Annotated in this window: 84 protein-coding genes, 1 other RNA gene and 1 pseudogene; 34 read left to right on the top strand and 52 right to left on the bottom strand. The window is 65.7% G+C overall.

Annotated features, from left to right (window positions below):
* On the top strand, positions 1–396 hold a 396-nt coding region (locus J8847_RS14320; protein WP_229512835.1), incomplete at its 5' end, for a Dabb family protein.
* 81 nt (positions 397–477) lie between these two features.
* Here J8847_RS14320 and secA read toward each other — a convergent pair.
* Complete coding sequence (gene secA, locus J8847_RS14315; protein ID WP_211525385.1) at positions 478–3,261, bottom strand: preprotein translocase subunit SecA; 2,784 nt, start codon at positions 3,259–3,261, stop codon at positions 478–480.
* Between the two features lie 332 nt (positions 3,262–3,593).
* On the opposite strand from secA, the gene J8847_RS14310 reads away from it, so the two are divergent.
* On the top strand, positions 3,594–3,989 hold the full coding sequence (locus J8847_RS14310; RefSeq protein WP_307727518.1) for a DciA family protein: 396 nt from the start codon (positions 3,594–3,596) through the stop codon (positions 3,987–3,989).
* Between the two features lie 143 nt (positions 3,990–4,132).
* On the opposite strand, the gene lpxC is transcribed toward J8847_RS14310, so the two are convergent.
* The 19 genes from lpxC to mraZ form a co-directional block, all read right to left on the bottom strand.
* Positions 4,133–5,068: a UDP-3-O-acyl-N-acetylglucosamine deacetylase gene (gene lpxC, locus J8847_RS14305; protein ID WP_211525383.1), complete on the bottom strand. Its 936-nt coding sequence runs from the start codon at positions 5,066–5,068 to the stop codon at positions 4,133–4,135.
* Between the two features lie 50 nt (positions 5,069–5,118).
* Positions 5,119–5,961: a DMT family transporter gene (locus J8847_RS14300; RefSeq protein ID WP_211525392.1), complete on the bottom strand. Its 843-nt coding sequence runs from the start codon at positions 5,959–5,961 to the stop codon at positions 5,119–5,121.
* A 35-nt stretch (positions 5,962–5,996) separates the two neighbouring features.
* A complete protein-coding gene (locus tag J8847_RS14295; RefSeq protein WP_211525382.1) occupies positions 5,997–6,446 on the bottom strand; it encodes a GNAT family N-acetyltransferase in 450 nt (149 codons plus the stop codon).
* A gap of 46 nt (positions 6,447–6,492) precedes the next feature.
* Positions 6,493–6,996 (bottom strand): peroxiredoxin, encoded by a 504-nt coding sequence (locus tag J8847_RS14290; protein ID WP_211525381.1) that lies wholly within the window; start codon positions 6,994–6,996, stop codon positions 6,493–6,495.
* A 238-nt stretch (positions 6,997–7,234) separates the two neighbouring features.
* Positions 7,235–8,428: a cell division protein FtsZ gene (gene ftsZ, locus J8847_RS14285; RefSeq protein ID WP_211525380.1), complete on the bottom strand. Its 1,194-nt coding sequence runs from the start codon at positions 8,426–8,428 to the stop codon at positions 7,235–7,237.
* Between the two features lie 142 nt (positions 8,429–8,570).
* Entirely contained in the window at positions 8,571–9,803 is a 1,233-nt protein-coding gene (ftsA, locus tag J8847_RS14280) for a cell division protein FtsA (RefSeq protein ID WP_211525379.1), read from the bottom strand.
* A gap of 14 nt (positions 9,804–9,817) precedes the next feature.
* Positions 9,818–10,642: a cell division protein FtsQ/DivIB gene (locus tag J8847_RS14275; protein WP_211525378.1), complete on the bottom strand. Its 825-nt coding sequence runs from the start codon at positions 10,640–10,642 to the stop codon at positions 9,818–9,820.
* Positions 10,643–10,648: 6 nt separating this feature from the next.
* Complete coding sequence (locus J8847_RS14270) at positions 10,649–11,617, bottom strand: D-alanine--D-alanine ligase (RefSeq protein ID WP_211525377.1); 969 nt, start codon at positions 11,615–11,617, stop codon at positions 10,649–10,651.
* A gap of 6 nt (positions 11,618–11,623) precedes the next feature.
* The gene (gene murC, locus J8847_RS14265) at positions 11,624–13,012 is read right to left on the bottom strand and encodes a UDP-N-acetylmuramate--L-alanine ligase (RefSeq protein WP_211525376.1); all 1,389 of its coding nucleotides are present in this window, start codon (positions 13,010–13,012) and stop codon (positions 11,624–11,626) included.
* A 7-nt stretch (positions 13,013–13,019) separates the two neighbouring features.
* On the bottom strand, positions 13,020–14,093 hold the full coding sequence (gene murG, locus J8847_RS14260; RefSeq protein ID WP_229512833.1) for an undecaprenyldiphospho-muramoylpentapeptide beta-N-acetylglucosaminyltransferase: 1,074 nt from the start codon (positions 14,091–14,093) through the stop codon (positions 13,020–13,022).
* A complete protein-coding gene (ftsW, locus tag J8847_RS14255; RefSeq protein ID WP_211525375.1) occupies positions 14,090–15,307 on the bottom strand; it encodes a putative lipid II flippase FtsW in 1,218 nt (405 codons plus the stop codon). Before ftsW ends, murG begins: the two co-directional genes overlap by 4 nt.
* On the bottom strand, positions 15,307–16,806 hold the full coding sequence (murD, locus tag J8847_RS14250; protein ID WP_211525374.1) for a UDP-N-acetylmuramoyl-L-alanine--D-glutamate ligase: 1,500 nt from the start codon (positions 16,804–16,806) through the stop codon (positions 15,307–15,309). Before murD ends, ftsW begins: the two co-directional genes overlap by 1 nt.
* Positions 16,806–17,975 (bottom strand): phospho-N-acetylmuramoyl-pentapeptide-transferase, encoded by a 1,170-nt coding sequence (gene mraY, locus J8847_RS14245; protein WP_211525373.1) that lies wholly within the window; start codon positions 17,973–17,975, stop codon positions 16,806–16,808. Before mraY ends, murD begins: the two co-directional genes overlap by 1 nt.
* A 1-nt stretch (position 17,976) precedes the next feature.
* Positions 17,977–19,359 carry a UDP-N-acetylmuramoyl-tripeptide--D-alanyl-D-alanine ligase gene (murF, locus tag J8847_RS14240; RefSeq protein ID WP_211525372.1) on the bottom strand — a complete coding sequence of 461 codons (1,383 nt, stop codon included), beginning with the start codon at positions 19,357–19,359 and terminating at the stop codon, positions 17,977–17,979.
* Entirely contained in the window at positions 19,359–20,894 is a 1,536-nt protein-coding gene (locus J8847_RS14235) for a UDP-N-acetylmuramoyl-L-alanyl-D-glutamate--2,6-diaminopimelate ligase (protein ID WP_211525371.1), read from the bottom strand. Before J8847_RS14235 ends, murF begins: the two co-directional genes overlap by 1 nt.
* Positions 20,894–22,669, bottom strand: coding sequence for a penicillin-binding protein 2 (locus tag J8847_RS14230; protein WP_211525370.1), 1,776 nt, complete (start codon positions 22,667–22,669; stop codon positions 20,894–20,896). Before J8847_RS14230 ends, J8847_RS14235 begins: the two co-directional genes overlap by 1 nt.
* On the bottom strand, positions 22,666–22,938 hold the full coding sequence (gene ftsL / locus J8847_RS14225; protein WP_211525369.1) for a cell division protein FtsL: 273 nt from the start codon (positions 22,936–22,938) through the stop codon (positions 22,666–22,668). Before ftsL ends, J8847_RS14230 begins: the two co-directional genes overlap by 4 nt.
* Entirely contained in the window at positions 22,935–23,897 is a 963-nt protein-coding gene (gene rsmH, locus J8847_RS14220; protein ID WP_211525368.1) for a 16S rRNA (cytosine(1402)-N(4))-methyltransferase RsmH, read from the bottom strand. The genes ftsL and rsmH overlap by 4 nt, the downstream gene beginning before the upstream one ends.
* Before the next feature lie 7 nt (positions 23,898–23,904).
* Positions 23,905–24,333, bottom strand: coding sequence for a division/cell wall cluster transcriptional repressor MraZ (gene mraZ, locus J8847_RS14215; RefSeq protein ID WP_211518660.1), 429 nt, complete (start codon positions 24,331–24,333; stop codon positions 23,905–23,907).
* A gap of 495 nt (positions 24,334–24,828) precedes the next feature.
* Here mraZ and J8847_RS14210 point away from each other — a divergent pair, with 495 nt between their 5' ends.
* Positions 24,829–25,779, top strand: coding sequence for an AAA family ATPase (locus tag J8847_RS14210; RefSeq protein ID WP_211525367.1), 951 nt, complete (start codon positions 24,829–24,831; stop codon positions 25,777–25,779).
* Here J8847_RS14210 and J8847_RS14205 read toward each other — a convergent pair whose 3' ends face one another.
* Both J8847_RS14205 and J8847_RS24355 read right to left on the bottom strand, forming a co-directional pair.
* Entirely contained in the window at positions 25,780–26,337 is a 558-nt protein-coding gene (locus J8847_RS14205; protein ID WP_211525366.1) for a hypothetical protein, read from the bottom strand.
* Positions 26,334–26,462, bottom strand: coding sequence for a hypothetical protein (locus tag J8847_RS24355; RefSeq protein ID WP_267876280.1), 129 nt, complete (start codon positions 26,460–26,462; stop codon positions 26,334–26,336). The genes J8847_RS14205 and J8847_RS24355 overlap by 4 nt, the downstream gene beginning before the upstream one ends.
* A gap of 344 nt (positions 26,463–26,806) precedes the next feature.
* Here J8847_RS24355 and J8847_RS14200 point away from each other — a divergent pair, with 344 nt between their 5' ends.
* Positions 26,807–27,568 carry a PEP-CTERM sorting domain-containing protein gene (locus tag J8847_RS14200; RefSeq protein ID WP_211525365.1) on the top strand — a complete coding sequence of 254 codons (762 nt, stop codon included), beginning with the start codon at positions 26,807–26,809 and terminating at the stop codon, positions 27,566–27,568.
* An 88-nt stretch (positions 27,569–27,656) separates the two neighbouring features.
* Here the strand turns inward: J8847_RS14200 and J8847_RS14195 are convergent, their stop codons facing one another.
* The 4 genes from J8847_RS14195 to rnpB all read right to left on the bottom strand — a co-directional run bounded on the left by J8847_RS14195 (position 27,657) and on the right by rnpB (position 30,829).
* Positions 27,657–28,304 (bottom strand): GNAT family N-acetyltransferase, encoded by a 648-nt coding sequence (locus J8847_RS14195; protein WP_211525364.1) that lies wholly within the window; start codon positions 28,302–28,304, stop codon positions 27,657–27,659.
* A 1-nt stretch (position 28,305) separates the two neighbouring features.
* Positions 28,306–29,793: a glycerol kinase GlpK gene (gene glpK / locus J8847_RS14190; protein WP_211525363.1), complete on the bottom strand. Its 1,488-nt coding sequence runs from the start codon at positions 29,791–29,793 to the stop codon at positions 28,306–28,308.
* A 19-nt stretch (positions 29,794–29,812) separates the two neighbouring features.
* The gene (locus tag J8847_RS14185; protein ID WP_229512831.1) at positions 29,813–30,376 is read right to left on the bottom strand and encodes a YdcF family protein; all 564 of its coding nucleotides are present in this window, start codon (positions 30,374–30,376) and stop codon (positions 29,813–29,815) included.
* Between the two features lie 114 nt (positions 30,377–30,490).
* Positions 30,491–30,829: RNase P RNA component class A (gene rnpB, locus J8847_RS14180), an RNA gene on the bottom strand.
* A 188-nt stretch (positions 30,830–31,017) separates the two neighbouring features.
* On the opposite strand from rnpB, the gene J8847_RS14175 reads away from it, so the two are divergent.
* Positions 31,018–32,721, top strand: a complete 1,704-nt coding sequence (locus J8847_RS14175; RefSeq protein ID WP_211525361.1) for a thiamine pyrophosphate-binding protein — start codon at positions 31,018–31,020, stop codon at positions 32,719–32,721.
* A 43-nt stretch (positions 32,722–32,764) separates the two neighbouring features.
* Here the strand turns inward: J8847_RS14175 and J8847_RS14170 are convergent, their stop codons facing one another.
* Complete coding sequence (locus J8847_RS14170) at positions 32,765–32,959, bottom strand: hypothetical protein (RefSeq protein ID WP_211525360.1); 195 nt, start codon at positions 32,957–32,959, stop codon at positions 32,765–32,767.
* Between the two features lie 265 nt (positions 32,960–33,224).
* On the opposite strand from J8847_RS14170, the gene ftsY reads away from it, so the two are divergent.
* Genes ftsY through ftsX form a run of 3 tightly spaced genes read left to right on the top strand, consistent with a single transcriptional unit; the run spans position 33,225 to position 35,898 of the window.
* Positions 33,225–34,316, top strand: coding sequence for a signal recognition particle-docking protein FtsY (ftsY, locus tag J8847_RS14165; RefSeq protein WP_211525359.1), 1,092 nt, complete (start codon positions 33,225–33,227; stop codon positions 34,314–34,316).
* Between the two features lie 5 nt (positions 34,317–34,321).
* Complete coding sequence (locus J8847_RS14160; RefSeq protein WP_211525358.1) at positions 34,322–34,981, top strand: cell division ATP-binding protein FtsE; 660 nt, start codon at positions 34,322–34,324, stop codon at positions 34,979–34,981.
* Positions 34,978–35,898, top strand: a complete 921-nt coding sequence (gene ftsX, locus J8847_RS14155) for a permease-like cell division protein FtsX (protein WP_211525357.1) — start codon at positions 34,978–34,980, stop codon at positions 35,896–35,898. The genes J8847_RS14160 and ftsX overlap by 4 nt, the downstream gene beginning before the upstream one ends.
* 9 nt (positions 35,899–35,907) lie before the next feature.
* On the opposite strand, the gene J8847_RS14150 is transcribed toward ftsX, so the two are convergent.
* Positions 35,908–36,381: a hypothetical protein gene (locus tag J8847_RS14150; RefSeq protein WP_211525356.1), complete on the bottom strand. Its 474-nt coding sequence runs from the start codon at positions 36,379–36,381 to the stop codon at positions 35,908–35,910.
* 9 nt (positions 36,382–36,390) lie between these two features.
* A complete protein-coding gene (locus J8847_RS14145) occupies positions 36,391–36,936 on the bottom strand; it encodes a lysozyme (RefSeq protein ID WP_229512829.1) in 546 nt (181 codons plus the stop codon).
* Between the two features lie 749 nt (positions 36,937–37,685).
* On the opposite strand from J8847_RS14145, the gene rpoH reads away from it, so the two are divergent.
* From rpoH to yghU, 8 genes are all read left to right on the top strand, one after another.
* Complete coding sequence (gene rpoH, locus J8847_RS14140; RefSeq protein WP_211525355.1) at positions 37,686–38,576, top strand: RNA polymerase sigma factor RpoH; 891 nt, start codon at positions 37,686–37,688, stop codon at positions 38,574–38,576.
* 77 nt (positions 38,577–38,653) lie between these two features.
* Positions 38,654–39,052 (top strand): alternative ribosome rescue aminoacyl-tRNA hydrolase ArfB, encoded by a 399-nt coding sequence (gene arfB / locus J8847_RS14135; RefSeq protein WP_211525354.1) that lies wholly within the window; start codon positions 38,654–38,656, stop codon positions 39,050–39,052.
* A gap of 255 nt (positions 39,053–39,307) precedes the next feature.
* Complete coding sequence (locus J8847_RS14130) at positions 39,308–39,886, top strand: sigma-70 family RNA polymerase sigma factor (RefSeq protein WP_211525353.1); 579 nt, start codon at positions 39,308–39,310, stop codon at positions 39,884–39,886.
* A complete protein-coding gene (locus tag J8847_RS14125) occupies positions 39,883–40,515 on the top strand; it encodes a zf-HC2 domain-containing protein (protein ID WP_211525352.1) in 633 nt (210 codons plus the stop codon). The genes J8847_RS14130 and J8847_RS14125 overlap by 4 nt, the downstream gene beginning before the upstream one ends.
* A gap of 14 nt (positions 40,516–40,529) precedes the next feature.
* Positions 40,530–41,786 carry a S8 family serine peptidase gene (locus J8847_RS14120; protein WP_229512827.1) on the top strand — a complete coding sequence of 419 codons (1,257 nt, stop codon included), beginning with the start codon at positions 40,530–40,532 and terminating at the stop codon, positions 41,784–41,786.
* On the top strand, positions 41,696–42,418 hold the full coding sequence (locus tag J8847_RS14115; RefSeq protein ID WP_211525350.1) for a TorF family putative porin: 723 nt from the start codon (positions 41,696–41,698) through the stop codon (positions 42,416–42,418). The genes J8847_RS14120 and J8847_RS14115 overlap by 91 nt, the downstream gene beginning before the upstream one ends.
* A 62-nt stretch (positions 42,419–42,480) precedes the next feature.
* Complete coding sequence (locus J8847_RS14110) at positions 42,481–43,614, top strand: TIGR03118 family protein (protein ID WP_211525349.1); 1,134 nt, start codon at positions 42,481–42,483, stop codon at positions 43,612–43,614.
* A 124-nt stretch (positions 43,615–43,738) separates the two neighbouring features.
* Positions 43,739–44,578: a glutathione-dependent disulfide-bond oxidoreductase gene (yghU, locus tag J8847_RS14105; protein ID WP_211525348.1), complete on the top strand. Its 840-nt coding sequence runs from the start codon at positions 43,739–43,741 to the stop codon at positions 44,576–44,578.
* A 1-nt stretch (position 44,579) separates the two neighbouring features.
* Here yghU and J8847_RS14100 read toward each other — a convergent pair whose 3' ends face one another.
* The 4 genes from J8847_RS14100 to pstS all read right to left on the bottom strand — a co-directional run bounded on the left by J8847_RS14100 (position 44,580) and on the right by pstS (position 49,841).
* Positions 44,580–47,264 carry an EAL domain-containing protein gene (locus J8847_RS14100; RefSeq protein ID WP_211525347.1) on the bottom strand — a complete coding sequence of 895 codons (2,685 nt, stop codon included), beginning with the start codon at positions 47,262–47,264 and terminating at the stop codon, positions 44,580–44,582.
* Between the two features lie 70 nt (positions 47,265–47,334).
* Positions 47,335–47,991 carry a YceI family protein gene (locus tag J8847_RS14095; RefSeq protein WP_211525346.1) on the bottom strand — a complete coding sequence of 219 codons (657 nt, stop codon included), beginning with the start codon at positions 47,989–47,991 and terminating at the stop codon, positions 47,335–47,337.
* A 93-nt stretch (positions 47,992–48,084) separates the two neighbouring features.
* Positions 48,085–48,732 (bottom strand): response regulator transcription factor, encoded by a 648-nt coding sequence (locus J8847_RS14090; RefSeq protein WP_211525345.1) that lies wholly within the window; start codon positions 48,730–48,732, stop codon positions 48,085–48,087.
* Between the two features lie 80 nt (positions 48,733–48,812).
* Positions 48,813–49,841 carry a phosphate ABC transporter substrate-binding protein PstS gene (gene pstS / locus J8847_RS14085; RefSeq protein ID WP_211525344.1) on the bottom strand — a complete coding sequence of 343 codons (1,029 nt, stop codon included), beginning with the start codon at positions 49,839–49,841 and terminating at the stop codon, positions 48,813–48,815.
* A 168-nt stretch (positions 49,842–50,009) separates the two neighbouring features.
* Here pstS and J8847_RS14080 point away from each other — a divergent pair, with 168 nt between their 5' ends.
* From J8847_RS14080 to J8847_RS14045, 8 genes are all read left to right on the top strand, one after another.
* Positions 50,010–50,414 (top strand): hypothetical protein, encoded by a 405-nt coding sequence (locus J8847_RS14080; protein WP_211525343.1) that lies wholly within the window; start codon positions 50,010–50,012, stop codon positions 50,412–50,414.
* A 26-nt stretch (positions 50,415–50,440) separates the two neighbouring features.
* On the top strand, positions 50,441–52,183 hold the full coding sequence (ggt, locus tag J8847_RS14075; protein WP_211525342.1) for a gamma-glutamyltransferase: 1,743 nt from the start codon (positions 50,441–50,443) through the stop codon (positions 52,181–52,183).
* A 118-nt stretch (positions 52,184–52,301) separates the two neighbouring features.
* Complete coding sequence (locus J8847_RS14070; protein ID WP_211525341.1) at positions 52,302–52,664, top strand: PilZ domain-containing protein; 363 nt, start codon at positions 52,302–52,304, stop codon at positions 52,662–52,664.
* Positions 52,665–52,755: 91 nt separating this feature from the next.
* Entirely contained in the window at positions 52,756–53,640 is an 885-nt protein-coding gene (locus J8847_RS14065) for a bile acid:sodium symporter family protein (protein ID WP_211525340.1), read from the top strand.
* 19 nt (positions 53,641–53,659) lie between these two features.
* The gene (locus J8847_RS14060; protein WP_211525339.1) at positions 53,660–55,528 is read left to right on the top strand and encodes a PAS domain-containing sensor histidine kinase; all 1,869 of its coding nucleotides are present in this window, start codon (positions 53,660–53,662) and stop codon (positions 55,526–55,528) included.
* A gap of 147 nt (positions 55,529–55,675) precedes the next feature.
* A complete protein-coding gene (gene ilvD, locus J8847_RS14055) occupies positions 55,676–57,538 on the top strand; it encodes a dihydroxy-acid dehydratase (protein WP_211525338.1) in 1,863 nt (620 codons plus the stop codon).
* A gap of 192 nt (positions 57,539–57,730) precedes the next feature.
* Positions 57,731–58,390 carry a DUF6088 family protein gene (locus tag J8847_RS14050; protein WP_211525337.1) on the top strand — a complete coding sequence of 220 codons (660 nt, stop codon included), beginning with the start codon at positions 57,731–57,733 and terminating at the stop codon, positions 58,388–58,390.
* Complete coding sequence (locus J8847_RS14045) at positions 58,345–58,875, top strand: nucleotidyl transferase AbiEii/AbiGii toxin family protein (protein WP_211525389.1); 531 nt, start codon at positions 58,345–58,347, stop codon at positions 58,873–58,875. Before J8847_RS14050 ends, J8847_RS14045 begins: the two co-directional genes overlap by 46 nt.
* A 155-nt stretch (positions 58,876–59,030) precedes the next feature.
* Here the strand turns inward: J8847_RS14045 and J8847_RS14040 are convergent, their stop codons facing one another.
* The 4 genes from J8847_RS14040 to J8847_RS14025 all read right to left on the bottom strand — a co-directional run bounded on the left by J8847_RS14040 (position 59,031) and on the right by J8847_RS14025 (position 62,148).
* Positions 59,031–59,615, bottom strand: coding sequence for a TerD family protein (locus tag J8847_RS14040; protein ID WP_211525336.1), 585 nt, complete (start codon positions 59,613–59,615; stop codon positions 59,031–59,033).
* Between the two features lie 17 nt (positions 59,616–59,632).
* Positions 59,633–60,331: a TIGR00266 family protein gene (locus J8847_RS14035; protein WP_211525335.1), complete on the bottom strand. Its 699-nt coding sequence runs from the start codon at positions 60,329–60,331 to the stop codon at positions 59,633–59,635.
* 54 nt (positions 60,332–60,385) lie between these two features.
* The gene (locus J8847_RS14030) at positions 60,386–60,961 is read right to left on the bottom strand and encodes a TerD family protein (RefSeq protein WP_211525334.1); all 576 of its coding nucleotides are present in this window, start codon (positions 60,959–60,961) and stop codon (positions 60,386–60,388) included.
* Between the two features lie 119 nt (positions 60,962–61,080).
* On the bottom strand, positions 61,081–62,148 hold the full coding sequence (locus J8847_RS14025; RefSeq protein ID WP_211525333.1) for a DUF475 domain-containing protein: 1,068 nt from the start codon (positions 62,146–62,148) through the stop codon (positions 61,081–61,083).
* A 108-nt stretch (positions 62,149–62,256) separates the two neighbouring features.
* On the opposite strand from J8847_RS14025, the gene nhaR reads away from it, so the two are divergent.
* From nhaR to J8847_RS14000, 5 genes are all read left to right on the top strand, one after another.
* On the top strand, positions 62,257–63,165 hold the full coding sequence (gene nhaR, locus J8847_RS14020; protein WP_211525332.1) for a transcriptional activator NhaR: 909 nt from the start codon (positions 62,257–62,259) through the stop codon (positions 63,163–63,165).
* Between the two features lie 54 nt (positions 63,166–63,219).
* Complete coding sequence (locus tag J8847_RS14015; protein WP_211525331.1) at positions 63,220–64,590, top strand: hemolysin family protein; 1,371 nt, start codon at positions 63,220–63,222, stop codon at positions 64,588–64,590.
* Between the two features lie 21 nt (positions 64,591–64,611).
* Positions 64,612–65,415, top strand: a complete 804-nt coding sequence (locus J8847_RS14010; protein WP_211525330.1) for an alpha/beta fold hydrolase — start codon at positions 64,612–64,614, stop codon at positions 65,413–65,415.
* 113 nt (positions 65,416–65,528) lie between these two features.
* Complete coding sequence (locus J8847_RS14005; protein WP_211525329.1) at positions 65,529–66,335, top strand: alpha/beta fold hydrolase; 807 nt, start codon at positions 65,529–65,531, stop codon at positions 66,333–66,335.
* A gap of 1 nt (position 66,336) precedes the next feature.
* Entirely contained in the window at positions 66,337–67,920 is a 1,584-nt protein-coding gene (locus J8847_RS14000) for an ATP-binding protein (RefSeq protein WP_211525328.1), read from the top strand.
* 12 nt (positions 67,921–67,932) lie between these two features.
* Here J8847_RS14000 and J8847_RS13995 read toward each other — a convergent pair whose 3' ends face one another.
* The 6 genes from J8847_RS13995 to J8847_RS13970 all read right to left on the bottom strand — a co-directional run bounded on the left by J8847_RS13995 (position 67,933) and on the right by J8847_RS13970 (position 73,206).
* Positions 67,933–68,988 (bottom strand): AI-2E family transporter, encoded by a 1,056-nt coding sequence (locus tag J8847_RS13995; protein WP_211525327.1) that lies wholly within the window; start codon positions 68,986–68,988, stop codon positions 67,933–67,935.
* A 29-nt stretch (positions 68,989–69,017) separates the two neighbouring features.
* A complete protein-coding gene (locus tag J8847_RS13990; RefSeq protein WP_211525326.1) occupies positions 69,018–69,632 on the bottom strand; it encodes an SCO family protein in 615 nt (204 codons plus the stop codon).
* Positions 69,633–69,703: 71 nt separating this feature from the next.
* Complete coding sequence (cyoE, locus tag J8847_RS13985) at positions 69,704–70,597, bottom strand: heme o synthase (protein WP_211525325.1); 894 nt, start codon at positions 70,595–70,597, stop codon at positions 69,704–69,706.
* Between the two features lie 65 nt (positions 70,598–70,662).
* A complete protein-coding gene (locus J8847_RS13980; RefSeq protein WP_211525324.1) occupies positions 70,663–71,826 on the bottom strand; it encodes a heme A synthase in 1,164 nt (387 codons plus the stop codon).
* Positions 71,827–71,831: 5 nt separating this feature from the next.
* Positions 71,832–72,473 carry a cytochrome C oxidase subunit I gene (locus J8847_RS13975; RefSeq protein ID WP_211525323.1) on the bottom strand — a complete coding sequence of 214 codons (642 nt, stop codon included), beginning with the start codon at positions 72,471–72,473 and terminating at the stop codon, positions 71,832–71,834.
* Positions 72,466–73,206: an SURF1 family protein gene (locus J8847_RS13970; RefSeq protein ID WP_211525322.1), complete on the bottom strand. Its 741-nt coding sequence runs from the start codon at positions 73,204–73,206 to the stop codon at positions 72,466–72,468. The genes J8847_RS13975 and J8847_RS13970 overlap by 8 nt, the downstream gene beginning before the upstream one ends.
* Before the next feature lie 33 nt (positions 73,207–73,239).
* Between J8847_RS13970 and J8847_RS13965 the strand changes: the two genes are divergently transcribed.
* Complete coding sequence (locus J8847_RS13965; protein WP_211525321.1) at positions 73,240–73,440, top strand: twin transmembrane helix small protein; 201 nt, start codon at positions 73,240–73,242, stop codon at positions 73,438–73,440.
* Between the two features lie 148 nt (positions 73,441–73,588).
* Here J8847_RS13965 and J8847_RS13960 read toward each other — a convergent pair whose 3' ends face one another.
* The 6 genes from J8847_RS13960 to J8847_RS13935 all read right to left on the bottom strand — a co-directional run bounded on the left by J8847_RS13960 (position 73,589) and on the right by J8847_RS13935 (position 79,586).
* Positions 73,589–74,470 carry a cytochrome c oxidase subunit 3 gene (locus tag J8847_RS13960; protein ID WP_211525320.1) on the bottom strand — a complete coding sequence of 294 codons (882 nt, stop codon included), beginning with the start codon at positions 74,468–74,470 and terminating at the stop codon, positions 73,589–73,591.
* Between the two features lie 127 nt (positions 74,471–74,597).
* Positions 74,598–74,762 (bottom strand): DUF2970 domain-containing protein, encoded by a 165-nt coding sequence (locus J8847_RS13955; protein ID WP_211525388.1) that lies wholly within the window; start codon positions 74,760–74,762, stop codon positions 74,598–74,600.
* A gap of 54 nt (positions 74,763–74,816) precedes the next feature.
* Positions 74,817–75,386 (bottom strand): cytochrome c oxidase assembly protein, encoded by a 570-nt coding sequence (locus tag J8847_RS13950; RefSeq protein WP_211525319.1) that lies wholly within the window; start codon positions 75,384–75,386, stop codon positions 74,817–74,819.
* Positions 75,387–75,513: 127 nt separating this feature from the next.
* Entirely contained in the window at positions 75,514–77,109 is a 1,596-nt protein-coding gene (gene ctaD / locus J8847_RS13945; protein ID WP_211525318.1) for a cytochrome c oxidase subunit I, read from the bottom strand.
* 25 nt (positions 77,110–77,134) lie between these two features.
* Positions 77,135–78,319 (bottom strand): cytochrome c oxidase subunit II, encoded by a 1,185-nt coding sequence (gene coxB / locus J8847_RS13940; protein WP_211525317.1) that lies wholly within the window; start codon positions 78,317–78,319, stop codon positions 77,135–77,137.
* Positions 78,320–78,665: 346 nt separating this feature from the next.
* Positions 78,666–79,586, bottom strand: a complete 921-nt coding sequence (locus J8847_RS13935) for a methyltransferase domain-containing protein (protein ID WP_229429820.1) — start codon at positions 79,584–79,586, stop codon at positions 78,666–78,668.
* Between the two features lie 70 nt (positions 79,587–79,656).
* Between J8847_RS13935 and J8847_RS13930 the strand changes: the two genes are divergently transcribed.
* From J8847_RS13930 to J8847_RS13920, 3 genes are all read left to right on the top strand, one after another.
* The gene (locus J8847_RS13930) at positions 79,657–80,379 is read left to right on the top strand and encodes a ComF family protein (protein ID WP_211525386.1); all 723 of its coding nucleotides are present in this window, start codon (positions 79,657–79,659) and stop codon (positions 80,377–80,379) included.
* Positions 80,380–80,401: 22 nt separating this feature from the next.
* On the top strand, positions 80,402–80,872 hold the full coding sequence (trmL, locus tag J8847_RS13925) for a tRNA (uridine(34)/cytosine(34)/5-carboxymethylaminomethyluridine(34)-2'-O)-methyltransferase TrmL (RefSeq protein ID WP_211525316.1): 471 nt from the start codon (positions 80,402–80,404) through the stop codon (positions 80,870–80,872).
* A 151-nt stretch (positions 80,873–81,023) separates the two neighbouring features.
* Positions 81,024–81,584, top strand: coding sequence for a PEP-CTERM sorting domain-containing protein (locus tag J8847_RS13920; protein WP_211525315.1), 561 nt, complete (start codon positions 81,024–81,026; stop codon positions 81,582–81,584).
* A 5-nt stretch (positions 81,585–81,589) separates the two neighbouring features.
* Here J8847_RS13920 and rfaE2 read toward each other — a convergent pair whose 3' ends face one another.
* Both rfaE2 and J8847_RS13910 read right to left on the bottom strand, forming a co-directional pair.
* On the bottom strand, positions 81,590–82,063 hold the full coding sequence (rfaE2, locus tag J8847_RS13915) for a D-glycero-beta-D-manno-heptose 1-phosphate adenylyltransferase (RefSeq protein WP_211525314.1): 474 nt from the start codon (positions 82,061–82,063) through the stop codon (positions 81,590–81,592).
* Between the two features lie 13 nt (positions 82,064–82,076).
* A complete protein-coding gene (locus tag J8847_RS13910; RefSeq protein WP_211525313.1) occupies positions 82,077–83,270 on the bottom strand; it encodes a PilT/PilU family type 4a pilus ATPase in 1,194 nt (397 codons plus the stop codon).
* A 133-nt stretch (positions 83,271–83,403) separates the two neighbouring features.
* Here J8847_RS13910 and J8847_RS13905 point away from each other — a divergent pair, with 133 nt between their 5' ends.
* Positions 83,404–84,345, top strand: coding sequence for a hydrogen peroxide-inducible genes activator (locus tag J8847_RS13905; RefSeq protein ID WP_211525312.1), 942 nt, complete (start codon positions 83,404–83,406; stop codon positions 84,343–84,345).
* Here J8847_RS13905 and J8847_RS13900 read toward each other — a convergent pair.
* Positions 84,278–84,499, bottom strand: a pseudogene (locus J8847_RS13900) (energy transducer TonB); the annotation flags it as partial. The gene J8847_RS13905 and the pseudogene J8847_RS13900 overlap by 68 nt on opposite strands.

Genomic DNA, 84,499 nt, shown 5'->3' with positions numbered 1-84,499 from the left:
TTTTTTTATTGGGCGCGCCGAAGCGCGGGGCGGCGCTACCATCACGCAAACCTCCACCCACTTTGCGAGCCTGCCATGACTGCCAATCTTTCCGCCCCACTACGCCATGTCGTCCTGTTTTCGTTCAAGGACGGCGCATCCGCCGATCAGATCGACGCCATCGTGTCGGATTTCGAAAGCCTCGAGGAGGCCATTCCCGGCGTCGCTGACCTGGAATGGGGGACCAACGTCAGTCCGGAGGGGCTGAACGACGGGTTTTCGCATTGCTTCGCGCTGTCGTTCGCGTCGGTGGAGGATCGGGATGCTTATCTGGTGCATCCGGAGCATCAGCGCTTTGTGTCGACCTTGGGGGGATGCCTGGAGAAGTCGCTGGTGGTGGATTATTGGGCGCGGTGAGGCGCTGGTGGTGTGCTGGCAGACCCACAAAACAAAAACGGCCGGATCACTCCGGCCGTTTTCACATGACACGATCAGCTATTACGCCAGCTTGCCGTGGCACTGCTTGAACTTCTTCCCGCTGCCGCAAGGGCAAGGATCGTTGCGGCCGACCTTCACGCCCATGTAGGTGCTGTGGTCTTCCGCGGCCACCGGCGCCGCGCCGGCCGACACCGGGTTCGGGTTGAGCAGTTCCGCCGGATCGGCCGACGGATTGAAGTCGGCGTGCTGGTAGTTGATGTTTTCCAGGTGCGCCGCCTGGGCCGCCATCGCGGCTTCGGCCGCTTCGACTTCCTCGCGGGTCTGGATACGCACGGTCATCACGGTGCGGATCACTTCGTTCTTGATCATGTCCAGCATGTTGCCGAACAGCTCGAAGGCTTCGCGCTTGTATTCCTGCTTCGGGTTCTTCTGCGCGTAGCCGCGCAGGTGGATGCCCTGGCGCAGGTGGTCCAGCGCCGCGAGGTGCTCGCGCCAGTGGGTGTCCACGCTCTGCAGCATGACGTTGCGCTCGAAGCCGCCGAAGGCTTCCTTGCCCACGATGCCCACTTTCGACTCGTAGGAGGCGTCGGCCGCGGCCAGCACGCGCTCCAGGATGTCATCGTCGTTCAGGTTCGGATCGTCCTGCAGCATCTGGGACAGCGGCACGTCCAGGCTCCACTCGCCCGACAGGGTCGACTCGAGCGCCTTGATGTCCCACTGCTCTTCCACCGACTCGGCCGGCACGTAGGTGCGCACCACGTCGGTGAACACGCCGGTACGCAGCGAGGCGATCATTTCCGACATGTCGGCCGATTCCAGCAGTTCGTTACGCTGGGTGTAGATCACCTTGCGCTGGTCGTTGGCGACGTCGTCGTATTCGAGCAGCTGCTTGCGGATGTCGAAGTTGCGGGCCTCGACCTTGCGCTGGGCCGATTCGATCGAACGGGTCACGATGCCGGCTTCGATCGGTTCGCCTTCCGGCATCTTCAGGCGGTCCATGATCGCGCGCACGCGGTCGCCGGCGAAGATGCGCAGCAGCGGGTCGTCCAGGCACAGGTAGAAGCGCGAGGAACCCGGGTCGCCCTGGCGGCCCGAACGGCCACGCAGCTGGTTGTCGACCCGGCGCGACTCGTGGCGCTCGGTACCGATGATGTGCAGGCCGCCGGCGCCGACCACGTGGTCGTGCAGCGACTGCCATTCGTCGCGCAGCTGCTTGGCCTGGGAGGCCTTCTCTTCCGGCGACAGCTTGTCGTCGGATTCGATGAACTGGATCTGCTTCTCGACATTGCCGCCCAGGACGATGTCGGTACCGCGGCCCGCCATGTTGGTGGCGATGGTGATCATCTTCGGACGGCCGGCCTGGGCGATGATTTCCGCTTCGCGGGCGTGCTGCTTCGCGTTCAGCACGTTGTGCGGCAGCTTGGCGCCGTTCAGGATGCCGGACAGCAGTTCCGAATTCTCGATCGAGGTGGTGCCCACCAGCACCGGCTGGCCGCGCTCGTAGCAGTCGCGGATGTCGTTCAACATCGCGTTGTACTTTTCCTGCGAGGTCTTGTAGACCTGGTCCTGGCGGTCCTTGCGCTGCGACGGACGGTTCGGCGGCACCACCACGGTCTCGAGGCCGTAGATCTCCTGGAATTCGTAGGCTTCGGTGTCGGCCGTACCGGTCATGCCGGCCAGCTTGGCGTACATGCGGAAGTAGTTCTGGAAGGTGATCGAGGCCAGGGTCTGGTTCTCGTTCTGGATGCGCACGCCTTCCTTGGCTTCGACGGCCTGGTGCAGGCCGTCCGACCAGCGGCGGCCCGTCATCAGGCGGCCGGTGAATTCGTCGACGATCACCACTTCGTTGTTCTGCACCACGTAGTGCTGGTCCTTGTGGTACAGGACATGGGCGCGCAGCGCCGCATACAGGTGGTGGATCAGGGTGATGTTGGCGGCGTCGTACAGCGAGGCGCCTTCCGGCAGCAGGCCCATCTTGGTCAGGATGCCTTCGGCCTTCTCGTGGCCCGCCTCGGTCAGCAGCACGGTGTGCGCCTTCTCGTCCTTGGTGTAGTCGCCCGGGACTTCGATCTTGCCCTTGCCGTCCGGAGTCTCTTCGCCGATCTGCAGGGTCAGCTGCGGCGGGACTTCGTTGATGCGGTAGTACAGGTCGGTATGGTTCTCGGCCTGGCCGGAGATGATCAGCGGGGTACGCGCTTCGTCGATCAGGATCGAGTCCACTTCGTCGACCAGGGCGTAGTTCAGGCTGCGCTGCACGCGTTCGCGCGCGTCGTAGACCATGTTGTCGCGCAGGTAGTCGAAGCCGAACTCGTTGTTGGTGCCGTAGGTGATGTCCGAGGCGTAGGCCTTCTGCTTGGTGTCGTGGTCGAGCTGGGACAGGTTCACGCCGGTGGTGAGGCCCAGCCAGCCGTACAGGCGGCCCATCTGCTCGGCGTCGCGCTGCGCCAGGTAGTCGTTGACGGTGATGACGTGGACGCCCTTGCCGGCCAGCGCGTTCAGGTAGACGGCCAGGGTCGCGGTCAGGGTCTTGCCCTCGCCGGTGCCCATTTCCGAGATCTTGCCTTCGTGCTGGACCATGCCGCCGATCAGCTGCACGTCGAAGTGGCGCATCTTGAGCACGCGCTTGGCGGCTTCGCGGCAGACGGCAAAGGCTTCCGGCAGGATGTCGTCCAGGGTCTCGCCCTTGGTGAGGCGGTCCTTGAATTCAGGTGTCTTCGCCTGGAGTTCGGCATCCGACAGCTTTTCCATCTGCGGCTCGAGCGCGTTGATCTGACGCACGGTCTTTTGGTATTGCTTGAGCAGACGCTGGTTACGGCTGCCGAAAATCTGGGTCAGGAATGACATGCTGTGTTCTAAATAAATACGCCGCAAAAAAGAGCCAGGGATGATATCAGATAGATAATCATCGAAGACCGCCTATGGCAAAAAGCTACTGATTTTATCATGCGATCCGGCCACACTTGGGGATGTTGGGCAGGATAACAAGAGTCATGCACCCAAGAATGTTATCAAATAGCACTCGTTGTTAGGCTGGCATTGCAAACCTTGCCCGCTGTGGTATGTTGCGGGGCATGCAGTCCGCCCCTCCTTCCAAGCAGCGTCCGTTCCATATTTTCGGTACCAGGAACCGCCAAACCTCGTTTGTCGCGACAGATTTTCTTCGCGGCAACGATCGCATGGCGAGCCTGCTGCCAGCCGCGAACCGGATGGCGCGCCTGCAGGCCGACTGCCATGCGGCCCTGCCGGCCATGTTCACTGGCTGCGACGTGATTTCCTTCCAGGAGACGGTGCTGGTGCTGGCCGTGCCCAGCTCGGCGCTGGCGGCCAGGCTCAAGCAGATGCTGCCCAAGCTGCAGGCGACCCTGCAGCAGCGCGGCTGGGGCGTGGAGTCGATCAGGCTGAAGGTGCAGATGACGCGCGCGGTGGACGAGAAGCCGCAGATGCGCAACCTGGAGCTGCCGCCGACGGCGGTGCAGGCGTTTGAAGAGCTGGCGGAGACCTTGCCGGAGACGGCGCAGAACAAGGAGCTGGTGGCGGCGCTGAGAGCGCTGGCGGCCAAGCGCAGGGGTTAATAGGTGTGCTGAGTAAACTTGGGTTCCGGCCTTCGCCGGAACGACGTGCTAAAAGTACGGGCCAAGTGTTAGCGCCATTTGCTATTCAGCTTTGAAACCGTCGTTCCGGCGAAGGCCGGAACCCAAGTTTCGATGCGCAGCCCTTAGCTCTGCGCCCACTCCCTCGACATCATCCGTACGTAAGAAGCCGGCGCCGTTCCCAGCGAGTCGAAGGTCACGATCTCATACGCATCCGGCTGCGCCAGCAAAGCCCGCAGCAAATCGTTGTTGAGCGCATGCCCCGACTTGTGCGCCGTGTAGCTGGCCAGCAGCGGGTGCCCCACCAGGTACAGGTCGCCGATCGCATCCAGGATCTTGTGCCGCACGAACTCGTCCTCGTAGCGCAGCCCGTCCGCATTCAGGATGCGGTACTCGTCCATCACGATCGCGTTTTCCAGCGAGCCGCCGCGCGCCAGGCCCATGCCGCGCAGGCTTTCCACGTCCTGCATGAAGCCGAAGGTACGCGCGCGCGCGACGTCGCGCACATAGGTGATGTCGCCGAAGTCCACCACGGCGCGCTGCATGGTGCCGTCCACCGCCGGGTGGTTGAATTCGATGAAGAAGTCCAGCCTGTAGCCATCGTAGGGCGACAGGCGCGCCCATTTCTCGCCGGCGCCCGTGCCCTGGCGCACTTCGACGTCCTTCAGCACGCGGATGAACTTGCGCGGCGCGTCCTGCTCTTCCACGCCCGACTGCTGCAGCAGGTACACAAAAGAAGAGGCCGAGCCGTCCATGATCGGGATTTCCTCGGCCGTGACGTCGATATACAGGTTGTCGATGCCCAGGCCGGCGCAGGCCGACATGATGTGCTCGACGGTGGAAACGCGGGCGTCGTCCTTGATCAGGACCGAGGCCATGCGGGTGTCGCCCACGACCTCGGCGCTGCTGGGGATCTCGACGATGGGGTCGAAATCCACGCGGCGGAACACGATGCCGGTATCGGCCGCGGCAGGACGGAGGGTCAGCTCCACCTTGCGGCCCGAATGCAGGCCGACGCCGGTGGTGCGGACGAGTTCTTTGATGGTTCGTTGTTTCAGCATCCGCCGATTATAGCCCGGCTCTCCCGGCCTTGCCGGCGAGGCCCCCTTCCTCAGGGATGCTCGGATTCGACGTGCTGTTTTTCGTGGCGAATCAGATACAAACCGCTGCCGATGATGATCGCGGCGCCCAGCAAGGTGTAGCCGTCGGGCAGCGTTTTCCACAGCAGCCAGTCCAGGCCGACGCCCCAGGCCAGGGCCGAATATTCGAAGGGCGCGACGCTCGAGGCCTCGCCCTTGGTGAAGGCCTCGGTGATCGCCAGCTGGCCGATGAAGCCCGTCACCGCCAGGCCGCACAGCAGCGGGATGTCGGCCGTGCGCATGCCGACCCAGTCCGGCGCGGCCATGGCGCTGGCGCCGATGGCCATCATCAGCATCAGCCAGAACACCATGTGCTCGCTGCGGTCGGTACGCGACAGGATGCGCACCGTGATCGCGGAAACGGCGTAGCACAGGGCGGAACCCAGCACCGCCACCCCGCCGATGGTCAGGAAGCCGGCGCCGTCGGGGCGCAGCACGACCAGCACGCCGCACAGGCCGACGCCGATCGCCACCCAGCGCGCCAGGTCGACCCGCTCCTTGAGGAATAGCACCGACAGCGCCGTGATCAGGGCGGGCGCGATGAAGAAGATCGAATAGGCCTCGGCCAGCGACAGCTTCTTGAGGCCGTAGGCGAAGAAGGCCAGCATCAGGATGCCGAGCAGCGCGCGCAGCACATGCATGCCCCAGCGGATCCGCAGGATACCCGTGTAGGCGCCGCGCCAGCCGAGATAGGCCGCCACCAGCGGCAGGGAACTGAGCGAACGCAGCGCCGCCACCTGGATCGCCGGATAGCGCGCGGACAGCAGCTTCATGGCCGTGTCCATCATGGCGAACATGAACACGGCGAGCAGCATCGCGTAGATGCTGTACAGGTTTTTACCCGAATGCTTCAAAGGCGCTTTTCCATGAACAGGCTCAAGGGGTCCGGCTGGTAGCCGCCGAAAGGCTCGCGGCGCACGAAGCCGGCGCGCTCGTAGAGGCGGATTGCCGGCGCCTGGTGGATGCCGGTTTCCAGCATCAGGCCCTGCAGGCCGGACATGCGCGCAAACATGGTGAGGTGCTCCAGCAGCTGGGTGGCGGCGCCGCGCCCGCGGCAAGCCTCGTCCACGTACATGCGCTTGATCTCGCCGTAGCCGCCGCGGTTCACCAGGGCGGCGCAGCCGACCGCCTTGCCGCCGACGTCGCGCGCGACCAGGAACAGTGCATCCTCGCGCAGCAGCGAGTCCACGTCCAGCAGGTGGTTGGATTCGGCCGGGTAGAGCTCCGCGTGGTAGGCGTCGAGCTTCTCCAGCATGGCCCGTACTTCGGGCTGGTCGGGGGTTTCGGTATTGATGATCATGACTAAAAACGGCGCCGCGGCGCCGTTTGCAGGGGTTGGCTTTCGATTAGCCCAGCTGTTCGAGCATCTTTTCGGCGCTCGAGGCGTCGAAGCCGGCGGCTTCCACGTTCAGCTGCTTGACGACGCCGTCTTCGACCAGCATCGAGTAGCGCTTCGAGCGGGTGCCCATGCCGTGCTTGGAGAAGTCGGCGTCCAGGCCCAGGGCCTTGGAGTAGGCGGCGTTACCGTCGGCCATCATGCGCACGATGCCGGTGGCCTTCTGGTCGCGGCCCCAGGCGCCCATCACGAAGGCGTCGTTGACCGAGATGCACCAGATTTCGTCCACGCCCTTGGCCTTCAGGGCTTCGGCGTGCTTGACGTAGCCCGGCACGTGCTGGGCCGAGCAGGTCGGGGTGTAGGCGCCCGGCAGGCCGAAGATCACGATCTTCTTGCCCTTGACCAGGTCGGCGACCTGGAAGGTGTTCGGGCCGAGCGAGCAGCCTGCGGTCTCGGTCTCGATGAATTCCGACAGGGTGCCTTCCGGCAGGCGATCGCCGATTTGAATGGTCATGTGTGCTCCTTGAGGTGTTTTGAGAATCTGGCAATTATCGCCGATCCGGGACGTCCTTGCAGCGAACGAGCCAAGTCGATGTATAACTGGCCCACCACCCTCAAAACCGTCATCCCCGCCAGTGGCGGGGATGACGGCTCAAGGGGTGCGGTACTAGCTGGAGATGGCGGTCTGCCCGCGCACAAATAAAAAGGGCCAGCTCACGCTGGCCCTCTTCAGGATTTCAACCGACTAGTAATCAGTCAGCCTGCTTGCGCAGGAACGCCGGGATGTCGTAGGTCTCGACACCGTTACGCTGCATCGCCTGCACCTGCTCCGATGCCTGCTCGCGGCGCCACACGGCCGGCTGCTTCAGGCCGCCGACGGCGGTGTCGGCTGCGCCCATGGCCATGCCGCCGCTCACCGAGGCTGCGCCTGCCATGGTCGGGGCATTGTAGGTGCCGGTCTTGAGCATCGGCTGCGGCTGCACCAGCTGGATCTTCTTGTTCTTGCCCAGGCCGGTCGCGACCACGGTGACGCGCAGCTCGTCGCCCATCGCGTCGTCGTAGGCGATACCTTGCGCGATCGACGCGTCCGGAGCGGCGAAGGCACGGACGGCTGCCATGACTTCCTTGATCTCCTTACCCTTCAGGCCACGGCTTGCGGTCACGTTGACCAGCACGCCCTTGGCGCCCGACAGGTCGATGCCGTCCAGCAGCGGCGAAGCCACGGCTTGTTCGGCGGCGATGCGCGCACGGTCCACGCCCGAGGCGGTTGCGGTGCCCATCATGGCCTTGCCCTGCTCGCTCATGATGGTCTTGACGTCGTTGAAGTCGACGTTGATGTGGCCCGGCACGTTGATGATCTCGGCAATGCCGGCCACCGCGTTGTTCAGCACGTCGTCGGCGTGCTTCATCCAGTCCAGCATCGACTCGTCTTCATAGATGTCTTCCAGCTTCTCGTTGAGGATCACGATCAGCGAGTCCACGTGCTTGGTCAGCTCTTCCAGGCCGGATTCGGCGACGTCCATGCACTTCTGGCCTTCGTAGGAGAACGGCTTGGAGACCACGGCCACGGTCAGGGCGCCCATCGACTTCGCGACTTCGGCGACGATCGGGGCGGCGCCGGTGCCGGTGCCGCCGCCCATGCCGGCGGCGATGAAGACCATGTGCGCGCCGCGCAGCGCGTCTTCGATGCGCGAACGCGACTGCTCGGCGAGCTGGCGGCCGACTTCCGGACGCATGCCGGCGCCCAGGCCGGACGGGCCGATCTGGATCACGTTGTGCGCGCTCGAGGCGGCCAGCGCCTGCGCATCCGTGTTGGCGGCGATGAACTCAACACCGGACACACCCTTATTGATCATGTGCTGAACCGCGTTGCCGCCGGCGCCACCGACGCCGACAACCTTGATCACGGTTCCCAGTGCTGCGTTATCGACCATATCGAACTCCATGATGAACTCCTAATATTCAAAATGCTGTCCCGGTACGAGGCGAGGCTCGAAATATGCGCCTCATCCGGTAACTGCGATTGTATTTAAAAATCTGTATTTAGTGACGAATTTTTACGACGAATTTTTTACTTCTATCCCTGCTTCAGAAATTCCCAGCTATCCATTCCTTCATACGCTGCCACACTGCCTTCACGGAACCATCCTGGCGCGTCACGATGTGGCCACGCAGGTACTGCTTCTTCGCTTCCAGCAGCAGGCCGAGCACGGTGGCGTAGCGGGGGCTGCGCACCACGTCGGCCAGCTGGCCGCGGTAGTCCGGCGTGCCGAGGCGCGCCGGTTTGAGGAAAATGTCTTCAGCCATCTCGATCATGCCCGGCATGATCGCGCTGCCGCCGGTGAGGACGATGCCCGACGAGAGCACCCCTTCGTAACCGGATTCACGCACCACCTGGTGCACCATCGCGAACAGTTCTTCCACGCGCGGCTCGATGACGGCCGCCAGCGCTTGTCGCGACAGCGCACGCGGGCCACGGTCTCCCAGGCCCGGTACTTCCAGGGTCTCGCCCGGGTCGGCCAGTACCTGCTTGGCCACGCCGTAGCGGATCTTGATATCTTCTGCTTCGCCAGTCGGAGTGCGCAGCGCCATCGCGATGTCGCTGGTGATCTGGTCGCCGGCGATCGGGATCACCGCCGTGTGGCGGATCGCGCCGTCCGAGAACACGGCGATGTCGGTGGTGCCGCCGCCGATGTCGATCAGGACCACGCCCAGTTCTTTTTCGTCGTTGGTCAGCACGGCGTCGGCCGAGGCCATCGGCTGCAGGATCAGGTCCGAGACCTCGAGGCCGCAGCGGCGCACGCACTTGACGATGTTCTGGACCGCCGACACCGCGCCGGTGACGATGTGCACCCGCACTTCCAGGCGGATGCCGCTCATGCCGATCGGCTCGCGCACGTCTTCCTGGTTGTCGACGATGAATTCCTGCGGCACCGTGTGCAGCAGCTGCTGGTCGGTCGGGATGTTGACCGCCTTGGCCGTCTCGATCACGCGCGCCACGTCGGTCGCGGTGACTTCCTTGTCCTTGATCGCCACCATGCCGCTCGAGTTGAACGAGCGGATATGGCTGCCGGCGATGCCAGCATAGACGTTGCGGATCTTGCAGTCGGCCATCAGCTCCGCCTCTTCCAGGGCGCGCTGGATCGACTCGACGGTGGCCTCGATGTTGACGACCACGCCTTTCTTCAATCCTTTCGACTCGTGCTGACCGAGGCCGATCACCTCGTGGCGTCCGTCGGACATCACTTCGGCCACCACCGCCACCACCTTGGAGGTGCCGATGTCGAGGCCGACGATCAGGTTTTTCGCGTCTTTAGTCATTGCTGTTTGCCTGCTTAGATGTGCTTGCTAGTTTTGGTTGTCGTAGTCGTTTTCTTTTTCGCCGCCTTGACCGGCTTGGTGGCGTCGCTCGGCACGCTCAGTGCGGCCGAGGACAGCGCCAGTCCGTTCGGGTAGCGCATGTCGATCGTGTCGATGCGCCCTTCCTGCAGCCGGGCGACCAGCTGCGGGTACACGCCGACCAGGCGCCGCACGCGGTGCTTCAGCGTGTTGCGGTCCTGCTCGCGTCCCAGTGCCACGCTCATGCCGTTGTCCAGCTTCACGGTCCAGGCGTACCGGTTGGACAGGGACAGCGCTTGCGGCATCAGCTCTACCTTCGCGAACAGCGCGCGCAGTTCGGTGAAGCGGGCCAGTACTTCCTTCTCGCTGCCCAGGGGGCCCTCGAAGGCCGGCAGTTCATGGTCGTCGCCGGCTTCGCCCAGGTTGGCGGTGAAGACGTCGCCCTTGACCGACAGCAGGCGGCCGTCCTCGCCCCAGGTGCCGAGCGCTTCGTGCTCTTCCACCTCGACGATCAGCTGGTTCGGCCATTCGCGGCGCACCGTGGCGCGGCGCACCCAGGGCACGGTCTCGAAGGTGGTCCTCACCTGCTCCAGGTCGGCGGTAAAGAAGTTCCCGCGAATCTTGCCGATCACCCCGTTGCGCACCGTGAGTTCGTTCACGTGGCGCAGGTCGATCCCGTACATGCTTTCCACCGTCACCGCGCGCAGCGAGAACATGGGCAGCTGCGACAGCCACCACACGATCGAGGCGAGGCAGGCGAGCACCGTCAGCGCGGTCAACGCGCTGGCGCTTGCATTCAGGGACCGGACGTCATGCCACATCTGCGCTTATCCCTTCGCCTGGCCCATCTTGAGGCGTGCCGAGCGCAGGATTTCCACGCACAGGTCCTCGTAGCTGATGCCCACCGCGCGCGCCGCCATCGGCACCAGCGAGTGGCCGGTCATGCCCGGCGAGGTGTTCACTTCCAGCAGGAAGGGACGCATGTCGCTCTCGCGCACCAGCACATCCACCCTGCCCCAACCCTCGCAGCCGAGCGCGCGGTAGGCGTTCACGGCGTGGCGCTGGATCTCTTCGGTCAGCGCCGCCGGCAGGTCCGCCGGGCAGTGGTACTGGGTGTCGTCGGTGAAGTACTTGTTCTGGTAGTCGTAATTGCCTTCCGGAGCCACGATCTCGACGATCGGCAGCGCGCGCGCCTGCGCGCCGGTGCCCAGCACCGCCACCGTGAACTCGCGGCCGGTGACGAATTCCTCGGCCAGCACCACTTCGTCGAAGCCGGCGGCCAGCTCCACCGCGGCCTTGAATTCCTCGGCCTTGTTCACCTTGGTGATGCCGATGGTCGAGCCTTCCAGCGGCGGCTTGACGATCAGCGGCAGGCCGATGTCCGCCACCACCTTGTCCAGGTCGGTGCTGCCGTCGATGCTCGCGTATTTCGGGGTCGGCACGCCGTGCATGATCCAGATCTTCTTGGTGGTGATCTTGTCCATGCCGACGCTCGAGGCCATCACGCCGCTGCCGGTATAGGGAATGCCGAGCTGCTCCAGCGCGCCCTGCAGGCTGCCGTCCTCGCCGTAGCGGCCGTGCAGCGCGATGAACACGCGGTCGAAGTTCTGTGCGGCCAGCTCGGCGAGGCTCTGGGTGCCCGGGTCGAACGGGTGGGCATCGACGCCGCGGCTGATCAAAGCGTTCAGCACGCCGGTGCCGGACATGATCGACACGTCGCGCTCGGCGGAGCGTCCGCCGAACAGCACGCCGACCTTGCCCAGGGATGCCGGATCAAAAGTGGTGGTGGTGTTCACGATCTATCAAGCCTTTGCATTGGTCAGTTGGTGGGGGACGCCGCTGATCGAGCCCGCGCCCATGGTGATGACGACGTCGCCGTCGCGCGCCACGTTCAGGATGGCTGCGGGCATGTCGGCGATCGCCTCCACGAAAATCGGTTCCAGCTTGCCGCCCGTGCGCAGCGCGCGCGACAGCGCGCGGCCGTCGGCGGCCACGATCGGCGCTTCGCCGGCCGGGTAGACGTCGGCCAGCAGCAGCACGTCCGGGGTCGACAGGACCTTGACGAAGTCCTCGAACAGGTCGCGGGTGCGGCTGTAGCGGTGCGGCTGGAAGGCCAGTACCAGGCGGCGGCCCGGGTAGGCGGCGCGCGCGGCGGCCAGGGTCACCTCGGTCTCGACCGGGTGGTGGCCGAAGTCGTCGACCAGGGTGAAGCTGCCACCGGCCGGCAGGGCGACTTCGCCGTAGCGGGTGAAGCGGCGGCCCACGCCGCGGAATTCCAGCAGGCCTTGCGCGGTGGCGGCGTCGTCGATGCCGATCTCGCGCGCGATGGCGATCGCCGAGCAGGCGTTCAGCACATTGTGCATGCCCGGCTGGTTCAGCACGAACTTGGTGTCCGGGTAGCCGGCCTGGCGCACGGTGAAGTGCATCTGCACGCCTTCGGCGTAGGCGTCGAGCGCGCGCACTTCGGCCTCTTCCGAGAAGCCGTAGGTCGTCACCGGCTTGGTCACCTGCGGCAGGATGTCGCGCACGTGGCGGTCGTCGATGCACAGCATGGCGCGGCCGTAGAACGGCAGGCGGTGGGTGAAGTGCACGAAGGCGGCCTTGAGCTTCTCGAAGTCGTGCTCGTAGGTGTCCATGTGGTCGGCGTCGATGTTGGTGATCACCTCGATCATCGGCGTCAGGTTCAGGAAGGAAGCGTCCGACTCGTCGGCCTCGGCCACGATGTACTCGCCCGAGCCCAGCTTGGCGTTGGCGCCGGCCGCGGTCAGGCGGCCGCCGATGACGAAGGTCGGGTCCAGGCCGCCCTGGGCCAGCACCGAGGCCACCAGGCTGGTGGTGGTGGTCTTGCCGTGGGTGCCGGCGATGGCGATGCCGCGCTTCAGGCGCATCAGTTCGCCCAGCATGATGGCGCGCGGGACCACCGGCACCTTGGCCGCGCGCGCGGCCACCACTTCCGGATTCGCTTCGTTGACGGCGGTCGAGGTCACGACCACGTCGGCGCCCGCCACGTGCTCGGCCTTGTGGCCGAGGTAGACCTTGGCGCCGAGGTCGGCCAGGCGCTGGCTCGCGGCATTGCTGTTCAGGTCCGAGCCCGACACCTTGTAGCCGAGGTTGACCAGCACTTCGGCGATGCCGCTCATGCCGCTGCCGCCGATGCCGACGAAGTGAATGTTTTTGATCTTATGCTGCATGCGCCTTTTACCTTGCCAGTTGTTCCAGTTCACGGGCGATCGCGTCGTTCGCGTCGCGCTTGCCCACGCGCTGCGCCGCCTCGGCCATGGCCAGGCAACGCTCGCGCGTGGTCGTTTGCAGCAGGTTTGCCACCCGCTGCGGATTCAGTTCGCCTTGCGGCAGGTGCACCGCCGCCTGCTGCGCATCCATCCAGACCGCGTTGTCGCGCTGGTGGCTGGTGGTGCTGGCGACAAACGGCACCAGCACGCTGGCCACGCCGGCCGCCGTCAGCTCCGACACCGTGATCGCACCGGCGCGGCAGATCACCAGGTCGGCTTCGGCATATGCCGCGGCCATGTCGTCAATGAAGTCGACCACGTTCGCGTTGACACCCGCCTGCGCATACGCCGCGCGCAGGGCCTCGATATTCTTCTTGCCCGACTGGTGGGTCACGATCGGACGCACGGCCGGGTCGATCAGGCCGAGTGCGGCCGGCACGCTGTCGTTCAGCACCTTGGCGCCCAGGCTGCCGCCCACCACCAGCACGCGCAGCGGGCCGTTGCGGCCGGCGAAGCGCTGCGCGGGCGCAGGCAAGTCCAGGATCGCCTGGCGCACCGGGTTGCCGGTGACCACGGCGCGGTCGGCCGCCTTGCCGAAATCGGCCGGGAAGCCGAACAGCACGCGGTCGGCCATCGGCGCCAGGGTCTTGTTCGACAGCAGCAGCGCGGCGTCGGCGTTGACCAGGGCCAGCGGCACACCGCGCATGCGCGCCATCAGGCCGCCCGGCACGGTGACGTAGCCACCCATGCCCAGCACCACGTCGGGCTTGCGCTGCGCCAGGATGCGGCGGCAGGAAAGAAAAGCGTTCAGCATCTTGAAGGCGCCCTTGACCGTGTGGCCCAGGCCCTTGCCGCGCAGGCCGGCGAAATCGATGCTGTCCATCGGGATGCCGGCTTTCGGCACCAGGTCGGTTTCCATGCCGTGGGCGGTGCCCAGCCAGCTCACTTCCCAGCCGCGTGCGCGCATGGTCTGCGCGATCGCGATGCCAGGGAAGATATGGCCGCCGGTGCCGGCCGCCATGATCATGAGACGCTTAGTCATACCCGGCCTCCCCGCATGCGCACGCGGTTCTCGTAATCGATCCGCAGCAGGATCGCCAGGCCGACGCAGTTGAACATCACGCCCGAACCGCCAAAGCTCATCAGGGGCAAGGTCAGGCCCTTGGTCGGCAGCAGGCCCAGGTTCACGCCCATGTTGATGAAGGTCTGCACGCCGATCCAGATGCCGATGCCCTTCGCGGCCAGGCCGGCGAAGACCTGGTCCAGGGCGATGGCCTGGCGGCCGATGTCGAAGGCGCGCTTGACCAGCCAGTAGAACATCGCGACCACGGCCAGCACGCCGGCCAGGCCGAGCTCTTCGCCGATCACGGCCATGATGAAGTCGGTGTGCGCTTCCGGCAGGTAGTGCAGCTTTTCCACGCTCGAGCCCAGGCCGACGCCGAAGAACTCGCCGCGGCCGAAGGCGATCAGGGAGTGGGTCAGCTGGTAAGCCTTGTCGAGCGCATTGTCTTCCTGCCACGGATCGAGGTAGGCGAACATGCGGGCGCGGCGGAAGGGCGAGAGCGCGATGATCGAGGTGAAGATCACCACCAGCAGCGCGCCGATGCCGCCGAACCAGATGATGTTGATCCCGCCCAGGAACAAGATGCCCATGGCGATGCAGACGATGACGCCGAAGGCGCCGAGGTCCGGTTCCATCAGCAGCAGGCCGCCGACCAGGCCGATCGCGACCATCATCGGCAGGAAGCCCTTGGTCAGCTTGTGCATGTATTCCTGCTTGCGCACCGTGAAGTCGGCGGCGTAGAGCACGGCCGCGATCTTCATCAGCTCCGACGGCTGCAGGTTCATGACCTTGAGCGGCAGCCAGCGGCGCGCGCCGTTGACCGACACGCCGATGCCCGGGATCAGCACCAGCATCAGCAGCACCAGGGTGCCGATAAAGAGCATCGGCGCCCACTTCTGCCACACGGCGACCGGCACGCGGAACACCACGGCGGCGGCGGCCATCGAGACCGCGATGTACATCATCTGGCGATACAGGAAATACTCGTTCTTGTCCCCCAGGTAAGCGAACTTGGGCGAGTCGGGCAGCGCGATCGAGGCCGAATAGACCATCACCAGGCCGAACAGCATGAGCAGGACGGTCACCCACACCAGGGGCTGGTCGTAGTCCATCATCTTCGACGGACGGCTGCGCGCCGCGATGCTCGCATCGCTGGCCGTGCCCGAGAACTTGAACGGAATCTGGAAAGCCATCAGATTTCCTGCCCCTTCTCGAGTGCGATTTCGCGCACGGCATCGACGAACACCTGCGCGCGGTGCGCGTAGTTGGTGAACATGTCGAGGCTGGCGCAGGCCGGCGACAGCAGCACGGCGTCGCCCGCCTTGGCCAGGCCGGCGGCGCGGCGCACCGCTTCCGGCAGGCCGGCCAGGTCGAACACCGGCACGCCGGTCGGCTCGATGGCGGCGCGGATGGCGGGCGCGTCGCGGCCGATCAGCAGCACGGCGCGCACGTAGCGCGAAGCCGGCAGGGCCAAGGGAGCGAAGTCCTGGCCCTTGCCGTCGCCGCCGGCGATCAGCACGATCTGCTGGTCTTCGCCCGTGAAGGCCTTGCCCAGGCCTTCCAGCGCGGCCACGGTGGCGCCCACGTTGGTGCCCTTGCTGTCGTCGTAGTAATCGGCGCCCTCGATGCTGGCGACCAGTTCCACGCGGTGCGGCTCGCCCGCGTATTCGCGCAGGCCATGCAGCAGCGGCGCCAGCGGCAGGCCGCAGGCGCGGCACAGGGCCAGCGCGGCCAGTGCGTTGGAAGCGTTATGGATGCCGCGGATGCGCAGCGCGTCGGCCGGCATCAGGCGGTTGACGGTCGTTTCCACCGGCGGCGGCAGCTCGCCTTTCTTGAGCTTCTTCGGCGGCTCGTCGTCGGCGGCGACCGCATTGGCCAGCCACAGCACGCCGCGCTCGTTGACCAGGCCGAAGCTGTCCGGCTCCGAAGGCTCTCCGGTGCCGAAGGTGTGGACCGGGCTGCCGACGGCGGTCATGCGCATCACGACGGCGTCGTCGCGGTTCAGCACGCGCACGGTATCGGTACCAAAGATGCGCGCCTTGTCGGCCGCGTAGGCATCCATGCTGCCGTGCCAGTCGAGGTGGTCCTGGGTCACGTTCAGCACCGTGGCGGCATCGGCCTGCAGGCTGAAAGTGGTATGCAGCTGGAAGCTGGACAGTTCCAGCACCCAGGCCTGCGGCAGCTCATTGTTGTCGAGGACTTCGCGCAGCACGTCCAGCGCGGCCGGGCTGATGTTGCCGGCCACGCGGGTCGACAGGCCGGCGCGGCGGCACAGCAGGCCGGTCAGGCTGGTGACGGTGGTCTTGCCGTTGGTGCCGGTGATGGCGATGACTTTCGGGGCATAGCCGCGGGCCAAGCGCAGGTGGGCCAGGGCCTGGGCGAACAGTTCGATCTCGCCCCACACCGGGATGTGGCGCTCGTGCGCGGCCGGGGTGATGGCCGCCAGTTCGCGGTTCGGCGCCAGGCCCGGGCTGACGGCGACGAAGTCGACGCCGTCGAGCAGGCTGGCGGCGAATTCTCCGCCGACGAATTCGGCGTTCGGCACCGCCTGGCGCAGGGCGAACAGGCGCTGCGGCTCGGTGCGGGTATCGGCGACGCGCACGCGCGCGCCACCGCGCGCCAGCCATTGCGCGATTGCCAGCCCGGATTCACCCAGGCCCAGTACCAGTGCGGATTTGCCTTCGTAGTTCATCAGCGCAGTTTCAGAGTCGACAAGCCAACGAGGATGAGCACCATGGTCACGATCCAGAAGCGGACGACGACCTTGGTCTCTTTCCAGCCCTTTTGTTCGAAATGGTGGTGCAGCGGCGCCATCAGGAACACGCGGCGGCCGGCGCCATACTTCTTCTTGGTGAACTTGAACCAGCTCACCTGGATGATCACCGACAGGGTCTCGGCCACGAACACGCCGCCCATGATGAACAGCACGATTTCCTGGCGCACGATGACGGCCAGGGTGCCGAGCGCGCCGCCCAGCGCCAGCGCGCCGACGTCGCCCATGAACATCTGGGCCGGGTGCGCGTTATACCAGAGGAAGGCCAGCCCCGCCCCCGCCATCGCGCCGCAGAAGATCAGCAGTTCGCCGGCGCCCGGGATGTAGGGGATGAACAGGTATTTCGAGTAGGTCACGCTGCCGGTCAGGTAGGCGAACAGGCCCAGGGCGCCGCCGACCATCACGGTCGGCATGATCGCCAGGCCATCCAGGCCGTCGGTGAAGTTGACCGCGTTGCTGGTGCCGACGATGACGCAATAGGTCAGCGCGATGAAGCCCCACACGCCGAGCGGATAGCTGATCGACTTGAAGAAGGGAACGATCAGGTCGGCCTTGGGCGGCAGGTCCATCGAGAAGCCCGACTCGACCCAGGCGTAGAACAGGCGCGCCACTTCCCACGGGTTCGCAGCCGAGACCGAGAACGCCAGGTAGAAGGCCGAGGACAGGCCGATCAGCGACATCCAGAAATATTTCTCGCCCGAGCGCATGCCTTCCGGGTCCTTGTAGACCACCTTGCGGTAGTCGTCGACCCAGCCGATGGCGCCGTAGCCCAGGGTCACGACCAGCACCGGCCAGATCAGGCGGTTGGACAGGTCGCACCACAGCAGGGTCGAGACGCCGATCGCGATCAGCACCAGCACGCCGCCCATGGTCGGGGTGCCGTGCTTGGTCAGGTGGGTCTGCGGACCATAGGTGCGCACCGCCTGGCCGACCTTCATTTCGGTCAGCTTGCGGATCACGACCGGGCCGCACAGCAGGCCGATGGTGATCGCGGTAATGGTCGCGAACACTGCGCGGAAGGTGATGTAGTTGAATACTCGCAGCGGACCGATGTAGTCCTGGAAGTATTGAGCAAGCCAGAGAAGCATGTTAGTGGGCGTCCTTGCCAATAGGGGTTGATCCGGTCAGGTGCTGGACCACGCGCTCCATCTTCATGAAGCGCGAGCCCTTCACCAGGACAGTTACGTCGCATTTGGCACCCGCGTTGCCGCCCAGTTTTGAATCCAGTGCTGCCAATAACTCGTCGAACTGCTCGTAATGCTGTGCTCCCGACGCGGCCAGGTGGCGCGCCAGCTCGCCGGTCGCGAGCACGGTCTCGATGCCTTTGCTCTGTGCATAGGCGCCGATCTCTTCGTGAAACTCTTTTCCTTGCGCGCCCACTTCGCCCATGTCGCCCACCACCAGGATGCGCGGCGCCGGGTAGGACGCCAGCACGTCGATGGCGGCGCGCATGGAGTCGGGGTTGGCGTTATAGGTGTCGTCAATGACGGTCGCGCCGTTGACGGCCTGCTTGCGCTGCAGGCGGCCGCCGACGGGAGCGAAGGCTTCGAGGCCGCGCACGATGGCGTCCGCCGGGATGCCGGCCGCCAGCGCGCAGGCGAAGGCCGCCAGCGCGTTGCGCACATTGTGTTCGCCGGCCGCCGCCAGCTTGACGCCGAACTGTGCGCCGCGCGCGGTGACCTGCAGGTCGCTGCCGAAACCGTTCGAGGTATAGCTCGCGCGCACGTCGCAATCGTTTGTCAGGCCGAACGTCAGGACATCGCATTTGGCGAGGCCGCGCCACAGGTCCGTATAGGTGTCGTCGCCCGGGAACACGGCCACGCCGCCGGCGGACAGGGCCTGCAGCACCGAGCCGTTCTCGCGCGCCACCGCCTCGACGGTGTGCATGAATTCCTGGTGCTCGCGCTGGGCGTTGTTCACCAGGCCGACGGTCGGCGCGGCGATCGCGCTCAGGCGGCCGATCTCGCCCGGATGGTTCATGCCCAGCTCGATCACGGCAGCCTGGTGCTGCGCGCCCAGGCGGAACAGGGTCAGCGGCACGCCGATCTCGTTGTTCAGGTTGCCCTGGGTCGCCAGGCGCTGGTCTTCGCCGAAGGCCGCAGCCAGGATAGCCGCAATCATTTCCTTGACCGTGGTCTTGCCGTTGCTGCCCGTGACCCCGATGACCGGAATCGCGTACTGTGCGCGCCACTGGTTGGCGATCTGCCCCAGCGCCGTCAAGGTGTTCGGCACGACGATGGCCGGCAGGGTCCAGCCCTCCGGCAGTTCCTCGGCCACCACGGCCGCGACGCCGCTCGACGCGACCTGGCCCAGGAAGTTGTGGGCGTCGAAGACCTCGCCGCGCAGGGCCACGAACAGCATGCCGGGCTGCAGCTTGCGGCTGTCGGTCGACACGCCTTCGAAGGCGATGTCGCCGCCCACCAGGCGCGCGCCCGGCATGGCCGAAATGAGTTGTGCGAGCGAACCGCGCATCAGTGAGTCCTCAACATGGTGAGCCGCGCCGTCAATGCCAGCGAGGCGTGGTCCGCGTCCGAGAACGGCATCTTGCGGCCCTTGATTTCCTGGTAGGGCTCATGGCCCTTCCCTGCCAGCAGGATCACGTCCTGCCTGGCGGCCTGCTTCACGGCCAGCAGGATGGCCGCTGCGCGGTCCTCCACGGTCTGGTAGCGCGAATGCGGGTGATGCTTGTCCATGCCGGCGACGATCTGGGCGATGATGCTGGCCGGCTCTTCGCTGCGCGGGTTGTCGCTGGTGACCAGCACCTGGTCGGCCGCCTGGGCGATGGAACCCATCTGCGGACGCTTGCCCGGATCGCGGTCGCCGCCGCAGCCGAACACGCACCACAGCTGGCCGCCGCGTTCCCTAGCAACCTGGCGCAGGGCTTCCAGCGTCTTTTCCAGCGCATCCGGGGTGTGGGCGTAGTCGATCACGACCATCGGCGCATCCTGGCCGCCGATCTGCTGCATGCGGCCCGGGGCCGGCACCAGCGCCTCGATGGCGTCGACGGCGCTCTTGAGCGCCACGTCCTTGGCCAGCAGCGCGCCCAGCACGCCCAGGGCGTTGCTGACGTTGTAATGGCCCACCAGTTGGGTGCGCACCAGCGCGCTGCCCTGCGGGGTCTCGACCTGGAATTCGGTGCCGGCGTTGCGGCTGCGCATGCCGGTGGCGCGCAGGATGCCCACGCCCTCGACGGCCGGCTGTTCCGCCTCGCCCTTGATGGTGTAGCCGACCACGTTCAGGGCCGGGAAGTTCTTGCGCAGGTGCGCCACCAGGCGCTGCCCTGCCGCATCGTCCAGGTTGACGACGGCGTGCTTCAGGCCGTCCCACTCGAACAGCTTGACCTTGGCCGCTTCGTAGCTGGCCATGTCGCCGTGGAAGTCGAGGTGGTCGCGGGTCAGGTTGGTGAAGATCGCGACGTCGAAGTGCATGCCGGCGGCGCGGTCCTGGACCAGGCCGATGGACGAGGCTTCGATGGCCAGCGCGCTCGCCCTGGCCTCGCGCAGCTCGGCCAGCTTCTGGGCCAGCAGCACCGCGTCCGGGGTGGTGTAGCCGGTGACGTCGAAGTTCGGTTCGTTCTTGCCCTTGATCAGTCCGACACCCAGGGTGCCGATCACGGCAGCCGTTTCGCCCAGGCGCGCCAGGCATTGGCCGGTCCACAGGGCGATCGAGGTCTTGCCGTTGGTGCCGGTGACGGCGACGGTGAACATGCCCTGGTCCGGATGGCCGAGCACGGCGTGGGCGATCGGGCCGGCGTTCTGCTTCAGGCCGGCGACCGCGAAATGCGGTACGTCGATGGAAGCGTCCCAGCTGAAGCCATTTTCTTCGTAGACGACGGCGGCGGCGCCTGCCTGGACGGCGGCGGCGATGTAGGCGCGGCCGTCGACGGCCTCGCCCGGATAGGCAAAGAACACGTCGCCCTTCGCGACGCGGCGGGAATCAGAAACGAGACGGCCGCCCGGTGCGGCGGCGGCTATCCACTGGCAGATGTCGTTAAGGCTCAACGCCATCACATGCTCTCCTCTAGGGGATGTTCAGGGATGATGATGTCTGTGACCGAGGAATCGGGCGGAACGTTCGCCGCCCTTAGCGCATTCGAGGCCAGGTCGGCCGCTGTCGGCGCGGCCACGCTGCCCCCTGTGCGCAAGGCTCCCCTCGGGTTATCGATCATGACGGCGATCACGAAGCGCGGCTTGGACATCGGCGCGATGCCGACGAAATAGCCGATGTTGTCGGTCTTCGAATAGCGGCCGTTGACGATCTTCTCGGCCGTGCCGGTCTTGCCGCCAACGCGGTAGCCGGCCACCTGGGCCTTGGAGGCGGTGCCTTCCGGGCCGACCACGGATTCGAGCATGGTGCGGATCTGGGCCGCGGTCTTGGGCGAGATCACTTGCTGGCCGACCGGCTGCTCTTCCACTTTCAGGAAGGACAGCGGAATGATGTCGCCGTCGCGCGCGAACACCATGTAGGAGCGCGCCAGCTGCAGCAGCGACACCGACAGGCCGTGGCCGAAGGACATGTTGGCGTATTCGATCGGCTTCCACGATTTCCACGGACGCACGCGGCCGGCCACGGCGCCCGGGAAGCCGAAGCGCGGCGCCTGGCCGTAGCCCAGCTTGGTGTACAGCTCCCACATGTCCTGCGGCTCGAGCAGCTGGGCGATCTTGACGGTGCCGACGTTGGACGACTTCTGGATGATGCCGCCCACGGTCAGGTGGTCCTTCGGGTGCATGTCGCGGATGGTGCGGCCGGTCACGGTGATGCGGCCGCCCGAGACGTCGAACACGGTGTCCGGCGTGATCTTCTTCTTTTCCAGGCCCAGCGCCACGGTCACCGGCTTGAGCGTGGAACCCGGCTCGAAGGTGTCGGTGATGACGCGGTTGCGCAGCTGGGCGCCGGTCAGCTTGGAGCGGTCGTTCGGGTTGTAGGTCGGGTAGTTGGCCATGGCCAGCACTTCGCCGGTCTGGACGTCCAGCACCACGGCGCCGCCGGCCTGGGCGTTGAACTTCTCGACCGCGTTCTTGACGCTGGTGAAGGCGATGTACTGCAGCTTGCTGTCCACCGACAGGGTCAGGTCCTTGCCCTGGTGCGGCTCGCGGAACATGCCCAGGTCCTCGGCGATGTGGCCGAGACGGTCCTTGATCACGCGGCGGCTGCCTGGCACACCCATCAGGTTCTTCTGGTGGAACAGCTCCATGCCTTCCTGGCCCACGTCCTCGACATTGGTGAAGCCCACCATGTGGGTCATCACTTCGCCCTGCGGGTAGAAGCGCTTGTATTCCTTGCGGGTGTCCAGGCCCTCGATCTTGAGCTTCTCGATCTGCTCGATGACCGGCATCTCGACCTGGCGCTTCAGGTAAACGAAGCTGCGGTCCGAATCGAGCTTCTTGCGCAGGTCGGATTCGGGCATGTCGAGCAGGCGCGCCAGCGCGCTGACCTTCTCCGGCGGATTCTTGAGCAGGTCTTCGGGGATGGCCCACACGGCCTTGACCGGCAGCGAGGACGCCAGCACGGCGCCGTTGCGGTCCAGGATGCGGCCGCGCGTGGCCGGCAGCTCGAGCGTGCGCTCGTAGCGGCTCTTGCCCTGCTTTTGCAGGAACTGGGTCGACATGCCCTGCAGCCACAGCGCGCGCAATCCCAGCGCGGCGAAGGCCGCGAACAGGACGAACAGGACCAGGCGCGAACGCCAGTCCGGCAGGCGCACGGCCAGGACCGGGCTCTTCGAGAAAGCCACGCCCTTCGATGCCGCGACCCGCGCGCCTGCTTTCATTGCGCCGCGCGTCATTGGGCCCCTTCCATCAGGTACTGGGTCCGGGCCGGGGTCAGCGGCGCCATGTTCAGCTCGGTGCGCGCGATCTGCTCGATGCGCTCGTTCTTGCCCAGGGTCGACTGGTCGAGCTGGAGCTGGGCCCAGTCGATGTCGAGCTGGCGCGACTGCTGCTGCAGGCGCTCGTATTCGATGAGCAAATGGCGCGCCTGGTAGCGCGCGTTGATCACCGACAGGGCGCAGCCGACCAGCAGCACGGTCAGGACAATGTTGAGCTTGGCGTTCATGCCGCCCCTCCCGCCAGGCGCTCGGCCACGCGCAGCACCGCCGAGCGGGCGCGCGGGTTGGCGTCGACCTCCTCGTCGCTGGGCTTGGTCTTGGCGATCAATTTCATCAGGGGCTGCGGCAGGTCGGCGGCGCGGATCGGCAGGCGGCGGTCCGGCTGGGCCACCTTGGCCTTGGACGCGAAGAACTGCTTGACGATGCGGTCTTCCAGCGAGTGGAAGCTGATCACCGACATGCGCCCGCCCGGCGCCAGCATGGCATAGGCCGCGCTCAGACCTGCTTCAAGGTCTTCAAGCTCTTTATTGATGAAAATCCGGACAGCCTGAAAGGTCCTGGTCGCAGGGTCCTTGCCCTTTTCGCGGGTCTTGACCGTGTCTGCCACGATTGCGGCAAGCTGTCGTGTGGTCGAAATTGGCTCGATTGCCCGGCGAGCAACAATCGCCTTTGCAATCTGGAAAGCATACCGTTCTTCTCCATAATCGCGTATCACCTTTTCGAGTTCGGTTTGGGGCGCGGTCGCAATCCACTCGGCCGCCGACATGCCGCGCGTGGTGTCCATGCGCATGTCGAGGGGCCCGTCCTGGCGGAAGCTGAAACCGCGGGTGGCGTCGTCCACCTGGGGCGACGAAATACCCAGGTCGAGGAGGATTCCGTCGACCTGCTGGATGCCGCGCGCGGCAAGCGCGTCATGCATCGTTGCGAAACTGTCGTGCACGATGGCAAAGCGGGCATCCGCCACCTGCTGCGCGGTGGCGATGGCCTGCGGGTCCTTGTCGAAGGCGAACAGGCGGCCGCTGTCGCTCAGGCGCGACAGGATGAGCCGGCTATGGCCGCCACGGCCGAAGGTGCCATCTATATAAGTACCGGAGGTGCGTGCGCCCTCGAGGTTGAGCGCGTCCACTGCTTCGTCCAACAGCACCGTGCGATGCTGGAATGCGGGCACCGTGATTGTTTCCGTCATCGGCGCCTCAGAACGAGAAGTTGGAAAGAACATCGGGCATGCCACCGGCGACGGCCTCAGCCTCGTCTTCGGCCAGTTTGGCGGCATTCCAAATCTCGAAGTGGGTGCCCATGCCGAGCATCATCACTTCCTTGTCGAGCCCGACGGCTGCGCGCAGCTCGGGCGAAATGAGCACGCGGCCGGCGGAGTCGAGCTCGACATCCACGGCATTCCCAAGGAAAATGCGCTGCCATGCACGGGCCGACATCGGCCAGGCTGCGATCTGCTTGCGGTGCTCTTCCCAGACGGGACGGGGAAAGAAAAGCAGGCAACCGTGCGGGTGTTTGGTGAGCGTCATGCGTCCTTCACACTGCGAAACGAGGGCGTCACGGTGCTTGGCCGGGATCGACATCCGGCCTTTTGCATCGAGATTGATCGCTGACGCGCCCTGAAACACGTATTTACCTAGCTTTTGGAGGGTTTGTAATGGTGTTGTTGTAGGCGCCTTGCGGAGGGATTTCCTCCCACAAATCGACACTTTTTCACACTGTTTCCCACTTTAGTGGAAGCAATGTTGACGGTCAAGCGAATTCACACTTGGCAAATTCAAAATTTGCTAATGAAACCAATGACTTAGGAACAGGTGTTGATGGAATGAAATGCCAAAATGTCTCGTAAAATTAGGCACTTACACAACGGTGTGAAGGTACTGCCTCATTTGTAAACATGATGTTTACCTTTGATTAACTTCAACGCCCGTGCGAATGTTGACGTGTGGAAACAACATTTCCCACGCAGAATTACACTGTATGGAATTGCAGGTCCCTGGAAGCCGAGTTAGGATGAAGCCAAGGCGATGACCCACCTGCCTCTGGCTCGCTCGGCAGGATGGCGGAGCCAGGCGGAGCGGGCCAGACTGGCGGACCGCTGGTCCGTTGCCAAGGAGATAGCCGTGAGCATCACCCTCGCCCGTACCCGCGCGGTCTACGACCTGACTGAAGTGCAGGAAGCGCTGGACCGCAACCGCGGCCGCTCCCCGGAACTCGACGCGTTTTACGAGCGCATGCTGGAGACCGGGGCCGACCGATTCGTCACCACTCCTTCTTCCGTCGACGCGCTCGATCCCCTGTTCGAGGAATGTCCCAATTTCGATGAAGTGCTGGACGACCTGGCGCGCTACCTGCGCCTGGCCCATGCCGGCGACAAGGGTTTCAACGTCATGCCCATCCTGCTGCTGGGCGGCCCCGGCGTGGGCAAGACCCATTTCGCCAAGCGCCTGGCCAGGGCCATGTCCACCGAGTGCGAACTGATCAGCATGAACGCCCTGTCGGCCGGCTTCGTCATCACCGGCAGCTCGGCCAGCTGGCGCGGCGCCAAGTGCGGCAAGGTGGCCGAGCGCCTGGTGCGCGGCAAGTACGCCAACCCGGTGCTGGTGCTGGACGAAGTGGAAAAGGCGAGCGGCTCGACCCAGTCCGATCCGCTGGCCGCCCTCTATCAATTACTGGAGCCGGAAACCTCGAAGGCTTTCCGCGACGAATTCATTGACGTCGACGTCGACGCCAGCCAGATCTTCTGGGTGCTGACCGCCAACTCGGTGGACGGCATTCCCTCTCCCCTGCTCAACCGCATGGCGGTCTACGAAGTCCCCAAGCCGACGCCCCAACAAGCGGCCGGCATCGCCCAGCGCATGTACCGCGGCCTGGTCGAGGAACTGAACCTGGGCGGCTTCGACGACGTGCTCGCCGATGGGGTGCTCGACAAGCTGGCGCCGGTGTCGCCGCGCGACCTGCGCAAGACCCTGCTCGACAGTCTCGGCTATGCGGTGGCGGACGGCCGCGCCCATGTGAGCGTGGACGACATCCGCCTGCGGCAGGCGCCGGGCAAATCCAGGATCGGGTTTTAACTACGGATGCCGGGCCAGCTGGCGCCGCTCGGCCGCGCGCCCGTGCAGCAGCGCCAGCAGCTGGTCGGCCTGCTCGACGCTGACCAGCAGCGACTGGCCTTCCCTGGCCGGCAGATACACCACCCGCTCGCGGTCGGTCATGGCCACGAACAGCGGCCGCTGGTCTTCGCTGGTGAAGCGTCCGGCGGCATAGCCCGGCAAGCTGATGCCGTTGTTGCGCAAGCCCAGCTGGGCGGCGTCGATCGCGGCCAGGCTGCCGTGGCGGGCATGCGCCAGGTCGAACTCGCCGATGTCGCGCGCGTATTCATAAAAGTAGCTGGCGCGCACCAGGACCTGACCGTCGCGCACCTCGAGCGTGTTCTTCGACAGGCCCAGCGCCAGCAGCAGGGTCACGGGCAGCACCAGCGCCCCGGCCGCGGCCCCGCTTTTCAGCTTGGCCGCCAGGCCACGCTTGCGCGCCAGCAGCATCGGCAGCGCGGAAGCCAGGCAAGTGATACCGATGAGTGTCAAATATGCCGACAGGCCGACGGCGGGAATGTCGAACACGGCAGCGCTCATCGGTGCACCTCGCGCCGGAAAGGATCATAGCTGACGACGACCGCCCAGCCTTGCCAGGCCAGCGGCAATCCCCATCCGCAGCCACATTCCGGCGGTTTCGCCGGGAACCAGTACTTCTTTTCCATGTACCCGCTCCGGTTCAGTCTTTCGCAGCGTCACCTTAACAGACTTGCCTTGCGCGCGGCACGGCGATGGCTCAAACCCCTCCCATCCCTATATGTCGTCGCCGCCGAACTTGGATGAGAGTCCTGATTCTTAACGTGAAGACACCCAATTTTTTCCGGAGGGATAGAAAGTTTTAAATAGAAACTTTCGGTATTTTTTACACTTTTCCTTTCTGTCGAAGTGCTACCCGCGATAGGTATTTGATTTATCTCAAAGTATTGACGCTGGCCCGTAACTTGCTCTTACGACGTTGTAGTACCTGGCAGTTACCCACAAGAACGAAGTAATTCCATAGGAGCTAGTGATGAAGTCAAAAATCCTGAAGCTTGCAATTAGTGCAGCACTCGTAACTGGCGCCTCGCCAGCATTCGCCGACCTGGTCTATCAAACTGGCGCACAACAAACAGGCACTGGCCTGGGCGCCGTGTCGACCGTGGTGACTGTCCAGGACAACACCGTCGGTCCCCAACCGCCCGCTACCGAGTCGGGCTGCGTCCGCCACACCAATGGCGGCAACATGACCAATCCGGACCAGACCTGCGAGCCGAGCACTGGCTTGCTCGGGGGGGACAATACCGGCGCCGTTGGCGGCAATGGCGTTTATTTGCTCAGCGATATCGACGGCATCACCACCGCTGGCGAACTCGGTTTCGTTGTGAACATCAGCGAACCTGGCAGTGACGACGCGACCCTCACCGACCTGTACATGAGCCTGTACGCCCTCGATGGCACCTTGCTGGAAATCTTCTCGTACACCGGGCCTGACCTGATCTTGGAAGATACCGGGGGCATCGGCCAGTCAGGCCTGCACCGTTTTGTCCTGGACGACCTCCAAGCCGCAGCCGCCGACCTGGCCTGCCCCGACCTGACGCAATGCGTCGTCGCTGGCGGGGTCCAGTTCCTTGCAGGCACCACCCAGGGCACCCCGGAAACCGTGCGCGTCGGCGCCTTCGAGCGTGACGACAGCGGCAACCCGGGCGAAGTGCCGGAGCCGGGCTCGGTCGCCCTGCTGGGCCTGGGCGCGATGGCAATGGGCGCAATGCGCCGCCGCTTCGCAAAGAAGTAAGCCAGCCTGACAGGTACTGCTTCAAGCGCCGGTCCGGCATCGTCCGGGCCGGCACCGCCGGGCCGGCGCCTGAAGCGTATCCACTGTTCTACTGCTCGCCCGGGATCACCACGGTCGAGTAAGCCGTCACGACCTTCCATCCGAGCGCCTCGTACAAGGCCCGCCCCTCTTCGGTTGCCACCAGCACCCTGTTCGCCTGGTGCGATTGCTGCATGCCGCCCAATGCCGACATGATCGCCCTTCCCAGGCCGCGCCGGCGATGCGCCGCGTGCGTGTCGATGCGATCGAACACGAAGCATCCATCGTGTTCCACGGCGTAGCCGCTCGCGGCGACGGAGCCGTCTCCGGCATGGATGCGCGCCATGTAGACGCCGTCTCTCTCCGCGACCTCCAGCCGGTAGCCTGGCCCCGGCATGCGCGGCTCGCCGTCCATGCCTGCCTGGGTCATGAAGTAGCCGCCCGGCTGCAGCCGCCAGCGCGCAGGCACAAGCGCCAGCAGCTGCTCGCCGGAACCGCACATCTTGATGAAGACGCGGCTGGTCTCGATCGACGCCGCCAGCTCCGCCAATCGGGGATCGGGACCGGCGAACACGTAGCGCCGCACTTCCTCCGGCGAAGCGGTGTCGACGCGCATGCCGCCGTGGTCCGGAACAGGCCGGGGAAGGCCACGGGCCAGCGAACGCCCGGCGAGCCAGCCCCACAGCAGCGCGGGATCGACATGGGACGCGCTGCGCATGTCAGGGCGTGACCCAATCGCGGGCATGCTGGACCGCCCTGGCCCAGCGCGCCATCAGCGCTTCGCGGCGCGCTTCTTCCATGACAGGCTCGTAGCGGCGCTCGGCCTGCCACTGGCGCGCGATGTCCTCGCCCGACTCCCAGAAACCGACCGCCAGGCCGGCCAGGTAGGCCGCCCCCAGGGCCGTGGTTTCGGTCACGCGCGGACGCACCACGGGAATGCCGAGCAGGTCGGCCTGGAACTGCATCAGCATGTCGTTGCACGCCGCGCCGCCGTCGGCCCGCATTTCGGTGACGGCGCAGGCGGCGTCCTTCTGCATCGCATGCAGGAGCTCGGCGCTCTGGTAGGCGATGGCTTCGACCGCGGCGCGCGCGATATGGGCCGCCGTGGTCCCGCGCGTCATGCCGACGATGGCGCCGCGCGCATACGGGTCCCAATGCGGAGCGCCCAGGCCGGTGAAGGCCGGCACCAGCATCACCCCGCCGCTGTCGGGCACGCTCAGCGCCAGCGGCTCCACATCGGCGGACTGCCGGATGATGCCCAGGCCGTCGCGCAGCCACTGCACCGTGGCGCCGCCCATGAACACGCTGCCTTCCAGCAGGTAGTCGGTGGCGCCGGCGATGGTCCAGCCGACCGTCGCCAGCAGGCGGTTGTGCGAGACGGGCGGCGTATCGCCCGCGTGCATCAGCATGAAGCAGCCGGTGCCATAGGTGTTCTTGACCAGGCCCTTGCGGTGGCAAGCCTGGCCGAAGGTGGCCGCCTGCTGGTCGCCGGCGATGCCGGCGATCGGAATCGCGTGGCCGAACCACTCCTCGGACGCCAGGCCCACGACTTCCGAACTGGCCACCACTTCCGGCAGCACGGCTGCCGGAATGCCGAACAGGTCCAGCAATTCCTGGTCCCAGCGCAGCGTGTGGATGTTGAACAGCATCGTGCGCGAGGCGTTGCTGACGTCGGTGACGTGGCGGCCGCACAGGCGGAACGCCAGCCAGCTGTCGACGGTGCCGAAGGCCAGCTCGCCGCGTTCGGCGCGCTGGCGCGCATGCGGCACGTGCTCGAGCAGCCATTGCAGCTTGGTGGCGGAAAAATAGGCGTCGACTTCGAGGCCGGTGCGTTCCTGGATCATGGCGGCATGGCCGGCCGCGCGCAGGCGGTCGCAGGCTTCGGCGGTGCGGCGGTCCTGCCAGACGATGGCGCGGGCGAGCGGTTCGCCGCTGCTGCGGTCCCACAGCAAGGTGGTCTCGCGCTGGTTGGCGATGCCGATGGCGGCCACTTGCGCGGGCTGGATGCTGGCCTGGCGCAGGGCCTCGCGTGCGCAGGCGAGCTGGCTGCTCCAGATGTCGAGGGCGTCGTGCTCGACCCAGCCGGGCTGGGGGAAATGCTGGGGGTATTCGCGCTGGCAGCTGGCGACCGGCAGTCCCGCGTGGCCGAACAGGATCGCGCGCGAACTGGTGGTGCCCTGGTCGAGGGCGAGGATGAAGCGATCCATCGTGTCTCCTGAAGCGGTGCTAAGAAGAGAAGCCCAGGCGCGGATACCCGGCGCAGCCGTCAACCTCGTGCAGGAAGCCTGCGTCCAGGTAGCGCGGGATCTTGTCGAATTCACCCAGCACCCGGCTGCGGAATGGCTCGTCCTCGTACCAGCGTTCGGCCGGGACGCCGAAGTAGTTGACCGGACAGACCGACATGCGCAAGCCCGGCCAGTGCCGCTGCAAGGTCATGAGGTAGCGGCGCGTCGAGCACACCTTGCCGATGACGAGGACGCTGCGGATCGCGCCGAGGTCCATCGCTTCGGCCGCACGGGCGCGGCCGAAGCGGACGTTTTCGCCGGTGTTGGTGGCGGCGGTTTCCAGGATCAGGACCGACTCGGGCAGGCCCATGCGCACCAGCCGCTCGCCGATGAGCTCCGCCTCGGCTTCCAGCAGGCCGCGCGTGCGCCCGCCGGAGACCAGCAGGCGGCGGAACATGCCCTGCTGCCAGAGCCCATAGGCCGCGTCGCAAAATTCGGGCACGCCGTGGCGCGTGCCGAACAGGAAGCCAAGGTCCGAGGGTGAGGCCGGAAAAGCCGGCATCATGTAGTCGGCTATCAGCTGCAAATCAGTGGGAGACATGGCGCGGGAGCGAGTCGTCGACAGGCCGATCATATCAGCCCGGCAAGCCCTTATGTCCACGCCGTGGAGAGAGAATTCAAGTAAAGCAGGCCGATAGGCCGGATTCTGTGTAGTGGTCTCCCTTGCGGGACGCCCCTATGACAGCCATTCCTCTAGGCGCTGGATTACTCCAGCGCTCAAGCTTCCTACCCGCACGCTCCGCGAGCAACATCAACGCGTGCCTATTTGGAATTGCTCCAGGTGGAGGTTACCGCGTTTCACCGTAACTTAATACGCTCGTCTCTGTGGCCCTATTCCTCGCCTTATACCTTGCGGCTTTCAGCGGACGGCCGTTAACCGTCACCCCGCTCTGTGGAGTCCGGACCTTCCTCCCGCCCGCATCCGAAGATGAGGGCCAGCGACTGTCTGGCCTGCTTCACGGCTGACATTGTAACCGATTGGGGGCTGCTCGACGAACTTGGGTCCCGGCCTCCGCCGGGATGACGTTTACGGGCAGCGGGCCGAACGCTCGCGTTTTCTGAAATTTGATGTCGCCATTTCAAAAGCCTCCACTGAGCAGCTCACATAGAATGCCCGGATGCCAAACCAACAAGGATGACCGAACCATGACGCACCCTTCCCGTACCGGCGGCCAGATCCTGGTCGATGCGCTCCACATCCACGGCGTGGACACCGCCTTCGGCGTGCCGGGCGAAAGCTACCTCGACGTGCTCGACGCGCTGCACGATTCGCAGATCCGCTTCGTGATCAACCGCCAGGAAGGGGGCGCGGCGTTCATGGCCGAGGCCTACGGCAAGCTGACCGGCAAGCCGGGCATCTGCTTCGTCACCCGCGGCCCGGGCGCCACCAACGCCTCGATCGGCGTGCACACCGCCTACCAGGACTCGACCCCGATGATCCTGTTCATCGGCCAGGTCGGCAACGACTTCATCGACCGCGAAGCCTTCCAGGAAATCGACTACCGCCGCATGTTCGGCCAGATGGCCAAGTGGGTGGCCCAGATCGACCGCGCCGACCGCATCCCCGAATACATCGCGCGCGCCTTCCAGGTCGCCACCAGCGGCCGTCCGGGCCCGGTGGTGCTGGCGCTGCCGGAAGACATGCTGGTCTCGACCGCCGCCGTGGCCGATACCCGCCCCTACCAGCCGGTCCAGGGTTCGCCCTCCGCCGCCCAGATCGCCCAGCTGCGCGCCATGCTGGCCGAAAGCCGCCGTCCGCTCGTGCTCCTGGGCGGCAATACCTGGAACGACCAGGCCTGCGCCGACCTGCGCGCCTTCGCCGAAGCCAACCACCTGCCGGTGGCCTGCGCCTTCCGCTTCCAGGACCTGCTCGACAACGATCACCCGCACTACGCCGGCGATGTCGGCATCGGCATCAATCCCAAGCTGGCGGCGCGCGTCAAGGACGCCGACCTGCTCATCGCCCTCGGCCCGCGCCTGGGCGAGATGACTACCAGCGGCTACTCGCTGCTGGCCTCGCCGGTGCCGCAGCAGCGCCTGGTGCACTTCCACCCGGACCCGGAAGAACTGGGCAGCGTCTACCAGGGCGAACTGATGGTCGCCAGCGGCATGCAGCAGGCCTGCGCCATGCTGGCCGCGATGGAACCGGTCGACGCCAGCGCCTGGAAAGGCACGGTCGCGCAAGCCAGGGCCGAGCTGGCCGCCTACCAGGCCCAGCCGCCTATCTTCAAGGAAGGCAATGCCCCGCTCGACCTGTGGCAAATGGTGCAGGAACTGATGGCCCAGCTGCCGCACGACGCCATCATCACCAACGGCGCCGGCAACTATGCTTCCTGGGCGCACCGCTTCTACCGCTACGGCGGCATGCGCACCCAGCTGGCGCCGACCAGCGGCGCGATGGGCTACAGCGTGCCCTCGGGCGTGGCCGCCAAAATCGTGCAGCCGGAGCGCACGGTGGTGACCTTCGCCGGCGACGGCGAGTTCATGATGAACGGCCAGGAACTGGCCACGGCGGTGCAGTACGGCGCCGGCGTCGTAATCCTGCTGTTTAACAACGGCATGTTCGGCACCATCCGCATGCACCAGGAACGCGAATACCCGGGCCGTGTGTCCGGCACCGGCCTGCACAATCCGGACTTCGCCGCCTTGTCGCGCGCCTACGGCGGCCATGGCGAAGTGGTGGAAACGACGGAAGAGTTCGGCCCGGCCCTGCGCCGCGCGCTGGCCCATGCCAACGAGCACAACAAGCCGGCCCTGATCGAGCTGCGCTACGACGGCAACCTGATCACGCCGAACGCGACCCTGGAAGCCATCCGCAAGAACGCGGAAGCCACCAAGGCGAAACGCTGAGCGGGAAACCCGGCTCGGGAAACCGGGCCGGGAAGACTGTGAGTCAGTTCTGTTCCAGGCCGAGCTCGGCTGGAAGCGGGATGGGAGCGTCGAAGAAGCTGGCCTGTTCAGGATGCGTCAGGAACAGCGCGACCAGGGCAATGAAGGCCCAGACGACGATGTTGCGCAGGGTCGCGGCGCTGCCTTCGAGGGCGTTGTCACCGAACACCAGGCGCTTCAGGAAGTTCGTGATTTTCACGGTTAAACCCCGATTTTATCTATTGGTTTCTCTCTGGCTGTCACTCTATATCAGCCGCGCTCGTTTTTCCAGTTTCGCACTGTTGAGCTGTGACGATTTGATGACAGATTGACGACACGAAAATCGTCCGTGAAGCCAGCGCCCGCGCCGCGTGGGCGCGCGCAGTGGGCTGCGGAGTAGGCTGTATTGCTGCTCTGGTAAAATATTCGCTACTTTTTTCATCGCGCCGCCTCCTGGCGCTGCATGCAGCCCCCACCACCAGACCATGTTTAGCTTCTTCAAGAGAAAAAAAGCTCCGGAAACTCCGGAGGTGCAAGCGCCTGCGCCAGTCATCGCGCCCGAGCCGGCCCCGGCGCCTGAGCCCGAACCGGCATCCGCGCCTGTCCCGGCGCCGATCGCGCTGCAGGAAGGCGAGCTGTTCCCTGAAACCGCCGAGCGTCCCACGACCGAAGCCGAAAAGAAACGTTCCTGGATGACGCGCCTGAAGGCGGGCCTGTCCAAGACCTCAAGCAACCTGTCGCTGCTGTTCGTCGGCGCGCGTATCGACGAAGACCTGTACGAGGAACTCGAAGCCGCCCTGCTGATGTCGGACGCCGGCATGGACGCCACCCAGCACCTGCTGGATGCGCTGCGCCGCAAGGTCAAGGAAGAAAAGCTGCTGGACGCGGCCGCCGTCAAGAATGCACTGAAGGAGTTGCTGATCGAGCTGCTGCAGCCGCTGCAAAAGCCGCTGGAGCTGGGCCGCCACGACCCGCTGGTGATGATGATCGCGGGCGTCAACGGCGCCGGCAAGACCACCACCATCGGCAAGCTGGCCAAGCACATGCAGCGCTTCGAGCAATCGGTGCTGCTGGCCGCCGGCGACACCTTCCGCGCCGCCGCGCGCGAGCAGTTGATGGTCTGGGGCCAGCGCAACAACGTCACCGTGATCTCGCAGCAGTCGGGCGACCCGGCCGCGATCGCCTTCGACGCGGTGCAGTCGGGCAAGGCGCGCGGCGTCGACGTGGTCATGGTCGACACCGCCGGCCGCCTGCCGACCCAGCTGCACCTGATGGAAGAACTCAAGAAGATCAAGCGCGTCATCGGCAAGGGCATGGAAGGCGCCCCGCACGAGACCCTGCTGGTCATCGACGGCAACACCGGCCAGAATGCCCTGGCCCAGGTGAAGGCCTTCGACGACGCCCTGCAGCTCAGCGGCCTGATCGTCACCAAGCTGGACGGCACCGCCAAGGGCGGTGTGCTGGCCGCGATCGCGCGCACCCGCCCGATCCCGGTCTATTTCATCGGCGTGGGCGAAAAGCTGGACGACCTGCAACCTTTCAACGCGGAAGAATTCGTCGAAGCGCTGCTCGGCTAAACCCCATGATCGAATTCCAGTCTGTTTCAAAACAGTACTCCCATGACGCCTATGCGCTGCGCGACGTCTCCCTCAGCATCGCCAAGGGCGAGCTGGTCTACCTGGCCGGCCCTTCGGGCGCCGGCAAGTCGACCCTGATGAAGATGGTGGCCGCGGTCGAGCGGCCCAGCAGCGGCAAGGTGCTGGTCAACGGCCAGGACATCGGCCGCATCAACAAGGCCGGCATTCCCTTCCTGCGCCGCAACCTGGGCCTGATCTTCCAGCAACAGCGCCTGCTCAACGACCGCCACATCCTGGCCAACGTGATGCTGCCCCTGCTCGTGACCGGCGCACAGAAAGGCCAGGCCGAGCAGCGCGCCCGCGCCGCGCTGGACAAGGTCGGCCTGGCGGACCGCGCCAAGGCCATGCCGCTGGAACTGTCCGGCGGCGAACAGCAGCGGGTCGCGGTGGCGCGCGCCATCGTCAACCGCCCGCAGATCATCCTGGCCGACGAGCCGACCGCCAACCTCGACCGCGTGGCGGCCGACAAGGTGATCGACGCCCTGCGCGCCTTCCACGCCGCCGGCGTCACCTGCGTGATCTCGACCCACGACGAGCAGGTGCTCGACGCGGCCGGCCGCGTGATCCGCCTGGAGCACGGCCACTTGGTCGGAGGTGCGGCATGAGCCCCTGGTTCCGCCAACACAGCTTCGCGCTGGGCGCCGCGCTGTCCACGGTGCGCAAGTCGCCCGGCAGTTTCCTGTTCAACGTGCTGGTCGTGGCCCTGGCCCTGACCCTGCCCTTCGCCGGCATCACCCTGCTCGACAACGTGCGTCCCCTGTCCGAGCAATTGTCGGTCGACCCGGAAATCAGCCTGTACATGCGGGAAGACACTCCGCGCGCCGAGGCCCAGGCCCTGGCGCCGCAGATCCGCGCCATCGTCGGCAAGGGCAAGACGCAAGTGAACTTCGCGCCGCGCGAAAAGGCGCTGGCCGAGCTCAAGGACAGCAGCGGCCTGGGCGACGTGATCGACACCCTGGGCGAGAATCCGCTGCCGGACAGCTATGTGATCAAGCTGGAAGCCTTCGCCAGCGCCGGCGCGGCCGAGCAGGTCGACGCCATCGTCGAGCGCCTGCGCGCGCTGCCGGGGGTGGAATCGGTGCAGGTCGATTCGAGCTGGGTCAAGCGCCTGGCCGCCATGCTGGGCGTGCTGCGCCTGGCCCTGCTGCTGCTGGCCGCCACCCTCGGCATCGTCGTGATCGCGGTGGTGTTCAACACGATCCGCCTGCAGGTGCTGACGCAGAAGGAAGAAATCGCCGTCGCCAAGCTGCTGGGCGCGACCGACAATTTCATCCACCGGCCCTTCTATTACACCGGCGCCCTGCTCGGCCTGTGCGCCGGGGCCGTGGCCCTGGGCGTGGTGGCGCTGGCGCTGGTGCCGATGAACGAGGCGATCCTGGCGTTTGCGCGCCTGTATGCTTCGGATTTCCAGTTGTTCCCGCTGGGGGCGCTGGAAGTGGCGGGCTTGCTGGCGATCAGCGCCGGTCTTGGACTGATCGGGGCGATGCTGTCGGTGCAGCGGCATCTGGCGCGGGTGCGCTGAAGTTTCTATTTAATGGTGACGGTGTTCTGGCTTCCCGATCTTGACGGCGCCAAAGAAGAACCCGTCCCAAAAGATCACCGCTCGATTGGGTTGTTTGATAAAGACATGCGTGCAGCCCAGGTCGACGACCGTGACCGGATTGGGAAGCCGTAAATTCCTTGCGCTGATCCGGGCTTCACGGCGCACATAGAGATCTGGCTCGACGCGCTGGGCCTCCAGACTGGGGGCTCCACAAGTCTGGTCGCCGAATCGCGTTCCCTCCTTTCGTATTGCCATCACGCGACCGAGCAGTTTTTTCGCCTGTTCGTCGTCGATCGACGTAATCTCGACGTTATCGAGAACGGAAGTGAAACGCCAGTCTCCAATTACCTCATGGACAGGTTGCGCCGCTTGCAGTGGCACGGCGATAAGCAGTGCAGTCATCGCAAGCACAGCATATGCGTGGATTCGCTGGCCTAAGATAGAGCTAGGCAAGAAGGACATGCGGGTCTCCTATTTGATGGCTCGGGCTGCGGTCTCGGATTTCCCCATGGTTCGGAACGGGGCGCTCTCTTCTTCGCGTCGTTTGACGAGTCCAGGTGCCAGTTTCAGCTGTCCCTTCACTCTGACTTTGTTTGCTTCCGATATCCGTTGTGCGGCGGCCTGAAAATTGTTGTCGTTGAGAGCTTGGTACACCCGCTCGTTAGTGACGTTGGCCGTGTTGTAGGTAAAACTCACAAGACTATCGAACTGGGCCTGGTTAAGCTTCACCTTCACTTTAATTTTTACTCGTCGCTCCGCCTCTGCAACTCTCTTTACATACTCAAGCTCTATCGAGGGTGCAGTGACTTTCCGCTCCAGCTCCTCTGGCGTGCATACGCCCTTATGGACATAAAACCCGATCCCCCAAGTACAATTTCCCCTATTTCTTCCCATATCGTTGTAATACTTCAATACGACCTTTTCAGTGTTTCGCATCGCTTCCAACGCTTGCGGACTCATCCTCATCCCAGCGTTTGGATTTGCCGTAGAGGCGGGGCGTGCATTCGTCGTTGCCATTCCGGGCTCCGTTGAAGAGGGAAGCAGTCAACTTATCAGACCAGTGCGGCTGCCTCGTGACGTATGTCAGACAAGCAAACCTGGCGAGATAGACGTGATGTGAAATCAGCAACGAAACCTTGGCGCTCGTTGCAAAGTCTCGTTTCCTCAACCGGTCAATTGGGATGGCTTTTTCGGGACGAAATCGGTCGGCTTATGGATGAGCAAGGACATTCGATGGCCGCGAAGCCCAAACTGAAAGCGATAAGAAACCAGCTTGGGCATCGCATGGGCCAAGTAGTTTCCAAGCCATTCGCAGCCCCCTTGAAAATCGTGCCGCTGGCCTCATTTCTACTGCTTAGCCGTTCCACCCTACGCAATCACGCGAAATCCTCCTACAAGCCGAGCGATCCCAACGTGCGGCAGCCAACAGAGGGGCGGTGCCTCAGCCCTTAATCTGTCCCTGAACGCAAAACTTCCAGCACTTTCAAGCTCACACCTGAGCTGCATCAAGCATTTAGCGACGTCCTGCTCTACAGTGGAACCGGCGGTCAATTTGATGCTTTTGGGCAATACTTTGGCAGGCCTTAAGCACCGCGGCGGTTCCTAGCACTCACCTCGGGAGAGTGCTAATATATGAGCTAAGGAAAGTCAGATTTCAAGAGAAACGCATCCGTAAGCAGTCGTAACAGCGCGTAACAGCTATGCCACTGAGCAATCCTTGGTGGCACATTGTGGATGCAGCAAGATTATCTAAGAGGGAAATGAATATGTCCGCACAATCCGCATTGGTTCCGACCAGCAGTCGTGCTCTGGGACTCGGTTTCACAGGCAATCTTGGCAATATCGACGCCTACATCTCGGCCGTCAACCGCCTGCCGATGCTGACCCATGAGGAAGAGGTCTCGCTGGCAACGCGGCTGCGGGACAACAATGATCTCGATGCTGCGCAGAAGCTGGTGCTGTCGCACCTGCGCCTGGTGGTCTCGATCGCGCGCGGCTACCTGGGCTATGGCCTGCCGCACGCCGACCTGATCCAGGAAGGCAACATCGGCCTGATGAAGGCCGTGAAGCGTTTCGACCCGAACCAGGGCGTGCGCCTGGTGTCGTACGCCATGCACTGGATCAAGGCCGAGATGCATGAATACATTCTGAAGAACTGGCGTCTGGTCAAGGTTGCAACGACCAAGGCGCAGCGCAAGCTGTTCTTCAACCTGCGCAGCAACAAGCAGAGCCTGGACGCCATGTCGCCGGCCCAGGTCGACGAGCTGGCCAAGATGCTCGACGTCAAGCGCGAGGAAGTGATCGAGATGGAAACCCGCCTGTCGGGCCGCGACATCGCCCTCGAAGCGCCGACGGACGACGAGGACGACAAGTTCTCGCCGATCGCCTACCTGTCCTCGGACCTGGAAGAGCCGACCAAGGTCATCGAAGCCGGCGAAGTCACCCGCCTGCAGTCGGAAGGCCTGGAGACCGCGCTGGCTAAGCTGGACCCGCGTTCGCGCCGCATCGTCGAAGCGCGCTGGCTGGCGAACGACGACGGTTCGGGCGCGACCCTGCACACGCTGGCCGAAGAGTTCGGCGTGTCGGCCGAGCGTATCCGCCAGATCGAATCGGCTGCGCTGAAGAAGATGAAAGGCGCGCTGGCCGCTTACATGTAATCGGCACGCCGCACCAGGAAAGCTCCGCCGCGGCGGAGCTTTTTTTTCGCGCCTGCAAAGGCTCATTGCTCAAGCATATGAAACCGACGATCCATCCCGACGAGGTGGCGTTCAGCGCGATCCGCGCCCAGGGCCCGGGTGGCCAGAACGTGAACAAGGTCTCGTGCGCGGTCCACGCGCGCTTCGACATCGCCGCATCCTCGCTGCCGGAGGAGGTCAAGGCGCGCCTGCTCGCCTTGCGCGACGCCCGCGTCACCCAGGAAGGCGTACTGGTCATCAAGGCCCAGCAATCGCGCAGCCTGGAGCAGAACAAGCTCGATGCGCTGCAGCGCCTGCAAGCCCTGGTCGACAAGGCGGCCGAGGTCCAGGCGGAGCGCCGCCCTACCCGGCCCACACGCGCCTCGCAGCGGCGCCGGCTCGACGCCAAGAACCGCAGCGGCCAGATCAAGGCCCTGCGCGCCAAGGTCAGCGACTAAGAACCTATCTCGGTAGGCGGAAGTCGCTGCTGGCGCGCCTGACAAGCCCGGGCGGCGTTGCTCGTCGTTGCATGGCTAGCCATGCGGCCTCCTCGCGCCTTGCCCGCGCTTGCCATGCATCGCCAGCAGCTTCCCCCGCCTACCGAGATAGGTTCTGAGAAACGTGTGACAATCCGCATGCAGCCCGGGTGAACCTTTGCGCGCCTGCGCGGTATTCACCGGGGGACAGAACAAGAACACGGGAGCGCGAGCGGCGTGAACGGCCGGAACCATGACAGGGAACTGGCGTTACTGGACGAAGCCTGGCTGATCCAGCGGGCGGCGGCCGGAGACCGTTGCGCCTTCGAATCCCTGTACCGGCTGTATTTCCCGCGCATCGCGCGTTTCCTGCACCGCATGACGCGCAATGCGCAGCTGATCGAGGAGGTCGCCAACGATGCGATGCTCGCCGTCTGGCAAAAGGCCAGGACCTTCGACGGCAGCTGCAAGCTGTCGACCTGGATCTTTGCGATTGCCTACAGGAAGGCCTGCAAGGCCCTGCACGCGCTCGACGAACCGCTCGAGGCCTGTCCCGACGACTGCGAATGCGGTCCAGGCTGCCAGCCCGAGCGCCTGTTCGAACAGCTGCGCCTGGGCGACGCCGTCAACGCCGCGCTCGACACCCTGCCGCTGGCCCAGCGCGCGGTGTTCCAGCTGACCTTTTTCCACGACATGGGCTATGCGGAAATCGCCGAGGTGATGGCTTGCCCGGTCAACACCGTCAAGACCCGGCTGTTCCATGCGCGCCGCAGGCTGGCCCAGCTGCTGGCCGATCAACTGGAGGAAAGGACATGAGCGGACAGGATGCCCATCAGGCGGCCCAGGCGGTGCTGCCCTGGCTGCTGAACGGCACGCTGGCGCCCGAGGAGCGCGCAGGTGTCGAACGCCACCTGCAGGAATGCGCGCCCTGCCGCGCCGATCTCGACGCGCTGCGCGCCATGCGCAGCTCTGCGGCCCAGCCGGACCCGGATTGCGATCCCGAGCGCGCCCTGGCGCGGCTGCTGCCCGCGCTCGACGCCGGCGCAGCCAAGCCACGGCCATCACGCCCCACCCTGCTCCAGCGCCTGGCCGCCAACGATGCCCGCTGGCTGGTCCGGGTTGCCGCGGCCCAGTTCGCGCTGATCGCGCTGCTGGGCGGCCTGCTGCTGGCGCGGGTGTCGCCGTCGCCGGACATGGGCGCCTATCGTCTCCTCGGCGCCGAGGCGCCGGCCCAGGCGAACCTGGTGCTGGCCTTCGCACCGGACACGCCCGAGCAGGAGCTGCGCCGCATCGCGCGCGCCGACGGGGTACGCATCGTCGGCGGCCCGACCAGCACCGGCGCATGGCTCGCCGTGACATCCAGCGGCGACATGACGGCGGTGCTGGCGCGCCTGCGCGCGGAGCCGGCGGTGGTGCTGGCCGAGCCGCTCGCCAGCAGGAAGTAAGCATGCGCGCGGCCATGCGAGCCCTCCTGTGCGCCCTCCTCGGCGCGCTGCTGCTGCTGGGCGCGGGCGTGCAGGCGCAGGACGCGCCGGACGCCGGCCAGGCGGCAGCGCGCCAGGTGCTGGTGATGCTGCGCCTGCCGCCCCAGCATTACCGGCCCGACGCCGCCTACGGCGGCAACTACCGCAACGACAGCGGCCAGGCGGCGCGCCGGCGCGTGGCCCAGGACCTGGCGCGCACCCACGGCCTGACCCTGGTCAGCAACTGGCCGATGCCGGTCATCGGCGTCGACTGTTTCGTGATGGAACAGCACGGCGCCGCGCCGCTCGCGTCCGTGCTGGCGGCGCTGGCGCGCGACCCGCGCGTGGCCTGGGCCCAGCCGGTCGGGATCTACGAGACCCTGGGCGGCGGCGATCCGCTGTTCCGCCTGCAGCCGGCGGCGCGCGCCTGGCGCCTGGCCGAGCTGCACCGCGCCAGCACCGGCCGCAAGGTCGCGGTGGCGGTGATCGACAGCGGCATCGACGCCGCCCATCCCGACCTGGCCGGACAGATCGCGCTGCAGGAGAACCTGGTCGATACCCAGGCTGCCGTGGCGGAGGCGCACGGCACCGCCGTCGCCGGCGTCATTGCGGCGCGCCGCGACAATGGCGTCGGCATCGCCGGCGTCGCGCCCGATGCGCGCCTGATGGCCTTGCGGGCCTGCTGGGAAACAGCGGGTCATCCCGCACGCTGCAGCAGCTTCACGCTGGGCAAGGCGCTCAACGTGGCCTTGATGCACGAAGCGCGCATCATCAACCTCAGCCTGGGCGGACCGCCCGACCGCCTGCTGCAGGCCTTGCTGGACGCGGCCCTGGCGCGCGGCGTGCTGGTGGTGGGGGCGATCGATCCGCAGCTGCCCGGCGGCGGCTTCCCGGCCTCGCATCCGGGCGTGATCGCGGCCGGCGCCGTGGATGCACCCGATGCCGACATCCCCACCAGCCTGCCCGGCGGACGCTGGGGCTTCGTCTCCGGCTCGTCCTATGCGGCGGCCCACGTGAGCGGCATGGCGGCGCTGCTGGTCGAGCTGCGGCCGGATGCCCGTGCCCCGGTGGTGCGCCAGGCCTTGCGCGAGCAGGCGCGCTCTACCCTCCATCTAAACGCAGAGCAGAGCCGCGCCGACGCGCGAGCTGGTAGTATGGATCCATGCGCGCGCCCCTGCTCCCTGCGACCCGCCACCATTGCTTCTTCCGCACCGCCCTGCGCGCGCGCGGCGTCCTCGCCACCTTCCTGCTGACCTTCTCCTGTGCGACGCAGGCGCAAGTAAGCGCCAGCCTATCCCTGGTGTCCGAATACGCGGTGCGCGGCCTGTCGCTCAGCGAAGGCCGGCCCGCCGCCCAGCTGCGCGTCGACTACGACAGCCCATCCGGCTTGTATGCGGGCGGCTTCGTGTCCTCGGCCAGCCTGGCCTACAGCCCCACCGGGGCCCAGTTGATCGCCTATGCCGGCTATGCCCGCAGGATGGCCTCCGGCCTGAGCTGGGACGCCGGAATCAGCCGCACCAGCTTCGCGCGCGACGCCCGCTACCGCTACGACGAGTTCCATGCCGGCCTGAGCTGGGAAAGCGGCAGCGTGCGCGCCTATCTGTCGCCGCACTACTATGGCGCCGGGCGCAGCGCCTATCTCGAGTGGAACGGCGTGCATCCGCTGGGCGAGCGCTGGCGCCTGGTCGGGCACGCGGGCGTGCTGCGCCGCTTCGGCGGCTATGGCGGCGCCGGTGGACCGGCGCGCGCCGACCTGCGCCTGGGACTGGCCTACGATGCCGGCCCCGCCACCTTCCAGCTGGCCTGGCTGGCGCGCCAGCGCGACCCGGCCGTCGCCGCCCCGCGCGCACGCGCGCTGGCGGCCAGCATCGGCGTCGCCTTCTGAAGAACCTTTCAGGATCGGGGTGGGATTAACGCAGGTATCCACCCCACCTGACAGGAGCCATCATGACCATCCATCACAGAGCGGCCGCCTTGCTCAAGGCAGGCCTGGCCGGCCTCACCCTCGCCGCCGCAGCGGTCTCCTGCGGCGGCGGTGGCGGCGACGACGAAGAGATGACCGTCACGCCGCCGGTCTCCACCATCACCAGCGCCTACACCGCCACCTCGCTGGTGACGGAAGCGGCCGGCGGCGCTCCCAACACCGACGCCAAACTGCTGAACGCCTGGGGCATCGCCTTCAACCCGAACGGTTTCGTCTGGGTGGCGAACGAAGGCAGCTCGAGCTCCACCTTGTACGACGGTAACGGTGTGCCGCAGACCCTGGTCGTGGCGATCCCGGCGGGGACCGCCGGCGCGGCCAGGCCGACCGGCATCGTCTTCAACGGCAGCCAGGATTTCAAGGTGACGCAGAACGGCGTCACCGGGGCCAGCCCCTTCATCTTCGCCGGCCTGGACGGCACCATCGCCGGCTGGTCGCCGGCGGTGAACCTGAACAACGCGGTGACGACGGTGGACACAGGAAGCAATGGCGCCTTCTACACCGGCCTGGCGATCGGCAACTCCGCGGGAGCGAACTATATTTATGCCGCCGACTTCCGGCGCGGCGGCATCGATGTCTACGACACCGCCTTCCAGAAAGTTACCCTGCCCGGCGGCGGCTTCGTCGATCCCGGCCTGCCGCCCAACTATGCGCCCTTCGGCGTGCAGGCGGTGGGCGACCGTGTCTACGTCAGCTACGCCCAGCGCGGCGCGAACGGCACCGACCGGGTCGCCGGTATGGGCCTGGGCTTGATCAACGTGTTCTCGACCGGCGGCGCCTTCGTGGGACGGCTGGTCACGACTGGCGGCGTCCTGAACGCGCCCTGGGGCATGGCGATCGCGCCTGCCGACTTCGGCGACTTCAGCAACATGCTGCTGGTGGCCAACCGCGGCGACGGCAAGATCAACGCTTTCAGTCCGCATGACGGCAAGCTGATCGGCACCCTGATGCGCAGCGACCGCACGCCCATCGTCATCGACGGCCTGTACGGCATCGCCTTCGGCAACGGCATCCAGGCCCAGCCGCGCAATGCGCTGTTCTTCACGGCCGGTCCGGGCAACGGAACGCGCGGCCTGTATGGGCGGATCCAGCTGCAGTGAGGCGGCCATGATGCGGGAACCGGGCATGGGACTGGTGCGGCGGCGGAGCTTGCGCGATGCGCCCGGCGCGCTTTCCGCGCAGCCGCTAGAATGTTTCTCCGACCCGATTCGAGCAGGAGAAACCATGGCAGAGCAAACGCCTTACGTCCCACCCAAGGTCTGGACGCCGGCCGCCTCCGGCGGCGCCTTCGCCAACATCAACCGCCCGGTGGCCGGGCCCACCCACGACAAGGAACTTCCGGTCGGCAAACACCCGCTCCAGCTGTATTCGCTGGGCACGCCCAACGGCGTCAAGGTCACGATCATGCTGGAGGAACTGCTGGCCCTGGGCCACGCGGGCGCCGAGTATGACGCCTGGCTGATCCGCATTAACGAGGGCGACCAGTTCTCCAGCGGCTTCGTCGAGATCAACCCGAATTCGAAGATCCCGGCCTTAGTGGACCGCAGCGCCGCCGAGCCGCTGCGCGTGTTCGAATCGGGCTCGATCCTGCTCTACCTGGCCGAGAAGTTCGGCGCCTTCCTGCCCAGGGAGCTGGCGGCGCGCACCGAGACCCTGAACTGGCTGTTCTGGCAGATGGGTTCCGCGCCTTTCGTGGGCGGCGGCTTCGGGCACTTCTATGCTTATGCGCCGGAAAAGCTCGAGTATCCGATCAACCGCTATGCGATGGAAACCAAGCGCCAGCTCGACGTGCTGGACCGGCAGCTGGCCCGGCACCGCTTCGTGGCCGGCGAGGAGTACACCATCGCCGACATGGCGATCTGGCCGTGGTACGGCGGCATGGTGCGCGGCGAAGCGTATGACGCGGCCGAGTTCCTGTCCGTGCACGAGTATAAGCACGTGGTACGCTGGGCCGAGGAAATCGCGGCGCGGCCGGCGGTGATCCGCGGGCGCAAGGTCAACCGGGTACGCGGCAAGCCCGACGAACAGGTGGCCGAGCGCCACCAGGCTTCCGACCTCGACTAGGTCAGGCCGCCGCGGCGCTTTCGAACAGGAAGCGCCGCGCCATCATCAGTGCCATCTCTTCCGCCGGCACCGGCCGCGCGATGTAGAAACCCTGCACCTCGTTGCAATCGAGCCCGCGCAGGATGGCCAGCTGCTCCTCGGTCTCGACACCTTCGGCCACCACCGACATGCCGAGCGCGTGGGCCATCGACACGATGGCCTGGAAGAACACCTTGCCCTCCTTCGACCTGGCCAGCTCGGTCGTGAAGGCGCGGTCCACCTTCAGCACATCCATCCTGAGCCGCTGCAGCTGCGACAGCGAAGAGTAGCCGGTGCCGAAGTCGTCCACGTGCAGCTTGACGCCGAGAGCGCGCAGCGCGGCCAGCTCGGCCAGGATGTCGTCGTGGTCGCCCATCATCGCCGACTCGGTGATCTCCACTTCGATCAGGCTGGCCGGCACGCGATAGCGCTCCAGTGCACTGCTCAGCTGGCGCTGCACGCCGCCGCGCAGGAACTGCTTGGGCGAGACATTGATCGACACCGGCACCAGCGCCACCCCGGCTTCGCGCCAGGCTGCCAGCTGGGCGCAGGCCTTGCCGATCACGGCTTCGCCGATGCGCACGATCAGGCCGGTCGATTCGGCCAGCGGAATGAAGTCACCCGGCGCGACCATGCCCAGCTCGGGATGGCGCCAGCGCAGCAGCGCTTCCATGCTCAGGAGTTCGCCGCTGCGCGCGTCCACGCGCGGCTGGTAGTGCAGCAGGAACTGGTCGGCCTCGATCGCTTCCAGCATGCGCTGCTTGAGGCGCGCGCGCGAATTCAGGTTCTGGGAATAGGCCGGGTCGAAGAAGCGGTACTGGCCCTTGCCTTCGTTCTTGCCCGCATACATGGCGATATCGCTGTGACGCACCAGGGTCTCGGCATCCAGCCCGTCGCGCGGATACATGGCGATGCCGACCGAGGCGCCCACCGCATGCAGCTCGTCCTTGAACAGGAAGGGCACGGCGAAGGCCTCGACGATGCGCGCCGCCACCGAGGCGGCCTGGCGCTCGCCCTCGCAGGGATGGAGCAGCACCACGAATTCGTCGCCGCCGAAGCGCGCCACCTGGTCGCTCGGGCGCAGCAGCGACAGCAGGCGCTGGGCGGCCGACTTGAGCAGCTGGTCGCCGGTGGCGTGGCCGTGCGAATCGTTGACGTGCTTGAACTCGTCCAGGTCGATGAACAGCAGCGCCAGCCCCGCCCCGCTGGCCCTGGCCTGGGCCAGCGCGGCCGGCATCGCGGCCAGGAAGGCATGGCGCGTGGCCAGGCCGGTCAGGCTGTCTTCGTTGGCCAGGCGTTCCAGCTGCACCTCGTGCTCCTTGCGCTCGCTGATGTCCTGCAGGGTGACCGCAAGGCCGTTGCCGACGCGGACCAGGCGCCGCCGTCCCCAGCCGATGTTCAGGCGGTTATCGAGCGGCAGCTTGCGGTCGTCTTCGTGGAAGCCCGCGTCCATCGCCTTGCGGTAGGTGGCCAGCAGCTCCTCGCCGAACAGCGCGCTGTCGATGCGCGACAGGCTGGCGCCCACCAGCTCCTCGCGCTTCATGCCGTAGAAGAAGGCGCCGCGCTCGTTGCAGTCGACGATGCGGAAGTCCTCGATCTCGCCGTCGCGCCCGCGTACCGCGGCCGCCATGTAGAAGCCGTCGTTGCCGCTCTCGGTGGCGGTGCGGTAGGCGCGCCGCACCTCGTCCTGCTCGCGTTCGCGCTGCAGCGCGCGCCGCGCCAGCACGGCGCCGAAGCCGCCCAGCAGCAGCAATCCCGCGGTGGCGACGATGGCGCGGTCGCGGCTCTCGGCCCAATAGGCCTGCGCGGCTTGCTGCGCTTCGCTGTGCGACAGGCCGACCAGGGCCACCAGCGGGTAGACCGTCGAATGGCGCCAGCCCAGTACCCGCGCCTTCGTATCCAGGAAGCCGCCGCTGCCTTCGACGAGGCGCACCCCGCGTTCGCTCGACCACATGGCGCCGCGCAGCGGCAGCAGCGGTCCGTCCGTGTCGGCGAAGGCGGCGCCGTCGCTGCGCTGTTCGATGCGCAGCCGTCCTTCTGTGCCGGCCATGGCCACCACGCCGTCCGCGCCCAGGGTGGCCGGGCTCACGAAGGAGGTGAAGTAGCGCGCGTCGACCGCCATCAGCACGATGCCGTCGAATTCGTCGTCGAGCGTGTCCAGGCGGCGCGTGAAGAGCACCGCTTCGCCGGCCTTGCCGAACAGCGCGGGCGCGGCGCCGACCCGCAGCGCGGTCGAGATGTGGTTGCGGTGCTGGGCGAAGAACTGGCCGCCGGAGATGTCCGCGCCCAGCAGCGCCGGACGGGTCGAGGAACGCACCACGCCGTCGCGGTCGATCACGGCCACCACGCGGAAGGCGCTGTCGGTGAACATGCCGTCGCGCCGCAGTTCGTCCAGCAGGCCGCGCTCGCGCGAATGCTCCCAGCTGAACTTGAGCTGCATGGTGATCTGGTCCATCTGCCCCACCGAGCGGGTGATGTACTGCTCGTAGGCTTCGGCGTAGGCGGCGGCATCCTTGCGCACCTGCGCTTCGGCACGCGCCTGCTCGGCGTCTGCGCGGAGCACGGTTGTGGTCCACAGCACGGCGCTGAGCAGCACGGCCAGCAAGGGCCAGGCGAAGACGGGAAAGCGGTGACTACGGAGAGGGGCCGGGGCCGAATGTTTGCTCATCAACGACAGTTTCAGTAAGGCATCTGTTGTCAGCTTACTGATGGAAGATGTCATCCTGATGACATCGTCTCTAGCGCCGTGCCACGATGCTGTAGCGCACCTCCAGCTCATCCTGCACCGACAGCAGCCCCCCGCCAACCGAGAACGGCGTGATGCCGAAATCGGTTTGCTTCAGGCGCAGCGTTCCGCTCGCACTCACCTGCGCCGCATCGGCCTGGACCGTGGCCGGCAGATCCAGCCGGTGCGTGACGCCGTGCAAGGTGACGGCAAGACGCGGGCGGCCGTCGGCCAGCCGCTCCGCACGCAGCAGCACTACCGGATAGCGCTGCGCCTCCAGCACCGGGCCGAGCATGTTCTTGCGCGTGCCCTCGACTGCCTGTGGCGACGGCTGCGTGGCGATCCCCGCGTCACGCAGCAGTTGCGGATCGTCGACCGTCATCTGGTCGGCACGAAACGAGACCTCGGCCCGGTCCGCACCGGGCGAGACATAGCCAGCCAGGGTGCGGCTGGCCACCACGTGGTCGTGCCCGAGCCGCGCCATGAGGCCCGCGCGGCGAACCGTGACGGCGACGAACGAGGCGCCCGGATCGACGGCGTAGGCGGCCGCCCCGGGCGCCGCTGTTGCGCGGTACGCGTCGGGCCCGGCTCCTGGAGCCGCCGGGCCTGTCGGCGCTTGTCCACAGGCGGACAGCAGCAACAGCAACAGCAACGAAAGGTAGCGCTTCATATTGGCTGGACCGGTGTGGCCTCGACGGCCGACAGCGAACTTCTCCAGGGCTCAGTGTACGGCCGTTTGCCCTGAAAGCAAATGCCAGACGCCTCAGGTCGGCGAGAGCATGTAGCCCGCGCCGCGCACGGTCTTGATCAGGGACTTGGCGCGCCCCAGGGCCTTGCGCAGGCGCAGCACGTGGACGTCGATGGTGCGCTGGTCCAGGGTATCCGGCGTCTCCCACAAATGCGCCAGCAGCTGGGCGCGCGAGAATACCTGCCCCGGATGGCACAGCAGGAAGCGCAGCAGCCGGTATTCGGCATGGCGCACCTCGACCTTGTGGCTGCCCACGCGCACGCTGCAGCTCAGCGGGTCGAGCACCAGGCGGCCGGAGCGCAGCACGCGCGACTCGAGGCCTTCGTCCAGCGGCTGGGGAGGGAATTCGGGAGCCGGCGCGGGAGCCGGTTCGCAAACGGCGCGCTCGCCCTCGGCGCAATCGGCCGCCAGCAGGATCACGGGACGCTCGCGCAGGCGATGGTCGCCGCGCAGGCGCGCCAGCAGGCGCATCCCGCCTTCCTGGCGCAGCATCGATTCCTGCAGCAGCAGTTCCGGGCGCTCGCGCCCGATGAAGTCCCAGGCCTGCGCCAGACTCGGCACGCTGTGCCAGATCCACTCGTCCTCGTGCAGCGAGAACTTGAGCAGTTCGGCAACCGCCGGCTTGTCGTCGACCACCAGGACGATCGTATTGGACCTTGTCATGGGAAGCTCAATGAACGTAACGCAGGCCAGGAAAACAATCCGGCGGCCCAGGCCGCCGGACAGCTTGCGGTGCGGAGGGCTTAGTAGATCGCCTTGCCCGAACCGTCTTTCAGGCTGCTCTTCCAGGAAGCCTGCACCTGCTTGACCACCGATGCCGGCAGCGGCACGTAATCGAGTTCAGCCGCGGCCGGGGCGCCGTTCTTGAAGGCCCAGTCGAAGAACTTCACGACTTCGGCGCCCTTCTCGGCATTGGCCTGGCTCTTGTGCATCAGGATGTAGGACACGCCGGTGATCGGCCAGCTCTGCTTGCCCGCCTGGTCGGTCAGCACCACGCCGAAGCCCGGGGCCTTGGTCCATTCGGCGCTGGCGGCGGCGGCCTTGAAGTGCTCGTCGTCCGGCTGCAGGAAGGCGCCGTCCTTGTTCTTCAGCTGGGTGTGCGACAGCTTGTTCTTCTTGGCGTAGGCCCACTCGACATAGCCGATCGCGCCCTTGATGCGCTGCACGTTGGCGGCCACGCCTTCGTTGCCCTTGCCGCCCACGCCCACGGCCCACTTGACCGCGGTGCCGGCGCCGACCTTGCTCTTCCAGTCCGGGCTGACCTTGGACAGGTAGTCGGTGAACAGGAAGGAGGTGCCCGAGCTGTCGGCGCGGTGCACGACGGTGATGTCGGCGTCCGGCAGTTTCACGCCCGGGTTCAGGGCCGCGATCTCGGCCGCGTTCCACTTGGCGATCTTGCCCAGGTAGATGTCGGCGATGACCGGGCCGGTCAGCTTCAGCTGGCCGGGGGTGACGCCCTCGACGTTGACCACGGCGACCACGCCGCCCATGATGGCCGGGAACTGCATCAGGCCGTCGCTGTCCAGGTCTTCCGCCTTGAGCGGCATGTCCGAGGCGCCGAAGTCGACGGTCTTGGCCTTGATCTGCTTGATGCCGGCGCCCGAGCCCACCGACTGGTAGTTCAGGCCGGTGCCGGTCGCCGCCTTGTACGACTCGGCCCACTTGGCGTAGATCGGGTACGGGAAGGTTGCGCCCGCGCCGGTGATGTCGGCGGCAAACGAGGTCGTCATCACGAGTGCGGCGGCGGCGCCGGCGAGGATCTTCTTGATCATTGGCTTGGTATTCCTATTTCTGGTTTAAGGATGTGTTGTTTTGGACCACGAAAAAAGGATAGCGGCCGAATGTGACGGCAATGTGACTTCGGTTTGCCGTCGCGCGCGACCCGGCTGTTATGGTTTTGCTATGATGGGCGCTCCACCCCAACACATGGATGACACCGCATGCGCCCCCTGCTCCGTGTTTTCTGTTCCCTCCTGGCCGCCGGCGCGCTGAGCGCCTGCGCCAGCAACGAGCGCCTTCCCGAAGCCCGCTACACCCTGGTCGAGCGCCAGGTGCTGCCGCTCGACCAGCGCGTGACCCTCACCTACGAAGGCGCCGACGACAGCCGCTGCCCCGAGAACGCGCGCTGCATGTGGGCGGGCCAGGTGGCCTACCGCTTCACCCTGCGCATCGGCAATAGCGTAGCCCAGGCCTTCTACCTCGTGCCCGGCCGCCCTGGGCACACCAGCCCGGCCCTGCGCGGCTCGCGCATCGAACTCGACCGCAACCTGGTGGCGCCGCCGCGCGGACTGGCGGAGGCCCGTCCGGTTTCGTATCCGGTAGTGTTCAACATGTACGCCATGTGAGCCCAGGCTCACGGCCAGGAGCATCCATGAAGGCAAACGCGCTCGCGTACGGGCTGGTGCTGTCCATCGTCGTCCAGCTGCCGGTGCTGGCGAAGACCCCGGTAGCCACCGGCACCGGCGGCGCGGTCGCCACCATCAGCGAGCAGGCCTCGCAGTCGGCGATGACCATCCTGAACCAGGGCGGCAACGCCGTCGACGCGGCGGTGGCCGCGGCCGCCACGCTGGGCGTGACCGATCCCTTCAGCTGCGGCATCGGCGGCGGCGGCTTCATGCTCATCTACCTGGCCAAGGACAAGCGCGTGATCACCATCGACCACCGCGAGACCGCGCCGGCCAGCTTCACGCCCGCCGTGTTCCAGGCCAACGGCAAGGAAATCGACTTCGAGACCGCGGTGGCCAGCGGCGCGGCGGTGGGCGTGCCGGGCACGGTGCGCGGCTGGCACGAGGCGCTGGAACGCTACGGCAGCATGCGCTTCAGGCAGGTGCTGGCGCCCGCCATCGCCGTCGCCGACAAGGGCTTCCGGCTCAATGAAACTTTCTTTCACCTGGCGACCGAAAATGAAAGGAAATTTCAGCAATTCCAGAGCACCAGCGCGCTCTACCTGAGCAAGGGCAAGCCGCTTCCCGCCGGCACCCTGCTGCGCAACCCCGGCATGGCCAAGGCCTACCGGGAAATCGCGGCCGGCGGCGTCGACGCCTTCTACGAAGGGGCGATCGCGCGCGCCATCGTCGATGCCGTCAACCGCCCGCCGGTCGCGCCGGGCAAGAGCGTGCGTCCCGGCCGCATGACCCTGGCCGACCTGGCCAACTACGAGGCGCGCATCCGCCTGCCGCTGCACAGCACCTACCGCGGCTACGACATCTACGGCATGCCCCTGCCCTCGAGCGGCGGCGCGACCGTGGCCGAGGCGCTCAACATCCTGGAAGGCTATGACCTGGCGTCCATGCCGCGCGCCCAGGCCGAGCACCTTTACCTGGAGGCCAGCCGCCTGGCCTTCGCCGACCGCAACGCCTACCTGGCCGATCCCGAATACCTGGACGCACCGGTCGCCGGCCTGCTGTCCAAGCAGTACGCGGCCCAGCGCCGCAAACTCATCCAGCAGCGCGCCGCGGCGAACGTGGCGGCGGGCGATCCCTACATTTTCCAGGACGACCAGAGCGTGCCCCTGCGTCCGCAAGCCCAGCGCATGCAGCCGGACAGCCTGCACACCACCCACCTGACGGTGTCGGACAAGGACGGCAATGTGGTCTCCTACACCTTCACCATCGAATCCTGGGGCGGCAGCGGCATCGTGGTGCCGGGCTATGGCTTCATCCTCAACAACGAGATGACCGACTTCGACTTCAGCGGCCCCCACCCCAACGTGCCGGAAGCCGGCAAGCGCCCGCGTTCCAGCATGGCGCCGACCATCGCGCTCAAGGACGGCAAGCCGGCCTTCAGCATCGGCAGTCCGGGCGGCTCCACCATCATCACCACGGTGCTGCAAACCATCGTCAATTACCTCGACCTCAAGATGCCGATGCACGAAGCCCTCGACGCGCCGCGCATCAGCGAACGCAATGGCGAGGCCAGCTCGATCGAGCCGGGCTTCGCGGGCAGCGCGCAGGCGCGCGCCCTGGAAGCCTTCGGCCACCGCTGGGAAGCGAAACCGGAGGAAATCGGCGCTGCGAATGCGCTGGTGTTCAACCCGGACGGCACCGTCACCGCCGTCAGCGAAGGCAAGCGCCATGGTGTCGGCACGGCCCTGGTGCAGCGGCGCGGGCATTGATCTTGAACGTTGTTTTACGGCAACTAAATTGACAGGAAACCATGCAGATTGGCGGACAAGCAAATAGCAAGATGTCATACTCTTGCCTGCCTTTTTTAACGAACGATCGTATCTAGTCGTGCGTGCACTTGCTTCTCATACTCCCTCGACCGCCCTTGAATCGCGCGACGGTCCGCGCCGGATCTGCCGCGTCCGCGCTTGCATCGAGATTCCCGGCCATCCGCCGCTGCACGGCCGCACGCTCGACGTCGGCCTGGGCGGCATGGGTCTGCTCCTGCCGCATGCGCTGCCCGGCGGCCTGAATTGCCGTGTGCGTTTCTCGCTGTTCATCCAGGCCGCCATCCACCACTTCGACCTGCCGGCCCAGACGGTGGCCAGCGTCTTCCTGCGCGACGATGTCCGCCTCAGCCTGCGCTTCACCCAGGTGCCGCCTGCGAGCGCCAAGCTGCTGGGCGACTACGTCCGCTTCCATCTTTCCTGAGCTTTCCTCAGCTTTCATGCTGCACAGGCGGTTTTTTCGTACCGCCGTGCACTACACTGTCGCCTTACAAAAATAATCACAAGGAGACACCATGAGCAATTTCATCACCCTGCTGCCCACCCTCCTGATCGGCGCCCTGGCCCTGATCATGTTCGGACTCGGCCTGTCCCTCACGCTCGGCGACTTCCGCCGCCTGCTCGGCCACCCGAAGGCGGTGGTCGTGGCGCTGGCGCTGCAGGCCCTGGTGCTGCCGGCGATCTGCTACGGCCTCATCGTGCTGTTCGGTGTGCCGCCCATCTACGCGGTCGGCCTGATGCTGCTGGCCGCCTCGCCGGGCGGCGTCTCGGCCAACCTGTTCAGCCACCTGTTTGGCGGGAACGTCGCCATGAACATCTCGCTCACGGCGATCAACACCCTGCTGTCCATCGTCAGCCTGCCGCTGATCGCCAACTTCGCCATCGACACCTTCTCGAAGAGCGGCCAGGTGGTGCCGATGCAGACCGGGAAGGTGATCGAGGTGATCGGCATCGTCCTGATCCCGGTGGCGGTCGGGATGCTGGTCAAGCGCCGCGCGCCCGGTTTCGCCGCCCGCATGGACAAGCCGATGAAGCGCTTCTCGATGCTGGTACTGGCCCTGCTGGCGATCATCGCCTTCGCCAAGGAATGGAGCGCCCTCACCTCGTCCTTCGCCACCATCGGCCTGGCCGTCATCGCCTTCAACATCCTGAGCCTGGGCCTGGGCTACTACGTGCCGCGCCTGCTGGGCATGGACAAGGCCAACGCCGTGGCGATCGGCTACGAGATCGGCATCCACAACTCGACCCTGGCGATCTTTGTCGCGGTATCGGTGCTGGGCGACTTCCAGCTGATGGTGCCGGCCGCGATCTACTCGATCAGCATGTACGTGTTCGCCACCGCGTTTGGTATGCTGGTGCTGGGCAAGCCGCAGGCGGCGCCCGCCGCCGCCCAAGCCTGAACGGAGAACACGCACCACCATGCCTTTGATTCACAGTAAGGGGACCAGCGCCCACGACGACATGCGATTCCGGGAGCTGTTCGAGCAGGCCCGCGTCAGCATCCAGATCCTGTCGCCCTCCGGCCTCACCCTGTGCGTGAACAAGGCATGGGAAGAGCTGTGGCATATCCGCGAAGGCAGCGAGGTCTACGCCTATGTCCTGAGCGAGGCCTACAACATCCTGCACGATCCGCAGCTGCACGCGACCGGGATCGCGCCCTACCTGGAGCGGGCCCTGGCCGGCGAACTGGTCGAGATCCCCGCCATCCGCTACGACACCGCGGAACTCGGCTATCCCGGCCCGGCGCGCTGGGTCACCGCGCGCGCCCATCCGATCAAGGATACCGACGGCAGGCTGCTCGAAGTGATGCTGATGCACGAAGACATCACCAAGCGGGTCGAAGCGGAGACCGCCCTGCGCCAGCGCGAGGAACGCTTCCGCTCCTTGGTGATGGCGACCACGCACATGGTCTGGACCACCGCTGGCGACGGACGCGTGATCGACGACATGCCGTCCTGGCGCGCGTATACCGGCCAGAGCCGGGAGCAGACGCGCGACTTCGGCTGGCTCGACGCCCTGCATCCCGACGACCGCGAACACACCAGCCGCAAGTGGAACGAGTGCCTGGCGGCCAAGTCGGTCTTCGTCGGCGACTACCGGGTGCGGCGCGCCGACGGCGAATACCGCTGGACCGCCGTCAAGGCCGTGCCCATCCTGAACGAGGACGGCGAAGTGCGCGAGTGGATCGGCACCAATACCGACATCGACGACGCGGTCGCCGAGCGCGCCGAGCTGGCGCAGCGCCTGCACCGCGAGCGCCGCCAGTCGGCCCTGCTGGCCAAGGTGGCGCGCGCCTCGCAGAACCTGCATGCCGCGCTGTCGAGCGAGGACATCGCCGACACCCTGGCGCTGGAAGTGCGCGACATCCTCGGCGTGCGCCACGCCGAGGTCAAGCTGGGCGCCGAAGACGCCGCAGTGGATTTCGAACGCAGCCGCCTGAGCGTGCCGCTGGTGAGCCGCAAGGGCGGCCGCATCGGCCTCATACACGCCTCGGACAAGATCGAGGGCGAATTCAGCGACGAGGACGAGGCGATCCTGGTGCAGCTGGCGGCCATCGCCGCCAACGGCTTCGAGAACGCCCGCCTGTACGCTTCGCTGCGCGAGCAGGACCGGCGCAAGGACGAATTCCTGGCCATGCTCGCCCACGAGCTGCGCAATCCGCTAGCGCCGATCTCGGCGGCGGCCGAAGTGCTCAAGCTGGCGGCGAGCGACGCGTACGTGCGCCGCTCGAGTGAAGTGATCGGCCGCCAGGTGCGCCACCTGACGGCGCTGGTGGACGACCTGCTGGACGTGTCGCGCGTGACGCGCGGCCTGATCGAACTGGATCGCAAGGTGCTCGACATCGAGAGCGTGGTGGCCAGCGCGATCGAACAGGCGCGGCCCCTGCTGGAAACGCGCCGCCACCGCTTCGAGCTGGCCCTCGAGGCCGGCGCGGCGCGCGTGCTGGGCGACGCCACCCGGCTGGTGCAGGTCTTGACCAACCTGCTGAACAACGCCGCCAAGTACACGCCGCCGGGCGGCCATGTGCGCCTGACGGTGGCGCGCGCAGGCAGCGGCATCAACCTGCAGGTCAGCGACGACGGCATCGGCATCGAGCCCGGCCTGCTGCCCCACGTGTTCGACCTGTTCACCCAGGCCGAGCGCACGCCGGACCGCTCGCAGGGAGGCCTCGGCATCGGCCTGGCCCTGGTGCGCAACATGGTGGCCCTGCACGGCGGCGACGTCGAAGCACGCAGCGCAGGCGCCGGCCAGGGCAGCACCTTCACGGTCTGGCTGCCGGCGGTCTGATTGCATCGTCCTTAGCGCTAGGCCTGAAGAGCACTGAGCGCATCTGTGATATGCAATACATATCACAGGAATGGAAATGATGTATTGGACAACTCACGGCCGAGCAGGCACGCTAGGGCTTTCATTTGCGCAGCACGAGGAAATCCCATGCCAACTTACCGTTCCCGTACCACGACCCAGGGCCGCAACATGGCCGGCGCCCGCGCGCTGTGGCGCGCCACCGGCATGAAGGACGGCGACTTCGAGAAGCCGATCATCGCCGTCGTCAATTCCTTCACCCAGTTCGTGCCCGGCCACGTGCACCTGAAGGACCTGGGCCAGCTGGTCGCACGCGAGATCGAAGCGGCCGGCGGCGTGGCCAAGGAATTCAACACCATCGCCGTCGACGACGGCATCGCCATGGGCCACGGCGGCATGCTGTACTCCCTGCCCTCGCGCGACCTGATCGCCGACTCGGTCGAGTACATGGTCAACGCCCACTGCGCCGACGCCATGGTCTGCATCTCCAACTGCGACAAGATCACCCCCGGCATGCTGATGGCCGCGATGCGACTGAACATCCCGGTGGTGTTCGTCTCCGGCGGCCCGATGGAAGCGGGCAAGGTGGTCAAGGTCGTCAACAACGACCGCAAGGTGATCAAGCTGGACCTGATCGACGCCATGATCAAGGCCGGCGACGCCAATGTGTCCGACGCCGACGTGCTGGAAGCCGAGCGCTCGGCCTGCCCCACCTGCGGTTCCTGCTCGGGCATGTTCACCGCCAACTCGATGAACTGCCTGACCGAGGCGCTGGGCCTGTCCCTGCCGGGCAACGGCACCATCGTCGCCACCCACTCGGACCGCAGGGAGCTGTTCCTGCGCGCCGGCCGCCTGATCGTGGAGCTGGCCAAGCGCCACTACGAACAGGACGACTACTCGGTCTTGCCGCGCTCGATCGCCACCAAGGCCGCCTTCGAGAATGCGATGGCGCTCGACGTCTCGATGGGCGGCTCGACCAACACCGTGCTGCACCTGCTGGCGGCCGCGCACGAAGCGCAGGTGGAGTTCACGATGGCCGACATCGACCGCATTTCGCGCGAGGTGCCCTGCCTGTGCAAGGTGGCGCCGATGACCGACAAGTACCACATCGAGGACGTGCACCGCGCCGGCGGCATCATCTCCATCCTGGGCGAGCTGGCGCGCGCCGGCCTGCTCGACACTTCCCTGCCCACGGTGCACAGCCCGACCATGGGTGAAGCGATCGAGAAGTACGACATCCGCCGCAGCGACGACCGCGAGGTCCACCAGCTGTTCCGCGCCGCGCCGGGCGGCGTGCCGACCCAGGTGGCCTTCTCGCAGTCCGAACGCTTTGATGCCAATGACCTGGACCGCAGCCTTGGCTGCATCCGCGACCGCGAGCACGCCTATTCGCAGGACGGCGGCCTGGCGGTCCTGTACGGGAACATCGCCGAGAAGGGCTGCATCGTGAAGACGGCCGGCGTGGATGAGAGCATCCTGCAGTTCTCCGGCAAGGCGCGCGTGTTCGAAAGCCAGGACGCGGCGGTCGACGCGATCCTCGGCGACACGGTCCATGCGGGCGACGTCGTCATCATCCGCTACGAAGGCCCGAAGGGCGGCCCCGGCATGCAGGAGATGCTCTACCCGACCTCGTACATCAAGTCCAAGGGCCTGGGCAAGGCCTGCGCCCTGTTCACCGACGGCCGCTTCTCGGGCGGCTCGTCGGGCCTGGTGATCGGCCACGCCTCGCCGGAAGCGGCCGAAGGCGGCGCGATCGGCCTGGTGGAAGAAGGCGACCTGATCGACATCGACATCCCGGCCCGCAGCATCAACCTGCGCGTGGCGCCGGAGACCCTGGCGCAGCGCCGCGCGGCGATGGAAGCGCGCGGACGCGACGCCTGGCAGCCTGTGAACCGCGAGCGCGTGGTGTCGCAGGCGCTGCAGGCCTATGCGGCGCTCACCACCTCGGCGGACCGCGGCGCGGTGCGCGACCTGTCGCAACTGAAGCGCTGAGTAAGTTTGCCTGATATCAATGGCCGGCTCACAGTGCTGGTCATTGTTGCCCGCTGTGGAGGAGCATGGCCATTGTCAGAAAAATCTATATTTTCTTCTGACAGAAATTGCTCGGCATAGTCAGAAATAATAGCTAATTTTTCGGACAGAGAATGAGCATCCTTGTCCGAAAAAAGTGCTAAAATTTCTGACATGAGCGCATCTCTTCCCGAGTCCCGCAATACCCCGAGGACGCGTGCACAGCACAAGCCCGGCACCGACGCGTCCATACGAAAGCTGATTTCCAAAGCATCTCCCGGAAAAGTCTTTAGTGCCGCCGACTTCGCCCATCTTGGGAGCCGTGCGGCCGTCGACAAGGCATTGTCACGCCTCCGTAATGAAGGAAAGCTGCGGCGCCTGGCCCGGGGAATCTACGACGTACCTCGAGAGCACGACATTTTCGGAATCCTCGAACCAGAGGCATCCACCATTGCCCAGTCGATCGAAAGAAAATCCGCTGTGCGCCTGCAACCCTCCGGAGCCTACGCGGCCAACCTGCTCGGTCTCAGCGAACAGGTACCGCTGAAACCCAGCTTCCTGACTGACGGCCCCTCCCGTACCGTCATCGTCGGCCACCAGGCTTTGGTGTTGAAGCACACTACGCCCAAGAACATGGCGACTGCCGGCCGCATCAGTGGTCTGGTCATCCAGGCACTCCGCCACCTCAAGAAAGAAAATATCGGGCCGGATATGATCGCCAGTCTGAAACGCAGACTGACACGGGAAGATAAAGCGGTCCTGAAGCGGGACTATCCGCTCGCACCGGTCTGGATAGGCAACATCATGCGCGAGCTCGCCGAGGACGACAAATAGATGCCGAACTATTTCCTAAACTGGAAATCGCCCCGGTCCAGGTTCAGGTTCTGGCTCCCGAAAGGACCTTTTGGGAAAAGGCCATGCTATTGCATGAAGAGCGATTCCGCCCCGCAGACAAGGCGCGTCGCGGAAGGATGGCGCGTCACTATTACGACCTGTACAGCTTGATCGGCCACGGCGTCGCCCGCGCTGCGGCTGCGGACCTCACCCTTTTCGAACAAGTGGCTGCGCACAGGCGGGTGTTCTTCAGGCAGACGTGGGTGGACTATGCGCCCCGTCATCCGGCCACGCTGGACGTTCTACCGACCGAAGAACAGGTCGACGAGTGGCGCAAAGACTACGCCGCCATGCGGGCGGAGATGTTCAGCACCGAGCCGCCCGCGTTCGATCTCATTCTCCAGCGCGTGCGCGATTTTCAGGATGCGTTCCGGCTCGGCTTGTCCGCAGCCGGCGAGCAGGCGGCAATCGGCCCAGGCGGCTGAAGTTCGCCGCCAGGGCCCCACCGCCGGGACTTGCGAATGACAGGCGAAAAAAAGCCGGGGCTCGAAGCCCCGGCAAATGGCGGGAGACACTTACAAAAGCAAAAACACACCAACAGGTACTACAGGCACTACAGGAACTACAGGAACTACAAGATTTACAGGTGCGGCACGATCTGCGGCATCAGGTCGTCGAAGGTGCGTCCGACGCCGTTCTCGCCGATCGCATGCATCTTCCATTCGCCGTTGTGGCGGTACAGCTTGGCCATGATCTGGGCCGTGTGCGAGCCCTGCACCGACAGGTTGAAGCGCGCCACTTCCTGGCTGTTCGCCGCGTTGACCAGGCGGCAGTACGCGTTCTCGACGGTCGAGAAGTTCTGGCCGGTGAAGCTGTTCACGGTGAACACCAGCGACCGGACGCTTTCCGGCACGCGGTTCAGCTCCACCACGATCTGCTCGTCGTCGCCATCGCCCGCACCGGTGCGGTTGTCGCCGCTGTGGCTGATGCTGCCGTCACGGCTCTTGAGCTGGCGGAACCAGACCACGTCCACCGGACGGTTGGATTCGTCGAACAGCACGCACGAGGCGTCCAGGTCGACGCTTTCCGACTTGCCGCCGCCGAAGCCGAAGAAGCCCTTCGACTTGGCCACGTCCCAGCCCAGTCCCATCGTCACACGGTTCAGCGATCCGCCGGCTTCCTTCTCCAGCGAGATCTTCTGCCCCTTTTGCAAATTGACTGCCATGATGAATCCTTTCTTGGTTAGCCGCGCTGCGGCTGCTGCATCCAGGCCTTGAAGGCATTGCGGTTGCGCGAGCACACGTAGACCTTGCCTTTGCCCGAGAAGCGCAGCACCATGCCTTCGCCGCTGGTCTGGCTGTTGATCAGGTTGCCCAGGAAGCCGCCGCTGGTGCCGGTCGTGATCGAGATCTCGTAGCGCAAGGTGCTGTCCCAGCACACCACATGGGCGTTGTCGATGATGGCGTCCTTGCCCGGTTCGACGTCCAGCATGGACATGGAGCCGAAGCCCGACACCACCACCTGGCCGCTGCCCGTGGTCTCGGTCACGAAGAAGCCGCCGCTCTGCGCGAACAGGGCGTTGCCGATGTTCTGGGTGCGCACTTTCAGGTCGACGCCGTTGCTGGCCGCGACGAAGGCGCCGTCGCTGATGATGTACTGGTTCGGGCCGCAGTCGACGATCTGCATGGCGCCCGGCAGGGTCGGCGACAGCAGGCAGTCGCCATCGCCGCGCGTGGCTTCGATGTGCTGCTGGAAGAAGGACTCGCCGTTGGCGAAGGTGCGCATCAGGGCGCTGCCCAGGCCACCCTTCATCTTGCCCTTCAGGTCGAGCGTCGATTCCATCATCACCATCGCGTCGGATTCGCAGTAGATGGTCTCGCCGCGGCGCATCGACACGTGCAGGAAGGGATCGACATCCCCGGTCACGGTAAATACTGGCATGGTGGACTTCCTTTCTTCAGGCGGCCTCTCGCGAGGCCGCCGCCTGTTAATGAATTAAACGTTGACGCCGTAGTTGCGGGCGAGTGGCCCCAGGCCGCCGGCGAAGCCCTGGCCGATCGCGCGGAACTTCCAGTCGGCGCCGTTGCGGTACACCTCGCCGAAGATCATCGCGCCTTCGGTCGAGCTGTCTTCCGACAGGTCGTAGCGGGCGATTTCCTGGTTGTTGCCGGCGTTGACGCAGCGGATGAAGGCCTTGCCGACCATGCCGAAGTTCTGGCGGCGGCTCTCGGCGTCGTGGATGGTCACGCCGAGCACCACCTTGTCGACGTCGGCCGGGACCTTGGTCAGATCGATCGAGACGGTTTCGTCGTCGCCTTCGCCTTCGCCGGTGCGGTTGTCGCCGGAGTGCACGACCGAACCGTCGCTTGATTTCAGGTTGTTATAGAAGATGAAATCGCTGTCCGAGCGGACCTTGCCGGACGAGTTCAGCAGAAACACGGCGCCGTCGAGGTCGAAGGCTGCGCCATCGGTGGCGCGCGTGTCCCAGCCGAGGCCGACCTTCAGCTGGGTCAGGCCAGGAGCTTCCTTCGACAGGTTGACGTTGCCGCCTTTTTGCAGACTGATTGCCATGATGTGAATCTCCTAAGTAAGACTACATGTGAACACCTGGGTACTACCGCAGCGAGCTGGTGTTCTGCCGCTCGCCGGGGTTCTTGCCGCGCCGTCCCGCAGGACGGCGCGCTTGTTGCTTAGGCCGGCAGTTTCTCTACGCCGCTGGCTTCCAGCGCGGCCTGCTGCTTCTTGTAGCGCATCGAGCTCCACAGCGAGGCGGCGATGAAGGCCACACCCGTCAGGCCCGTCACCAGCTCGGGCACGTGGAACTTCATACTCGCCAGCATGATCACGGCCAGGATACCGATCGCGTAGTGGGCGCCGTGCTCCAGGTAGACAAATTCGTCCAGGGTGCCCTTCTTGACCAGGAAGACGGTCATCGAACGCACGAACATCGCGCCGATCGCCAGGCCCAGCATGATGATCACGACGTCGGTGGTGATCGCGAAGGCGCCGATCACGCCGTCGAAGCTGAACGATGCATCCAGCACTTCGAGGTACAGGAAGCCGCCGATACCGCCGCGCTTGACCATGTCGCCCACTTCGCCGCCGCCTTCTTCGCCCTTCTCCAGCAGGCTGGAGATCATGTCCACGCCGACGTAGATAAGGATGCCCCACATGCCGGCGATCAGGACCAGCATCTTCTGCGCCTCTTCGACGTAGGTCGTGCTGAACAGCAGCGCGGCGATCGCGATCATCACCGAGATCGAGGACACCTTGCCCAGCGAACCCAGCTTGCGCTCGAAGTGGCCCAGCCAGTGGACTTCCTTCTCGTCATCCAGCAGGAAGTTCAGGAACACCAGCAGCAGGAACATGCCGCCGAAGGCCGCCACTTCCGCGTGGTGGTTGGTCAGGTGCGACGAGAACGATTTCGGATCCGTCAGCGCCAGGTTCCACACGTCCATCATGCCCAGGTCTGCGGCCACGGCCACGATCACCAGCGGGAACACGAGGCGCATGCCGAACACGGCGATGATCATGCCCAGGCCCAGGAACAGCTTGAGCCAGAACTCGTCCCAGCCCTTGAGCACCGAGGCGTTGACCACGGCGTTGTCGAAGGACAGCGAGACCTCCATGATCGACAGGATGGCCGCGACACCGATCGCGGTCATCGCGCCGGCCAGGCCGCTGTGTTCATAGCCCCACCAGCCCGCGAGCGCGAGGCAGACGAAGGTCACGAAAAATGACCCTGTGAAATGCTTCATTGGTTTTCTCCCGTTGAATATAAAAATTAATGTGGACGCAGTGTAGGCTTTTGCAACATCATGGAAAAGCGAAGATAATCGAAGAGTTACTTCTAAAAAACGGAAGAAATGAAAAACACTCCCCCGAATTTCCGCCACCTGCACTACTTCTGGGTGGTCGCCAAGGAAGGCAGCATCACCCGCGCCGCCGAGCGCCTGGGCCTGGCCATCCAGACTGTCAGCACCCAGCTGGCCCTGCTGGAACAGTCTTTCGGCAAGGCCTTGTTCACCCAGCAAGGCAGGCGGCTGACCCTGACCGAAGCGGGCCGCCTGGTCCTGTCCTACGCGGACCAGATCTTCCTGCTGGGCGAGCAGATGCAGGAAGCGCTGGACGAATCCGGCAGCTCGCGCCTGCGCCTGACGGTGGGCATTTCGGATTCGCTGCCCAAGTTCACCGCCTACCGGTTGCTGGAAGTCACGACCCAGCTCGACAAACAGGTCAGGCTCGTGTGCTACGAAGACCAGTATGAAGCGCTTCTCGGCGACCTGGCGCTCCACAAGCTCGACGTGGTGCTGACCGACCGCGCGGTGCCGACCGGCACCACCCTGCGCGTGTTCAGCCACCTGCTGTCGGAAAGCGAGATGTTCGTGGTCGGCGCCCCGCACCTGGCCGACAGCTACCGCGAAGGCTTCCCGCGCTCGCTGCACGGCGCTCCCTTCCTGCTGCCCACCCGCGACACCGCATTGCGCGGCAAGATCGACGCCTGGTTCGAGCGCCATGGCATCCACCCCGACGTGGCCGGCGAATTCGAGGACAACGCCCTGCTCAACACCTTCGGACGGCGCGGGCTGGGCCTGTTCTTTACCCCGGCCGCGCCGGCCGCCCAGATCGAGATCCAGCTCGGCGCGGCCCTGGTCGGCCGGGTGCCCGAGGTACGCGAGCACTTCTACGCGATCTCGAACGAACGCAAGATCAAGCATCCGGCGGTCGAGGCCATCCTCAATGCGGTACACGAAGGCGCGCTGGCCAACGGTTGAGTGATTGAGCGGTACAATGGTGGCGGCTTTGCCTTTTGTTAACTCTTCAACTTTATGGAAAACTTTCTATTCGTCGTTCTTGCGCTCTTCCTGGTTGCGCTGAACGGCTTCTTCGTGGCGGCCGAATTCGGCATCGTCACGTTGCGCAAGACCCGTGTCCGGGCCATCGCCAAGACGGCGGGGCTGCGCGGACGCATCCTGGCCAAGGTGCACGGCCAGCTCGACGCCTACCTGTCGGCTTGCCAGCTGGGCATCACCCTCGCCTCCCTGGGCCTGGGCTGGGTCGGCGAGCCGGCCTTCGCCAGGCTGCTCGAACCGCTGTTCGCCCTGGCCGGCGTCACCTCGCCCGAAGTGATCCATGGCGTGTCCTTCATCATCGCCTTCTCGGTGATCTCCTTCCTGCACATCGTGGTGGGCGAGCTGGCGCCGAAAACGCTGGCGATCCGCGTACCGGAATCGGTGGCGCTGTGGTGCGCCCTGCCGCTGTACGCCTTCTACTGGTCGATGTATCCGGCGATCTGGCTGCTCAACGCCAGCGCCAACACGGTGCTGCGCCTGGCCGGCCTGGCCGGCGCCGGCAGCCACGACACCCATTACTCGACCGACGAACTCAAGCTCATTCTGCGCACCAACACCAGCACCAGCGCGGGCGAAAGCAAGGGCGGCTCGGACGGCAAGTTTACCCACGACGAGCGCAACATCCTGGCGCAATCGCTCGACTTCAGCCAGCTGGCGGTGTCGGACCTGATGCGCCCGATTAACGAGGTGAGCGCGCTATACGCCAGCCGCGGCCTGGAGCAGAACCTGGAGACGGTGCGCCGCAACCGCTTCTCGCGCTATCCCTATTTCGACCAGGACGGCGAGGAAGTGCTGGGCGTGATCCACCTGAAGGACCTGTTCTTCGCCTTGCAGGCCGGGCGCGCGATCACCGACCTGACCCAGTTCCTGCGCCCGGTCGAGACGATCTCGGCGCGCACCCCGGCCCAGGACATCTTCCGGCGCTTCCGCAGCGGCGCCCCGCACTTCGCCCTGATCGGCGAAAAGGGCAAGCGCCCGGTCGGCTTCATCACCCTCGACAACCTGCTGGGCGCGATGGTGGGCGAGATCCGCGACGAATTCCGCCTCAACGAGAACGACTGGCTCAAGCAGGCCGACGGCACCTACATCGGCAAGGCCAGCCTGCCGATCTTCTCGCTCGAGCGCGTGCTCGGCATCGATATCGACAACGAAGAGATGGGCCTGGACGACGTGGAATCGGTCGGCGGCCTCTTGATGGCCAAGCTGGGCGATATTCCCAAGCAGGGCCAGCGCATCGAATTCCCGCGCTTCGACGTGGTGGTGAAAAAGATGAACGGGCCGCGCATCCTGCTGGTCAAAGTATTTCCAAGACTGGAACGCGGCGACGGCGATGACGACCAGGATTGAACAGGCAGTGAGGAATCCGGCATGAGTGTCCAGCGACGCAACAACGTCCATATCGTCGGCGGCGGCGACGCCACCCTGGTGTTCGCGCATGGCTTCGGCTGCGACCAGAACATGTGGCGCTTCCTGGCGCCCTACTACGCGACGCGCTACCGCACCGTGCTGTTCGACCTGGTCGGCAGCGGCCAGTCCGACCACGCCGCCTACGACCGCGCCAAATACGGCAGCCTGCACGGCTACGCCGACGACCTGGTCGAGATCGTCGACGAGTTCGGCAAGGGGCCGGTGGTCTTCGTCGGCCATTCGGTGAGCGCCATGATCGGCATGCTGGCCACCATCAAGGCGCCCGAGCGCTTCGCGGCCCAGGTCATGATCGGCCCTTCGGCCTGCTACCTCAACGACGGCTATTACCTGGGCGGCTTCGCCAGGCGCGACCTGGAGGAACTGCTGGCCAGGATGGAAGAGAACTACCTGGAGTGGTCGACGGCGATGGCGCCGCTGATCATGGGCTCGCCCAACCAGCCCAAGCTGGGCAAGGAGCTGACCGACAGCTTCTGCCGCAGCAATCCCGACATCGCGCGCCACTTCGCGCGCGTGACCTTCCTGTCCGACCTGCGCGACGAGGTGCGCGCGTCCAACACGCCGGCCCTCATCCTCCAGTGCACGGACGACCTGATCGCCCCGCGCACGGCCGGCGAGTTCCTGCAGCGGCAGCTGCCGCGCGCCAGCCTGCGCATGATCGAAAACATCGGCCATTGCGCCCACATGAGCGCGCCGGGAGCCTGCGTGCGCGAGATCGACGCCTACCTGGCCGGCGTCCTGCGCTGACCGTTAACCCGTACGCATATGGCGCACGGTTGAAACAGGTGGCATCGCAAATTGTAAAAAAGATATAATCCACAGTTGATGAGCGGGCCTTCGCTCCTTCAACCGAAAGTATCATGTCCATCATTACCAGAAACAATGTGCGCGTCACGGGCGACGGCGCGGCAACGATGATGTTCGCGCATGGTTTCGGCTGCGACCAGACCATGTGGCGCTTCATGGCCCCGGCCTTCGCCAAGCGCTACCGCACCATTACCTACGACCTTACCGGCAGCGGCGGCTCGGACCTGCGCGCCTACGACCACACCCGCTACGGCAGCCTGCACGGCCATGCCGACGACGTGCTGGAGATCCTCGACGCCTGCGACGCCACCGGTCCGGTGGTCTTCGTCGGCCATTCGGTCAGCACCATGATCGGCCTGCTGGCCACCATCGAGGCGCCGGAACGCTTCGCGGCCCAGGTCATGGTCGGCCCCTCGCCCTGCTACATCAACGACGGCGACTACGTGGGCGGGTTCAGCCGCGCGGACATCGACGAGCTGCTCGAGACGATGGAAGCGAACTACCTCGGCTGGTCGAGCAGCATGGCCCCCGCCATCATGGGTGTCCCCGAACGTCCGGACCTGCGCCAGGAATTGACCGACAGCTTCTGCCGCAACGACCCCGAAATCGCCAAGCACTTCGCCCGCGTCACCTTCCTGTCCGACCACCGCGCGGACCTGCCGCTGTCGCGCGTCCCGGCCCTGATCCTGCAGTGCAGCGACGACCTGATCGCCCCGCGCTCGGTGGGCGATTACCTGCACCGCCACCTGCCGGCCAGCACCCTGCATGTGATCGAGAATATCGGGCACTGCCCGCACCTGAGCGCGCCGACCGAGAGCTCGCAAGCGATCGACGCCTTCCTGGCCCAGACCTTGCGCTGACGTGGCCGATGCCCTGCCAGCCGGCGACTCCCTGTTCGAGCATGCGGCCTGCGGCCTGCTGCTGACCGACCAGGCGGGCCTCATCCTGCGCGCCAACACCATGGCGCGGTGCTGGCTCGGCTACGAACCCGGCGAGCTGGAAGGAAAGCTGCGCATGCTCGACCTGCTGCCGGTCGGCGCGCGCCTGTTCCATCACACCCATTGCCTGCCGATCCTGCAGGTGCAGGGCTCGGTGGCCGAGATCCAGGTCGACCTGCGCAACCGCGCCGGCGAGCGCTTCCCGGTGCTGATCAACATCGTGCGTTCGCTGGAAGGCACCCGCACCGTCGACCAGTGGGCCCTGTTCAAGGCCGTCGACCGGCGCGCCTACGAGCGCGAGCTGCTGGCGGCGCGCAAGGCCGCCGAGGCGGCGCTGGAAGCGCGGCGCGGCGCCGAGGCGCGGCTGCAGGAAGCGAATGCCCGCCTGTCGGCGCTCGACCGCCGCAAGGACGAATTCCTGGCCACCCTGTCGCACGAGCTGCGCAATCCACTGGCTCCCATGCGCAGCGCGCTCGACGTCCTCAAGCTGAAGTTCGGCGCCAGCGCCGACGAGCGCCTGCTGCGGGCCTTCGACCGCCAGCTGCGCCACCTTACGCGCCTGGTGGACGACCTCATGGAAATCTCGCGCATCACCCAGGGACGGATGCAATTGCGGCGCGAGGCGGTCGAACTCAGCGCCCTGGTGCACGCCGTCGCCCACGATGTCGCGCCCGTCATGGACGCCGCCCGCCACACCCTGCGGCTGCGCGTGGCCCAGCCGCCCGTGGTCGTCGACGGCGATGCGACGCGGCTGGCCCAGGTGATCATCAACCTGCTCACCAATGCGGCCAAGTACACGCCCGAAGGCGGCCTGGTCGACCTGGAACTCGATTGCGATCCCGGCCACGCCACGATCCGGGTGCGCGACAACGGCATCGGCCTGCCTGCCGACGCGCTGGCGAGCGTGTTCGACATGTTCTCCCAGCTGGAGCCCGCCCTCGAACGCGCAAAAGGGGGATTGGGCATCGGCCTGGCCATGGTGCGCGGCATCGTCGCCCTGCACGGCGGCAGCGTGCGCGCCGACAGCGAGGGTCCCGGGCGTGGCAGCACCTTCAGCATCACCCTGCCGCTGGCTGCGGGCGCCGCCTGCCATGCAGGCATGGATCCTGGTGAGGAGGTGGCGCCGGCCCGCCCCGCCGCCGCCGCCGTCCGCATCCTGATCGTCGACGACAACGTGGATGCGGCCGACACGCTGGGCATGGCGCTGGAGCTGTTCGGCTGCGAGACCAGGATCGTTCACACGGCGGCGGCCGCGCTGGAACTGGCGCCCGTATTCGCGCCGCAAGTGGCGCTGCTCGATATCGGCCTGCCCGACATGACCGGCTACGAGCTGGCTCGCCGGCTGAGGGCCTTGTCCGGCCTGCAGCGCGTCACGCTGATTGCCGCCACCGGCTGGGGACAGCAGAAAGACCGGGAGCTGGCCTTCGACGCGGGATTCGATCACCACCTGACCAAGCCGATCGACCTGGAACGGCTGCAGCTGCTGCTGGCGGCCGAACGGCCCTAAGGGCCGCACGCCCTACTGCTTGACGATCTGGTCCTTGGTGCCGGTCCACTCGCTCATCAGGGAATAGCCGACCGCCAGCAGGACCGGGCCGATGAACATGCCGACGAAGCCGAAGGCGATCACCCCGCCCAGCACGCCGAGCAGGGTGAGCAGGAAAGGCAGGCTGCTGCCGCGGCTGATCAGCATCGGGCGCACCACGTTGTCGACGCCGCTGATCAACAGGGCGCCCCAGACCGCCATGAAGATGGCCCAGCCGGTTTCGCCCTGCGCGAACAGCCACAGCGCCGCCCCGCCCCACACCAGCGGCGGGCCCACCGGCACCAGCGAGGACAGGAACACCAGCACCGACAGCAGGGGCACGGCCGGCACCCCGGCGATGAAGAAGCCGATCGCCGCCACGATGGCCTGGGCCAGCGCGGTGCCGAGCAGGCCGTACATCACGCCGCGCACGGTCTGGCTGACGGTGTGCTGCACCGATTCGGCGCCCTCGCCCATCACCTTTTTCATGGTCACGGCGATCACGTCGAGCAGCGCGTTGCCGTCGCGGTAGAAGAAGAAGCTGACGAAGGCCGCAAGGCTCATCTGCATCACGCCGGTGCCGAGCATGATGCCGCCGGCCAGCAGCCAGCGGCGCGCCGGCTCCACCATGCGCTGGGCCAGTTCCACCATGCGCTCGCGGCTGGCGATCAGCTGGCGCAGGTAGGTGTCGACCGACTCGCCCACCAGCGGAATCTCGCGCAGCCAGGAAGGCGGCACCAGCTCGCGGTGCTCGACCAGGGTGCGCAGCTCTTCGAAACCGCGGGCGACGTCGTCGGCCAGGTTGTAGGCGACCATCGACAGCGGGAAGATGACCAGGAAGGTCAGGGTCAGCGTCATCGTCAAGGCCGCCAGGCTGCGGCGGCCGCGCATGGCGCGCAGCAGGCGCAGGTAGAGCGGCCAGGAAGAGATGACGACGGCGGCCGCGAACAGGATCGCGGCGAGGAAGGGTTTAAGAACGTAGAGGCAGCCCAGCGTCAGCAGGACGACAATGGCGATACGGGTGTAGTTCCTGCCCTGAGCTTGTTCCATGCCTTCGATGGGAGTTGGTATTTACGCCATCATAACAGCTGGCGCAGGTCGTGCGCGATGGGCGCCGGGCCCTGGCCGTGGCGCAGGAACAGGCGCACCTTGCCTTCGCGGTCGAACACATAGCTGCCGGCGGTGTGGTCGATGGTGTAGCTGCCCGCGCTGTTTTCCGACCCGGCGCCCGGCACCTTGCTGAAGAAAACCTTGAATTCCTTGGCCGTGCGCGCGGTGTCTTCCAGGCTGCCGCGCAGGCCCAGGAAGCGCTTGTCGAAAGCGGGCACGTAACTGGCCAGCAGTTCCTGGGTGTCGCGCTCGGGGTCGAGGGTCACGAACAGCACCTGCACTTCGTCGGCGGCGGGGCCGAGTTCCTTCAGCACGGCGGCCATTTCGGCCATCGTGGTCGGGCACACGTCGGGGCATTGGGTATAGCCGAAGAACAGCACCACCAGCTTGCCGCGGAAATCCTGCAGGGTGCGCGGCTTGCCGTTGTGGTCGACCAGCGAGAAGCCCTTGGCGTAGTCGAGCCCGGTCACATCGACATTGTTGAAGGCGGCCGTCTTGCTGCCGGCCCGGTCGGCGATCTTGTCGCAGCCGGCGGCCAGTACCGTCGCCGCGGCCAGCATCAGGATGGTCAGGAGTCGCTTCATGGCAAACCGCTTCATAGCAAACCTTATGTCGGGACCGGCCGAAAGCCGGTAAAAATCGGGCCGGAACCCGGTCAGAACCGGAAGTAATGGTCGACCAGCAGCGCCGCGAACAGCAGCGAGAGGTAGACGATCGACCAGGTGAAGGTCTTGCGCGCCGCCATGTCGCTGTAGTGGCGGTGCACGCGCCAGGAGTGGCGCAGGAAGATCGCATTGAGCACGACGGCGGCCGCCAGGTAGATCAGGCCGCTCATGCCCACCGCGAAAGGCAGCAAGGTGGTGGCGGCCAGGGCCACCGTGTACAGCCACACCTGCAGGCCGGTGAAGCGCATGCCGTGGGTAATCGGCAGCATCGGCAGGCCGGAACGGGCATAGTCGTCGCGGCGGTACATGGCCAGCACCCAGAAGTGCGGCGGCGTCCACATGAAGATGATCAGGACCAGCAGCCAGGCCTGCATCGGCACCTCGCCCGCCACCGCGGCCCAGCCCAGGGCGGGCGGCATGGCGCCGGACAGGCCGCCGATCACGATGTTTTGCGGGGTATTCGGCTTGAGCAGGAGGGTGTAGATGAAGGCGTATCCGACGAAGGTGACGAAGGTCAGCCACATCGTCAGCGGGTTGACGAAGGCGTACAGGATCCACATGCCCAGGCCGCCGATCAGGGCGGAGAACAATATGGTCTGGGTCTGGCTCAGTTCGCCCATGGCGGTGGCGCGGCGCGCCGTGCGGGCCATGCGCGCGTCGATCTCGGCCTCGACCAGGCAATTGACCGCGAAGGCGGCGCCCGCCAGCAGCCAGATCCCGGCGGTACCGGCGATCAGGACCTGCCAGCCCGGGAAACGGTCGGTGGCGAGGAACATCCCGATTACCGCGCAGAACACCGCCAACTGGGTGACGCGCGGCTTGGTGAGGGTCCAGTACTGCGAGAACCGGCTCGGGCTTTTGTGGATGGCTGTCTGGGTTGTCATCAATTTAGGTCTTGCTGCGGCGCCGGCTTCGGCGCCGCGTGTTCACTGCTCTCGCTGCGGCGCGATCAGCGCCGGGTGCGTGCTATGGCGGCGGACGATCGTGCCGTGGCGCCGCCGGCCATGTCGAGTTGGAATTTCACCCGGTAGTTTAACATGGTCACCAGCAGTACCAGCAGGGCCGCCCCGGCGTTATGCAGGACCGCGATGGCCAGCGGGAAATCGAAGTAGACCGTGGCGACGCCCGTGAACAGCTGGACCGCCAGCACCAGGGCCAGGCGTTGCGCCGTCGGGCGCAGGCTGGCGTGCGGCAAGGCCTTCCATATCGCGAAGCCCAGCACCAGCGTGACCACGATTGCGGACATGCGGTGTACCCAATGGATCGCCACCAGGGCCGTGAACGGCAGGTAGTGGCCGGCGGCGGTCTTGCCCAGCTCGCGCCACAGGTGGAAGCCGTGCTCGAAGTCCATTGGCGGCACCACCTGGCCGTCGCACAAGGGGAATTCGTCGCAGGCCAGGGTTGCATAGTTAGTGCTTACCCACCCGCCCAAAGCGATCTGCACGGCCACGGCGGCGGCGGCCAGCAGGGCCAGGGTGCGCAGCTGGCGCAGCACCGCCGGGGCGATGGTGGCGCCGCCCGAAATGGCCTTCGGCTTGATCAGGAAGTCCTCGCGTCCGCCCAGCCAGGTCAGCATGGCCAGCAGGGCCATGCCCAGCAGCAGGTGGATGGTGACGATGACCGGCTGCAGCTTGAGGGTGACGGTCCAGGCGCCGAAGGCGCCCTGGATGCAGACGAACACGAACAGCGCCAGCGGCATGGCCGGCTTGAAGGCCTGGTTGCGGGTGCGGCGCCATTGCATGATGGAGGTGAACAGCAGCGCCATGATGATCACGCCGATGCCCATCGCCAGGTAGCGGTGGATCATCTCGATCCAGGCCTTGACCACGGTCACCGGGCCGGTCGGCATCGCCGCTTCGGCGGCGGCGATCTCCTCGTGCGCCAGGAAGGGATTGGCCATGCCGTAGCAGCCCGGCCAGTCCGGGCAGCCCAGGCCGGAATCGGTCAGGCGGGTGAAGCCGCCGAAGACGATCAGGTCGAAAGTGAGGAAGACCGCCACCCAGACCAGCTTGCGGTACTTGTTGGCGTCGGCGGACATCCACACCATGGCCAGCGGCAGGCTGGCGACCAGCAAGCCCATCGCGGCCAGCTGCAGTATCGAGGAAGCTTGCATCTGCGTTATCCGATCGCCGAAGCCTTGAGCAGTTTGGCGAGGTCCTTGTAGACCTTGCGCGTATCAGGGTCCTTGGGGAAGCGCATCATCAGGTTGCCGAGCGGGTCGATCAGGTAGACGTGGTCGCTTGCGCCGGTGCCGGACGCGGCAGGCAGCCATTTGCCGACCGCGTCGGCCGGGGCGCGCAGCAAGGTCACACCCTCGAGCAGGTCGACGTCCTGGCCCTCGGCGTCCTTGTAGCGGCGCAGCGCCGCGGTATCCACGGGCTTGTCGTCGAGGACGAGCCAGACGCGCTGCATGCGGTCCATGTTCTTGCCCTGCATGAGGCGCCACTGGCGCATGGCGTGCAGCTGCTCCTGGCAGGCTTTATGACATTCGCCGCCACCGGCCCGGACCATGAGCCACTTGCCCGACATCTGTTCCAGCGTGCGCGGCTGGCCCTCGAGCGTGGTCGACGCCAGCTTGGGGATCGGGTAGTTGCGCGGATCGAGGATGGCGCCGTAGTTGGTGCGTCCTTCCGGCTTGAAGACGTAGTAAGCCAGGTAGGAAGCGATCAGGGGCGAGGCGCACACGAACAGCACGAGGAGCAGTTTCCAGCGTCCGACGCTGCGTGCCTTGGCGGGATCGGTCACGCCGGAGTCAATCACGTTTTTTTGAACCACTTCGAAATCCCGTTATCACAAAAAAGAGAATGGCCATGGCCGCCAGCGCATACCACTGGAAGGCGTAGCCGCGATGCTTGTCGATGCCGCTCGATGGCAGCGGCCAGTCGCGCGCCAGCTTGTCGCCTGGTGCGGCGGGCGCCGTCTGCTGCACCAGGAAAGGCGATAGCGCCAGTCCGCTGACGCGCGCAAGGTCCTGCGGCGCCAGGTTCTGCACCAGGTCGCCCGGCTTGAGCGCCTGCCCGCCACCCAGCTCCATCACCTTGCCGGCCGAGGCGACCACCTGCCCTTCCACGGTGACCAGGCCCGGCGGCGTGGAGAACGGCGGCAGCTTGCCGTATTCCGCCTGGCGCGGCAGCCAGCCGCGCAGCACCAGCACATGCGTGCCGGCGCCCGCTATTTTAAACGGCATGGCCAGGACATAGCCGGGCTGGCCGTTCATCGGGCGGTTGGAAAGGAAGACGGGCCAGTTGGAGACGAATTCGCCGCTCATGCGTATGCGGCGGAATTCCAGCTGGGCCATATCGGAGGACGGGATGGCAGCTGCGGCGGGACCGAGCACGAGCGGTGGCTCGGCGGTACGGGCCGCCAGGCGCGCCTGCAGCTCGGTTTTCTGGGCCGCCCTGCCCTGCTGCCAGTTGCCGAGCAGGATGCCGATGGCGGCGACAACCAGTGCCGCAATGAAAGGAATGAGGCGAAAATGGAAGGCGATCCGCATTACAATGGTGCCTCAACCTTTCCCGGGCCACCCATGAAACTCTTTGTTGCCATCGCCTTCATCCTGATCCTTGCCAGCCTGGGGTCGGCCCTGTTCTTCCTGATGCGCGACAAGGGCCGCAGCAACCGCACCGTGAATGCGCTGGCGATGCGGGTGGGCTTGTCGATTACCTTGTTTCTTTGCCTGCTTGCTGCGTACAAGATGGGGTGGATTGCGCCGACGGGGATTCGTTAAGCGGTATCGGTACGCTGCGAAACTTGGGTCCCGGCCTTCGCCGGGACCCAAGTTTGCAAGCACACCTCTAACGCTTCCACCACCAACAGTTCGAAAACAAAAGGACGGCCACACCGTGACCGTCCCTGAGTATTTCAGCCCCTACCGCTTACAGCCAGTACACCACCACGTACAGGCCCAGCCACACCACGTCCACGAAGTGCCAGTACCACGCCGCACCTTCGAAACCGAAGTGGTTCTCCGCCGTGAAGTGCCCTTTCAGCACACGGTACAGGATCACCGACAGCATGATCGCGCCCATGGTCACGTGGAAGCCGTGGAAACCGGTCAGCATGAAGAAGGTCGAGCCGTAGATGCCCGAGGTCAGCTTCAGGTTCAGTTCCTGGTAGGCGTGCATGTATTCATAGACTTGGAAGCCCATGAAGATCGCGCCCAGCAGGATGGTGGCGAACAGCCAGAACGCCGTCTTCGAGCGGTGGCCGGCGCGCAGCGCGTGGTGCGAGATGGTCAGGGTCACGCCCGACAGCAGCAGCAGCGCGGTGTTGATGGTCGGGATCGGGAACGGGCCCATGGTCTGGAAGTTGTCCACCACGCCCGCCGGGCCGGTGTTGCCCCAGACCGGTGCGAAGTCCGGCCAGATGAACTTGTGGTCCAGGTCCGACAGCCAGGGCATGGTCACCGCACGGGCGTAGAACAGCGCGCCGAAGAAAGCGCCGAAGAACATCACTTCGGAGAAAATGAACCAGCTCATCGACCAGCGATAGGACACGTCGATGCGCTTGCTGTACATGCCGCCTTCGGATTCGCCGATGGCGTCGCCGAACCAGAAATACAGCACCATCAGCATGGCGACGATGCCGACCAGGCAGACCGCCGGGCCCCAGGGCAGGCTGTTGACCCAGCCCGAGGCGCCGGCCATGGTGACCAGCATCGAAATGCCGGCAAGCATAGGCCAGCGCGATGGGCCAGGCACGTAGTAGTAAGGTGCGCTGTGCGGCGAACCCACTGGCGAAGTCGTTGGCGAACTCATCTTTATCTCCTCAATCAAACTCTTTTGAATTGTCGGGTAGTTCTTATCACTTGGATCCCGGCCTCCGCCGGGATGACGACTCAGGCGTTATCGGTCGTGTTCCCATAACGTGATCGCCTTGATTCCTTTACTGCGACACCGCGAACCTGACCGCCAGCAGGAGCAGGCCGATGAACAGTGCCGCTCCGATCAGCCCGGCGATGATGACATGCACCGGGTTCAGGTTCGCCGCATCGCTCTCATAGTCGCGGCGCTTGCGCACCCCGAAGAAGGACCAGAACACCGCCTTCATCGTGGCAAGGAAACTGGCCTTGCGTTGGTGCGGTTTCTCGTCCACGCCTGCTCCTTACTTCGCCGCCACGGTTTTCACGCCGCTCATGCCGCCGATCTCGAAGAACGTGTACGACAGCGTGATGTTCTTCACTTCGCGCGGCAGCGCCGGATCGATGAAGAACACCACCGGCATCTGGCGCGCCTCGTTCGCCTTCAGGGTCTGCTCCTGGAAGCAGAAGCAATCGACCTTCTTGAAGTGCGGCGTGGCGGACTGCGGCGCGTAGCTCGGAATCGCCTGCGCCTTGACCACCCTCGCCTGCGTGTTGACCACCTCGTACACGACCGTGGTCAGCTCGCCCGGATGCACCTCGATGCTGCGCTGGGTCGGGCGGAAACGCCACGGCCCCTGCGCATTGCCGTCCAGCTCGATCGTGATGCGGCGCGAACGGTCGACCTGGGTGTTCGTCGGCGCCTCCACGAAGCCGTCCTTCTGGGTCAGCACGTTAATGCCGAGCACCTCGCAGATCTGGCGGTACATCGGCACCAGCGCGTAGCCGAAACCGAACATCATCACCGCCACCACCACCAGTTTTCCCAGGGTGCTGCGGTTCAGGCGCCGGATGCGGCTGTTGGTCGGGTTCATCCCCGGCTCCCGGTTCAGCTCAGCAGCGTGAACTTGACGAACACGCTGATGAAGAAGAACAGCGCAATCCCGCCCAGCACCAGGGCGGTTTTCAGATTGCTCGGCTTGCGAACTTCCTGGGTCATGATTACTTCACCAGCGGCGGGGTTTCGAAGGTGTGGAACGGCGCCGGGCTCGGCACGGTCCACTCCAGGCCTTCCGCGCCTTCCCAGGGCTTGGCATCCGCCTTCTTGCCGCCGCGGATGGTCGGCAGGATCACGAAGAACAGGAAGTACACCTGCGACAGGCCGAAGCCGAAGGCGCCGATGGACACGATCATGTTGAAGTCCGTGAACTGGGTGGCGTAGTCCGCATAGCGGCGCGGCATGCCGGCCAGGCCCAGGAAGTGCATCGGGAAGAAGGTCACGTTGAAGGTGATCAGCGACAGCCAGAAGTGGATCTTGCCGGCGGTCTCAGGATACATGTGGCCGGTCCACTTCGGACCCCAGTAGTAGAAGCCCGCGAACAGCGCGAACAGCGAGCCCGCCACCAGCACGTAGTGGAAGTGGGCCACCACGTAATAGGTGTCGTGCACCTGGATGTCGATCGGGGTCACCGCCAGGATCAGGCCGGTAAAGCCGCCCATGGTGAACACGAAGATGAAGCCGACCGCGAACAGCATCGGGGTCTCGAAGGTCATCGAGCCTTTCCACATGGTCGCGACCCAGTTGAACACCTTCACGCCGGTCGGCACGGAGATGAGCATGGTGGCGTACATGAAGAACAGCTGCGAGGTCACCGGCATGCCGGTGGTGAACATGTGGTGGGCCCAGACGATGAAGGACAGGATCGCGATCGAGGCGGTCGCGTAGACCATCGAGGCGTAGCCGAACAAGGGTTTGCGTGCGAAGGCCGGGATGATCTGCGACACGATGCCGAAGGCCGGCAGAATCATGATGTAGACCTCGGGGTGGCCGAAGAACCAGAAGATGTGCTGGTACATGACCGGGTCGCCGCCGCCGGCGGCGTTGAAGAACGAGGTGCCGAAGTGACGGTCGGTCAGGGTCATGGTGATCGCGCCTGCCAGGACCGGCATCACGGCGATCAGCAGGAAGGCGGTGATCAGCCAGGTCCAGCAGAACATCGGCATCTTCATCAGGGTCATGCCAGGGGCGCGCATGTTCAGGATGGTGACGATGATGTTGATCGAACCCATGATCGACGAGGCGCCCATGATGTGCATCGCGAAGATCGCCATGTCCATGCCGATACCCATCTGGGTCGACAGCGGCGCATACAGGGTCCAGCCTGCGGCGGTGGCGCCGCCCGGGGCCAGGAAGGACGCGGCCAGCAGGATCGCGGCCGGCGGCAGCAGCCAGAACGAGAAGTTGTTCATGCGCGCGAAGGCCATGTCCGAGGCGCCCACCTGCAGCGGCAGCATCCAGTTGGCGAAGCCGACGAAGGCCGGCATGATCGCGCCGAACACCATCACCAGGCCGTGCATGGTGGTCAGCTGGTTGAAGAACTCCGGACGGAAGTACTGCAGGCCGGGCTGGAACAGCTCGGTGCGGATCATCAGCGCCAGCACGCCGCCCGAGAGCAGCATGATGAAGGAGAACCACAGGTACAGGGTGCCGATGTCCTTGTGGTTGGTGGCGAACAGCCAGCGGCGCAGACCGTGCGGATGGTCGTGTGCGTGGTCGTGGCCGTGATCGTGTGCGTGATCGATAGTGCTGGTAGTCATTTCGATATCCCTGAAGCGATCTTGCTTACTTACGTGCGGCCAGGATTTCGGCCGGTTGTACGATGTTTTCCGCGGCCTTGTTGGTCCAGGCATTGCGGGTGTAGGTGATCACGGCAGCGATCTCGGTATCCGACAGCTGCTTCCATGCCGGCATCGCGGCCGGGTACTTCGGCGTATCCTGGCCGTTCAGCAGGACGTCGACCTGGTGGCCCTTGGCGCCCAGCACGACTTCCGAGCCGACCAGCGGCGCGAACGCGCCCGGCACGCCCTGGCCGTTGGCCTGGTGGCAGGCCACGCAGTTGGCGCTGTACACCTGCTCGCCGCGGGTCTTCAGTTCATCGATGGTCCAGACCTTGTTCGGATCGTCCGCCAGGGCGGCCATGTCCTTTTTCTTCTTGTCGACCCAGGCGGTGTACTCGGCGTCGGTCACGACGCGCACCACGATCGGCATGAAGGCGTGGTCCTTGCCGCACAGCTCGACGCAGTTGCCGCGGTAGACGCCGGTCTTCTCGGCCTTGAACCAGCCGTCGCGCACGAAGCCGGGAATCGCATCCTGCTTGATGGCGAAGGCCGGGATGGTCCAGGCGTGGATCACGTCGTTGGCGGTGAAGACCATGCGGATCTTCTTGTTCACCGGGACGACCATTTCGTTGTCCACCTCAAGGAGGTAGTTCTCGCCCTTCGCCTCGGTGGGCGCTTCGCCCGGCAGGCCGATCTGGGCGCGCGGGGTCGACAGGTTCGACAGGAAGGAGATGCCCTCGCCTTCGCCCTTCAGGTAGTCGTAGCCCCATTTCCACTGCATGCCGGTGGCCTTGATGGTGATGTCGGCATTCGAGGTGTCCTTCAGCGCCACCACGGTCTTGGTGGCCGGGAGGGCCATGCCGATGACGATCAGGAAGGGAACGACGGTCCAGGCGATTTCGACGGCGGTCGATTCGTGGAAGGTGGCGGGCTTGTGGCCCAGGGATTTGCGGTGCTTGAACACCGAATAGAACATGACGCCGAACACGCCCACGAAGATGACCAGGCAGATGATCATCATCAGGTTGTGCAGGGAGTAGATGTCGGCGCCGACACCGGTCACGGGGGGCTGCATGTTCAACTGGTGCTCAACCGGCCGGCCCGTGATCTCCGGTGCCGCCCACGCAGGGATGCCGGCAGTTACAGCGAGGCCGAACAGCATGGCCCCAAATCGCGATGCATAAGTCATATGTCCCCAACCACCAAAAAATAAATGTATTTTTTAGACGGCGGCAATTCCGAGAACAAACTGCCGCCGCCTCCGAACGTTGTTCGCAGAGGGCTGCCGGGTCGTCCCGCGAAATTGCGCTGCGGAATGGTGGAAACCATCACGCCGAGCCCGCCCAGCACTAGGCTGGCAGGGTCCGGCGTTCTCTGCGGATGCTGCAATTCAGTTCTACTTTTTCCCCGGAAGTGCTGTTTTTTTCAGCGTTATTCTGGTCCGAAAGAGAAAAATAGCGATTGATTATACTGAAATTGCTAATTTTTATTCAAGGAAAATCGGGGCATCCGCGGACTGTGGTATGCATGTTGAATTAACGAGGTTTCGGCGGGTGGAAACGGACGATCGATTCCCCCGAGGCCGTGGCGCGCGGCGCCGGGCGGAAAGCATGGCCGTAGATGACTTCGAATGTCAGTCCCAGCTTGCCGTCCGGACGGCGCTGCGCCTCGAAGGCGTCCACGACCTTGCGCCAGGCCGCGCGCCCGATCAGGCCGCGGCGGCGCGTGTCGAGCGGGTTGCCGCCCAGGGCGCGCACGTCGGCCAGCAGCGCCTCCACCGTGTCGTAGGTGACGGTGATGCGTTCCATGTCCATCACCGGCGTCGAAAAACCGGCTTCCACCAGCTGGTCGCCGAAATCGTGCATATCCACGAAGGGCAGCGTATGCGGGGCGTCGTCCAGCGCGGCGAAGGCGGTGCGCAGCTCGTGGAAGGTGTCCGGGCCGAAGTTCGAGAACATCAGCAGCCCGTCGACGCGCAGCACGCGGCGCCACTCGGCGAACACGCGGTCCGGCAGCGGATGCCAGTGCAGCGCCAGGTTGGACCACAGCAGGTCGAGCGAGTTCGGGCCCAGCGGCAGCTTGCCGAAGTCGCCGCACAGGATATCGAGGCCGGCCTTGGCGGGCAGGAAACGGCTGAGCATCTGGTTCAGCGAACGGGTGCTGGGGGCCGGCGCCCTGGCGGCGGAAGCCATGGCCGGGGCGGCGTCCAGGCCCAGGACCTGGGCCGCCGGATAGGTCTTTTGCAGCAGGGCCAGGTCGGCGCCGGTGCCGCAGCCGGCGTCCAGCACCTGTTTCGGGACGATCTTCACCAGTTGCAGGCGCTCGTGCATGCGCTGGGCGATTTCGCGGCGCAGGAAGTCCGACGGGGCGATGCGTTCCGGACGCGCGAACAGCGCGCGTACGCGCGCCAGGTCGATCGGCGCGCTCATCTTGGACGGGGATTGAGGAGAAGCCATGGGGAAGAGCGTACAAATGAGATAATGGCGGGAGTTTACTCGTTTATCGAGAATCCAGCCGATGACAGGAATGCTCGCCTGCTGGCGGCGCTGGCCCAGCCCTCTGTTGCGCTGGCTGCTGCCGTCGAGCTGCGCGCTGTGCGGCGCGGCCGGCGATGCCGCCGTCTGCGGCGATTGCGAAGGCGCCTATGTCACGGTCCGCCCGCGCTGCCCGGTGTGCGCCAATCCGGCCGGCGACCTGGATGCCGCCCTGCCCTGCGGCGCCTGCCTGGCCGCGCCGCCCGCCTTCGACGCCACGCTGGCCGCCTGCGACTACGACGCTCCGCTCGACGCCCTGGTGCTGCAATTGAAGTTCGGCGCCCAGCTGGCGCTGGCGCCCTGGATGGCGCGCACCCTGCACGATGCGGCGCTGCGCGCGGCCTGGCCGGCCCCGGATCTGCTGTGCCCGGTACCCCTGGGTGCGCGCAGGCTGGCCGAGCGCGGCTACAATCAGGCGCTGGAGGTGGCGCGTCCCCTGGCCCGCCTGCTGGACGCGGAATGCGTCCCGCGCCTGGCCCGGCGGGTGGTCGAAACGGCGGCGCAGTCGGGCGTCGAACCGGCCGAGCGGCAGCGCAATGTGCGCGGCGCCTTCGCCATGGAGCTGGAAGAACGGGTAGCGGGCCGGCACGTGGGCGTCGTCGACGACGTCATGACGAGCGGGCACACGCTGGATGAACTGGCGTTCGTATTGAAACGGGCCGGCGCGGCGCGGGTGACGAATTTCGTCTTCGCCAGGACGCCGCCCCACACATGAAGATTGTTGTTAGGAGAATGCGTTGTTCCACGTCGTCCTGGTCGAACCAGAAATCCCGCCGAACACCGGCAATGTCATCCGCCTGTGCGCCAATACGGGCGTGCAGCTGCACCTGATCGAGCCGCTCGGCTTTCCGTTGGACGACGCCAAGATGCGCCGCGCCGGCCTGGATTACCACGACTACGCCACCATGAAGGTCCACAAGAACTGGGACGCCTTCCTGGCGGACGCCAAACCGGACCCGGCGCGCATGTTCGCGCTGACCACCCACGGCTCCTCCCCCTTCGCCGACGCCAGCTTCCGGCCGGGCGACGTGTTCGTGTTCGGCGCCGAATCGCGCGGCCTGGACCCGGCCCTGCGCGAAACCTTCCCGCCCGCGCAGCGCATCCGCCTGCCGATGCGGCCCGATAACCGCAGCCTGAACCTGTCCAACACGGTGGCCGTCGTTGTCTACGAGGCCTGGCGCCAGAACGGCTACGCCGGCGGCGCCTGAGGCCCTGTCCCTGTGGCAGAGCTGCGACAAAAGGTAAGCATCGAACACGACAGTTAAGCCGTTCGGGAGTACGCTTGCGAATGTCACGTTTTCACAAACGCGACAGACACAATTCACGTTTCCCCGGCGCCCTGTTCTGTTCGAGGTACCCATGAAGAAGTTGCTCACCACCGGCGCCCTGCTCCTCGGCTGCGCTGCCGCCCATGCCGATCCCGTTTCCTGGGACTTTTCCTTCGCCGGCTTCTACGACCAGGAAGCCGATGTTTTCCTGACCGACGAAACCATCACCGGCTCGTTCAAGGGCAATGACCTGGACGGCGACGGCTTGCTGGAAAAAGACGAACTCCTGGCCCTGGTGGTCGGCGAGACCGACTACATCGCCTGCGCGGCGGGCAGCAATGCCTGGTATACCTGCGGCGCCACCGCCTTCTCGTTCTCGCCGGACGAGGGCTTGAGCTTCGCGGTCGGCAGCTACGGCAGCGATCCGGAAGGCTGGGTGGGCGGCGGCCTCCTGATCACGACGGGCGACCTGCACTACGCCTACGACTTCAACCCGGGCGGCACCCACGAGCGCCATCTGTACTGGACCAGCGACACCCGCCTGACCATGATCTCGCAGGCGCCTGAGCCCGGCACCTGGGCGATGCTGGGCATCGGCTTGCTGGGGCTGACGTGGCGCATGCGGCGCCAGGCGAGTGGCGCCGCCGCATAGGCGGATCAGCCGCGGATTTTCGCCACCAGCTTGGTGGTCGAGCGGTCATGCTCGAAGTCGATCGCCACTGCGCGGCCACCATACGCCAGCACCGCCTGCCCCTCGGGAATCTCGCTCATGACGTAATCGCCGCCCTTGGCATAGATCTCGGGGCGCGCTTCCTGCACCACCTCGAGGGCGGTCTGCTCGTCGAACTCCACCACCAGGCTGACCGACTCCAGCGCCGCCAGCACGGCCATGCGGTCATGCAGGGTGTTGTGCGGGCGGTCGTCGCCCTTGCCCAGGCGCTTGACCGAGGCGTCGGTGTTCACCGCCACCACCAGGGAGGCGCCCAGTTCGCGCGCCTGCGCGAGGTAGGTCACGTGGCCGCGGTGCAGGATGTCGAACACGCCGTTGGTCAGCACCACGGGTTTCGGCAGGCTTGCTACGCGCGCGGCCAGGTCGGCACGGGCGCAGATCTTCTTCTCGAATACAGGCATAAAAATAGAAAAATCAGGTTTGGGGTGGAGCGTCTTCGTCTTCCGCTTCTTCCTCGATCGCCATCGACAGTTCGGTCGCCTTGGCGCCCGCGCCGTCGCCCGGGCCCTTGCGGTCGCCCGAAAGCTTGATCTGCAGGCGCAGGCCGTTGGCCGAATCGGCGTTGCGGATCGCTTCGTCGTAGCCGATGTAGCCCTTGTTGTACAGCTCGAACAAGGCCTGGTCGAAGGTGCACATGCCGAGCTCGCGCGACTTGTGCATGATTTCCTTGATGGTCTGGAAGTTCCCTTTCAGGATCATCTCGCTGATCGTCGGCGTGTTCAGCAGGATCTCGATGGCCGCCTTGCGGCCCTTTCCGTCCTCGGTGCGGATCAGGCGCTGCGACACCACCGCGCGCAGGTTCGAGGACAAGTCCATCAGGAGCTGGTTGCGCCGCTCTTCCGGGAAGAAGTTGATGATGCGGTCCAGGGTCTGGTTGGCGTTGTTCGCATGCAGGGTGCCCAGGCACAGGTGGCCGGTCTCGGCAAAGGCGATCGCGTGTTCCATGGTCTCGGTGTCGCGGATCTCGCCGATCAGGATCACGTCCGGCGCCTGGCGCAGGGTGTTCTTCAGCGCGTTATGCCAGGAATGCGTGTCCACGCCCACCTCGCGGTGGGTGACCAGGCAGTTCTTGTTTTTGTGGACGTATTCGACCGGGTCTTCGACCGTGATGATGTGGCCGGCCGAGTTGCTGTTGCGGTAGTCGATCATCGCCGCCAAGGTGGTCGACTTGCCCGAACCTGTGCCGCCCACCACCAGCACCAGTCCGCGCTTGGTCATGACGACGTCCTTCAGCACTTCCGGCAGGTCGAGCTTTTCGAAATTCGGGATCTCCGAGGCGATGGTGCGCACCACCATGCCCACGCTCTGCTGCTGCACGAAGACATTCACCCGAAAACGGCACACCCCGGGCAGGGAGATGGCAAAATTGCATTCCATCTCGGCCTCGAACTCGGCGCGCTGGCGCTCGTTCATCAGCGACATGGCCAGGGCGCGCGTAACATCCCCGCTCAGGCGCTGCTGGCTCAGGGGCTTCATCGCGCCCTGGTGTTTCATGCTGGGAGGAAAGTCTGCCGAGATGAAGAGGTCGGAGCCGCCCTGGTGATGCATCACCGTCAGCAACTTGTGGATATAAGCCTGGGCTTCCGCCGGGCCGAAGGTCGAGGACATGCGGGCCTTTCTCTAAAGACAGGCAAAATCGGCCTGCCGGGCAATTATATGACTAAGATTCCCGTTAAAATAATATTTCACGGCTGACCGGCCGCCGCAAGCCGCCGGCGCGCCTTTCCAAGACCAAACGCCTATGACACTGACCGAGCTGAAATACATCGTCGCCGTGGCGCGCGCCAAACACTTCGGCCACGCGGCGGAAGCCTGTTTCGTGGCCCAGCCGACCCTGTCTGTCGCCATCAAGAAGCTGGAAGACGAGCTGGGCGTCACGCTGTTCGAGCGTGGCGGTTCGGAAGTATCGGTGACGCCGCTGGGCGCCCAGATCGTGGCCCAGGCCGAGCGCGTGCTGGAGCAGACCGCCGCGATCAAGGAACTGGCCAAGCAGAACAAGGACCCGCTGGCCGGTCCCCTGCGCCTGGGCGTGATCTACACCATCGGCCCCTACCTGCTGCCGCCCCTGGTCAAGAACCTGATCGACACCGTGCCGCAGATGCCGCTGGTGCTGCAGGAGAACTACACCCACAAGCTGCTGGAAATGCTGCGCCAGGGCGAGCTGGACGCCGCCATCATGGCGCTGCCGCTGCCGGACCACGGGATGTCGGTGCAGCCGCTGTACGACGAGCCTTTCGTGGTCGCGATGCCGCGCAGCCATCCCTGGGCCAGCCGCAAGGAGATCTCGGCCGAGGACCTGAAGCTGGAAACCATGCTGCTGCTGGGCGCGGGCCACTGCTTCCGCGACCAGGTGCTGGAAGTGTGCCCGGAAATGGCCCGCTTCTCGGCGGGCGGCAACGGCATGCAGCGCACCTTCGAGGGTTCGTCGCTGGAGACGATCCGCCACATGGTGGCCAGCGGCATCGGCCTGACCGTGCTGCCGCGCGCCTCGGTGGCCGACATGAACGACAAGAGCGGCCTGCTGACCTATGTGCCTTTCTCGGCGCCGGCGCCTTCGCGCCGCGTGGTGATTGCCTGGCGCAAGAGCTTCACCCGGCGGGCGGCCATCGACGCAATCATCCGCGCGGTGGGCGAGTGCAGGCTGCCGGGGGTGGAGCTGGTGGAGTTCGAAGCGGCGGCTTGACGCTGCCTGCAGAACCCGCTGCTGAAAGACCGTCGGGCCCCGCCGCGCCGGGGGGGGGGGGGGGGGGGGGGGGGGGGTGGGGGGGGGGGGGGGGGTGGGGGGGGGGGGGGGGGGGGGGGGGGGGGGGGGGGGGGGGGGGGGGGGGGGGGGGGGG

The organism is Massilia sp. AB1, assembly GCF_018119385.1.
GTDB lineage: Bacteria > Pseudomonadota > Gammaproteobacteria > Burkholderiales > Burkholderiaceae_D > Telluria.
Note: the sequence above shows the minus strand (reverse complement) of the source record. Positions and strands in the feature narration are given on the sequence as shown.

Coding starts and splice junctions, on each gene's coding strand:
- J8847_RS13935 (WP_229429820.1), bottom strand. CDS start 79,586: ATGGCTTCTCCTCAATCCCCGTCCAAGATGAGCGCGCCGATCGACCTG.
- murC (WP_211525376.1), bottom strand. CDS start 13,012: ATGCAGCATAAGATCAAAAACATTCACTTCGTCGGCATCGGCGGCAGC.
- J8847_RS14090 (WP_211525345.1), bottom strand. CDS start 48,732: ATGACAAGGTCCAATACGATCGTCCTGGTGGTCGACGACAAGCCGGCG.
- nhaR (WP_211525332.1), top strand. CDS start 62,257: ATGAAAAACACTCCCCCGAATTTCCGCCACCTGCACTACTTCTGGGTG.
- J8847_RS13980 (WP_211525324.1), bottom strand. CDS start 71,826: ATGCAAGCTTCCTCGATACTGCAGCTGGCCGCGATGGGCTTGCTGGTC.
- rpoH (WP_211525355.1), top strand. CDS start 37,686: ATGTCCGCACAATCCGCATTGGTTCCGACCAGCAGTCGTGCTCTGGGA.
- glpK (WP_211525363.1), bottom strand. CDS start 29,793: ATGGATCGCTTCATCCTCGCCCTCGACCAGGGCACCACCAGTTCGCGC.
- J8847_RS13990 (WP_211525326.1), bottom strand. CDS start 69,632: ATGAAGCGACTCCTGACCATCCTGATGCTGGCCGCGGCGACGGTACTG.
- J8847_RS14125 (WP_211525352.1), top strand. CDS start 39,883: ATGAGCGGACAGGATGCCCATCAGGCGGCCCAGGCGGTGCTGCCCTGG.
- J8847_RS14150 (WP_211525356.1), bottom strand. CDS start 36,381: ATGTCCTTCTTGCCTAGCTCTATCTTAGGCCAGCGAATCCACGCATAT.
- ctaD (WP_211525318.1), bottom strand. CDS start 77,109: ATGACTACCAGCACTATCGATCACGCACACGATCACGGCCACGACCAC.
- J8847_RS13905 (WP_211525312.1), top strand. CDS start 83,404: ATGACACTGACCGAGCTGAAATACATCGTCGCCGTGGCGCGCGCCAAA.
- ftsZ (WP_211525380.1), bottom strand. CDS start 8,428: ATGGAGTTCGATATGGTCGATAACGCAGCACTGGGAACCGTGATCAAG.
- coxB (WP_211525317.1), bottom strand. CDS start 78,319: ATGACTTATGCATCGCGATTTGGGGCCATGCTGTTCGGCCTCGCTGTA.
- J8847_RS14290 (WP_211525381.1), bottom strand. CDS start 6,996: ATGACCATTCAAATCGGCGATCGCCTGCCGGAAGGCACCCTGTCGGAA.
- J8847_RS14175 (WP_211525361.1), top strand. CDS start 31,018: ATGACGCACCCTTCCCGTACCGGCGGCCAGATCCTGGTCGATGCGCTC.
- murG (WP_229512833.1), bottom strand. CDS start 14,093: ATGACTAAGCGTCTCATGATCATGGCGGCCGGCACCGGCGGCCATATC.
- J8847_RS14120 (WP_229512827.1), top strand. CDS start 40,530: ATGCGAGCCCTCCTGTGCGCCCTCCTCGGCGCGCTGCTGCTGCTGGGC.
- J8847_RS14030 (WP_211525334.1), bottom strand. CDS start 60,961: ATGGCAATCAGTCTGCAAAAAGGCGGCAACGTCAACCTGTCGAAGGAA.
- ftsY (WP_211525359.1), top strand. CDS start 33,225: ATGTTTAGCTTCTTCAAGAGAAAAAAAGCTCCGGAAACTCCGGAGGTG.
- J8847_RS14235 (WP_211525371.1), bottom strand. CDS start 20,894: ATGGCGTTGAGCCTTAACGACATCTGCCAGTGGATAGCCGCCGCCGCA.
- J8847_RS14015 (WP_211525331.1), top strand. CDS start 63,220: ATGGAAAACTTTCTATTCGTCGTTCTTGCGCTCTTCCTGGTTGCGCTG.
- murF (WP_211525372.1), bottom strand. CDS start 19,359: ATGCGCGGTTCGCTCGCACAACTCATTTCGGCCATGCCGGGCGCGCGC.
- J8847_RS14025 (WP_211525333.1), bottom strand. CDS start 62,148: ATGAAGCATTTCACAGGGTCATTTTTCGTGACCTTCGTCTGCCTCGCG.
- ilvD (WP_211525338.1), top strand. CDS start 55,676: ATGCCAACTTACCGTTCCCGTACCACGACCCAGGGCCGCAACATGGCC.
- ftsW (WP_211525375.1), bottom strand. CDS start 15,307: ATGGCTTTCCAGATTCCGTTCAAGTTCTCGGGCACGGCCAGCGATGCG.
- yghU (WP_211525348.1), top strand. CDS start 43,739: ATGGCAGAGCAAACGCCTTACGTCCCACCCAAGGTCTGGACGCCGGCC.
- J8847_RS14060 (WP_211525339.1), top strand. CDS start 53,660: ATGCCTTTGATTCACAGTAAGGGGACCAGCGCCCACGACGACATGCGA.
- J8847_RS14095 (WP_211525346.1), bottom strand. CDS start 47,991: ATGAAGCGCTACCTTTCGTTGCTGTTGCTGTTGCTGCTGTCCGCCTGT.
- secA (WP_211525385.1), bottom strand. CDS start 3,261: ATGTCATTCCTGACCCAGATTTTCGGCAGCCGTAACCAGCGTCTGCTC.
- J8847_RS14040 (WP_211525336.1), bottom strand. CDS start 59,615: ATGGCAGTCAATTTGCAAAAGGGGCAGAAGATCTCGCTGGAGAAGGAA.
- J8847_RS14195 (WP_211525364.1), bottom strand. CDS start 28,304: ATGCGCAGCGCGTCCCATGTCGATCCCGCGCTGCTGTGGGGCTGGCTC.
- J8847_RS14110 (WP_211525349.1), top strand. CDS start 42,481: ATGACCATCCATCACAGAGCGGCCGCCTTGCTCAAGGCAGGCCTGGCC.
- J8847_RS14230 (WP_211525370.1), bottom strand. CDS start 22,669: ATGACGCGCGGCGCAATGAAAGCAGGCGCGCGGGTCGCGGCATCGAAG.
- J8847_RS14185 (WP_229512831.1), bottom strand. CDS start 30,376: ATGATGCCGGCTTTTCCGGCCTCACCCTCGGACCTTGGCTTCCTGTTC.
- lpxC (WP_211525383.1), bottom strand. CDS start 5,068: ATGCTGAAACAACGAACCATCAAAGAACTCGTCCGCACCACCGGCGTC.
- J8847_RS14115 (WP_211525350.1), top strand. CDS start 41,696: ATGCGCGCGCCCCTGCTCCCTGCGACCCGCCACCATTGCTTCTTCCGC.
- J8847_RS13950 (WP_211525319.1), bottom strand. CDS start 75,386: ATGAACCCGACCAACAGCCGCATCCGGCGCCTGAACCGCAGCACCCTG.
- ggt (WP_211525342.1), top strand. CDS start 50,441: ATGAAGGCAAACGCGCTCGCGTACGGGCTGGTGCTGTCCATCGTCGTC.
- ftsX (WP_211525357.1), top strand. CDS start 34,978: ATGAGCCCCTGGTTCCGCCAACACAGCTTCGCGCTGGGCGCCGCGCTG.
- J8847_RS13955 (WP_211525388.1), bottom strand. CDS start 74,762: ATGAAGGCGGTGTTCTGGTCCTTCTTCGGGGTGCGCAAGCGCCGCGAC.
- rsmH (WP_211525368.1), bottom strand. CDS start 23,897: ATGACGGAAACAATCACGGTGCCCGCATTCCAGCATCGCACGGTGCTG.
- J8847_RS14310 (WP_307727518.1), top strand. CDS start 3,594: ATGGCGAGCCTGCTGCCAGCCGCGAACCGGATGGCGCGCCTGCAGGCC.
- J8847_RS14205 (WP_211525366.1), bottom strand. CDS start 26,337: ATGAGCGCTGCCGTGTTCGACATTCCCGCCGTCGGCCTGTCGGCATAT.
- J8847_RS24355 (WP_267876280.1), bottom strand. CDS start 26,462: ATGGAAAAGAAGTACTGGTTCCCGGCGAAACCGCCGGAATGTGGCTGC.
- arfB (WP_211525354.1), top strand. CDS start 38,654: ATGAAACCGACGATCCATCCCGACGAGGTGGCGTTCAGCGCGATCCGC.
- J8847_RS13995 (WP_211525327.1), bottom strand. CDS start 68,988: ATGGAACAAGCTCAGGGCAGGAACTACACCCGTATCGCCATTGTCGTC.
- J8847_RS14080 (WP_211525343.1), top strand. CDS start 50,010: ATGCGCCCCCTGCTCCGTGTTTTCTGTTCCCTCCTGGCCGCCGGCGCG.
- J8847_RS14145 (WP_229512829.1), bottom strand. CDS start 36,936: ATGGCAACGACGAATGCACGCCCCGCCTCTACGGCAAATCCAAACGCT.
- ftsA (WP_211525379.1), bottom strand. CDS start 9,803: ATGACTAAAGACGCGAAAAACCTGATCGTCGGCCTCGACATCGGCACC.
- J8847_RS14050 (WP_211525337.1), top strand. CDS start 57,731: ATGAGCGCATCTCTTCCCGAGTCCCGCAATACCCCGAGGACGCGTGCA.
- rfaE2 (WP_211525314.1), bottom strand. CDS start 82,063: ATGCCTGTATTCGAGAAGAAGATCTGCGCCCGTGCCGACCTGGCCGCG.
- J8847_RS14295 (WP_211525382.1), bottom strand. CDS start 6,446: ATGATCATCAATACCGAAACCCCCGACCAGCCCGAAGTACGGGCCATG.
- J8847_RS14035 (WP_211525335.1), bottom strand. CDS start 60,331: ATGCCAGTATTTACCGTGACCGGGGATGTCGATCCCTTCCTGCACGTG.
- J8847_RS14300 (WP_211525392.1), bottom strand. CDS start 5,961: ATGCTGCTCGCCGTGTTCATGTTCGCCATGATGGACACGGCCATGAAG.
- J8847_RS14160 (WP_211525358.1), top strand. CDS start 34,322: ATGATCGAATTCCAGTCTGTTTCAAAACAGTACTCCCATGACGCCTAT.
- mraY (WP_211525373.1), bottom strand. CDS start 17,975: ATGCTTCTCTGGCTTGCTCAATACTTCCAGGACTACATCGGTCCGCTG.
- J8847_RS13960 (WP_211525320.1), bottom strand. CDS start 74,470: ATGAGTTCGCCAACGACTTCGCCAGTGGGTTCGCCGCACAGCGCACCT.
- J8847_RS13910 (WP_211525313.1), bottom strand. CDS start 83,270: ATGTCCTCGACCTTCGGCCCGGCGGAAGCCCAGGCTTATATCCACAAG.
- cyoE (WP_211525325.1), bottom strand. CDS start 70,597: ATGACAACCCAGACAGCCATCCACAAAAGCCCGAGCCGGTTCTCGCAG.
- J8847_RS14275 (WP_211525378.1), bottom strand. CDS start 10,642: ATGTGGCATGACGTCCGGTCCCTGAATGCAAGCGCCAGCGCGTTGACC.
- pstS (WP_211525344.1), bottom strand. CDS start 49,841: ATGATCAAGAAGATCCTCGCCGGCGCCGCCGCCGCACTCGTGATGACG.
- ftsL (WP_211525369.1), bottom strand. CDS start 22,938: ATGAACGCCAAGCTCAACATTGTCCTGACCGTGCTGCTGGTCGGCTGC.
- J8847_RS13930 (WP_211525386.1), top strand. CDS start 79,657: ATGCTCGCCTGCTGGCGGCGCTGGCCCAGCCCTCTGTTGCGCTGGCTG.
- J8847_RS14200 (WP_211525365.1), top strand. CDS start 26,807: ATGAAGTCAAAAATCCTGAAGCTTGCAATTAGTGCAGCACTCGTAACT.
- J8847_RS14065 (WP_211525340.1), top strand. CDS start 52,756: ATGAGCAATTTCATCACCCTGCTGCCCACCCTCCTGATCGGCGCCCTG.
- J8847_RS14010 (WP_211525330.1), top strand. CDS start 64,612: ATGAGTGTCCAGCGACGCAACAACGTCCATATCGTCGGCGGCGGCGAC.
- J8847_RS14100 (WP_211525347.1), bottom strand. CDS start 47,264: ATGAGCAAACATTCGGCCCCGGCCCCTCTCCGTAGTCACCGCTTTCCC.
- J8847_RS14005 (WP_211525329.1), top strand. CDS start 65,529: ATGTCCATCATTACCAGAAACAATGTGCGCGTCACGGGCGACGGCGCG.
- J8847_RS13965 (WP_211525321.1), top strand. CDS start 73,240: ATGAAACTCTTTGTTGCCATCGCCTTCATCCTGATCCTTGCCAGCCTG.
- murD (WP_211525374.1), bottom strand. CDS start 16,806: ATGAACTACGAAGGCAAATCCGCACTGGTACTGGGCCTGGGTGAATCC.
- J8847_RS13920 (WP_211525315.1), top strand. CDS start 81,024: ATGAAGAAGTTGCTCACCACCGGCGCCCTGCTCCTCGGCTGCGCTGCC.
- J8847_RS13970 (WP_211525322.1), bottom strand. CDS start 73,206: ATGCGGATCGCCTTCCATTTTCGCCTCATTCCTTTCATTGCGGCACTG.